This is a genomic window from Vibrio sp. L3-7, from assembly GCF_963898195.1.
Lineage (GTDB): Bacteria > Pseudomonadota > Gammaproteobacteria > Enterobacterales > Vibrionaceae > Vibrio > Vibrio echinoideorum.
On record NZ_CAWQUW010000010.1, the window covers coordinates 1 to 104,986 of the forward strand.

The following is a 104,986-nucleotide window of genomic DNA, read 5'->3' on the forward strand; positions in this document are numbered from 1 at the left end:
AAAAACACGGGACGGATGGCAAGCGTAGAGTCTGGCGAAAGCTTCATATTGCCGTCGATACCAACACTCATGAGATCATTGCCGCCGAGCTAAGTTTATCGACGGTTACAGATGGAGAAGTACTCCCGAACTTACTGAAACAAACACGCCGAAGTATCCTTGAGGTGTCTGGTGATGGCGCTTACGACACGAGAGCGTGTCACGCTGCTATTAAGATTAAGGGGGCCATTGCGCTTATTCCCCCAAGAGAAGGAGCAGCCTTCTGGGAGCGTGGTCACCCTCGAAATATTGCCGTGGGTTGTCAGAAGTTATACGGCTCAAATAAGTATTGGAAAGAGCGGTATGGATACCACAAACGTTCACTCTCAGAAACGGCGATGTATCGAGTTAAACAGTTACTAGGAGGACGATTGAGCTTAATAAATTATAATGAACCGGCGACGGTGTCGCCTGAGCGGCCTACGGCCGAAAACAAAGAGACTCAACCTACTAGGGTGCTTTACATGAATCGTTTACCCTATAGGTCATGCACCCGAATAAGCTCATCAAACAACTCTTCAATACCAACGATACTTGGCTGAACTACCTCAATAAGTACCGAGAAACCCTCCGAACCGTCGTCATTGAAAACGTCACCAAGATGCTCGCTTGCAGTACCGCTACTTTTGGCTCTAAAGAGTATCGATGCAGTCATGCTGACTGCACCCATCACAAATACATTCACCAGACGTGTAAATCTCGCTTTTGCAGCAGTTGTGGCATAAAAGCCACAGAGCGGTGGATACGAAAGCAACAACATGTCTTTCCTGAGTGTGAGTATCAATACAACACGTAACGTTGACGCTTCTCACACGCTATGGTCTATCTTTCGTATTCTCAATGAGACGTTCTGCTGTGTAGCCAATATCTTTTAGAATGGTAGTACAACAATTCTCTTAGGTTAATCTGGTTGACGCTCCATAGGGTAGGCAAAAAGTAATTGATTGCTGATATAGGCGTATTTATATGCTCTCAGCAGAAACCTTGATTGATACTCACTGTAGTGATATCTGGAGGCGTTTTTTAACGGTTACTCGCCTTTCGATTGGTCTCACAACTTTTTTAAGATTATTTGATTATTAAAAGTGGTTTAATAATAGTTAAATAGCTTCTAATTTGAAAAAATCCGTTATAAAGAGTTAGTAATATAGTTAATCAGTTAAAAGGTTACGTTTCCCTAAGACCTTGTATAACGGGGCTTTCCGAGTCATTTCGTGTTCAGAACCTCGATGTATTGTGTTCTAAACCACGATGGTGCGTGTTTAGTGGCGTGTTTACAACCACGATGCTGCGTGTTCACAACCACGTTCTTACTGTGTTTCAAACCACGAGTCAATTAACGACTTACGCACCTATTGTTAACAGGTTATGCACAGCTTATTCTGTGGTCAAAACCCCGAACACCAACAATAAAAACAAAACTTAAAAATATACGGTATGTTATTAGTCACTTTTTATTTTTCATAAGTGTTAAAGCGTATGTTTTCTAAATTATGTGTTTAAAACCTCGAAGTTTTTGTTCAAAATAGCATCTGTTTTTGGAGTGTGTGGTTAAAACCCCGAGTTTTAAGTGTTTTTAAATCTTTTATATTCTTCTTTTATACTTCCTTCTTTGTCTTTATAAACAATTATTTTTTCAACTGTTTTTGTTTCTTTTGCTGTTGAATAGGTCACGACATAATCAGGAATGGACTGTTTCTTATCAATCTCTTTTATTTTTCGCCTAAATTCTCGTAATGGAGATTTAACCCCGAATTTATTATAGAGATTTTCTAACCCTATCTCCCATTTCGATTGATTTCCACAATGTTTCCTGCAGAGTTCGTACAATCGTCTATCGTATGGTGATCTTAAAGAAAAATATTGGGGCGCATAAGTTAAGATCTGATTGTTACTTACGGCATCAAACAAAATAGAAGGTAAGATAAGCTCTACATATTTCATTCGACCTGTTTTTTCGTCAGTGATTAAGTCGTAGTCACTAACGAAGCTAAAACCTTTATCCCTCTTTAAACCATTATTATGTGTAGTGGTATAAACGGTTGTGCCTGCTAAACGCTTTAAACTTTCTAGTACCGCTTTATAGGATTTACCGTCAGTACTTTTATTCGTACTTTTTAGAAAATCATACAGTGTAATATGTATCTTTTGACCGACTGCTTGCCCTCTATTTTGTGCCTCTGCTATTTGACCGAAGCAATACAACAATAAATCTTTATCGTGTATCGTTGCCCTACCCTTATCATTTGGTACTATCTCAATTGATGCACCTGTCTTTTTATTATGATAATGATATGTATCAGTATCGACTTTAGAACTAATGCTAAACAAAGGAAACTCCATAGAATGCGTTTCCCCTTTTGGAGACGCATCAATGATATTGGCGACAAATAGTTCTAATTGTTCTGTTGGTATCAAATCTTTAGCCATATCTAAACCTTTTTCAACAATCGTTGAATAATAGCTGTTCTAATCACCGAACTTCGATCTGTCTTGACGTCTTCTTGGGCTTCTACTTCTTTAACTACTTTCTTCACTATATCGAAGGTTTTGACAGTAAGACTCAGATTGATCGTTTTTGTTGTTCCAGGTTCAATGAACTCTTCAGCAATTAAATTATGAAAATCGTCCTTTTCAAACAATTCGGCTAACACATCTTCAAACCAATAAAGACGTTGTTTTTTATTGTAACCAGAAGCAAGAAGGTTAGTTTCAATCTTCTCTACCATCTTTGATGGTATTCTTACGGCTATACGCTTGACTGGTTGTAGAGATGCCTTGTTTGTTTTAATCATTTATAACTGCCCTACTTTTTCTCATCTTTCAAAAAAGTAACTAATAAATTGAATGCTTCATTCAGGTCTTTAGATTTATTTAGATCTAAACTTTCTAACACTTTTTCTGCTTTAAACTCTTTAGTGGCTGCTTCAATAATTCTCTTCATGACATCCACATCAGCTTCTTTACTAATTTTAATGACAGGTTTGTGGGCCGTTAAAGACTGTTTAGTTGGTCTGCCTTCAAGTTTTGCTTTCAGGTCTTCTGGTTCTAATTGTGCTAATGCTGCACATTTTTGAAGACTGGTAATTTTACCTTCCTCAATAGCTTTTATTAAAATATCTGTCTTGTGTTTGACTTTATATTTAATGATCGCTAGATATCTTTGGGCGTCTGCTGTCGATAAGCCGGAGACTGTTCCTAATTTCCTAACGGATATTTTTTCTATTCCGTGCGTTCCGTGGATCAACTTTTCAAGTCTCATCGTTTTTTCAAAGATGGTCATATCTTCACGGTGAACGTTTTCTTCCCATTGCAGAACATCTATTTCGTTTTTAGTTAGACGTTCCTCATTAATTCTTGAAGAAATATATTGTTCACCCAACATAATGTGAGTGAGTAAACGCCTTTCGCCAGAGATTAAGTGAAATACACTGTCCTCTTGCCAAACAACGATTGGGTGTAAGAGTCGAGTAGGGGATTTAAGAACTGCGCAGAACTCAATAATTGACGTTAAATCACCAATTTGTTTTTCTTTAAGTCCAAAGTCCTTTACTACTTTTTCAACGTATTCTTCTATCCAGCCATTATCTTCTTCCTTTTCTAATGACTGATTAATCGGATATTTTACTTGTATTTTCGAAACAAGAACCGTGTCAATCGCTAATTTTCTCGGGTTATCTTGGTCAGTTTTTATATGGGAGATTGGAAGGTTTTTAACTAAGATGCTTTTGCTCTTACTGTCGAGTTGTGAAGCCGTAGCATTTGTCCATTTTTCACTGCTACTTACGTCACCATCAGCTTCAACTTTACCAGTCCCTGCTCTACTTTTATTTGAACCAAACTTTTTAACCACATTAAATCCTTACTGTCTCCGATGGAGACACCTATAAGTTGTTTTTGTTTACTGTCTCCGATGGAGACACTTACTTTTGTTTGAGACGATTATCAATCTCTACAGAACCAAATATTTCACATAAGATGTGTTTACATAAACTTTCACTATGCTTTAAAGCTGTGTGATGTTTACTAATTTGAAATATTGATTTAGGAGAGATGCCTTTTAAGTCTCGCTCAGGGTAGGCGATTGAATAAGGTAGGTAGATATCGTCGGGGAGCATAATAGAACCTAAGCTTTCGTGAAGCATGTCTAAAGTGCCCTTGTGAAGTTTGGTGTTAATTTTAACCTTGTTTGGAACTAAACCAACCAAATTCAACTGATTTTCATCGTCTCTTGCAAAGTTATCGGATTGGATAACTTGTATCATTGCATTAATACCCTGCATTGATTTTTCTTCTGGCTCGAAGGGGATAACAGCGTGAGTTGCGCAACGAATAGCCGATCTGAAAACTGGATTTCTTGACGGCCCTGTATCTAAAACAACCAAATCATAATCTTCACCGACATACTCGTTAAACAAGACCTCTTTAAGACGATTTATGACTTTTTTTTCTATTTGCCCACTTTCATTAGAAAACTCAGTGTTGATTTTTTCAAGAAGAGCAGGGTGTCCCAGTAGACAATCTACTTTTCCAGTAAAACCGTTTTTAGGATTTACAAAGGTCTCGTAAGGTAATACTTCTTTACCGTAAAACGTATCTGCGATTGTTGAACGCTCTTCTATATCTTCACAATCGGGGTCATCTGCGCTCCAATCTGGGTGGATAGGGGGAAGCTGACCACCGGTAGATTGAGAAGAGCTTTCCATTCCTACCCAATAATCCGAACTGTTGCACTGCATATCAAGATCAACGACTAGAACATTCATATGCGTTTTTATAGATGCATATTCAGCAACAATAGAAGAAACTGCCGTTTTACCAACGCCGCCTTTTTGCTGAAAAACACCTAATATCAAGGGTTTCTTTGAACTCATTTCTTTACTCCGATGGGATAAGATATTTAAATAGTATACGTATGTTATTTTGTTTTTTCAACCTTAGATAGAGATAACTTAGACTGTCTCCATCGGAGACAGTCTAAGTCTAGGCTTTCGTGGATTTATGATGCAAAAGGATTAGTTTTCTCTTTAGAAACAGGGGGTAACTGTGTCGACGCCCCTCCTTTTACCCTTTCTGGATAGGGCTTTTCCCTTGGGAAAACCCTTCCCTTGACCCCTTTCCCCTTTGGCGCAGCCTACCCTTTGAAACAAAATACTAGCCTTTTGAACCACAGCGCTCGGGCGCAGGACATTAGGGGATTGCTTCAATGTCTATCGGTGGACAATGGTTTGAGTCTTATTGGATATAGGTAATAGTAGTCAGGTTGCTTCAGACGCTTGCTTGGTGGAATTGAGTCAAAAAAAGAAGGGAGAGCAACGATGCTCTCCCTTTCTTGTTTACGATGATAGGTCAATCATCTCATGTTGGCAGTGCTGACATTGTAATATCGTGACAGGCTGCTCTTGGCTATAGCGGTTATCTGCTCCAAACTCACCACGATCTAAGAACGGCGGCTCTTCGTTAGTTGGAACATCCAGGGGCTGTAATGCGCCCTGCTCTCCACAGTTGATGCAATATCATGGTTTGCTCCAAAGTTTAAAGCCGAGTGTATACGCCGGTCATGCGTTCAAAGGTCGCTTCCAGTTGGTCGCAGTACACCATCGATTCACATTGAACTTCACTGGCATCACCTCGACGTGCGTTGGCCTTTAAAGCGGTCACGGTATACGTGTCGTTGGCCTCCAACTCAATACGCATTTTATTGATGCCTTGCTTGGCTAATCTCGCCGGTAAGGCAAACAATAACCCTCGCTCGATGGCCACAAACTGTTTGGCGCCGGTCATCATGCTGAATCGACGTCCTCCCAGTTGCATGAGAATGGTGTTGGCCACCTGCAGGCGTTGCTCTTTAGAGTTGCTCATGCTTTTTCTCCCGTTTGTGTCTGGGAGAGTAGACAAAGCGCAAAGACCTCTGGGTCGCCGTAAAGCTCAGGGTGCAAATACACATCCATGATGCGGCCTTCGTTGTCCATCACCATCAAGGCCCATAGCGTATTGTGCTCATCACAATAGTAGTGAAACTCACGGTACGGCTCTGGGTGGGTGCTCGGTGACACAAACAGTCCACCTGACGTTCTTCGCTCAATCAACGTGATAAGCTGAGATTGCCAGGAGAAGGCTGGACGGTGCACACGTTGTAAGTGAGCCACTTGCGCCAGCATCGAGTGCGATAAGGTGAGGTGGGCCTTTAACGCGTCGCACGGCGGCAAGGTGGTCAGCTGCATGGACAAGGCTTGATAGACGGCGGCCGAATCAACTTGACCGTCATTATCAAAATGCAAGTCGGTTTGATTGGCCATGTTGTCGTCGAGCCAAGCCATCAGCTCAGTCAGTACATGATTCATATTGTTCATAGGTTGCTCCCGTTAAAATAAAAAAGGGAGCGTACCGGGAGGCAAGCTCCCGGTTAGGGTTGAATTATTGTCGGATCTCACGCATCGCCTGGGCGATGTGTTGCAAGGCCTTGTCAGCGCATTGCTCCAACGCTTGTCGGGTGGGATTGGGCTCTCGCTCAAGTAACCGTTTCAGTTGATTGGGAAACGCCTCCCCGTAGAAGAGGTATAATTTATCGGGCGCATCTATCTCAAACTGCGTCAGATATTGCTCGACCACAGGAATGACTGTTTCCAGTACGAGAGTGAAAAATTCCAAGTCCCCACCGTTTGAGACCTGCTCAAACAATAAGTGGTTGTCGTCGCCATACGGAAAGCCTTCTTTGAAATACGCAAAGGCTAAGGCATGGTTGGTTGATATGGGTTGCGTCATCATTGTGTCCTTAAAGGTCGATGGACACCCAAGCCCCAATGGGCATCAGGTGCCCATTGGGGTAAGTTAAGACGTTAACGTCTTAACGCGTCGTTTGCTTGAGTAAGGATTTGGCTAACGCCACTTCCACACTGTCGCCATCACTGTTGAGAACATCCAATCCATTGTCCGGCATGTCGCCAGAGGTAGATTGGGTGACCGCTATCTTCTTGGCCATCAATTCAAGACACGCCATTTGCGCGCTGTCTTGGTAGCCTAAAAAGCTCACGTCCACGTCCTCTCGTTGACCGATACGCCAGCTGCGTCTGGCCGCTTGCATCAGCGTGTAGACGTTATAGCCGGTGTTGGTAAACACAATCGAAGGGAACTCCAACAAGTCCAATCCGGTCTTGACCAGCTCTGGGTTGGTGATGAGTACATCAATGCCTCTGTCCACCTGCTCCAGTATCCAATCTTCTCGGTCTTCGGTTTTTACGCTTGAACGCAGCACGGCGCATTTTAAGCCTTGGTCACTCAGCAGTGACTTGAGCCTCGATGCGGTGTCGCGTTTGCCGGTGTAAACGGTGTACACCAAGGTCCGTCGGCCTTTGCGTTTGTTCGCATTGACCATCTCAATGAGCTGTTGCTCTTTGGGGGTTGGTGTCTGCTCATCAAACAAAGCCGGAATATAAGCCAGGGTTTCTTGAGAGCGAGGGTGAGTCACCCTCTCTTCTCGAAACGCGCAATCGGGCCACGCCAGCAGCGCGCTCATGACCACGCCTAATAGGGTTTGGTCTCCAGCGGCCAACGCTTGACGAAGCCTCGCGGTTAAGCGTTGTTCCATGTCGGCGTAATGCATCTGCATCTCATCCTCCATAGCCACTTCAATGAAGTGCTCCTGGTAGTCTGGCAAAATGCCGTCACCCATATCAGCCAGTTTGACGAACACCGTGTAAGGTAAGACGAATTTGGCGACCCCCATCGGCCCAAAACCGGGCGCGCGGGTTTGACTCACTTTGACGTTTTTACCTTTCGCGGTTTTGTGGTTCACATCGTGGGTCACTTTCATGGTTTCCTTGATGATGCCGTGCTCTTGCGAAAACGAGAGGGCGGCGCTGCCGAGTTTTCCTCGGTGGTAACGATAGCCTTCTTCCATCATCACCGATGGCATGGTGCGCCACAGCAGATAAAAAAGGTCTTCCGCGTAGCCGCCCATGAGCGTCCCCGTCAGCAGTAAGCACTGTTTCACACAGCCTGCGAGTACCTGCATGGCTTGGCCTTGGGCCGCCCCTGCGTTCTTATATTCGTGCGCCTCATCGATGATGAGCCAGTCAAAGAACCCCTTCGGGAAGTAGCGTTTGATGAACTCACTCGCCTGGTAGTCGCCTTGACCAAACGCAAATTGCGTTTTGGCCAACTTGCGCTCAATGCGTTCAGATTGTCGGTCGTTAAACACAAACTCCCCGTCTTCATCGAGCAAGTTAACCAGCTCGTAGATGTTGTCCGTCAGCGCTTTCGCCAGCACGCGCTCACCCACGCCATCCAATAACTTCCCTGCGGTGACTTTACCGATGGTCGGTAAGGTCAGCAGGGCGCGTGAAATGGTCTTGCTCAGGTTGTCGTGTTGGCGTTGACGTTTGAGCGTCCACAGCGGTGCATGGCACGCTTTGCAGCTCTGTTGCACATCCACCGAAAAATGCGTCGGAGCGATAAGCTCGCCCTCTTCATCTCTGGCTAATGCGCCGCAGTCCGAGCAGCGAACAAAGTCCAGCTGGGCGGTTTGCGCCTGCAGACCGTCATGGCCTAACGTACGTTTGAGCGTCTTGGTTTGATAGGCGCTCTCCCAGTGATACCCCATGCGCATCCGAACTCGGCCCAGTATCACGTACTCAGGCCCATCATGAGGCGCGGCTTGTCTCAGCTTGAGCAAAGAGCGCAACGTATCAGGGCCATTGAGCACCCACACCTTGGCGTTGTGAACAGTGTCGAGAATTTCTCGGCGCCATTTGTACACCAGGTGCGGCGGAGCTAACAGCAAAAAGCGCTTGGCTTTACCTTCATCGTAGGCAATCGCCGTGGTGGCGATACCCATGATGGTTTTGCCCGTGCCCATTTCGCCGTTGAGAATGCCCGCCGGGGCACGCTCATCGAGCAGTAGGGTACTGATGGCCTGAATCGCTTCGGCTTGCGCCTCAAACGGCACCCGCTTAAGCGATTGCATTACCGCAGCGCGCTTTTCACACGCTGACTGATACCGAGCTGGGTGCGCCGCTTCGATGTTGGCCAGTAGGCCGTCACCGAATTGGTCGATGAAGTCATGCAGAGACAACACGTTGTCTTGCGCGTTTTGTTGAGTGGTGTCTGTCGAGTCGCTCATAACATAGCTCCTTGCGGTACGGTTAACACGCCTTGCTGCAGCGCTTCACTGACTAAGGGCTCCATCACGTCAATCTGCAAGTCCAAGTGATACGCAAATACCCCATAGGAGGGCAGCTCGTGAATCATGGATTGCAGTCTTGGTTGCAGGGCCGGTTGCCAATGCTCTAACAGCGGCAAATGACACAGCTGCTTGAGCGTTGGCCACAACGTGGCGTGAGACAGTGGGGTTTGACTCATCACCGTCATACTTTGACCGCTAGGTTTCAGTAACGACGGGTGAATCAGCCAGGTGTGCACCCATTCGCCCACAGGCGTGTGTTTGGGTAACCGCGTGGTGCGTTTGGTGAGTGACTTCGCCTGAGCAAAGTCGAGCACCAGATTGCCTTCCGGTAATTTGACGGTCATGACGCGTATTCCGCCTTCGCTCATCGGTAGCGTGAGCGCGGCGAAAAAGTGTTGCATGGCGCCATCGCGTCCCCATACGGAGAGAAATTGCACTTGGTTGTCAGTGGTGGTGACCACCGCATCGAGATAAAGCCCGTTATCGAGCGAAATCAGTGAAGTCTTCATGGTTAGGTTCCTTATAAAAAATAAGGCGCCTTCCCGTCAGGAAAAGCGCCTGACGGGCAGTGAAGTTATTGTATGACCACGATGCGACCAAAGCGCTCACCCGGGGTGAGGTCAATTGCTCGAATGAGCGGTTGAAATTGGTCTATCACGGTGGTGATGGTTTGACTTTCATCAACCGTCGTCACGGTGCGCTGCACTTTTTGAGTGCCGCCTTTGACCAGCAGGGTCTGAGAGCCATCGTTGCTGTGCACCTTGCCGGCAATTTGTCCCGCCGCGAGCGACAACGACAAATGCCAAGGTGACAGTTTTCTTAACGGCCGAGGCACTTGATGGTGCCTCGCGAGGTTAAATTGGGTGTCAAAGGTCGGCCAAAGCCCCCCATGCGCCCCAAACGCTTGCTCCAGTTGCCCGGTGTCTGGCCGTATCATTTCAAACCGAAACGACGCGTCATTGACCGGGGTTATCTCAAACGGTTGAGCGGGGTAAGGCTGTATCACCTTACCTTCGCCAGCGTTTATCAACAGGGTCGCCGTTTGTGTGCGCTCCGTTTGATGCTCTGGCCCTCTCATGTCCGCTTTGCGCCCTAAGATGACCACTTGTTTAAAGCGGCCCGTAGAGGCGGCAAACACCTCGACCTGTCGTAGCCGCATCGCAAGATAACGACTAAACGCAGGCGAGAGAGAGGGATAGGGCACCACCAACGCCAATACGCCGTCGCGCTTTAGCGTGGGGAGCAGGCGTTGAGTGAACTGCACTTCCAGTCTGGCCATGTCACGATGCTGCTTGTCCACCTGGTCGGTGACCACCGCGCCATACGGCGGGTTTAAAAACAGCAACGTTTGACTGCCTGAGCCGATTTGTGTGTCAAACGCATTGCTGCGCAGCACCGAATCGAGGCATTGACTGGCAGTGACGGCTCGCGCTTCATCCAGCTCCACCCCATAGGTGTGAAGCGCGCTCTGCTCATGGTGGTCGATGTGACTCGCCAACTGAGCCAGCGCCTTGCCTTCCCCGCAACACGGGTCGAGCAAGCGCTGAGTGCCCGCCTTGAACCGAAGCCGCTTGGCTATCTGGGTTAAGGTCGCCTCATCGGTCGGGTAATACCCGTCCTTGAGGTAGTTGTGCGCCACGCGCGGGTGCATTACGGCCATTAGCTTGCCTCCTCATCAAGACGAAGGCGCATCCAATGCTGCGCTTTGGGCTCAAACTTCCACACGCGCTCATCATTGATGCGACGCTTGAGGTAAGCCAGTTGTTTGCCCATCACTTCTCGCCCCACTTCTGGGGTGAGCTTGACGATGTCACCAATGTGACTTGGTAATGGCCACAGTGGCCCAAACAAGCTGACTAAGTCCTCTTGACTTTCGTGAGGCGACGCCAACGCCAACGCCTGACTGGCCACGTCTCGCTGCTCGGTCAGTTGCTGCTGCGCCTTGCGCTCTTTGGCTAACGGATCTTCTTCCATTGGCTCGTCTCGTGGCAGCGCCTCTTCTTTGTAATCACTGAGCCAAATGCCGTTAAGCTCGGCGCGCGTTTCAATCACAAATCGGTTGCTGGTTTGATAGCTGCCTGGATAAATACGTTGTAACCCAAAGGTGCCTTGATAGGTGCCTTCGCTGTATTCATCTAAGACCGCGTCTCGAACGGAGAATTGACCAATGTCGGTATCGAGCATGGCGACGTTAAAGTCGCCATAACGCCCGCTAACGGTTTTGATGGTGAGTGTGCCGGGTACTTGGACCATGTTGGCCTCCTGAGTTAAAAGTCAAAAGGCCTCCCACCGGAAGACCTCTCCGGTTAGGGAATTGTAAAAGTTAAAGCCAGCCACGCTCAGCAAATGAGGTGACGGTTTCACCGACCACAAAGTGGTCGAGGATGCGCACGTCAATCAGTGCCAGTGCATCCGACAATTGCCGTGTGATGCGCCGGTCCGCCTGACTGGGCTCGTTGCATAGGCTAGGGTGGTTATGACATAAAATGACCGAGGTGGCATTCCAAAGTAGGGCGCGTTTCACGACCTCTCTTGGGTAGACACTGGCCGAGTTAACGGTGCCATAAAACAATATCTCAAACTCAATCAACTGATGTTGGGTATTAAGAAAGAGCACACCAAAGACTTCTCTGTCCATTCCCTGCAGTAAACCACTGAGGGTCCGTTTCGTTTGTTCTGGTGTGGTTAAGGTGGCCCCGCGAGATAAACGGTCGATGGCGATGGCTTTTGCCATATCCAGCAGTTCATCGGGACTCACCGGCTCGGTGAGTTGGTAGTATTCGCCAGGGGCGTCTTGCAGCTCTTGCAATTTGCCTTGGCCATAGGAGGATTGGTATCGCATACAGGTGCTCCTAATAAAAAGGAGCACCCATGAAGGGAAGCCCCCTCATGGGTAAAGGTGGTGCAAAGCACCACCGTATTGACGGTCAATGATTATGCGTCGTGCACCTCGTCCTCTTTGGTCGTGATGATGAGCATAGGTTGATCGTGTCGGTCTCGCTCAATGCTCGCAATTAAGTCGAGTGAGCGGTTGACGTACATATTATCGAGGCTGGGTGGTTGGCACACCGTAAAGGGCACCTGCGACTGAGCCGGTACTTTACGGGCGGCTCGCCGCGCCAGTTTCAGCAATTGAAGGGTAAGCTTCTCTTTGCTGCACTCAATGATAACGTCCGGCACATCAACCGCTTGAAAGTACGCTTGTTGACTGATGCCTGTGTACGGGAAGTAAAAGCCCGCGTCCTTGGCTGTTGCTGTAATATCAATAAAGCCCGATGGATCGAGGGCGTCATTAAGTACATAGTGACCAAATAGCGGTGGGGTAGTTTGACTCATAATCGCTCCTAATAAAAAAGGAGCGACCCCTTTAGGAGAAAGCTCCTAAAAAGGTGAGGTGATTCGGCAAGATAGCTTGAGTGTTAACGTCTTTGGCGTGCGAACTTCATACGAAGGATCGGCGCCGCGTTGCGTTGAAGCAGTGTCCAATGCGCAGCAAAAAACGTCATGGGTGCATGACTTTTCCAAACCAGCCAAAAGACCAGTAGAAAGATGCCCCAAAAAACGAAGTTATCGAGTAGGGTTGTGTAGTCCATGTGTTTCTCCTGTTGTAAAACAAGGAAACACTTGCCCAAAGGAAAGGTTTCCTATGGGTGGTGAGGGGTAGCTGATGGATTATCAGTATGCTTTCACTTCTTTAAAAAGAAGCCGCGACACGTTTCAGAGAGCCATTTAAGGGCGGTTAAACCCGTGTGCTTAATACTGGTGCGTCAGTATTCAACGTTTGAAGTATTTAGGTTAAAAGAGGGTATGATGCGTGTCAACCACTTTGTTTTGGTGAGGGCGGTGGTGGTATTGTAAGGGCTTGCACGACTTTTCTAAGTAGGAATATAACGTGGGAATGGATAACCGTTTTATGAATGCACTAGAACTTGATATTGTTAAGACTCTTAATAGTCTTTTAGGTGTATCTTCAGAGCAAGATACAAGGGTTTATGATTTAGCTGAAGCGGTAGTGATACAGTTAGTCAATGAACACTTTATTTCTCAGGAAGCATTCTGTGGTGAACAGTGCCGAATCTGCCAGCTAAATGACGAATTAATTGATTTCCTTGAACCTAGACGGTTAGATAGAGTAACTGTTGAGCGTTGTAATTATGACGCACGCTTGATTGAGTAACCCATCAGGAGTGAAGTACATTAAGAGCTGAACACAAAATTACATTTAGTGTTGGTGTTCAGCCTGGCAAACATGCAATCAATTACTTGCCAGGTAAGCGTTGTATCCAGTTTACTATCTTATCCCACGTATTTTTGTCATGAGTTCCCGTAAGCACAGTTCTATTGTAAAAAGCATCTTGATAACAGCGATCTTCGGTGACCACTCCAATCGTCGGATAGTGTCTGAAGTGACTGAGTAGGTGGTGAACTTTTCTTAATCTTTCATCGTGAGAGTAGCATCGATTTATTATAAAAGATAAAGAGATCTTCTTCCTACTTAACACCTTTGAGTCAAGTAACGATTTTATAAATGGCAAACTGGCATGAAGATCTATTGGTGAGGGAGCCATTGGAATGATGACACCATCCATAAAATGAATATACCTCGCCATTTCCCCTTGTGTGAAGTTAGACGGAGAATCAACGATCACAAAGTCTGTGTCTTTCGGTACTCGGATTTTCAAAGTGAGTTCAGACAAGCTATAAAAAGAGGGGGTGTATGCGCTTACAAATCCTGGAATTATGTTTATTGCCCAATCGTGGCTCGACTTTTGTTTGTCAAAATCGATAAGGGCGACTTTATAACCTTGATTTAAAAGCTGGCTGATTATGCCGATGACAACCGTTGATTTTCCAACCCCTCCTTTTGAGTTCATTATGAGCACCTTTTTGGCTTTTGTGTTTGCTAAGCTAATGGTGTTTTTTCTTAATTGTAAGGGCACTAGAATCCGTCTTATTGGAAGAGAAGGAAATATACTTGAATTTTAACTGTAGATGAAAATACCTCCCCACGGGAGGTATAATGGCAGAATTATTTAGTGTAAGACTGTGCTATGTTGTCGATTCGCTCGTTTGCGCGAGCCGCTTCTTCTTGAGCGACTTCTGCGGTGCTTTTAGCTCGCTGAGCTTCAGAGGTTAGTGTTGCTTTCTCGTCCTTCAGGGCTTGTACATCTTGGTTTAGCTGGCTTACTTGATCGTTTAGAGCGTTCATCTTGGTCATGGTTTCTTCATCTGGGCCCGAAGAACAACCAGCAAGTAGAAATACAGAAGAGGCAACTGCTGCTATTAACATTTTGTTCATATATAAATCCTTGAATATAAGTCAGTATCAAAACCGATGTTAAGATCATCGGTGAAGTCAATTGTACTTGAAACTCAATCGATTAGCAGAATGAAACGTTAAAAATAACAATGAATTAACGTAACTTATGTCTGCACCAAGGAGACGTAAGTTGGACTTGTGTTTACACATCAACTTAAAGTTATAAACTAAAACGTTTAGGAACAAAAATTCGCTTCATAAAACCGGACATTAACAATCTATGGAGTACTTCAGTATTGTCAAGATATTATGTGTCACTTAGCTTATGACTCAATATCACGAAAGATACTCTCTATTATGGGTGTCAATTTACCTAAATTGGCTTCAATTTAGTCTTCTGCGTCTTTTTTAATGAAACTGATCCCCCGAAGATTGGCATGATGAACCAAGGTTTGTGCTGACATTTTGTACTTTTTAGCGACTTCTTTTTTAAATCGAAACTGACCAGATGCGTAATCTACTAGAGCTTGCTCTAGACGGCTCAATGGTACGCGATACTGTTGATTGACAATATTCTCTTCATTGTGTTTTGTACGTCGCCCTATTCGCTTATCTTGATTCCAGCGGGCTAAGTCTTGCAATGAGACTAGATTACATTTATTGGGAATGGAGCTGCCTTTATTTTTGGTCATTATGAGTCAATTATAGATACAGAACTCTTTACATGGTGTCAAATCAACCGATTTCAATTGAGCGTATTTGCTCCATCCTGGGGCTCTCAAGTCAAAGTCTCAGGCATTCGCAAAAGGGGCACAGAGGGTTGATGGCAATTGAATTTTAGTAGGTCTGGAATTGTCCGATTTTTTCAGTTACATTTTGAATGCGCATCGTATTATTTAAGCCTTAGTACTCAATGATGCGTTCGCGTCTTAGTTTGTTCTTATGCAAGCTAAGGCGCGCCTACTTTACGAACCATCTCCCGCCCATACGTGACGCTTGTTTACACATTGGCCACTCTTCAATGCCAAAGGAAATTGTACAAAATCTGAAAATGAGTCTGTGACTTTCCTAAATTAGCAATTAATGAATAATACTGGTATGGCAAGGTAAAAAAAGCCCACTGTCAGACTGGATGAGAGTGGGCAAAGTAGGTATTACAATATTTCAAGCGAAGTATGTGCGCATGATTATATGAAACTAGGTGATTATTGGCAACTAACAATTCTCAATAAATGGACAATTATCAGTTAGAGTAAAAACCCGAGTAAATATGTTAACTCGGGCTTTATTTTTCCACCAACAAATGCTGTGATTTTATAGGCTGTTTTTTTGCATAAAAATTATATGGGATTGTACTTTAATCTTCTTTTTGTAAAACAAACTCTCTTAGAAGCTTATCCAGTTCGATGTTCACCTTAGGTGGTGGTAACGTTTTATCTAACTTTGCTTCCAAGTAAGCCTTTGCCTTGGCTTTATCGACACTGGCTTTCAGCGTGTCAAAGCGCCCAAAATTATTGAGGTTTGCCGCTGTAACTTGACCAGTTTTCAATGATTTTAGCAGTTGCTCATCTAGCCCCAACGCATCGACAATAATTAGCAAAGCTTCATTTTCTTCTTCTACTTGCGCCCTAGTAATGTAGTCCTGCAACGTTTTACCGGATTCGATAATCAAGTTACCTGCTTGTACATCAATAAGCAGTTTATGGGCTTGCTTTTGCTCATCTTGACTTAAACTCGCAAAAGATTTGTGTAGCTCATCTCGCGTTTGTTGCATCTGCTCAGGCGTAACATTGGGTTGACTAAGCTGTTTTAGAAACTTAGAAAACTGCGCATTCATATAGTTATGATCAATTCGCCCCGTGTTTTGCTCTGTCAAATAACCCAAAATGGCGTAAGGTACGGCGGGCTCATTACCCCCACCGTCACCACCAGATGATAGCTCTTTATAGCGCTGCAATAGGGTTTGATGCTGCGATTCGGTAAAGGCCACATCTACCGCACTGCCCGTATCCTCAAACTGATAGCTGCTTTCCTGCCAGTCGAATCCTTGCACTTTGGCCGCTTCTAAATACTTATTGAACTCATTGAATAAGCTCGCAAACTTAGCTTGAACAGCCTCGTCTTTCGGCAGCTGCCCAAAGTACGTAATTTGCTCATTGTTAAACAGCACTTCAATGTCTGCGAACACCTCGTTGAGGTGATTAAGATTATCTTCCAGCTTATCGACGAAGACACCAAAAGGACGATCCCCAGAGTAAAGCTTGAGCGCTTTATTGATGTTCTGCTCCATGGTATGTGGTTTACGGTAATAACGGATATTCCCGAAAGGTTTATCCAAACCGAACAGACGGTTAGTGCGTGAAAACGCCTGAATGATATTGGCGTATTCCAGCGTCTTATCCAGATAGAGGGTATTTACCCATTTTGAATCGTACCCCGTCAGCATTTGGTCAACGACAATCAACAGGTGCAATTGTTGATCTGGTTGCTGCTCTGCGTGTTGGTAAGGCTTTTTATGGGCGAGTCGTGCCGCGATATCCTTTTTAAACTGCGCATGGGTTGGCAGGGTATAAGTGGTGTTGTAGGTGTTATTGTAATCTTCAATAATCGCGGTTAAGCCGGCCTCTTTTGCTATCGCGCCGCCTTTATTGTCAATATTCGGGTCAAACAGAGCTGTAACCTTCAAATGAGGGGCTTGTTGCTTAAATAGGCGATAATATTCCAGCGCTTCGGGAATGTTATGGGTGGCAAAAATACCATGAAACTTGTTGGCGCGGCTGAATCGTGTCCAGTTGCCCAGTATGTCATCCATCACTTTTTGCTTATGCTCGATGCGGTCATATTGACTGGCTGGCAGCAATGTCTCAATGCCACGCACGGTTTTGCCGTTAATCTCGGACGTAGCCATGGGCACTCGTGCACTGTCCATGTACTTATCGTAAGCTTTTTCTTTTACTGGATCGCCAAACACTTCCGCATGTGTATTCACTTTGGCCTTTTCGAGGGCAACAGCGCTCCGTAAATCGCTATCTTTGTAGGTCATCACCTTATAGGGATCAAATCCCAGCACGTTGCCGTCACGAATGCCATCGCCAATGCTATAACGGTGTAGTTCATCGCCAAAAATCGTACTGGTCGTGCTGTCTTTCTTTTGGTTTTCTTCCTGAATCGGGGTGCCAGTAAAGCCAAAAAATACCGCATTAGGGAATGTTTTTTTAATGTCAGTTAGCATATCGCCAAAGGTAGAGCGGTGCGCTTCGTCAACAATAAAGGCAATACGCTTTTGGTTAATTTTCTCAATATCGGCGGTTTTTAACTGACCTTCATCCTGAATGTTACTCATTTTTTGGATAGAGGTAACAATGAGGCAATCGCTAGGCTTGGTGCTTTTTAGCTTGGTGATTAATACATGGGTATTTTCCGTGCCCTGAACTTCATCAGTGGCATCGGCAAAACTGCGATACTCTTCCAACGACTGAGTGCCCAGCTCAATACGATCCATCAGAAATACGACTTTATCGGCATCCCCTGAGTTAGCGATAAGCTGCGCGGATTTAAAGCTGGTCATGGTTTTACCAGAGCCTGTGGTGTGCCAGATATAACCACCTTTGTTTTTCACCGACCAGTCAAGGCCACTTATCTTGCTGGAAATGGCGTTAGTGGCATAGTACTGATAGCTGCGCATCACCTTTAATACGCCATCAGCATTGTCGGCCACAGTGTAAAAACCTATTAACTGGTGTGCCATAGGGATAGAAAGCAGATCAGTAATCACTTTATGCCAATGGTTCACCGGCTCGTTAGAAAAATCTGCCCATTGGAAGTAGTAATCGTGATTAAAGCGGCCATCTTTGCCGGGATTGGCAAAATAGAGGCTGTGGTCTGGGGTCATCGCCACAAATACTTGCACCAGTGCAATAATGCCTGCGCTAAAGTGGCCTTCATGAGTGTATTTCTCTATTTGGTTGCACGCTTCGATCACGGGTACACCGGAACGTTTTAGCTCCAGATGGATGACAGGCATGCCGTTAATCAGCAATAGCAGATCGCCTCTGCGGTCATGCTGCACGGCACTTTTGCGGTTAAATCTTGGCTGCTGAACAATTTGATACCGGCTCTTACCCGCCGCGATCTCTTGGCGGTCGTAGATATGCAGGCTGATCTCTTTACCATAATGCAGCGCATCGTCGGGGTTATCTCGCTTTATGGATACGGTTTTACCGTTAATAAAGCCATTGAGTTTTAAAGGCGTTTTAAGCGAGGTTATCTGTTCAACAATCTGCTGCATCTCGCTGCCGGTTAGCGGTGCGTTATTGAGGCGATCAATGCTATTGTTATTTTGAAAGAGAATATCTGCCCAGTTTTGCAGTAAATCCGCTTCAGTGAGGTTTTTTAGAACAGTATCTTCCCAGCCTTTTTTACAAAGTTCGGTAATTACATCCTGTTCGAATAAAGCTTCTTTGGTGTAGGTCACAACCTGTCCTTGCTGACGTTGGCTCGCAATCCGCCGTCTATTTGCAGCGGTTGACGCGAGGGGCTAAATATATATTTTATGCTGGTCTGTTTGTGCGCTTACACCAGATTTGATGTGAGCGCACTGAGATTCAAGCGATTAAACTTAATGGATGAAAAGCATCACACAAACATCTTTGCCAGATACGCCTGTTTCAGGTTTTTCAGCTTCTCTATCTGCTGCTGTTGTAGGTTGATCAAACGGTCAAGGTTTTGGAAATACTCAGCGATTTTGGTTTGTTCGTCAAAACAAGGAAAATCAAAACCTAAATTTTTCACAATTGAACCAGATAAGTTTCCTTGACCACCTTGTAGATATGTGCTGATAATTTCTTGCTTTCTCCATTCTAACCACAATGCTATAAACCAAGATTTATAGCTGCTACTGGGTTTTATAGCTAGTATGGCTTGGTTAATTGCTCCATCTATCTTCGAGATAGCAACCTCTCCACTTGTTGCGCCATACAGTGCATATAAAATACAACCTTTTTCTACCATTTTCGCAGAAGAATTGTTTAGACCTTTCGCTGTAATAAATAGCCCTGTATTTTTACTGCCAATTTCTCCAGACCGAATGAATGGAATTTCGCCACCATAATATTCCCCCACGCCAACTGTTGGAGTACCTCCAGAATAGCTATCCGTAATATCAGCTAACTTTTTATTGTCCCAATCCCCACTAAATCCAGCAAAACGTAGTTCAGGCACCGTCTCCCCTGCTTTAGGGAACATCTTACCCAACATGGCTTTTTTCAGCTGTTGCAGCTTTGTAAGCTTATCTTGGTGTAGCTTGAGCTGCTTGTCGACATCTTGGAAGAAACTGCCGATTTTGGTTTGTTCAATTGGGCTGGGTAGATATATGCTTCTGCTTTTCCAGTCATTAACATCAAACACAAGCTTTTCAATATCTACGCCATAAGAGCTAACAAAAAACAGCTTCCTTATTTCAGGTCTTTTTGAAATCAACCCCAAAAAATCAGCTGTTACTTCGTCATTGTCTTTTGCAACTAAGTATTCATTCGAGACGACTGCGTTATCAAGAATGCTCGGAACAACACCTGTAGCGCCGTGCACCACCTGTCGTTTAGATATTAAGAAGTCTCCTGACTTAATAGTGAAATAGTTTTTTACTAATATTTGCTTTCCTTTGAGCTTAGATCTTGGGACAACACCTTCACACCGACGCTTGACCGTTACTAATTGATATTCTTTTTCATCACACAGCTCAACAGGGCGAGAAGTCTCAGAAAAAACATTACCAATTTTTTTATAGCTCCACTCACCACTAAACCCTTCGAATCGCACAGCAGGTAAGGCCACTTTTCCTTTACTCATGCTGGCCACCTTCCAAGGATTCATCTTGCTCTTGGGGGCATTGCAAAAAGCGCTGTAACACTTTTATGCCCTGCATATCAAACTCATTACCTTGTAACTCACCCATCATCGCCGCCAGCTCTTGCTCCACTTGCTGGGTTTCTTGGACGATGTCGCCATAGGTTTGGGCGTATTTGTCTGCTAATGCTTGCAGTTTATTAGTTAAGCGTTGGATGAGCTGTTGTGGCAACTGTGCTAGTGAATGTACGATGGGTTGCACCCATTTCAGCAATAACAGGTGATCGATTTCTGGTTGGGTTAACTCAGTAATCTTTTGCTTAGTTGCTTCTAGCAGGGCTTCGTCTGCGGCTTTAAGGCTCTTTTTCAGGGTCTTTTCTTCGTTTTGCAGCTTCACTACTGCTAACAGCTTGTTCTCAAAGCTCTCTGCGTCAAACGTTTCGCCTCGTTTTTTATCGGCTTTGATTTGCTTCACTTCTTTGTTTAGCTCGGCATTTACAAAGGCCGTTTTATCTTCATTGACGCAAGCAGACTCTTTATCGTCTTCACTCAAGCCATTAAAGAGTTCTTCTATCTCTGTATTAATGGTTTGCAGACGTTCGCTGATGGTTTGAATGTGTTTTAACTCTTTCTTAAAGTAGGTTTTCTCAACTAACTCAAAAGGAAAGATACGACCAAGCCAGCCTTCTTGTACTTGTACCTCTTTGCCTTTTTGTTTTTTGGTAACCATCTTAGGCTCCACCTTTTTACAGGTGTCCATGCCTTCGGTTTGGATCATCTCTAAATCTGCCCCAAGCTGCTGCCATTTGTCATCCAGCACTTGATAGGCGTCGTATTTGTCAATCAAGGTAATGCCTTGCAAACGGCGGAAGATCTCATCACTGATAATACCGCGCTGTTGTGAACGTTTTACCTGTAACAACTCGGTGATCAAACTTTGCTTTAGGTAGGCTTCAAAATCACCAAACGCCTGTTTATATTGGCCGTTAAACCGTTGGATGTCCTCATGGGCGGTGATGGCGGTTTTCACATCTTCCACGCTCAGTGCGGAGTATTCGCTAGAGGTTGCAGTAAACAAGCTCGCTTTAAGGCTTGGCATTGCCTGCCAATAGGGGCTTAACGCCGCAAGTTCGCTGTTGGGGATACCCCCGAACATGGATGCGTAGATATCCCAGCTTTCAGCCGCATCAGATGAGTCGACATAACGTGGAATGTTCAGGTTGTAACCGTTCTCTCGGATCGTTTGTCGGTTGACCAGTGCAGAAAATTTAGGCTGAGATTGGCGGCTAACCACGGTATCTACAATGCGCTTGATGTCGCAGGCACGTAGCTTGTTGTTTTTGCCTTCTTTAACGAAGCCTTTTGAGGCATCAATGATGAGTACGTCGTCGTTGTTTCGGGTTTGCTTGAGCACCAAAACAATAGTGGGAATACCCGTACCAAAGAAAACATTGGCAGGCAGACCGATAATGGCGTCAATGTGGTTCTTTTCTATTAGGTTTTCACGAATTTTACCTTCATCCCCCCCACGGAAAAGCACACCATGAGGCAAGACAATGGTCATGATGCCATCGGGTTTTAGGTGGTATAGGTCATGCAGCAAGAAGGCGTAATCCGCTTTGGTTTTTGGCGCAAGGCCAAATGGCGAATAACGCGGATCTTTATCTTTAAACTCCGGGTCCCACTTTTGTGAATAAGGCGGGTTTGAAACGACGGCATCGACCCGTAGTGGCTCGTGGGTTTTATTGGTATCAATTGGCCAGTCATCTTCTAGCGTATCTGCATTGCGGGTGATGATGTCGTTAGGCAAAATCCCACGCATAAATAGGTTCATACGGGTTAAGTTGTAGGTGTTTTTCTTGAGCTCTTGGGCAAAATAACGAATGTTATTCTCACCACCTAGACGATTTTCTACCGATTGACCGATGTTGATCAGCAACGAGCCTGAGCCACTGGTTGGATCGTAAATTTGAATTTTTTCTCGGTCCTTAAGGTGGTCAGCCATGATCTCTGACATCAGTACCGAGACTTCGTGAGGCGTATAAAATTCGCCGGCTTTTTTCCCCGCGTTAGCAGCAAATTGGCTGATTAAGTATTCGTAGATAAAGCCGAGTACATCATAGTCTTGCTTGCCTTTCATTGGGATGTCGTTGATCAAGTGGATCAAGCTTCTCGCCGCTTTAGTTTGTGATGCGGCACTTTCCCCTAACTTACTAAGGCCAGTCTCTAGCGTGTTAAAGATGCCCTCAAACAGATCTTTATGGGCAGGGTTAATCAAGCGACCAAACGCTGATAATGCATCACGGACGTAGGCAATGTCGAAATCATGTCCGTCTTCTACCCAAGTAGAAAACAGATTGTCGTAGGCGATGAAGTAGCCAATCTCATTTCGTACATAATTCAGGGTGTCTTCGTCTTGCTCGTTGAGTTCTTTGATTGATTGTTCATCAAATTCGTTATTGATCAGAAACTGAACTTGCTTATCTGACAAGAACTTATAAAAGATAAAACCCAAGATGTAATCTTTGTAGTCGTTCGCTTCAATTTTAGAACGCATTTGGTTTGCCGATTCCCAAATTTTGGCGGCAAGTTGTTGTTTATTCATTATCTACTCTAATTGTTTTAATCAATGATTCAGCGATGCGTTTAAATGAGGCAAAGCAGGTATCAAAATCATGGGGTTCGGTGTTAAACACCATTGGCGTAACAAAGTCTTGAAAGCGTTGGCGGAAAATCGGGTTGTCTTCTAGCTCTTGTAAGCCAAGGCGTAGCTCCTTAATAGGGGCAGCGACAAACTCAGCATGCTGGTTACCGAAGCGGTCGATATCTTCTTTCAATACTGTGAGAAATAATGAGGTTAGTGACTCAATATCTAGCGTCTGCGCTGTATCAATGCAATGAACGTCGTAGATATGACGGACCAACGTGACATCATCTTTACGTTCGGTGTCACGCTTAACCAACATAGTACGACGTAACATAGAAAGTACTTTCTCCACTAATGTTGCGTAAACAGAAACACAAGCGAATGCGCTGACCTCTTGTGGTTGCTTATAAAGCTCTGCAACTAACGATTGAATTCCTCGGTCTTCTACTTCTAGAAGCGGAATAGTTTCCATCAGCTCTAATTTGATGATTGGTCGCAAGCATGGAGCTTGGTTGAATTGTTGTGGATATTTAAGTTCATACTCCACATAACGGTATTCATCACGAACAAGTCGGCTTTCAACTGTAAATTGCTGAGATCGAGCAATCGCCTGCTCTATTTGCTCGATAAGCATTTTACGTGCGGTTTTCTTTTTACCACGACTCAACGCATCAAACTCTTTACTTGGGATCAGTTTAATATCAACGTCTTCTGACATCCGTAGGATTTTGACATTAGATTTGGCTAATGCCGTACCACCTGCAAAAACTAATTGGTGAGTTTCAAAGGTAAGTTTTTCTAGCTCAGCAAGCAGAGCAACAACCCAGTAATCTTTTTCAATAATGGCTGGGTTTCCTAGCGCTAAAGCATCGGAAACCTCAAGGAATTGTTGTTTTAGTTTTTTCATCGTTAACTCGGTGAATTCAGTACTCGATTACCTACTACCAGCTTGCGATTAAACTGCTTAGGATTCCATGAATAATGAACGGATGATGGTATTTGAGTGCTTTCACCTGAGAGGCTTTGCAAAGATAGACTATCCATCTCGAAATCAACGCCTTTCATTTTTAGGATTTCACGCATAAGCGCGTCACTACCGCCTGGGTTGGTTGGCATAGGTTTACCCGTGAGGCTATTTAGTTTTGCTTTGGTATACAAACCGTAACCGATCTTCAGTAATTCACCTTGGTTAACCAACTGTCTTAGAGCGCGTCCAATTTGGTCGTAACTTGCCACACCATCAAAATCTTTACGCTCAAAGACATAGCGTCTTGAGCGTTTTATCTTTTGGCAAATACTATCGACAGCTATCATTTGAACCTCCTAACAGTTTACAGTGGTTTAGTATAACTCAACACGACATCAATAGGAATAAATACGGCATAGAGGCTATCGTAAATACTGCATAGTAAACATCAAAGATAAAAGTAAACATTTGTTTTTAATAAAATAATTCATATCAATGCAATGGTGACACTCAAGCTGGATGATTAGTCACCTAGGTTAGACCTCGATGTCCTCAGATATAGTTAGTGCATCTTCCATTTCGACACCCAGATAACGAATTGTATTGTCCAACTTAGCATGTCCAAGCAGTAACTGAACGGCACGAATGTTTTTTGTTCGTGCATAGATTAAAGTCGCCTTAGTTCTTCGCATTGAGTGGGTTCCATATAGATAAGAGTCATAGCAGCTATAGCTCATAGGCTTGCCCTCCTTACGAGGGCTAGGGAAGATATAATCAGACGCAGATAAACCACTTTGCATCAACCATTGTGTTAATGATTGCGCTGTACGCGAAGTTATTTCAAATTGAACCTCACGTTCCGTATTACTTTGTTGGTAAAGAACTCTGTTCTGAATGACACCACCTGACGAAATATATCGAACTTTCATTCTCAACAGATCACATGAACGTAATTTACAATCGATAGCGATATTCAATAACGCCAGCTCTTTGATGTTGCCATCAATTTCTAGGCCAGTTCGAATTCGCCAGATATCTTCGATCTTAAATGGCTTTTTCTGCCCTGTTAAATGACCTTTCTTCGTCCACATAATTGACCTCCTCCTGTATGACATTAGAAGTGACCTTATTAATTTTAGTTGGAGATTGGAAGTGTGAGATTGCATGGGTATGCAGTTGTGTATTCATCAACGAGGGTGCTGATTTACTAGTTGGAGTATTTGATCTAACCAATAAAGGGGCGTGCGACGTGAAGTCGTATGAAGCGCTGTTCACCGCTAAACGAGTGAACCATCTGTATCACCAGATGAACCTAGGAGCCTGAATAAAGTAGCGGCTTTGACAATGTAACGAAGGTTGGTATTTTCCAATCGGGATTGAAATCGTGAGAGAACGATCCTCCTGATAACCACAACATCGGGTGAGTGCTAGGTAGTCAGCATGATGAACAGAAGTGAATCCGCGTAAGGTGCGTTATGTTGTGAAACAGCGGAAGTGGTTAATACGCTGTAGCCAAAAGGCACGAGAGTCGGAAAGAGATTGCCCCATGCTCTTTCGTGATCATTGAACTCTCCGCACCATCGCGGGCATCTAAACTGACATTGCGTGACATACGGAACACGGTAAGCCTGTATCTCTCCCTACGGGAAAGCCCCTGTGGCCGATAGTGATGCGGGTAGAGGAGGTTGGAAAAAGCAAAGGCTGCATTGTAATGACGCAGATACAGGTTTGTGCCTGATCACGAAAGTGAGCCCACTTCCAACTGGTCTCTCGTTGCGAGAGAGTTTGAAGAACTTTATTAAGGAAGAAAAGCAAATGACGATTTCGAATGAGATTAGTGCATCTTCTGACAGTGCACTGTGGCAATCCATTAACTGGAAGGCCGCAGAGGCGAACGTCTTAAAGCTTCAAATGCGTATCGCAAAGGCAACTAGAGACGGTAAACACGGCAAAGCAAAAGCATTGCAGTGGATACTGACTCACTCTCGCTCAGCAAAACTTCTTGCTGTTAAGCGAGTTTCTCAAAATAAAGGCAGTAAAACGCCTGGAATAGACGGCGTTGTCTGGAATACAGACACGCGTCGTATGAAAGCAGTAAATCAACTGAGTCGGAAAGCTTACCAAGCGAAACCACTCAGGCGTATCTATATCCCCAAAAAGAATGGCAAGCTTCGACCTCTGGGCATCCCATGCATGATAGACAGAGCACAACAAGCGCTACACCTATTATCGCTAGAGCCTATATCAGAAACAACTGCCGACCCGAATAGTTATGGCTTTAGAACAAATCGTAGCACGGCTGACGCTGTCGACCAGTGCTTCAAGTGTTTGGCTTTAAAGAAATCGGCTAAATGGGTTCTTGAAGGAGATATTAAAGCTTGCTTCGACAAAATCGGGCATCAATGGCTTATGGATAACATCGCCATCGATAAACGGATGTTGGAGCAATGGCTAAAGTCAGGCTTTGTAGACAAAGGGCTGTTTTACGACACCGACGAAGGCACTCCTCAAGGCGGAATTATATCCCCCACCTTGATGTTGATGACGTTATCGGGTCTCGAACAGCGCATTAAGTCTACCGCGCTTAAGAAAGGAGCAAGAGCTAACTTTATTGGATATGCCGACGATTTCGTCGTCACTTGCGCTTCAAAGGAAGTACTCGAGAACGATATCAAACCGTTGATTGCTGATTTCTTAGCGGAAAGAGGCTTAACATTATCCGAAGAGAAAACGCACATTACTCATATCAACGATGGCTTTGACTTTCTTGGGTTCAACCATAGGAAGTACAAAGGGAAACTGCTCATCAAGCCGAGTAAATCCAATACGTTGATGTTCTTAAGCAATCTGCGTGAACTCATCAAAAAGCACGTAACCCTTCCAGTGAATGATCTTATCAAACTGATAAATCCTAAACTCAGGGGATGGTCGAACTATTATCGGCACTGCGTAGCTAAACAGGTATTCGGATATGTAGGTCACAAGTTATTCCATACGTTATGGCACTGGGCTAAAAGGCGTCATCCAACAAAGTCTAAAACTTGGATTGCCCTAAAATACTTCATCAACCGAAAAGGCCAATGGCAGTTTCACGGTTGGCAGAAGGTCATGGATATGGATTGCCAGTTCAATCTCTTCCAAATAGCCAAAGTGCCAATAGAAAGGCATGTGAAAATCCGAAGTGCAGCGACACCCTTTGACCCTCTTTACCAAGAATACTTGGTAAAGAGAAAATCTAAAAGGCTAGCTCGTAACTCTTGGAACGAACCTGCTTCGACTGCTTTATAAGTTGCTGGGTATCAAACGATGCCTTCGTGGAGGCTTGAGCCTAGTGCAGTGAAAGTTGCACGCTAGGTTCTTAGGGAGACGGCACTTGGTAACAAGTGTCGTCCACCCGACAGACATCATTTAAATCAAATACTCTAAATCTTACGACCACCAAGTCATTTTGTGGTTATGCTCCCTTGCTTTCCCCTCCTGCTCTTATTGCGAAAGCTGGCATGTCACGTATAAGGAAGAGTGATTTTTATTATGGTAAATGTCTTTATTGTCAATAGATTTTTATCATTTGCGCTTGTCATTTATCCGACGCATATCATAAAAAACATGGTCAAGCACAAGATGGGGTGTGGCAAGATGGTTTTATCGTAACTCCCTAATTTGAGGCTTGATGAGTCAACACAATGATATCCAGTTAAGGCGCCGTATTGAGCGTATTCTAGAGCGCCATCCTAACGCCTCGTCGTTGGCGGTTCGCCAGCGTTTGATAGTCGATGTCAAACCTACTCACTTTTATTTCCACTTAATCCCTTTCTATGATCAGGACCGCATCGATGACAGTTCTGATATACAGCGTGAGCTTGATAAAATGATGGCTATGCATCTAGGGTTGAGTGTCATAGCGAGAACCCTGTCAACAAAGCCCTATAATTATCGTCAGATAGAGCGGGCGTTACTTAAGTTGACGTTAAACTTTAATCACACAGAACAAGCCCTGCTTTGTAAAATCGTGCATTTTGGGCATGATATGACGAAAGACGAGCATCATAAGTCTAAGATGGTTATGCACTTGCAAAAGCTTGGGCACCGCTTACCCGACATTTTTCTGATCTTACGGCAAAGTACCAGAGTTGAAATTATTGACCGTTAATCTTTAAATTATCAGTCAGTTGTGCAGTATTTGCGAGTGCCTCAGCAATGTCGCGATATCAATGATATTGGTGCTTGCGAAGGGTTCATTGGATTTTGCACAATGACTTGTGCGGCTTTTCGAGCTGTGGGTTAAAGTGAGCGCATTGAGTACAGCTATAGGGACGTACAAGGATGTGAGAAGCCGCCTATAACAATATTATGTTGGTGTATGCCTACCTGCAGAATGCAAGACAACTATTTTTGAGACTCACGAAACACGACGAATAAGGCAATAACAGACCCCTCGATATTCATTCGTAACTTGCCATTTTCCTTGTCGTGCCTGTGAAGCTGTCTGATACTTCGATGCGCTTCATTTCGATGTTCATGGTTGGTTCGAGTTTTTTAAGGCGCGCTATGTCACTGGCGATGCGCTTACAGCCTAAAAACAGAATGCCATCGAGTGGTGTTATGACCTCTCCAGCCTTGAGGCAATCAACGAGAGAAGTGCCTGATAGTGGTGTTTTTATCCCATCAACGTAGCGGGTTGCCACAAAATCATTCGTATAACGGATTTCTCTTGGCAACATTTGTTCGCTTTTGGCGTAAATCATCCCGCTTTGTTTACCATTAATGACGCGATGTTCTTTATACACTCGGGTTTCTTCACCGATGATGGCCATGGCTTGTGGTGCTCGGGTGATGAGTAAGCGAAAAGGCAGATCTTCACTTGTGATGTAATCGACAAGGTTAAATGCTAATCTTGCTCTAGCGACCTCTCCGAGTGGTTTGTCACGACAGATTTGTCGAACCTGACCCCACTGACTGGTCAGGCGAGCGCTTTCTTTATCGCTTCTAACTTTAACTTGCTGAATGTCATAGTGAATGGTCTTTGCCATGGTTGACTTGCCTTCCGTTTTTTTCGTCGAATTCCAACTTAACATTATGTTTTTATAACACATTAAAACAGTTATCCACAAAAATTGGGCGTAACCTGTGTGAAAATCAGTCAAGCTTAATATTCGATTTGCAACCGCCTGCATAAAGGCGTAATCTGATGGTAATTTAACCGTATTGAGTCAAAAGAGGCCGAAATGTTAGCATTTCTAAAAAAATGGCGTCAGGCATACCGAGATGAGAAAGGTGATCGTCTGCATGCTGAGGTAGAAGCTGAGCGTGATGCCCTTCTTAGTAGTACAACTATGTCATTTGAAGAGGTGAATGAAGCTTTAGTAACTAAACCTACACTAGATAAGTCTATGTCATGGAAGGAAGCTTTCTTCAAAGCTCACAGTGATTGTACTTTATACGAGGAAGAGCAAGCGTATTATAAAAAATCATAATTGCTTGCTCTTCTCTTTTATTTCATCTTATTTCCTAGTGTGCCTATTAGTCTATCTGATCCTTTTTGAGCTGCATCTCCAACTTTGGTCATAGCACTATCCATCGACACCCCATTCACGCGATAACTGGCGTAACCTAATACCCCAAACCATATCACGGGCACCACCACGTAAAACGTGATCATCACAAACGCTAATATCGAATCATCCATGCTGTTGATCGTGCCGGTTATCGGATTAAAGTTGTCATGCATGGAATACACCGCCTCCAAAAGCTTACTGTCCAGACTTCGACACAACTCCCACCAAAACGTTAAGAACAGCAATCCGGTATAAGACAATGACAGCGACATCAGCGTCATCATCGAATAGTTACTGACCGTTAACACTATCGGACTCGCAATCACCACCACAATGAGCAGCAAAGACTGCAGCATCGGCATCGCCTCTCGCACAATGAAGTAAGCCGGGCCTGTGAAGATATGCCCAATTTGTAAGCCTGCCCAGCCTGCCGCGCTATTCCAAACTTCTCTGACTTGGTGATCGAGTGTTTTATCAAGCACCTGGCCATAGCCACGAACAATGCGGCCACTGGTCGATTGATTTTCAACACTCAACACGCGCTGAACTAGCATGTTCGCCTTATCGGCAGGTGTGACTTCAGAGCCCATTATTTTTGAGAAAAAGCCATCATAGTCCAGCACGTCATGAATCAATTCAGGGTTGGTGTCTTCAATGTGATTGAACAAGCGCCACAACAAGCCGGCGCGCTGGCCATCACTGCGACCGCCTTGAGTGCTGTCCCACCATTCATCACACATTGGGTACGCGGCGCTGGTATCAACCGCTGTGCGGCGATACTTCTGTTGCACCGGATCGTCTCGCTCTGCGTTGTACGGGAAGTTGAACACGATGTGTTCAGCTTGTAAGCCATTATAGGTGGTCTCTGGCGCGGCCAGATTATAGCCAAGGAAGTATGAACCCCCAATCCAATTGGCATTATCAAAGTCGTTTTGACTCACTCGCTCTTTACGCGCCGCCGCCTTCATCATCAGGCGTGCTCGCGTATAACACTGCTCGTAGAAGTCTTGAGTTTCTTGTCTGAGCTGTTCGCTCTTAATGTCGATTTGAGAGAGTTTTAGCATGCTGCGCTCGACATCGTAGTGACACGGCACCGAGGAGACCGCTGCGTTGGTCAGTCCTTGTGAAATACTGTGCCAGAGCACCCACCATATCGGGGCATGAACCAATTCCCCATTTAACGAGCTTTGGTCGCTGTTGGTCGCCCCGCTGCTGATACCCACGCCGCACGACTCGCTGGCGTTTTGGTCCATGACGAGCGTGTTGACGTTGACTGGGTACATCGGTATTACGGCAAAAAAGCACACTAATCCGGCCAACATCAGTTTGACCTCGGTGCGGTTCATGCTCAGCAGGCCCTTGTTGCCTTCATCTTCGCCCTCTTGAGCGACATCAAACCACACTTGGAACACAATGACGGCCAGCATAAAGACAATCAGTCCAGTTTGATTCAATATCATGAAGATTTTGCCGGAGATTTGCCAGCTGGTCAGCGTCAGCAAGACGGAAAGGGGATCGTTGACTACCATGAGAAGGCTCCTAAATCGACGTATTGGGTGAGTAAGATGAGTTCGTTAAGCATGAGGGCAAGCGCGATACCAAAGGCGTAACGCTTAGCCCGCCACAGTGCGAGACCGTAGATGACTATGCGCAGTGCGACCATATACCAGGCGTATGCGCTGCTTGATAGCGTGTCCCCGTCCAGTGAAAAAGCCAGTGCGCTGGCGACGAGCAAGCACAAAAGCAGTGTGATGACGTGGCGACTTCGGCGCCACCGGTTTTGAGGTCGGGCTGTTGAGGTGTTCATATATTATTCTCCATCCTTGTCATAAGAGTTGTCATATCGGTCTTTGTCTAAAAAGACCGAGTCGGATTTGGGTGTTTGCGGGATAACTTGTGGTCTTTGGTAGCGGTAGTCATCCACCACCGCTTGGGCGGTGCGGGTGCCTATTTGTTGTCTGACCTCGGCTTCGTAGCGCAGCATGTCAATCTCGCGCTCAAGACGAGCAATTGAGTTGTCGATGTCTTTTTGCGCCGTGGCGTGCTGAGCAATATTGACTTCGTACTTGCCCGTCAGCAGCGCGCGGCGGGCGTACAGGGCTTTTTCAATCGCTTGAGAGAGTGCGAGCTCACTGGCAATGCGCGATACGGTGTTGTTGTCCACTTCTCGCTCGGTAAGTGCTTCAATCAGTGTTTTAGGAAAGTGCTCGGTCTCTTTGTTCTCTGCGATGGCGCCTCGAAGCTCACTTTCTAACGTGGTGCTCACTTCCGTTACCTCTTGAGACAGGCCAATCCCTGGCGTGGCCTCGGTTCGGCTTTTGTCCATGCCGGTTTGCACCGACTGGCTACCAATCACTTGAGACACCCACTCACTCATTGTCTCTTCACTGTCCCAATAGCGATAAAGGCCTTGGTGGCTTTCTTTTTGCGATTCATCAGACAATAAGGTGAAGCCGGCGCGCGTCGCATCCGTGGTGGCGTTGATGGCCGGTTGGTTGCGACCGCCGTATTTGGCGCCGCCCACCCAGGTCACCCCAGAATCGCCCATATCGTCTTGCACTTCTTGTTTGGCTCTGATGGCGTCGCCACTTTTTACGGCATTGGTCCACGCCTGCGCGCGGGCAAGTGTTGCGTAAGCCTTATCGGTGTTCATCTCGCCCATGGTGTCGACCATGGCCTCACACGAACTGCTGGCGTCGTCAAAATCGAACTTGCCTTGCAGTACGCCGTTGGTCATCAAATCGTAAAGCCCGGGGTCTTTTTTCTGCAGGTAGTAGCCTGGCAGGCTCAGCACCGCCGAGGTGGCATTAGTGAGCATATCGCCCATCATGTCCTGAAACCCTTCGGTCACGCCGTTGAGCTGATTTTCAACAGTGACCGATGGGTCTAACATCCCGCACTGCAGGTTCATGTCCCAACCGACGCCAAGGGCGGTGGGGCTGATGCGCTCTTGTCTGGCGGGCAGTGCGATGACCGGCCCGCCGCCTAGGGTGTAGTGAAGAACGCTGTCGTTATCGGCTTTGAGGCTTACGTTCGTGCCTATCGAACTGTGTGCGCTGGCGCTCATCAATAGGGGGAGCAGTAATGCCGCTTTGAGCGGCCAAATATGGGTCATCATTATTCTCCAAAGTGGGCAATCAGCGTGCTACCACGACGCTGACAGCCTTTGTATAGGCGCCATGCAGCCCAGACGTACTGGTCGTCTGAGGCGATGTGCGGCGCGTAAGGGTCGTAAGGCGTTAAGCTGTCATCAAACTGTGGCCAGACAGTCGCATCGGTTTGCGCTATCGGCGACAGCATTTGCCAAGCGGTCTCTTCGTTATTGGGTTTAACGGGCCCCGGTGGCCAAAAGCCTGGGTGCGCCGTTGGGGTAAAAGGTTGATACACACGGCCTTCGCCCATTCGAGTCACCACATGCAGCGCGCGAAAGGCGGTCAGCGCTGCGGATTTAAACGAATGGCGCTGCAAGACAAAGCCGCCACGCGGATAGACATCCCCAAAGTTACCAAGCGCATCGGTCAGTGGGTTCCACGTTTGAGTGGACAATATGTCTGGCAGGTTGTAGCGCCAACCGAGCGGGTCAAGGCTTGATAAATAATGCGGCATGAGCGGCGTCGCTTGACTTGATAGGGAGTAGCCAAAGCTTGCGAGCAGTGAGAAAATCGTCTGCCCGCCTGGGTGGCCGATGACGTCGCTGTTGTAAAAACGCATCGAGGTATTATCCAGACCTTGCACGCTGCGACGCGCGCTGTGGCCGCCGTTCTCAGAATAGGCATTGTCTGGTGACATCCAAGCGGTGTCTTGCCAAGGCGCCTCCCCGGTTTCGGGGTAGCTCATCACCACAAAATCGGGCAAGCGGTGTTTGACCTTAATCGAGGTGTCGGTGGAGCATCCCGCTGGGGTGCAGGTCATCCACACGCAGGCCCCAATCACTTCGTAATCCAAGCACTCAGGGCAGGCGGCGCTGGCGATGACCTCGGCGGTGGTGACCTCCTGACTTATGGCAGAGGCCGCGCACAGACATGAGCCTAGAATACTCAAACCTAGCCCTCGCTTGAGTGATTTGTGTATGAGTAAGGTGAGGCTCATCTTATTCCTCTCCCAGATAGTCAAGCCGGGCCTGTTCGATGTCTTTGGCCTTGATCAGCGCCGCATCGAGCTCACTGATGCCGTGCAAGTCCATGAGGGTTTGGCGTTTTCTTTTCGCTGGACCATCGGTTTCACCCAGTGCCAGGTAGAGCGCAGGCGGCACAATGCAAAAGCGCTGCATTAGGGTGTTGTCCATGCCGGTGATGACGCCTTCTTTGTATTTGTGCTTTTCCGATTGCATCGAACGGATGAGGTTTTTCTCGGCCTCGGAGAGTTTTTTAAACGATTCAAGGTGACTGAGTTCGTCCTCTGGCATGTTGAGCATCACCCACCACTCAGCGTTGTTGAGCATCTTGCGTGCAATGGCCGGGAAATCGGCTAAATCTTGGGTTGCCAGCCAAAACCATGCGCTGAGTTTTCGCCACATCTTGACGATTTTGACGGCGTAAGGGGCGAGTAGCTCATTGGTGACAATCAGGTGGGCTTCATCGGTCAGGGTGACAATGTCACGCCCAGAGTATTGGTCGCGCTCCGCAATGCCGTTGATGCGGTTAATCAAAGAGATGTACGCGGCGGCCATTTGCGCTTCATACCCGGTTTTGGCGTAGAGGCCTAGGTCAATGATGGTCACATCCGCCTCTGGCCAGTGCTCGGCTTCTTGGTTGAAGATTTGCCCTTCTAGACCATCACAGAAAAAGGCCATCGCTTCGCTCATTAGGCGGGCGCGTGCTTGGCGGGGCTCGGGTCTATTCGGATCTTGACTAAAACGCTCTAGCGCGTCTTTGATGTGCTCTGGGCGCACTTGTTCGCCCGTGGGATGGCAATGCTCTGCGGCTTCTTTAATCGCATCACGCACCATCGACGAGTCGGCGCGGCGATAATCGTCCATCTCGCGCTGCTCACCGCCGGTTATCATCAGCCTTGCCATGATTTCCAGCTCGCCTAAGATGTCCCGCGCTTCATCGTCTGGCGAATCGCTGTCATTAAGATGTTCAATGTCCAACGCTTTCTCGTCACTGACGTGAGGCACGGCTTGGCCGACCAAGTGTTTGGCATCGGCAAACGGCGCCATAAGGCCTTTAGAATGAGCGCTCACCTGAACGCGGTTGACCGATAGCCCCAAACGTTCACAGTACTGTCCCAGCAACCCAAAACTGTTGCCGGCTTCGATGATGAACAGCCTTGGGCGATGAATCGCCAGCAGGCGTAAACACATGCCCACTAAGGTCGCGGATTTGCCTGAGCCAGAGGGCCCAAATAGATTGAGGTGCGCATTAGAGAGTTGGTCTCTCAGCGGATCGACGCCGAAGAGCTCTCCGCCTCGGTTGAAAAATTGGAAAGCTTCACTGCCGGTGCCGGTTGCGCGGCCAAACAGAGGTGAGAGCGAGAGCATGTCTTCCAGCCACACCCAGCCGCAGTACCACAGTTTGTCGTCGTGCTCGGGATGGTAGTTCATCGGTAGCCAGCGAAGGTAACTGTCCAGCGGCGACTCTTGGTCGCTGTTTTTGACAAAGCGCAGCGACAGATCGCGATTGTTGAATATTGCGCGCAGCGACTCTGTGCGGCCCTCTATTTCACTGACGCTCTCCCCTTGCACGTAGAACGCCAGTTGACCGCGCCACAGTGGATGCTTTTCAACTAGGGTGGTAAAGCTGTCGCAGGTATCTCGAATGACTTCTAATTCCGTTTCTTCCCCCACCGCCGCTTCTCGAACGGTGCGAAGGCGCGCTCTGGCCTGCGCCTTACTTTGCGCGACTAAGGTCATGGCCATCATGGTGCCGGTAGGTAACTCATCGAACAGGACGTGTTGTGGGCGCTTTTCGCCTTTGTCGATGGCCTCATCCCCTATGACCTCCCCAAATACGGCCCCCGCTAAAAAGGATTCATTATCCCAAGTGTCGAGCTCCATCACGCGCGTGGCGATGGGTTTCTCCCCCTCAAACCACCATAAGCCGTTTTCAACGTCTGAGCGCACCCCGCTTCTTAGCAGTCGCTCGGAGAAATCTTGGTCAATAAAGCTGCGTGGCGGGCGATAACGCAGGGTTTCGCCCGCAATGCCAGAGGGATTAAAAAAGGGACTGAGCCAAGCGTGGATACTCTCGCCTGAGCTAGCCTTGATGCCCACCCCTAAATCTTTAAACGTGCTCGGGGATAACAGGCGGCGCCTTAGGCTCTTTAAGGTGCGAAGGTTGTTTTTTTGCAGTGTTTCACTGGCGTCTTCGGGGAGCCAGCGATAAATAGCGAGACGAACTTGACGCTCGCGGGCGCGCCATGGGCGACCATCCACCGCAAAGATACCTTGCTCTCGCCCTATCAGTTCGAAATGGCGGCGGTCTTCATCGAGTACCGCGCGGGTGAATGCATCATCAACGCGCGCACGGTTTAGTAACGTCTCATGGGCATCCTCAAATCGGTCGACATCACGGGCAAACAACTGCACCACCCACGGGTTCTCTTCGTCAATCAAGGCGGTGAGGGTGTGCGCGACACTTGAGACCACCCGCTCAAGCTGCGCTTGTGTTTTGTCTTCCGTGACCAGCGGTGTAATATCAAAAAACAGCCCCATCGAACGACCGTCTTCCAGTTGCACCAGACCTTTATTGCTGATTTCAATCCAAGGCAGTTTGGCCGCAAACGACGGCGGTACGCTGTAATCTATTGGTGGGGCTTCCAACTCTTTACCTTCGGTAAAAAAGTGGGTGATGGCATGACGCATTTTTTTCAACATTACCAATGCTCCTTAGGCAGATTCGCCGGACTGTCTAGGGGCGCGGCGTAATGCACGCGCTCATACAAGGGAAAGACGGTGCTGTATCCAGGTACCGGCAGCGCGCCCGATTGATGCGGCAGAACATAGAGCACCACATCGGGATTGGGTAGCCTTGGAAAAACGTTGGTCGCTTCACGCCAGCTGTCTCGGGTGTAGTCGCTTTGGCGCTGCGCCAATGTGGTCATATCAAGAGGCACGCGCAGCTCGCCTTGCGTTTGGCTGAGCGCATCACCGCCTTGTCCAACACTTTGACCACCGCCCGACATTTGGTTGTGCCACACTTGCTCTGAGCTCGTTTGGGGTCTGGGTAAAGTGTCGTCTTGCGACGTTGAGCAGCCGAATAATCCGAGCAGGCTCAATGCGCTGATAAGGTTACGGTAATTCATACGTCGCTCCTTGGGTTTGAGTGTTGTAACGCACGCGAACAGGGATAGCGGGGGCGCGCAGTGTCACGGGTTTTCGAAGGTGAATGCTGGCTTTGGTGCCAGGTGGGGTGTACACCACATCAAAGCTTGAGCCCATGCGCGCCTCAATAAACTCTGAAACGGTGCCCGTGAACGCTGCAGCAGACTCAGCGGCGGCGTTTTTCGCCGCATTGCCCGTCAAGGCTGAGGTACTGGTTGAGCCATCGACCGAAATGGTCTGTTGTGAAATCGCCACCGCATTGGCCGCTGCCGAGGCCGCGTCAAGCAATCCTTTGGTGGTGAGGTATTCAGGTGCATTCGAGATGCGCTCCCCGGTTAAGCACGGGTTGCCGTTGGGGTCGGCCAGAAAACCCAAATCCGTGGTTTTAATCGATGAACCATCGAAACCTGAATCCACCGCTTCCTCGTCTTCTGGGTAAGAGAGTATCGAGCCGTCCGCGCGAATAAAATCAATGGATTCGACCACGCCGCGCACACAAGACAAGCTCCAGTCGCCGGTGACCGTGCCCGTCACGATGGCCCCTTGGACATCCGGCAGGGTAAACCCACTGGCCATCAAGTTCTTACGCCCTAGAATCATCGAAAACGGATAAGGGTCGGTGACTTGGCCGTTCAAGGGAATGCGCCCCATCAGTGCGGTCATGCTGACTGCATCGGCCAACATGGTGCCGCGATGCAGGGTGTAGACTGGTATTCCGTCTTGTTGATTGGCATCAAATCGGCCGGTTTGGCGGGTAAACGCATCGTCCGCCGAGCTCAAGGCGTTTTTAACCGCTTGGGTGGCAGGCGTTACCCAGTTGCCCTCTTTGTCTTGAGTTGCATCCAGCGGCTCGGTCCAAACCCAGTTGTCTTGAGCTGCGCCCTGAGTCTCAATGGATGGGTGATAGCCGCCCGGCGCCGTGCCCACGGCCAGTCCCTGTCGTCCTGAATCAATGCCAAGGTCGTCATAAGAGACATCTATCACCTCACGCACTGGCGCTTGACGCACCTTGAGGTGGTCTCGGCTTTGACTGACTTTCTCTTCAATCGTACTTAATGACGAATTGAGCCTTTGGGCAAGCTGACTTAATTGGGTTTCAAGGGCTTTCACTTGTTCATTGTTTAGGGCTTGCTGATTTTCAACCTGAAGCTGCGTTTGCTTTAACGCGTCCGAGAGGGCTTTCTTTTCGGCTTCACTTTTTGAGTACGCGGCATTGAGCGTTCGAATGGTGTCGGTTGGGCTGTCATCAAACGCCTGCAGCACTTGAGCCTGGGTTTGTGACGTCGTCACGCTGACCGGAGTCGTGTCTTCGGTGGGCTCGACATTGGCTTCGATGTCTGACGGTTTTAAAACTGCAATGACCAGCACCGCGATAAAGCCGGTCGCGCCGATAAGCGCCGCCAGTCGTATGACGGGGTTTCCTTTATTTAACATCGCTACTCCCCTCCATGGTTAGGTAAATGGCTAGGTAAACGACTAGGCAGAAGGTATCCAGCCAGGGGCCCTGGCGTGACAATAAAGGCCGTCGCTTGGGCGGTGGGTGAGCCGGCGTTCCCGATTTCAGGATGGGAAAAGCTCACTGCGCAGCGCAGTGCAAAGCAGCGAGGACTGAGAGTAACGAGTCGTGGGTCGAGGGTTTCACGCTTTGATGCCTTATTGGTTAGGCTCACGGCGGTCACGACTTGATCGCCCAATTGCCAAGCCGCAATGGGCTTAGCATTCACTCGCCACTGACTGAATGCGCTCAGGCTGATATCACGAGGCAGTCCCATCGGCGCTCGCACCACGCCAGGTAGTGGTTCAATGGCGTGCGATGGGCTGTAAAGACTTTGTATGGCATAGCGCACCAACAAGGCTTGCGGCGCCATTTGGGGCTCAGTAGTAGAGCCCATCTGGCGGTCATTGCCTTTTGATTTACCGCCGGGCAAAACAATGTCAATCTGCGGCGGGGTAACCACGCCCGCTTTGGCGCTGACATCGAGCATCAAGCGCAATCCATCACTCAGGCGCATCACTTGAAGTCGAGTCAAATCAAAAGGCTCGGCAGCCGTGAGGTAAATTCGTCCTGCCAGTGACGTGACCGACAGATAAGGCGTTAAGTACGCCGGTTGCGCGATACGCACGTCGCTGCCCAATGCCAAGATGGTCTCTTGCCCTGGCGTAAGCACCACTTGCAGCGGGACGCCCTGCCACTCCATGGCGCGAGGCGTACTGGCCTTTGCATGAAGGTGAGTCATCAAACTCAGCAGCAGTGTCAGCCACAGTCCCCCACGTCTTTTCATCAGCGTTCGCATCATTGCTCTTTCTCCTGCGCTTCATTGAATTGAATTTCTCTTGCTGGGCCATCAAAACAATCAATGGCGAGCTTCCAAGGGTTGCGCTCGGCGTCAATGTCGTAACGCACAATGCGCAGTGGCCAGCGGATGAAGTTATGCTTGACTAAGGTGCCATCCACGTACTCTTTGAGCTCTAAATCGGCTTGCACTGTCCAGCTGTCACGGCTGTGCGTGGTGACGCGCCAATCTGAAAAGCCGTAACCGGGAATGGGCGCTAGACTGCGTTCGCGTCCCGACAACTCGCCTGTGCGGCGTTTGTTTTGAAAGTCTTGCGTTAAGAGCTTTATGCAGCTGGGCGTCAGGTAATCGGTGTAACGATGCAGGTTCTCGCTGTATTGCTGATTGCCATCGCTGGGCCATCGGTTAATCAGTCCAAATAGATTGACGGCAAAGTCATACACATTGGGCTTAGGCACTTCCCACCACGGGCGTGAGGAGCCTGAGCTTAGATCTGGCGGCGTGTGCACCGTGATGTCTTGACCGGCTTGATACCAGCCCCAAGTGGTGACCAGTGCTAGAGTGCTCATCATGGCAAGCGCGCCGCGTAGCGACCGGATGTGACTGTCTCGCCCGGCCAGTGAGGCGCGAAATCGACTTTTCGGTGGTTGACTCATGTTTTCTCCTTATCAGCCGATGCGTTTGCAGGCAAAGCGGCGCGCATCAACGTGATAGCGCTCAGGGTGAAACCAGCGCTCAAAGCGTTTGCTGGCGTAATGTTGGCAATGGTGCGTTTTGATGCGGCTGAGCTTTCGCATGAGGCTTTTGGGCAGTGCAAAAGCGCCGAGCGCCCCGAGCAGTAAGGCGGTGAGCAGAATGAGCGGCGCGCCAAACACCGCATACAGTGCTAATCCCAGCAATCCGGTAAGGGTCATGCATACGAGGACCAGTAACCCCATCTCCCCCATCGACAGACCTTTATAAAACGGGGGCATGACGTTTAAGGTTGAAGCGCTGTGCATTACACACCCTCCAAAATATCAAGGCCGTAGTTGAGCCCCCATACCGACAGCAGCAAAAGCACGGCGCCAATCACGCCGTCACTGAGTAGGTCTTTTTCGGTGGCTTGTTTCTCTTTGATTTTGCTGAATACATCCCAGATGTGACCCAGGAAATAGACAAAGCAGAAGGCAATGAAGATGCCGCCACCGTAAAGCAAGATGTCGTAGGCATAGGCGTAAATGAGCTCTAAGATGTTGTCACTGCCGCCCTGAGATGGGGTATTGTTAGTGGGGATGTCCGCCATCGCGCTCAGGCTGTGCAGCCAGGTGACGACAAAAAGAAAAAACACTCGAAGTTGGGTCATGTTGCGACTCCGTAATATAAAAACCATTGAAGGATGAGAAAGATAAACACGGCGCGAAAGACCAAGCGGCGAAACACCTCTTTGGTCACTTTTTTGTTTTTCATGCCGCGAAAGCCGCTCCAGAACACCCACAGCATCCAGAGCATCAGCAAGGCGCTGGTGAGGCCCGTTAACACCAATGCCAACGTATTGGCCTCAAACCCGGCGCCATGCTCGAAGGCTAAAAGGGGATCATTCATGAGGCGCCTGCGAAAGGTAGTCGCCGCCCAGTGGGGTGACAGGCTTTGGTGCGCTGCGCTCAGGGCGTAAATAGGCATCGATGCCCGCTTGAAGGGTGCGGATATCAAGGCGCAGCGCATCGTAATCAAACTGACGGGCGGCGCGATAATCGGCTTCGCGCTCAGCGCGCGTGATGAGGTAGTCGAGAGTGTTGAGCTGCGAAGAGACTAAAGCCAGCTCTCGCTGCTCGGTATCGACGTCGGCATACAGGTTAGGACTGAGCACGCTCAGACAGAATAAAAGTGGCCATTTCACGGTGTTGACTCCTAATTAGAAAGACGTCAACACGCTAGCAAAAAGGCAATGGAAAATACTCGATAGAAATACATTGGTGGATGTATTTTTAACGAGTATTAATTTCTAAAATTGTGATATAATTTTAGAAGGATTTATTCAGGCGTTAGTTAGGGTAATTCTTTAGAGGTACTTCTTATAGCTCGCCACACTGGTGCGAACCAGTAACCCTGTCATGCCTGCAGCAGGCAACAACACCAAGGTCGGAGATAGGGGCCAAATCCCAGGAATGAACAACCATAAGTAACCGGCCCCTATCATGGTCATAGAGACAGCTCGGCGCGCGTAGTAATGCGTGGTTTCGGTTTCACGCCCCACAAAGGCGGTGCGCCGCTGACGAGAGACCAGTCCATCAAAAGCCCCCAGAAAACTCGCCAGTAAGAACAAAGGCCAACTTAAAAAAAGCAGCGCGACACGAACAAACAGCGCAAGGGTGACATACACCACGCCGTGCCAATACACGTTCGCAAAAGCCAATGCCCCATCAAACTCAATACTGAGCAGTATCTCGATGCGTTGACTCAGTGCGTTCACCAGTCCCATCACCTTCGCCGCCAGATGCGGCTGATCGCTTTGCAGCAAGGTGATGTGCTCAACTAACACGGTTTTGGCGTGTTGCCCCGTCACTTGCCCCCAAAGTGGCGCAAACCACTCGATGAGTATCAACAGTACCCATATCCAAAAAAGATGCCCCAATGCCACGAAAGGCAGGCCATACCAAGGCGTCGGCTCCTCTCGCTTTACAGGTGGGTTCGGTGTTTTTTCTGCCACAAAGCCTCCTCATTGACCTTATCAGATAGCCACAGAGGCATCACTAAAAGGCGCGGTGGCCTTATCTGTCTTGAGCCTTGCGAGTGAAGGCAGCAAAGCAGCGGCTATTTTATCGAGGTAGGTTGGATTGTATTGAAGGACACTTCGAAGCCCAGCTAATACGTTATCCGCAACGGGGTGCGCAGAAAAATACATTTCAAGGGCGACCATGCGTGCACTGCACCCTTGCAGGTAATGTGGGGTATTCTTTTCAGTGATGTGACTTTCTAAAGCCGTCACCCACTCTGGTGCTTGTGGGTGATAAGAAGACAGCTTTTTCATGCTGTAATCGACATACAACTCATCAATGGCGGTGATGTAACGTAGGATTGTCGTCACTTCGGGCTTTTTATCAAGCGCGTCCAGCGCCTTGGCGATGAGGCTCATAAATTGCCAGGAAAAGGCTTTAAACGCATCATTGGTGATGTGGTTAGTGTGTTGATGGGCTTCTCTCTTCATCGGATTGACTTTCATTTCAGACTCCTGTGATTTTTTCTTCATCGAGCCCAAGGTAGGCGTTGTGCATCCATTTATTGAATTGCTCGGTGTCGTGCAACCAATCGTGTGTACTTTTGACCGATTGGCTTTTTTGGAGCATCCCATCGACTAAGGCTTGAATATTGTCGGGCAGTTCGAGGTCGCCCTCATTGCCTGGTAATGGAAAGCGGAGTTTCCAAATCTTGGCGCCTTCGAGTTCAGCGTAGGCTTGGCCAATGGGTAAATTGGTGATGTCGTTATCGCTGACCAGCAGCACCTCTTTATTTTGCAGGGTGTCTTTATTGCTTGAATGAAACCCGGTCTGACTGCCGGGCGCATCATTGGCGCCGGTGTCTGGCACAATGTCTTTGATGGTGACGGTCGCCATGCGTGAGGTGAGAATCTGCGCGGTCTTTTGCTCGCGAACCCGAAGGCATATCAAGCTGTTGAAGTTACCTTTGGTTTGCGCCGCTTTTGCGGGCGAGCCTAGACGTGCTTCTATATCGGATTCGGTTTGCGTGTAGGCGGTGACGACAAATTTAGCCCCGCGCGCTTTGTTGAGGATAGGAATGAACTCATCACCAATCAGCTCATTAAATTCATCCGCGTGTATCATGATGTTGCGAGGCTTGACCTTGGCAAAGCCCGGCGCGTTACCAAACTTATAAATCTCCCCCGCCAGCGAACATAGGTCAGCAAACATGGAGTTACCGAACGCAGCGGCCACCGTGGTATCAGAAAGCGCATCCAACCCCACGTACACCACGCCCCCTTGCATGATGACCTCGCGCCAATCGATGATGGGTCGCTCATCGGCAGGTGTATGCACCGGTGAGATGATTTCAGCGGTCTTACCGGTGCCGAGCTTTTCGAGCAAGGGCAGTAAGGAGGCCACAATTTTATCAAAGTAGGTTTTGTCGTATTGAATGGCACTTCGAAGTCCGGCCAATACATCGTCTGCAGCGGGGTGCGCGCCAAAATACATTTCAAGGGCGACCACACGTGCGCTTCGCCCCTGCAGGTGACGCGGGGTGTTTTTTTCGTTGACGTTACTTTCAAGCGCGGTCACCAATTCCGCTGCTTTTGGGTGGTAAGACGGCAGTTTTTTCACGCAGTAATCGACATAGAGCTCATCAATGGCGGTCACGTAGCGTTGGATAGCGGCCATATCGGGCTTTTTGCCGAGCGCATCCAAGGCTCTGGCAATGATGTTGACAAATCGCCACGCAAATTGTTTGAACGCGGCGCTGTTGCCGCCGCCGTCGAGCTGGCCAGAAACGCGGGTGGCCACTTCGGTAATACGGCCAAATCGCCCTACGGGAGAGTAGCGTCCACTTTGGTCTGAATACCCCAAGTGCAAGACATAAAACTCATCAAGGCGCCCCGCTCTCAAGCACTCAATGTACATGCGAAGCAGCATGTCGGCGTCCCCTTTAGGGTCAAACATCAACACCACATCGCCACGACGGATATCTTGCGTCACTAAGAGTTCAGCGAGGCGCGTCTTACCGACCCCGGTTGTACCCAGGACTAAGGTGTGCCCCGCTCTCGCGCTGCTCGGCAATAAACAATCGACCTCTTCATCAAGACCGATGCCGTGCATTCGAGAGTCGCCCCCAACCGGGGGTAACGGTTTCACCGGGTTGATGGCACTAAGAAAGGCATTGATGATACCCCAGCCTTTACCGGCTCTGGCTATTACACGTTTCCCAGACCAAAAGCGCTCTATCCATTTTCCCTCGTACTTGGCCTCCATGGCGCGGGCAAAGCGGTAGAGTTTAGACGGTGTGACGTAACGCTCTGCCCAGATTTGGCGCGTATCATAAAGACGCTGAGCATGGCGTGGAAGGACTAAGAAGCCTTTACCAAGAAAGAGTTTGTTTTGATACACCGGCATGTCATCGGAGTTCATCGCCCAATAGGGCATGCGAAGTAATCGCTTGCGATACCCAAGCACGGAAAGCCCTTGCTTAAGGCGAATCAGCGCGCACAAGCCAAGGCAAAAACCGAGCGGGTGCGCGAAAACAGGGGCCAGCATGAACACTTGTGGGGCGATGACCACCACGATAGCGGCCATGCTAAACATGGCCGCGCTCAGAAGCTCATCAGCAGGGCGAAGCAGACCTTCGGCGTAACCACTCATTGCAAGGTCTCATCGTCTAGCGTCATCCCCCACTCTCGCTGCCAGGCGCAGCGCTCTTCGAGGATTTCAATGCGGCGCTTGACTTGATACGTCACTTTGTCTTTATTACTTCTCTTTTTAGCCGGCGGCAGCTCAAGGCGCTTTGGAGGTAAGCAGCGCTGGGCAAAGGGGTTGTCACTGTTAATGCTCATCATCGTCTCCTTGAGGTTTTAATAGCATCATTAAAGCGCGCTCAGGACTTACGTTGTGCGCCTGGCTTTGCTGGGCGAGTGCCAGAATCACCGGCGTCAGCGCCGCGCTTTCCAGAACTTGATGGGTGGTGTTAATCGCGCGTTGAATGTCGGCATAAGATAAAGCGTGGGTCGGCATGGGCGCTGTCCTCATTAAAAGTCGTGAATGTGATTATTGTTTGAGCTCACCGCGCTCGATGAGTACCGGGTAGTGGCGAAGGCCAAAAGCGGCGGCAAAGTCACGGCCTGCCACAGGGTAGAGTGTTAAGTTATAGCGCTTAAACCGCTGCCACCCCGCCTTCGTCTGCACATTGACGACCATCCCCATGGCGCCAATGCTCGCTAGATAGTCCCGCTTCGTACTGAGCCAGCGATGGGATAAAGCGTCATCCCCAACGATGAACAGAGGCGTGCTCACAGTTTGATTGAGCGTGCGTCGTTCCACCTTGCCAGGGGTTAACTGCGGCGTACTCACCGGCACCATCCCTTGCAATAAATCCGCGGCCGACAAGGCATGACTGCTGAGCAGAAAGAGTAGAGGGATGAGTGTTAATCGGCGATTCATGACGAGGGACTCCATTGTTGTAAGTGACGGGCAAAGGTGGCTTCATAGCGCCGAGCCGGCTCGCCCCCGCCTGGCCTATGAAAATATCCGGCCGCTTTTACCCAACTGCCGTGTTTACGCATGCCTTCGTTGAGTAAGACAGCGGCGTGATTGAGATTCACCGTAGGGTCGAAGACCTCACACGGGCGGTTAAAGTGGTCTTTTTGCCAGCGCCAGTTTTGCTGCGTGAGGCCAATATCCACCATCTGTGTGTATTTCAAAAAGCCATGCAGCGCCTGGCAAGCTTCAGGGTATGTCGCGTAGAAATAGGATTGACCTTTGACATTAAGCGTCCAAGGCCAAGGGCGAACCGCGCCGCTTTGCAACTGGGTTTTGCTTTCACCGAGCGCCAAGGAGTACAGCACGCTCGCAGGAATACCGTGCTGAGCGGCGACCTTCTGATACAACGGCGGAATGGCCGCCGGAGCGCCAAAACACCACAAGCTCATCATTAAGGCAACGCCACGACCGACCATTGGCCTTCCCCTTGCTCTGAAATGGCCACGGGCACAGTTTTGCCTTTAGCCAGGGTCATCCATAAAGCGCGTGTGTCGTGATTTAACGTTATCCACTGTTTCTCGACATCACCGTGGCGAACCCCGGCGACCGAGGCCCACGCTTGCAACGCTTTGTCATCACCTCCGAGCATGTATACGTCCACGGCCACACCATGAGAGCGCCATTGCTTAAGTGCATCGACGCAGGTGTCGCACTTGGCGCGAACAAACAGGGCGACGCGCTCTGGCAATCGTGGCCCTATCGGCTTCAAGTTAGGATAGAGCCGCGCCCACGCGGCGCGATACGCCACTTCCAGCGCCAACAAGCCATCGGTACGCTCTTTATCAAACGCGACCAAACGCTCAGCCAAACGCGCACGCTCTGCATCACTGCGCGCAAACTGAGCTAAGACCTCTAGGGGGCTTGCCTCTTGCATGTCATAGGTGAGTGGGCTTTGCATTAATTGCTCATAGCGCGCCCAGTCCGCTTGACTTAACTGCCAATATTGAGCGTCTTGCGAGACGCTCAGCGAGCGGGATTGGTTATGTTCAATGTTGGTTTGTGATGCTTGATTGCGCTCAAGCTCTGTGGCCCCTACCCAGAAAATCGGTAGTAAGGCGCACATTGCCCATAAGATGGAAATCTTCATCTTCATCCTTACCCCTCCCCGACCGTTAACGTTGTACGTTGGCCTTTATAAAGCGCCTCGATGTGGTGGTCATTAACGGCGGTGATTTTCCAGCCGAGATAATGTTGACCTGCTTGAAGGGCGGATAACTCTGCCAGTGTGCTGGCACCAGGCTTACCGACAATCGCCAGTTGGGTATGGCCCCGCGTTTGCACATCAAATAAGACAAAAGGCGCGGTAATGGTCGGCGTTTTTACTGTGGGCTTAACGACAGGTTTGGCACGCACGGGGGTCGCATGTTTTGTTGTGGATTGACGAGAGAGGCGTTGAAGTTTTGTTTCCAATACTTCTAGTTTTTTGCTGTCTAAGCCCAATTCATCCAAACGAGCGCCTTGATTGGATTGCGTGTTCATGAGCTCGGTGATTTCACCCTGTTGCTCATCGATGCGCTGGGTTAACCCATCAAGCGCGAATTGCAATGAGTTCAGCGCCTCAATGCGCGCTTGACGCTCCTTGTCGCGGCTTTCATTCATCGCCAACACCAAACTTTGATGCAGTGCGTCCAATCGCGAGTCAAAGCTTTCCTGTTGAACCGGTGAGAAAACCTGCTGATAGGCGAACAGGCAAGCGGCGCTTAAAATAAGGCTCCACAGGCTAAACAGTAGCCCTCTAAGTAACGTTTTGAGAGTGAATTTCACACCTCGCTCCTACGGTTGTCAGTGATGGGACGACCGTAGCAAAAACACCCAAGGAAAATCTTGATTAAAAATACATTGGTGGATGTATTTCTAACGAGTATTATTTTTTAAAACTATGCTATCATTATTGGTTTTTTTAATTTAAAGCGAGCAGCCTCAATTGATTTGGGCTCTTTTCTGGTAAACTCTTGCTTTAATTGAACAGATAAAATGACTGTATGAGCCGAAACCTGAAACACTATCAAGCCCTTGATGCACTCGCGACCCACGCGCTGCTTGCCCTCTATTGCACCATGAGTAAGCAAGGCGGGTTCTGGACCGTGAAAAGAAGAAATGAACGACTCGTGAAATTCATCAAACCAAAAGTCAAACAGCCTCAGTTTTCAACGTGTAAACCTGAAATCAAAACCATGCTCAGCATTGGCCGCAGTCCCATCGGCAACCTTGAGCAAAAGTTGTGGGATGTGAACCGTCTGAACCTTGAGTACCAAGCTAAGTTTTCACAGGCGGATGAACTCTACATCATGCTGAGTGGTCTATTTGAACAGCATCAATTCCCCTCGATGCTGGAAGACATAGAAAAAGATCTTGAAAGGGATACGCTCTATATGAAAGAGAAAGGCATTGAAAATGGGTTTGATGAAGACAATAACCAAATCAAACCACTGGCTATGACGGTTAAAACCGAACGATTAAAAGCGCTTATTGAAGCGGTGCAAGCTAACGGCATTTATCGCGTGGAAGTCGACCATGTGGATGAACATGAAGTGATTCATCTTTTACTACACAGAAAGGGATAATAAGCAGTTCAGCGTAGAATTTGGGATGCTATGACTCTTTTTTGCCTTGAGTATAACGGTGTTTGACTAAACACCCATTTTCAATCTTCACCGACAGCTTACCAACATGACAACGAACGCCATAACTGGTGTGCCTAAGTAAATCATCAAGGGATTGCGCTTCCTCGATGCGAAATTTGGGTTTCCCCATGAATCGTTTGAGATTGGCATTCATTAAGCTTGGTTTCGTGATTGGCATCATTAACTGTGGGTTATTCGAGGGTGATGCATAATATACGGTGTCAGACTCATAAGCATCAAATCCCTGTAAAGGTGCTCGCTAAAACCTCTTCCATATTCGCTAAAATTTCTAATACAATGAATCCAGAAGTAATGAATGTCAGGGTATAAAGAGGAAGAACTTGTGTCTTAGCGAGCGAAGCTACTCTGTATCATCCGATTTTTGAAAAGGCCCTTCTGAAAATCGCCTTCTTGTAAGGACTCTATGCCGTCCTACGGGCTGCGCCCTACCTGCACAGCAGATAACATACGAAAATGCTTTGCCTATTTTCCTATGCTATCTACTTTGAATTCGTAAGAATGTTTTCACGCTCATGTCGAGAAGATTAGTTACAACGTTCCTTTAAGATAGTATTCACGTTACCTTGAATATTTTCGATGCGTTTGGCGCGTTGACATTCCCAGGAACTCACAGGGAATTGTTTATCCCACGCGGTCATTAGCTGAAGTTGCTGCTTACTCATATTGTATCGAGGGTAAGCCTCTTCCATATAAAGGTACGTTCGAGCAATACGGCCACGAGCATTCACTGGTGGCTCCGCTTTTTTGTCATCAATTTTCATTGCACACGAACCAAAATCCGACGATTCGTCGGGTAGCATGGTGAAATTGTAATTGCTGCGCATTGCATTAACAGAACCAATAGCAGGAAATAGATTATACAAATCAGATTGCATGAGTCTGTATTCTTTATTAGCCTTGTTCGCGCAGCGGCGGCCTTTATAAGCCTGCCCTTTACTGTTGACGCACGACGTATCACCTTCACGCCATTCTACAAAGGTACGCCCAAAGTTTTCTGCTGGAACGACGTGCTCCCATTCTACTTTTTTAGCGCGCTTGACGTACTTATCGGACTGAAACCCGGACGGTGGTGTGATGATTTTTTTATCGTCAAAGCGAGCATTGCAATACAATGTCTCCCTATGGTCAAAATAAACCTTTTGCTCTAACAGCTTTTTGGCCTTACTGAATGATTCAATCTGATCATTCCCAGCAAACACGTACATAGGGGTTAACAACATTGCTGTAATAAGAACTCTCTTCACACTTATCTCCTACGTTTGAATTTTATTAGTTTTCCTTGGTTTGAATATAAATCCCACGACTCTCCCTCGTGATACAACAAATACCCGCGATGCTGCGTTTTTCTGAGCTGCCGTATGGCTTGACGGTAAGTGGTGCGTATTACGCGCCAATCATTACCATCGAGCATTTCCAATATAACAGGGTCGTTAATTTTGTAATCCATATCAGACCTATCTCTTTTTTAAACGCCCGAAGACAGCTAATCCAAGTAGAGAGAAAACGCCGAGAGAGCCACCACTACCGCCAGAACTTGGTGTCGTTGTTGGAGGGGGTACGGGAGTCGGTGTCACAGGGTTGATATCAATCACTTCATTGGTGGTTAGATGCAGTTGACCAGAGCCGCTCACATCGAGCTCATACGTACAGGTATCGAAAGCATCAATCGCAGGCAATGTTTGGCATGTACCGCCAGTGATCGTTACATCACCAACGACATAAGCGGCATCCACCACGGAATTTTGGTGTAAAGACTGAACCTTAATCGTTTGAGTGCCCGTTTCTTTGAGAATCGTTGGATAATGCCAGCCATTGAACTGCTCTAAAAGGAAGTCTTTGGCGTAGTGAAGGTCTGTGCCGTATGATAATCGACTGTGGCTAAAGCTACGATTTATAGCTACAACGTTGTTTCTATGCATCCATATACCGCCGCTGTCGCCTTGAATTAGGTCGCCCGATATTGCGGTTGATTCAAAACCTGTCGATGCTAAAGAAGATAATTTACCTATAATAAGTTCAGCATACGCTAATGGGTTATACCCTCCAAAACCATACGCTTTAATAGAATCTCCAATAGCTACGGTCTGTGTGTTCAAATTGGCAAAATAATGAATATTTTGGGTCTCAGGTATTTGAGGTAGCGTCCATACAGATACATCGTATTGAGAACCAGAGCTTGAATACAAATAATTAGGGTGGTCATCCCGACGGCTCGCGTCCATCGCTACCCCGTTAGCAAACGTGATTCCTGTTAATTCGGTGCAATGCGCAGCGGTTAATATTTGATTCCCACCGACCACCATCCCTGTACAGTTGTTTTTAACCATGTCATCAAAATCATTTTGCCAGTCCACATTAGTGCCATTAGTAATAGCAAAAACGGGGCTAGATAAGAGAGATAGGGTAAGTGCGAGCGGTGTTTTTTTCATGACCACATTCCTTTTATTCGTAGGCTTTTATTATAACAACGTAACACCTTAATTATCTGATTAATCATATTTTCTATCTATGATCTTTTGTTCTGATATCGTCTTTTTTATGATCGATAGTTATATGAAGCAAGAGGCGCACACCTCTTGCTTTTTATTATTGAGTCTGCCAACAGATGGCTTTTGCTGAAACCGCGCAGCCTCCACAACTCGCTCGTCCAGATTTTAAACGCCAATACCCTCCAGATTGATAGACGTGCGCATCCGTTCCTTTTAAACCACGACCATAATACCCGCTGACTTTACTCAAAGCACATGCCCAACCATTCGTTGACTTAAGTGTTTTGGTAATAACAGTGGTCGTCTCCCCCCCAGTCGAATACTCCACCACTTGACCTAGATTCGATCCCCCGACGTTCGGCTCTAACGGGCTACTATGCCTAGCAATATAGTCAGCGTTGCGAGCCAAATCCTCCGCTCGGTCTTGAGCGTCTGCTTGATACACGTCATCTAATGTGACTTTTGCTATACTAGGTAACGTGAAACACACCATCGTCATTCCGATGATGACCGATTTGAATTTTCTCATATCATTTCCTTTTCGTTTTAACGACAAGAAGCGGTTAGTAGCACTTCGCCGCTGGTGATTACGGCCTCTTGGCCGGTACTGTTTACCTTGACGCTGATCGACATCCCAACGCGCCATTGCGTTGCCGTTTGCGACAAGATGTAAGGTTTCAACCCTCCAAGGAGAGTGTAATGACGGGTATCGACGTCAACACTTGAAATGGACAGGTTTGCCTGCACGGTTTGCCCGCTAATACATTGAGGTTTGTCTACCCATTCACCGTGCCTTGCAGTGGTCGATTCTGAAAGTTTTGAACTCACTGGTATTTGCGATCCATCATTGGCTCTAAGCGTGACATCCTTGGCATTGGTAATACCGTGTGCTCCGCCTACATCCCAATCCTCTGTTAATGTGGCGCTTCCATCGCGCATGACAATGTTTTCGTACATCAGTGCTAACGTCGCTTGACGCAAGGTAATGTGGATATCATTACCTGCACGCTCAGCTCCTGGAATGTCAATCAACACATTTGAGTAACGTGTCCACTCTTTCGGATCTGAAGCCAGTTCAGAAAGAGGAATGCGAATGACTAAATGCTCGTTAAATGCCGGTATGTGCGTAAGGTCGGTGTAAAAGTAAGTACTCAGACGCGAATGGCTCCACGGCACATAATCTGGCAACTTACATTCACTGTTGAGTTCTTGGTCAATCGTGCAACTGCCCCAGTATTGTTCGGGGTAGTCGTTCATGAGGTTATCCAACGTTGCTGGCCAACTCGCTTTACTGGTCGCATCGACACCTTCTTCGGTGATTTTGTAGTATTGATATTGATGAATGCGCTCTATCAGTCCTCTTATGTGCTCACTGTAAGCTTTCGCTTTCTTGTCAGTTTGGTAGTCGTTATAAAATGGTAAGGCTGCTATAAAAATAATCAGACTGAGTACGAGCGTAAGGATGAACTCGACGAGCCCCACGCCGCGTTGTTTGAAGGCACTATTCATCAGCGAAGCTCTCCGTCGTAATGGCAGGTACTACGGTTATTGCATCAATATAGGATGGAGACATTACAGCGGGTGGCTGTTCAGTAATGAGATTGATGAACAATTTCTGATTTATGCCAACACTCACACCGGTCAGTAGACCGATCCCCCAACCTAACAAAAAATACAGTCCCATTTTGGTCTTTTGGTTCATCATTGGCCTCGTTTTAAATAAGAGCGTTTTCATTTTATTGTTCATCATTCATTCCTTTATTCGACAAGCCTATCTTTACCAAGCAAAACACGCCGTAGCTGGGTCAAACTCCATGCGTGACACATCGGTGGGTCCTTTAACGACTTCAAGTATCTTTAAAGTTCGACCTTGAAATTGCCAGCTGCCTATCACAGTTTGAGCCAGTTCGTTAAGGCGAGTCGCCTCCTGACTGGAGTGCGCTGTCAACGTGAGGTGCTTACCTATCACGCGGCCGCTGTTACGGCTCGCCTGATAGGCAATATCGAGCGCCCAAGGGCTGTTATCCCGGATGCTCGCATCCAACCACCCCTCACTGACCAGCGTATTGATGTTGTCGTCAATCGGTACGTGCAGACAGCCAGTGCGCTCGGTTTCGCTGCGTATCTGCTCATCCATCGCTTGCATGACCGCTGATGTTGTTCGCTTAAATAACGCTTTTTCGCGCGCGCCGTGGTAAGCCAGCAATAACCCGCTCACTACGCCTAACATGGCCAAGGTGCGCAGCGTACTGGCTAGTGTGAGGGAGGTAAGATTCATATCGGCTCCTTACAGTGTCACAGTGATGACGTTGCCAGAGACGGCTAAGGTCGCGCAGCTGGCGGCGCTGTTACAGTTACCGGCACTCAATTTGGCCAGCGTATCGGCCAAATCATCGATGTATTGCGTATCGATGTTGGTGATGCCCACCTTCACGCGCTGCATGTTCGCGCTATCGACCGTCAAGGTGTAATTCCCGCCATATTCATTGGTGCCAACGCCATCACGCGTATCACCACAAATCGTGGAGGACACCGCATTGCGGGTGGCACTGCACACTTTGCTCATGCCAGTACCACTGTGATTGACGCTTTTGACTTTCTCCGCGCCGGCTTTGATTTGCGTGACCGCCGAGACGGTATTGGCTTGCGCCGACCAAGCGGTCGCCATGTTGTAGAGTTTGACGATGCCAAGAAAGAGAAAAACGGCCAGGATGAGGTACATGATGAAATCAATCAGGCTGATACCACGTTGTTGGTTTGGGTTTGAACGAATGCGTTTCATGTTGTGTTTCCTTAGAGTTGTATCGAGATAAAAAGGGATGCCATGGCGCTGCCCACAAGGGCGGCGAGCAGCAAGATACCCAAAACTAAAATGACTTTTGGGACAATGAGTTTCAGCGTGGCCATTTTTTTCGATAAATGGCGGAGGTGTTGTTCGGCGCTTTTTTCCAGCAAGGTCGAAAGCGGTGCGATATCCCCCATTACGTTCAGGTTGACCTGGGCGTCACGGAGCAAAAGACCGGTATCGAGCGCGCGCCCTGGATTGGTTTCGGTTTCAAGCTGGCGCTGCATTTGGTTGAGGTGAGACTTCAAATAGCGAGACGAATACGCGTCCACCTCCGTCATGGCGGCTTTGAGACTCATGCCCGCTTGTGACAGATTGGCGAGCGTGGACAAAAGGTTGCCCGCCACCGCCATGCGATAGTCGCAAAATGGCCAGATGTTATCGGCCATATCGCGCCCTTGCCCTGTCCATATCGGCATGAGTAGCGCTTGAATAACAAACGAGCCAATGAAGAGGCTCAGCGCCACAAGCCCCGGCCCTGAAACCGTCTCTCGAACCTGACTGGCCATCGAGTGTTCAAGACCCGCAGTCGTAATGATTTCACCACTGATGTACACGCCCAAGACGCCCAATCCCAGCAAAGTCAGCAGTGGAAAGGCCATCATGAGTAATAGAGACTTCATCACGCCTTGACCGCCTTCGAGCTCTTTAATGGCAATGTCTAAGCCGCTTTTGAGCTGACCGTTTTGCTCAGCAATGGCGAGGGTTGACACCACGACGGGCGAGAGCCAGCCACTGAGCACATCGGTAAAGCGTTTGCCTTCCCCAGGCGCCTTTAGACCCGCCTTCCCAATTTTTTGCGTGCTCCCCGAGCCACTGCTTGCCAGCTTTTGGCAAAAATCCTTGGTGGTCATGCCGTACTGCGCGCAGGTACGCCACTGCTCAAGGAGGGCGGTTTGGTCTTTTTTGTCAAACAACCACTGTTCAAGAGACACCGACATGATTGACCTCCGTTTGGTCTGCGTTCGCCTGCTCATCCATCTCTTGACCGATTTGTTGATATAAAGATTGAGAGGACACCGGCATCAAGCCATCCACTTGCTCAGAGGCGGACGCAATGTCCACTTGACCAAGGGCGATACGATGAAGGGTATGGCGACGAATATCGGGCCAACCTTGCGTCTGCAGGTAACGACTCCAACCCAAATAGTCCTGCGCTTTGATGAACTCGCGGTCCGCATCTTCGATGGCGATAAGCTCCAACACCAACAAACGGCCACTTTCACCCGTTTGACGGCAATGCTCGCAGCCAGCAGGATGCTTTACGCGCACTTGATGATGCGCCTCGGGTAACAGCGTTGAAACTTGAGTCAACTTGGTTTGATAAGCGGCTTGCTCATCGTGATGGTCATAGACCGCTTTCGCTTCATCCAGGGTTAAGGCGCAGTGCGGACACAACTTTCGCACCAGCTTTTGATGGGTAAAGAGCTGCATCAATCCTGGCGCCGAAACAATGGAAGACGGGATGCCGAGCTGCTCAATAAAAATAGCCGGCACGCCAAGCGCACTATTGGCGTGCAAGGTTGAGAGAGCCAAACCACCCGTTTCGCCTTTGCGCGTAAACTCTTTGGTGGTGTCATGACTTCGAAGCTCACCAAACGAGGTGATGTCGATGTCTTGGCGAAGCTGCTCTAGGGCATAGAAGGTGTAGTCCAGGTATTGCCCCGAGCCATCGACCAACTCACGCTTGGGCTCAACCAAGGTTTTCGTGATGCCCGTTTGTTCAAACTCAATCGGGTCTTCGAGCGTATGGCAGCAACGCGCAACGCGGTCAACCGTGTCAAACAAGGCGTACACTAACGAGGTTTTGCCTGAGCCCATTGGGCCGGTGAGCACAATAATGCCTGAGCGGCGCTGCATTTTACTTTCCAGTAAATCACGTTGAGCAGGCAACAAATCCATATTGTCTAGCGTGAGAGGCTCACCAAGGGGCGTCAAACAACGCAGCACCAATTTGATGCCGTGACTGAGTGGCATCATCGCAACGCGCCACTCCACCATAATAGTGACGCGGTGACTTTCTCCCGTTTCATCCAACTTTGTGATAGAGCAAGGGAGTTCAAAGCGGTCATTGAGTGGCAGTCTGGGTGAATAGTTGGAGTTACCCAAACTGAAGATATACGCCGCCAAAGATTGCCCCACCGCGCGGTCAAGTCGCTCAGCGCTCTCCCCGCCGGCAAAGATTTTGAGCCTTTCACGGCGCCCATCCACGCGCAGCAAAATAGACGTACTGTTGCGGTGCACTTCAAGGTGAATATCAGAGGCTTTGACCTCCACCGCGGCTTGACATAGCTGCGTCAGTTTATCGCCATAAGCCGACTCCAGCGCCGCTTGCGTCTCTTGATTAAGTAGCGTGCGCGCCATATCTAGTAAGGTTTGCACACGCGTTTCATCGGTTAATTTCACCATCGGGGCACGAGCAAAAAAGCGCCCGCCACTGAGCGATTCCGTCTCTTGTACGTAACGGCGAATATCGGCGTGTTTTGGGCTGTCATAACAGTCCACCCAAATCACCCCCTCCTCATCCACAATGGTGTGGCCATCTTCGATGCACAGCTCAAGTAAGGTTTGGTCGTGCAATAAAGACAGGTCATGTCTGGATTCATTCATCAAAACCCCTCCATACGTAGAAAGCGATGCGCGCCGTTATCACGCAAACGAACGCCTTGCTCACTCACGCTGACAATCGACAAGGTTCCGACCACGGTGCCTTTTTGCACTTTATGCCAACGGCCATGCACGTTAATGCGGGCTTGCCACGCTCCGTTGTCGATTTGCACAAGGCTGCCCAACATCAAGCCGGCGGTTTGCACCTCCTTTGACGCTCTTGAAGACGTACTCACCACCGGGGTCACGCTGACGGGGGCGCCGATGAGGCTCAACTCGGTTTCCAGACTGTCCGGTTGCGAGCGTAAATTTTGCTCACGCACCTGCGCATCAAGCGTCGCCATGTTGAGCTCAGACAGCTTATTAAGGTACGTCTCAATATCGTCGCTAAGAGGTGGCAGGGGTGCGACCGACTCTGGCTCAAGATTGAGTTTGGCCATTTGCTGAGCTAAACCATCACTGACGGCCTCTACAGACTGCTCCAGAGCCATCGGCGCCTCTGCGGTTAATGTTGATAAAGACGTTGAAGCGGGCGCCTCACTACCCCACTCAATAGGGTTGTCTTGCTCGGTGTGCTCCGCGGGCGCACCCGCGTACTCGGACTCAACGTCAGGAAATAACGTGGTGTAGCCCATGGCTACGGCCGCCGCGCCCAACAGGGCGATGAGACCAATTTTGACTGGGGGAAGGGTCATATTAGAGACCTCCATATAAAGTGATGGAAAAAGAGAGTGACCAACGATGTGGGCTCACCGGTGTCAGCGTGAGCGCCTTCATCGAGAGTGGCATGACCGCAAACAGCGCCGCCAGGGTGTTAAGCTCTGAAGCGCTCACCCCTTGATGCGTCACCTCCCATGTTTTACTTTGCCAAGTGCTTGATGACTTCTCACTGCTTTGCTGCGCGATAAAACCCATGGTCACGAGCGCGTCTTGTAAGCGCTGGTCTGTCGGCTGCATCGGCATCACGTGTGACTGCCAGTAAGGCAGCCCAGACGCGAGGGGTAAACGCAGCGTGTGTTGGTCCCCATCGTTGCTCAAAAACAAAGAAAATGAGTCATGTTGACGCAACCATTGTTGCCACACACCAATAAGGCCATTAGGCTCACGCTCAATAGTGGCCGTCAGCTCTGAGCCTTGTTGAGTCAAGCCTTTGACTTTCCAACCAGGAGGCAGTAGAGCAAGATGGGTAGCGCTCAATAACGCCCCTTCCATGACCGTCTGTGCGCTGACCGTTTCATGCAGTACCAAGCGATACATTCCCCATGGCGGGAGCGTTTTTATTTCAGGCGATGCGCTCTCATGACTCACTTGAGCAGTCGCAGGCTCGTTAGACTCAGAGCGCTGAACATAAAGCGTTAAAGCGACTATTGCGACGAGTAACACGCTCACTCCAATTATCACTCTGCGATTGTTTAAGGGTTGAGCGGGTGTCGTTAACCGGTACAGCTCCAGTAAGCTCAGCTCTTGGTCGCTTGGCGGCACTATGCGCTCATGGTTTTCACTCACGGACTCAGCTTGCAAAGATTCAACCAAGAAAATATATGAGGCGCCTGCGTTTGCTGCGCACAAGTGATAGTGCGTGTCAGTCCAGATTTGGCGCACCACACCCGCGTCAATCAAGGTCGCGTGCCACAGGTCTCCGATATTCTCGATAATGGTGACACTTTGCTCACCAGCCTCTTGCTCATGGAGCAGGCCGCGCGCGGTTAACACATCGAGCCACCACTCGCTGCGCGCCACGCCTTCACAATCACTGCCATACAGACAGACCCAGTCACCACGCTGCGACACGTACTGATAAGGCTGCTGGCTACGGCTTTTCAGGCGACGAATCGTCTTAGTTGCGTGACCGTGATGGGGAAGAGACAGTAATTCCATCATCCGTCCGCCCTCCGTGGAGTGAGGAGCACCAGCGTATCGACGCGCTGTTTCACCGCACTGTTACCGCCTAAAAAGGGGATGCCCAGGAAGGTACTTTCTTCTGTCGTGGTGTCGATTTGTGACACTGAGGCCACCACAATCGTTTGTCCGTATTTGAGCTTGTTGGCAAAATTGATTTTGGCTTCACGCATTTGTGGGAAGACCAAGGTTTCACCGCCCACCTCCTGCGTTTCCAGCGATTCAATTTTGGTTAACATGCCCGAAGTTCGAAGATAAACGTGGTCGCGCTGAATGTTCGGAACGACAATGAAATCCACCCCCTCACTGCGCTTACCGCGCTCGGTATCGGTGGTAATGACGCCCTCGTCACTGTCTGAGCTGATGTTTTCAACAAACTCGATGATGCGCTCTTGAGTGATGTGGTTGGTTTGATGGTTTTGCACCAATATCGTAATAGGCGTTTCCGTCGATACCTGCCCTTGCTGGTTCAGTGCATTTATCAAGGCCGTCGAGCCCGACCACTTGCCGCCGCCAGTAAACGCAAAGCCGGGACTTGATGAGCCAGAAACCAAATTGGTACCAGGAATGAAAAAGCTCAGGCTGTTGTCGCCGCCGATATCGCGAACAATATTCCAGTCAATCCCTCGGTCGTGGCCAAGATTGGAGCGAAACTCAAGCACTTGCACTTCTAAGGCCACTTGGCGCGTCAGCGATTGTTTCGACTGCGAAACGAACGCCACCACTTCACGCATACGCCCTGGCGTGGTGCGTACCACTAAGCGAGACAGGGACGGCACCGCTTGCACAGAGCCCACTAAGGATTCTTGTGCATCTCCCTCTCCGGTTAAATCCGGGTCGAGTTGCAGCAATGCTTTCACGCCCAGCGCCACCTCCCCAAACACATCCACATTGCTGCTCGACAAGGTGACGTATTGCCCGTCCACTTTCGCAGAGGCTTCCTCATCGTCTCCGCCTTCGCTGCTTTCACCGCTGCCAATCTGGTCACTGAGCATCCCTGGCGGCAATTCCAGTTCAAAGGTGCGCGACACAAAGCGTTCGACGTTCAAGGTGTCCCCTTTAGGGGTGAAGCCAACATTAAGCTGACGCTCAATATCATTGAGCAATACCGACAGTGAGCCGTCATGTTGAATACGCACGCGCGTATTCGGGCTCACGCTTGCCCCAAACCACGCTTGTTTATCAAGGGGTGACAACACATCGCTGAGCACCATGCTCAGTGGCAAGCCCGACGCAGGCGTGCTGACACGAACGGTCTTACTCAGATAGTCGGTATCGGTGCGGCGCTCTATCGGTATCAGGCTGGCCGGGGGCTGCTCAATGCGTTCGACTTTGAGAGACTCACGATGTCGGTGGCGCTCGATGTCACTGAGTACCGAGGCGGACTCATCATTGCGCTTGTCGTATTCATTGAGCCCAAGGGTTTCACACCCTGAGAGCGTTAAGAGCACGCCAATGAGACAGAAGGATTGAAAACCCGAGAGACGAAATAGGTTCATAATGGCGTCACCTCTTTGATGTAAATAGTTTTAGTCGCATCTAGGCGCTGCGCTTTGAGTGGATAGGGACCAAGCAACGTGGTCATGGCCATGCTGATGTCACCTTCTTTGGTGACCAATGGATAAGGCGTGAAGGTAAAGTCAGCCACAGGCCAAGACGATTTTTCATCCCAGCGCCAGCCATAATGCCCGGTGACCTGCTTAGTCGCCGCTTTCAATGTGTCACCTGAGACCATTAAGGTCGTCACGCGCTCGCCTTTCCACGGATGAAAAGCCAACAGCTTCGACGGTGTGTTTGAGTACAGCGTTAACGTATTGATAGGCTGATTAGAGGCCGCCAGCGCTTTCACGGCGCCAGACAACGAGCCCGTTCGAACAAAATCTTGCGTGGCCGCTTCATCCAAGGCAATCAAAAATGCCTCATCTTGAGCAAACGCTAAGGGTTGGTCGCCATGTTTGTAAGCCCAGCGGGTTAAGGCGCTGCGAAAGCTTTCTCCCGCGTGGACGCGATAAGTGGTGAGCGCTTTTTTCTTCACAGACGACTTAGACGGTGTCGATTTTACTTTTGAAGTTGACGAGGCTTTAACCTGCATATCGCTGGCGAAAAACGCATCATTGTCGTCCTCAAAGCTGGACCACACCTCTGATGAAGCGCTTTTAGACGCCAATGACTTTTTCAGTTGCGGGGTCATGACAACACTTGACGAGCCATGTTTTTTTGAATGAGAGGCAGAAGATATCGATACGGCTTCGTTCGCTTTCACTGTGCCCGCCAGAGGAGACATACCTTCTGAAAATCCAGTCACGGGTTTCGACGCCTGCCATTCGTATCCATACTTAAGTCGAAACCCCACATTGCGACGAACCACATCCTCTTCAAGCGAGAACGCTTGACCGCCAATGACTTGTAAGGCTTGTCGAAGGCTCATGTGCCCCATATCGGTATGACCCAAAGGCAAAGGTTGCGCATAGAGCTGCGTTTCGGCGTAAGATGTCGGGGTGCGCAGCGACACACCACTGCCTGACAATAAGAACTCAACGCCGTCTTTGATACTCATTTTACTCATCACAGGTAAGCGAGCTTCAATCGGCACGCCTAAGATGTCGGTCATTTGGTCTCCTGCAGAGCGCTCAATGACATAACGTGAGGTCTGCACGCTGCTGCCCGATAATTCGGGGGCGGTGCGAATATTTAGTGGGGGTGGCGGCGTCTCTACAGGCTCAGGCGGGGTTTGACACCCGGCCAACAAGCCTGCAAAAGACAACATGAGCCAGCGCGTTTGCATATCATTCTCCTGACAATAAAAGACCCCGACACGCTAACAAAAAGGCAAGAGGAAAATCTCGATTAGAAATACATTGGTGGATGTATTTTTAACGAGTATTTATTTTTTAAATTGTGATATAATTACTGGTTTTTTAACTGCTAAGCATTAAACCTCAAGTAGAGGTTTACATTTACAGTAGAAACAAAAACGCCAGCTTATCGCTGGCGTTTGATGTTAAAGCGTTAAGTCAATTCCCTTGTTCATTGATACAGACACTCTCCTTTATTGTTCATAAGACTGCCACACAATGAACAGTGACCTTGTTCATCCGGTAACACCTCCTCTTCTCGATATTTTTTGCAAGTCGGCCACTCAACCTCGTCGCTCTCAGGATTTTCAACCGAAAAGGTAAAACCCAACATGCTACGAAACCAGTCGGTTTGATGGACATCAACCTCATGGTTTTTCACCTGCAGCTTTAACTGCTCCAATTCTTGAAGGTGCGCACAGCACTCGTTATGAGAGTAAATCGAGAAGCCGAACTCTTTTGTCCACTTCACCACCGCTTCAACCACATCGATCGCAGCATCTTGCGCTGATTGACTTTCCGTTATTTTGGCCAGTGCCATGGTGCCTTCATCATCATACACATAGATAACCTGCATCAGCATTACCCTCCATAGTGGGGTTTTGCGCCCATTTCAGCGAAAAGTCCAAAGTTGGCTCTCAGGCCTTTAGTTACAATGGATTCCGAAGAGTAGTAGCGAATAAAAAGACTCCACAAAGGAGCTCACGGGCTTTAGAGGTACATTTAGTCGAAGAAGGATTGAAAAGAGAGGATGCAGAAATAGCTCTCGCATATATAGACGGAAGAACAAAGATTTTTTCTTTTTAGTACGTGAGCATGGCGAAGATGGCGAAGAGCTGTATAGAATAAACTGCATCAAGGATAAATGCCGATTTAAGTATAATTAATCTACCGAGACAGATAGATCTAGGTGTTCAAAGGTAAGGAATCTCAATGATTCCTTACCTGAACAATCGCGGTTTAACTCACTTCAAAATGAATGCCTGACTGACCCAACTCCTGCTCTACAATCTAAACACGGGTATTTAATGAACGCCTTCAGGCTGTTTTCGCAATTTCAGATACACTAATCCTACGAAAACCCTAAATTGACCGTAAGCGTCTGCGAACCGACTCATTGACTTTTTAATATCAACACAGATACCGCCAACCAAGGCGGTATCTGTCATTAGAGGCTCTTCACTTGCCGCAGCTCGACATCCGCTCGCAGTCGTCCCTCCTTCTTCAAGCGAGCAATCACATTGGCGTATGAGGAATGTTTGTCGGTGTTTAATATTTTAGGCTGATAGTCTACGTCGTAATATCTCAGGCAACGCCTAAGAAACTGATAAGTAGCTTCTTTATTACGTTTGTGGGAGAAATAGAAATCCAACGTCTCGCCTTGTTTATTGATAGCACGGTAAAGGTAGTGCCATTTCCCCTGCACTTTTACATAGGTTTCATCAAGCTGCCACGAAGAGTCTGTCCGGATAAATTGATGGCGACGTAACTTCTTACGTAATGTCGGGCCATATTAAATGAACCAACGATAAATGGTCGAACGATTAACCGAGATCCCCCGTTCTGCCAGCATGTCACTGAGGTTTGCATAACTCATCGGGCTCGAACCAGACAAGCGAAGGCACCAAAGGATGATCTCAGGGGCAAAGTGTTTCCATTTGAATTCGGGGTTGGTCATTGAATCGCTGGATTCGATGGGAAAGAAATGATTCTGAGCCCTGGCCTGATTTTTTGCAACAACACCGTATAAAGCACTTAGCCTCCATAGGGCAATCAAGTGTTGCGTTTCATCTGGAGGACGGGGAACTGAGTTATATAGCCCGTAGCATAATCTCTAATTAATGTGATCTCTAGCCCAATCACTTAATATGCACTTGATTGGATCATATGTTGTGCATTAAAAATGAACAGCTTTTTTAGCGCATACTAATAACGTCAAGGCTTAACAATATGAAATTAAAACAAATTATCGCTTTCAGTGCTCTGCTCATGGCTTCATCAGCTTTTGCTAATACCTCAACCTACGTTTATTGTGGGCTGCCTGATGGCAGTGATTGGGATTGGCTATTAGATGGCAATAACAATTATGAGACCATTGAGGGGCGGTGGGCACGTATCAATCAAGCGAATGGCACATACTTCAAGGTATTTCGAGTAAGCGAGGCTCTGTTCGATTCTAAAGCGTTTAGCTGCCCTGGGGGTTACGTCCCTCAGCCAGCAGATAGTGGTACTTCTCGCTGGGAAATATTTGAAGTCATTAGAGCTGATGGCACCAGTTATTTTATTGATGGCTATAAAACCTACTACAACTCCGGTACGAACTCAGCTGCGGATAATTTCCAGTTAAGAGTTTAAAGGCCGTATAGTCTAAGTAAAGCTAGGGCGTGTTGATCTTTGTTGTACATTTCGTGTTCAACAATACATCGGTAGCCACATTAACATGAATGCCAGCGATAACATGCTGGCATAATTCCTTTCTAGCTTGTCAAATCTACTTGAAATAGCTCGATAATGCTTAATTCTCCCAAAGGCATTTTCGACCAAGTGACGATACTTGTACAGACACCAATCCATACTATCTTTGTCTATATCTTGTCCGTAATTGCGTTTAGCAATTACCGTTTCTCCGCCACACTCCTTAACAAAAGTACGGAAAGGTTCGCTGTCATATCCTTTATCACAAACGATGGTATTAACTTCATCGAGTTGCTCAACTAAGCTTTCGGCATGCACTATATCGTGGCGTTGTCCCTCTGATAAATCAAAGCAAATCGGCAGGCCACCACTATCCACGGCTAAGTGAATTTTGGTTGAGTTGCCCCCGCGACTTTTGCCTATTTGCTCTGAGCTTTCAGTAGCTGCACCTGTACTATGCTGATGCGCTCTAACTATAGAGCCATCAAGAAATACCCATTCAAAATCAGCCATACTAGATAAGCTTTGAAAAGATTATCTAAAACCCCTTTCTTTGAGCAAAGATTAAATCGTCTGTAAACGGTACTCCACTCTCCGAACTCAGAGGGTAGATCCCTCCAAGGAATACCTGTTCTCATTCGATAAAGTATTCCTTCAAATGTCATTCGATGTTCAGTTTTATCGTAAATACGACTTGTATTTTTCATAACTTGGAGTGGCAGTTCCCAGCGAATATCAGTTAGCATTGTTCTTGGCATGGTATTGGTTATGGTTTTACTTTTGGCGAAGCAAATTATAACTCTTTACCATGCTGTTCAAAAAACACTCACGAAAGATCAACACGCCTTAGTAACTCTAGCATCGGAGGCTTCTTTTTCATTCACAATATGTAAAAGAACTGAGCTTGGATACGAAGGTACTGAAGGTTAAGCATTGATGCTTTACTAGGGTAAGCATGGCGGAACCTGTAAATTGTTACTTTTTGAATATCTATTCGAAACATACTTAATAGCAACTGAGATAAATGCTATTTTTCACCCAAAAAAGTAATATCAGGAGAGCTAATTAGAGTTTTATATCTAAGTAACTTTTGCCCAAAAATCAGTTAGTCTAGATTTTGTTCGATTGTCGATTATGTCTGCTAGAGGATGAATTGGAGCGTAGTAAATTTACTACGTTGAATCTTAGTCGTTGTTCAAATCTGCAGACTTTCGATGCAATGTTATGCGAATTTATACTGCAAATAGTATTGTAAGTCTTTGATGTTTGGTTCGAGTTATGCTGACTTATCCTGCAAGCATCAATTGCCAATGTGCCAACCATAATTTCTATACTTTGCTTTTCATCACCATAGTTAACTATTGCAGGAATCAAGCTATCGATTGAACCGTCATAATCACTAGCTAAGTCTTTTGAAATAAATTTTTTCGCATAATTATCTAGAATGTCGTTTGCATCCATACTCTTTTTTCCCTTGGGTGTAACGGTGTTTGACTAAATACCCATTTTCAACCTTCATAGAAAGTTTGCCTATGTGGCAACGAATGCCAAAACTTGTATGGTCAAGTAAGTCCTCAAGAGATTGCGCTTTCTCCATTCGCAATTTTGGGTGACGTAGGAACGCTTTGAAACGGACACTGCTTCGTTTTGCTTTAGTTATTGGCATCAACATCTGTGGGCTTATTCGTGGATGACACATAATAAACAGGCTCAAACTGATATGCATCAAGTTTAGTTGGAAAGTGCTCGCTAAAACCTCTCCCCCATTTGCTAAAATTTTCAAAGCCATGAATTCAGAAATAATGAATCTCAGGGGCGCTGGGAAACACTTATGCTCTAGCGAACGAACTCTGTTTTTGGAGTCGTTTGAGCAAGGTTTATGGAACCCACACTTTTCCTCGAAAAGTTCCTTCTGATTAAGACTCTATATCGTCTTACGGGCTACGCCCTACCAGCACAGCAGAGAGCATAAGAAAAAGCTTCACTTATTTCCTTATACTATCCACTCTAACTAAGAGCGAAGAGCACGGCTAGAGCATTTTAATTCCAGTCTTTAAAAGGACTGAGCGATATTCGTCATCAATAGCCGCTATCTTCTTTTTTCTTACCATGCTGATGCTTTTACTTGTGTCTTGTTTGAAAAGACTTAGTGCGATTTTCCTCAACACATTGAAAGCTAGGGCTCCAGTACCTCTACGGATACGCGACTCATCTTCTCTGAACGTTACATCTAACATCCAATGCATGCTTTCTACCTGCCAGTGGCTTCTTATTGCATCCAATGCCTGCTGCGCGTTGAGAGTTAATGAACTGATATACCATCGGGTTTCCTTCGATTGTTTACCACTCAATTTTTCTTCAACCGTAGCGGTCACTTTGATTACACTCTGTAAACCATCCCAACGATAACCTTTACCTAACCAATTTCTATCAACGATTAACTGCTCGCACAGACGAGTTTCAATGCGTCCATGACCAACACTGACTTCGCTGTACTCATCATACGTCTCTGAAGTCATGCCTTCTCGCATTGATTTATGCCACCAAGCTTCAAGCTCAGCTTTCATTCCTGAGTGATTGCCTTTTAAGGCTAGTACGTAATCCGCTTTACCTTTCACTATCTGTTTAGCGATGTCTTTTTGACATCCCATTGCGTCCAGCGTGATGATACAGTTCTCAATATCAAGCAGTGTGAGTAATCTTGGGATAGCGGATACCTCGTTGCTCTTCTCATCAACCACTACTTGGCCAAGAACTAGCTGATGCTGACTACTCCAAGCGCTGACCGCATGGAGTGGATTTCGCCTCTCACGTGTATCAAAAGAACGTCTAGCAGTTTTACCATCGATGGCAATGACATCACTCCCAGTAGACTCAATAAGACAACTCATCCAGCTTTGAAACGCGCTCTCAATTTCTTCTGGCTTAAGACGGCATATAACGCGAGCGATGGTGTCATGCCGTGGAATACCGTATTCGAAAGGGCGATAACGTCGGAGCCAATCTAGGCGATGAGAACCAAAATCCTCAATTTGCTCCCAGCCTTCCGCTCCTGATAGGACGGCACTAACGGCTAAAAAGATAATATCGAGAAGCTCATGTCGCTTACATCGATCAATACGTGGGTCTTCAATCGCTTCAAAATGTTGGAGAAAAGAGTCAGGCATACTTAAAACATTACAATAGAGAATTACTAACTGCTCTGATCACCCGTTTATTCAAAAGTTCCCATTTTATAATGATCTTACCGTGGAGCGAAGAGTAAGAAGTAAGCGATACTGCTTTGATAAATCCGAGTATTGAAGTATGTTTTCTCGTTTGATGTGTTTGTAATAGCACAATACAAGAAACTCAAATGGCGAGCGCCAATAAGAATGATAAGAAGCCTCGATATGAATAGGAAGATTTTTCAACTGCTCAATATTACAAAGTGGCCCCTGCTTAGCCAATAAAGGCGACGTCAGTATTAATGATTGACCATTATATTTAGGAAGCAGTTCAATTAATAATTCAAGCTCTCGATACGTGTCTCTTGTGAAAGGCTGAATTAAGCTCTGTAGATGGACATGGTATTGGTTGCTTCTGAATGACGGGGCAAGACGCAGCAAGGTTAACTCCTGAAGCTTAACCGTCACGCTGTAACAAAAACCTATCCATACAGAGAAAAAAAGAACGCTTCCATAGATATACCAAGGGAGATGAAGCGGCACTAACCATACAGCGATGACCAATAACATGACGATACTTTTGATACCCCAAATCAGATTTACCTTAGCTGATGGGGCATGTGAAAAGGTCAGTAGTCTATGTAGGAAAATGAAAAGTAAAAGTGTGTTGATAAAAAGTATCACAATATTATCCTATCAGGTTCAGTTTGACGGCAATAAGCCACGCTTGTTGGGGCACGATGAAGCCGACAATTGAACGACGTGAAAGCGTCATTTTTTCCATCCCACTCCTTCGCGGTACAACAAATAACCGCGATGATGCGTTTTTTTGAGCATTCGTCTGGCTTGACGGTAAGTGGTGCGTATCACGCGCCAATCATTACCCTCTAACATTTCCAGCACTACAGGGTCATTGATTTTGTAATCCATATCTCACCTTATTTCTGTCTTAAACGACGGCCAAACACAGCTACTTTAAGTAGACTCAAATTTCATGTAGACACAGTTATCCCTATGTCGAATCGTTCAATATTTATTAACACAAAATAAAAAGTAATGAGAAAAGTTAAACCAAGTCGAATCCAAATATTAACGGAACAAGAAGTCCATGAACTTTACTCCCGTCCCGCATTTAATCAGAATGAGCGTGAAGAGTTTTTCTCGATAGATCCGAGTATCGAGAAGGCGCTATCAAACATGGGAAAGATTGAAACTAAAATTTATTTGATCCTCCTAATTGGCTATTTTCGAGCCAAGCCTGTTGTGCCGCAATTTAGATTGCGAGACGTGAAACAAGATGTTGATTACATTTACGCCACTCACTTCCCCAACAGAAAACCGAAATATCCCCTCATTGCTAAAAGCACACGAGCGACACTGATCTTGAAGATGCACGAACTACTCGGCTTCAAACGATTAACCAAATCAGCCGAGAAGGCGTTATTAGAAAGATTGCAAGATGTGGCTACGATATGTACCTATCCTAAATACATTTTTGATGAGAGTTTGGCTTTCTTCGGTCAACAGCGCATTGGCTTGGTTGGATATTCGACATTACAAAATATGATCACCACTGTCTTAGCAAATGAGCGACAGCGAACAGAGTCAATTCTTTCAAATCAAATGTCAGATACAACTCGAGCCCAACTTAAGAAAATACTACACACCAAGGGGCAGCTAAACCAACTATCAATACAAAAAGGCTCAGCTAAAGACTTTACTCCAGCAGAGCTTAATCGTGAAATAGAGGCACACAATACCATAAAGAGTGTTTATCAGGATGTGAAACGCCTCATCAGCGAGCTAAGATTGTCACAAGGGAACTTGAACTATTACGCTTCTATTATCCGGCATCAATCTATTTACAAAATTCGTCGATTTCCTGAATGGCAGGGGCTGTTGTATATGGTGTGTTATTTATTCTTTCGCTACCAAGAAACGAATGACAAGTTAGTGACAGCCTTTCAGTATGCGACTCGAAAACAAAGAGAAGCCGCCTCCGCGGCAGCGAAGCAGCAAATAGCCGATGAATTAGAAGTGGTTAGGGACAAGCTAACCCATGCAGGCAGCATATTGAAGCTTTTCGTGGATGACTCAGTGAGTGATCAAGTCAATTTTGGTGATGTACGGCAAAATGCCTTCGACATCATGTCTAAAGATGAGCTACAGCTTATCAGTCAGCACCTACATCAAAAAAACTTCGACAAGCGTCAGTATGAATGGGAGTACATCGACACCCAGTACAGAAAAGTAGTGAAGACGATAAGACCTCTTTTTCTTGCTATTGATATTGAATGTGAGCCTGGGCAATCATTGCTTGCCTCTCAGTTGCAGGCGGCAAAATCAGAACTCCAAAAAGAAAAACATATTTGCACAGCAGATCAGAGGCTTATTCTTAAGCAAGATAAGGGGCACATCGTAGAAGCAGGCAGTGCTAATCCGCGGCGATTTGAATATTACTTGTATCAAAAAGTTTCACGAATGCTTGATAGCAATCATATTTTCATCAATGAGAGTGCAAAGAATAAGCGCCTAGAAGATGACTTAATCCCTATTTCTGAGTGGGAGCATAGAGAACATATTATTGTTAATACTGGGCTAGAAAAGTTAACGACTCCTATTGAGAAAACGCTTACCAATTTAACACAGACCTTACGTAAGAAAATGGAGGTGGTCAGCCGCAACATTAATGACGGTGCAAATGATTTTGTTGTCCATCAACCTAGATCAAATCAACTCACTTGGAAGCTTGCCAATAAGCGCTGGAAGGAGGAAGTAGATAATCCCGTCTACAGCCAACTCCAACATAAGGGGATCATCGAAATCATGGACTATGTCCATCAGAAAACGGGGTATCTCGATGCATTTAAGAATATAGCGACCAAAAAGCAAGGCAGTAAGGCAAGAGAAGAAGACTTATTGGCGTGTATTTTTGGTAATGGTTCCAATTATGGCTTACACCATATGTCGTCGATATCAGACCGAGCTATTGGGGTATTAAGATCAGTGAATGATGGGTATATCAGACCAGAAACCACCAGTAACGCAAATGATGTGATTTCCAATGCCTTGGCAAAGCTCCCAATATTCAGCTATTACACAATTAATGAATCTGCTCCGTTTGGTAGTATTGATGGTCAAAAACATGCTTGTCGTATAAACACATTTAAAGCGCGATTCTCGGCAAAGTACTTTCGTAAAGGGAAAGGTGTTTCGGCTCTCACACTAGTATCAAACCACGTACCAGTGAACACTAAAGTCATTTCAGCGAATGAGTATGAAGCGCATCATGCTTTTGACTTACTCTATAACAATATCAGTGATATAGACCCAAAAACTCTGGCCACCGACACTCATGGCGTCAATAACGTTAACTTTGCGATCCTTGACCTATTCGGATACCAGTTTGCTCCACGCTATGCCAAGTTTAAAAATGTCTTCCATGATCTGTTTGAGATTGATTACGGAGAAGAGTTCGTTTTGAGGCTGCGTAAGCCATTTAACACCTCCTTAATTAAGCGAGAATGGCATAATATTCAAAGGATTATCTGTTCGCTAAGCCGTAAAACAACGACGCAGAGTACCATCATAACGAAACTATCTAATGGTAAGCAGAATCAACGAACATTAGCGGCGCTTAGAGAATATGATCGGCTCATAAAGTGCCTCTACGTTTTGGATTATGTTGATGATTCAGAGCTTAGACACTTTGTTCAACAAGCTCTGAATCGCGGTGAGGCCTATCACCAATTGCGCCGAGCGATTGCTTCAATCAATGGAAATCAGTTTCGTGGTGGGGATGATTATCAGATAGAACAATGGAATGACTGTGCGAGGATCATTGCGAACTGCATCATTTATTATAATTCAGCGTTGTTATCTAGCTTAATTGAAAAATTTGAGAAGGAAGGAAACCAAAAAGTCGTGGAGTTGATAGTCGGTCTTTCTCCCGTCGCTTGGCGTCATATCCAGCTTGCAGGGAATTACACCTTTGGTCAAAAAAAGGACAACATAGTTTTAGAAAGATTACTTGAAAACTTAGCGCCACTAGGAGAAGAAGAGAAGCTAGAAATGGTCGCGTAAAAACTCTATATGCTCTCAGCCATTGTAAATAAAGGGCTGAGAGCCAACTTTGGACTTTTCGCTGAAATGGGCGCAACTCCCCATAGTGAGAGAAATGCTCAAGCACATAGTCAGGCCCCACCACATCGTAATAGCCCTCCTCGTTCTCTTGCTCAGAAAACACCAGGTCTTCCCAAATCTCTTCATGGTTAACCCCGTTCACATACTGGACGTAACCGGCAAAGGCGCAGCCGCATTCAGCAAAGAAGTGGGTGAGCGTGGTCTTTGGAAAACGACGCGCTAGCACCTCTATCGGTGGTATCGCCGGAGACCAAGCGGTATCAAACTCCAATTGATTCTCGCCTACCTCTAGAACAGAGACTCGATCCCACTTCGTGCCAAGGCGTTCAACGTTATCGTCAAATCCCGATGGAGTTTGGCTGTCACGAGCAAACAAACCACCATTAAAGCCATTGAGCTCAACCAATAACATCGGCGGCGCTAACGCACTAAGAGAAAAGTTCTTAGACGCTTGCTCTGGCTCAGGTAAATCCAGCTTTGCCCAAACAATATCGAGTGGTAATCGACGAAAATAGAGTCCTGTCCAATCTGAGGCCTGCTTTTTTAGCAAGGGTGCCATCTTCATTCTGGCGGCTTTAGGTAAGTCACCCCAATAACGCTGCTTGAGGCCGCTTTGATCAAAAAGCGCCAACAGCCACTGGCAGACCTCCTCATTGAGTGCCACATCGGGTTGTTTCATTAACGTGACAAACTTTGTAAACGCACGATTTTCTGGCGTTGAACTTCCGACATCGCGAACAAGGTCTGGGTAGAGTTCAAAAGTCATCGGGTAAGTGGGTTTTAACAGCCCACCGACACCGGCTAAAAACAACTTAGCCGCAGCGCGTGACGCTTGTTGATGAAGCAGCGGTTTGGGTTGGGTCATGAGTTCGATGATGGCATCAGAATCAGGCCCATCGATATGAATTTGGTTTACACACCAATTTGGCATAATCAGTTCCTCTTAAAAAAATAAAAGGATGCCCCCACCAGGGAGACATCCCAGGTGGGTGGGGGCGCAAAGCGCAATATGATTAAAAAAGCCCCTATCTAAGATAGAGGCTTTAAGGTTAAGTCGAATTGAGGTTTATTTAGCGATAGCGGCAACTAATGCTTATGAGAGCAATGTCATTAATATCTGCTCTTTAAACAGTAATGTCACTGTACCCACAATGATGGTTCCACAAATCGCCCATTGCAATCGATCAAGCTTAGAACGCACTTCTTTAACTTCGGTTCGAACATCCGCAATGTCTTGCTTCAATTCAGTACGAACATCCACAATCTCAGTACGAACTTCGTCAATACGTCGATTCAGATTACGCTCTGTCTCTTGCAGCTGCTCTCGCGTCACGGCATGTTGTGACACATCGAGCAAATGCTTCATCAGATCTTTTTGGGTAAATTCGTTTGGACTACTCATCGTCATTATCTATTCCTATTCTTTGTTAACACTATAACAAAAAAGACAGAAAACCCCAATCCCCGACAGGAATAGAGGTTCCTGTCGGATGGGTTACATTACGGTTAAATCAACACTTCCACGACGTTATACGAAACATACGGACCATGAATGGTTCTCGTGGTACGTCGAACCACTCCTGCTTGCTCAAGAGCGCCTAAAAATCCAGCGTACTCGTCGCAATCTTTGATGGCCGTTTCATTCTCGTTGAAGTGATTGTTTGGTAAACACACCGTCGGAGTGCCCATAGGCTCCCCTGGAAACGAATCCGAAGCTTCATTTCGTTTTGTATCGGCAGTGCATAACTGGAGCGCGATTTGCTTGTTATTGCGATAGTGATGTTTAGAAACGTCACAATCGATTTTCTGCCCACCGGCCAGTGTTACCGTCACCATAAGTTGAGTCATATCATTTCTTCCTAATGTAAAAAAGAAGGAATGACCCCATAGAGGAGGCATTCCCCTCTATGGGTTTATGGGTTGCCCCTAATGTGAGCGACGCTGAAATCTCAGCGTGTTCACATTAGGGGTAGATTCATCCCACACCATGAAATCATGGCTAAGGCGTTGTTGGATCACTTCAATGTCTTCGACGGGGTAAAAGCGACCTTCACGCATCATAAAACCAGCGTTTGCTAGTTCTGGTGGTGAAATATCACTGCCCCTCGCCACAGAAAAAAGCGCCGTGGCTTTTGTCTGTAAAAGATTGAGTTTGTCCATCTTGCTCTCCTCTAAAATAAATAAGGAGAGCCGTCGCCAAAGGGGAACGAGTCCCCTGTGGGTTGAGTTAATAGTTAATTCAATTTCGCTTGTTCAATACGCGCCTCTAAGCGTGCATTAAAACGCGCGTCCAGCATGGTCTTTTGCCACCAATGAACCACCGCTTGCGGCTCATCAGCATCAAGAAGATAAAACGTACACAGCCAACTCACCACTTCGGGCTCGCTGTACAGCGTATGTTTCAATTCAGTCCAATAAACGCCTGTTACCGCTTTACCGTTACGGAGTTTTTGTTCGATGTCATCGAATAAACCAGCGTAGTTGCAAGCTTTGAGATAACCGCGTTCATTTTCCTCCATGTTGGCTTCGCACTTAGAGCAAAACTCTTGGTCACACTCATGATGGCTACAGCGAGTACAATCCAACGAGTAAACTGAATTAATGCAACCACCCAGCAACTCATCAAATTCATGCCTTACAGCAGCTTGACCGCAGCAAGGACAGGGTTCTTCATTTGTGAAACCATTTGTGTCGAGTACGCTATCTAGTACAAAGGCGTTATACGTCTCTTGAATCATCATTGTATTGTTCATTGTCGCTCTCCTAATATTGGCAAAAAGGATAAACGTCGCCATAGGGGAACGTATCCCCTGTGGGTAATCAATGACAGTAATAAAAAGCCCCAACACACGAAAGTGTATTGGGGCAGTCAAACATCAAGCCGCTTGCTGATTTGCATCAGAACCAGTCGGTGCTGGCGATTGTACAAGTACAACGTCATTCACCTTCAGATACTTCACTTTGAGTAGACGCCCCTTAATGGTTGCGCCAAACTGACCCGCTTTCGTACTGTGGTTGCTTTGATAAGTAAAGGTGTCGAGCGAGATATCACTGATAGTAAAACTCAGTGAGCCTTTATCGCCACCTTGTTGGCTAAAGTCGTAGCTATCAAGACCATGCGCTTCAAAAAGCTCAATCGCCTCTTTCCCTACGACTTTGCAGTCAATGTACGTTCTTTCGTTATCATCACCACGTAAACACGTGATGGTGGTTGCGTAGAACGGGTCACCTTTTTTCGGTGTCACTTTTCTCACGCGGTTTAGAAAACCAAACCCATGAGTGTGAAGGTCGAAATAAGTGTTTTGATTGTTATCAGACATAATGTTTTCTCCGAGACAGGCTGCACGAGAAAAAATCACATCCCACCATGGGAAATAATTTTCCCGTGGGGGTGATAAAAAGTCGGTGTATAGCGCCAAAGCTCTATCAATATAGGCTGAGGGCAGTTAAGTACGCTTTCACTTCTTTAAAAAGAAGTCACGACACATTTCAGAAAGCCATTTAAGGGGGGTTAACCCCGTGTGTTTAATACTATTCGTCAGTATTCAACGTTTAACATCCTGAGGATAACAGTCCAAATGGGCTTGTAAAGTGATTTATATCACATCTTATTTGATTAATTTTTCATCATTATTAGTGTCTGATATCGGCAGGCAATAGTTTGATCGCAGTCCCTAAGCATCGCGGCATAACACGTCTCTGGACAAAAATTAGTTACAAATAGCTCACGAATAGTATTCTTTCGGATAAGGAAAAGGGCTCTTCTCCGCTTAGATGAGTCTATAAATTAACAATAAAATCAATAAAGCATTGATTTATAATTACTTCCTGTCTTATATCTTAGTGTTGTAGTTTGTCGTTATTATCTTCCGCTCTATTTAATTTTAAAGGTCAATCCGTACAGTCTGTAACGCTCGAAGAGTGCACTCATTCAGTACTCGTCAAATGCAAGCGAGACAGACGCTGTAAAGTCGTTGACCCTGAGACTGGAGCACCGCGTACCGTCGACCACTATGTTCAACGTCGCCTGTCAGATTTACCTGTAAGTGGTCGCCCTTGCGTAATAGAAATTGAACTGGCTCAGACGAGAGATAAGCTCGGCCGAAGATTGATTGAAGCCACTGATTTTGTTGATAAGGGTGGTCGCTATACCAAGAGATTCTGTCACTTTATTAGTGGACTATGCCGCTATATGAGCATCCATGCAGTGTCTAAGCATTTAGACATTCGCTGGGAAACCGTGAAAAATATCGATAAAGCATTTCTGTTATCTACCTTGCCCGCTTTAGAGCCTAAGAAGTTGATCAACCTTGTTCATATTGGCGTTGATGAAGTCGCTAGGGCTAAAGGCCATGACTATATGACCGTCGTTTATGATCTCGTTTCAGGACAACTTATTTGGGTTGACCATGGGCGGACTTCAAACGTACTTATCAACTTTTTTGAACAATTATCACCGCAAACGAGAGACGGCATCCAAGCGGTATCAATGGATATGGGGCAATCTTACCAATCAGCAGTGAGAAACGCTCTTCCGAATGCAGACATCGTTTTTGACCGGTTTCACGTTATGCAGAACTACTCTCTTCTGATAAGGAAAGAGCGTAATAAAGCGTTTAGGAAAGGAACACATGACGAGAAGAAAATGCTTAAAGGGACGCTATTTTTACTTCTCAAAAATGCGCCGAAATTAAGCGATAAGCAGTCAGATAGGCTAGATGATTTACTTGAAAGCAATAAGACTCTTTGTACGATTTATATGCTCAAAGAGCAGCTTCAAGCCTTATGGGATGAACGTAATTTTGACTTGATGATCGCAGCGCTTGATGCGTGGTACCAGCTTGCTAAAAAGACGAGGATCTTATCTCTCATCAACTTTGCAGACGCGCTTTGGGAAAGAAGAGTTGGGATCTGCAATTATGCAAAATATAAGCTGACGAATGCCCGAGTGGAAGCAGGGAATGTATCGATAGGTCTTCTTAGACGGAGAGCCCGAGGAGTAAGGGATACTGATTACTTTAAATTGAAGATTAGACAAACCTCAATCCTAGAAACTCACTCTACCATTTACCCAGAAATCAAGCTCATCTAAGCGGAGAAGAGCCGAAAGTCTAATCCGATTAATACTGAATATAGCTGATATGGCAATACCCATCAGCATCTTTGGTGGTGAACACAGTGACGTTTCGGTTTACTGCTGAGCTTGCATAGACAAAACGAAAGCGTTCAATTAACACTCAGTTTTAAATTAGGGTAAGAGTTAGGTCTGCCACACATTTATTTTGTCATGAATTAAGCCGCTACTGTTCAGGTAAGGAAACATTGAGATTCCTTACCTAATAGTTGGTATCACAACCCGATTTTATTTTTTGAATGCTGATGGGTACATAGATTTATATAAGCCATCTAACTTTTGATTTGACTGACCTAGAACGAACCGTGTTTTCTTCGAAAATATAGGTAAAAAAGAGGTAAAAAATATTATTACCCCCATGTATCCGATTAAACAGTATTTCTGTTCGTAATCAAAACTTTCCTGAAAATAACCAAACAAATAGCTTCCTAACGGTATGGTTCCAATACATAAAAACAATATAGCACCTTCCAACTTACCTCTGTAAGAGTTTGGGACTGCAAAAACCCGAACACTATTACACGCTACACCTTTAACAGTAAGTCCGAATCCAGAAATGCACAAGCCAAGAGCTTTAATATAAACCCAATCAAACACAGAGAATAAAATAACGCCAATTCCAATCATCATATTACCTAAAACAATAGGATAAATACGCTTATATAAATTGAAATCTAGTTTTGAAATTAAGGCTGCCCCTGATAGCATTCCAACTGCAAACATGGATTCAAGTAGGGCTAAGGTCGTAGCATCAGACTTCAATTCACGAGATACATAATATGGTAACACTACCATTAACAATGGTGTTAATACGAAGTTATTAAGCATTGCTGTATAACATATGATCTTTTCGCTTTTTATATAATGTAACGTTTTGAATCCTTGTGTAATACGGCTTATAAATTTCTCACCTTGGACAATATCAACAGAAACACTTCCTTTTTCATTAATGGATAAAAATAAAATTAACACTAGTGAGACCAAGAAAAAGGACACAACAACAAGACTAGCAGGTTCAACCCCCAGTAAAGCAATCATTGTCCCACCAATAACCGATCCTATTATTGATTGTGCCGAATTAAAAGTAGCAGCTAAACTAACAGATTTATCCAGTTGTTCTTTAGTTGCAATGAATGGAAGCAGAGTGTTTATGCTCGCGGTAGTTATGGAGTTAGTTACAGCCAATACACATGCACACATACTAATAATAGTAATTGATCCGCTATAAACACCAACATCAATCAAGAAAATCAATGAAAACGAGAGTGAAAAAATACCTCCTAAAATGAGGATGTTTTTCTTTTTAAATCTGTCAAAACTGTCACCGACTAAAGGTAAGGAAGTAAGATTGAAAGCCCACATTAGGGCAACAATTGTACCTAAATCTAGGCTATTACTAGACTTGGTAACGATAAACCAAACCAATATAATGTTAAAACTTCGATAAGCCAATAGGCTTAATGCACTTGCAATAAGAAAAAAATACAACCTCATATAAACCCAATTCTATAATGAAAACTAAAAAACAAAACTAAAATAGCCATATATTGAACTATATTAAGTTAATTAAAAACCTAAAACGACAAGTATAAAAACTAGAGATCAGACAAATGAACAATTTTCAGAGCAACCTGTCAAATCAATAGTTTTTAAGATAAGAAGTAAATAATTAATTATATAAAATTAACGCTATACCCGCTCAACTTGAAGATGCAGGTTTCATAATTTGAAAATTATCCGTAATTCTGGATACCAGTGAGCCTGCAACGTTTGGCAGCATCACATTGAAAAATTCATTAATAGCTATTGTAAATTCAATGATCACGGGTATATAAATTAAAACTAAGTATTTTATCCTTAACTTCCTGAAGATCTTCTGCACTTACAATCGAACCATTAGAAGAAACCCAACTAAAACCATCACCCTTTTTCCTAGGAAATAAATGTAAATGGAAGTGAGACAGTTCGTTGAACTCTCCATTATTCTGAATCATTGATAAACCATCGGCACCGAAACAGTACTTTAATAATATACTTAACTCTTTTGCCTTTGAAAATATCTTTCTAGATACATTTTCAGGTAAATCCCAAAAATCTACGAAATGTTCTTTGGGGCAAATTAAAATATGCCCTCTAGTAATCGGTCGATGATCTAAAAAACATATAATATCGTCAGATTCATAAATTACGTGAGACTGTTCTATACCTTTTGAAATTGAACAAGCAATGCAATTAATCATAAACTACCTAACACCAATATTAAATTCTCTTTGCATAATACAAATTGATAGCACAAACGTCAAAATTCGATCTAATTCCATTCTCGAACTTGGTTCTATACTTCTGAGGCTATCGAATGACTTTAGAACCTTCTTGGGGCAATAAAATGGCTGATCTTTAATACTCTGCGAAGTAAAAGTATCACCCATGTAATCATACAAAGGAGAACTTACTAAGTCGCTAGAATGTACTTTTACTGGAGGAGCCATAAATGGTTCTTTACATTGATTGAGCACAGTTGGATGTACACGCCCTTCCATAGCCGCCCTTAACAAATACTTTTCAGTACTTCCTGAAATTTTCAATTTGCTTGGTACGCTCATAAGAAACTTATAAAGATTATGATCTAAGAAAGGCACCCTACCTTCTACGGAATTAGCCATTTCTGCCCTATCACCTAAAACATTTAAAATATAAGATGGTAAGACCGATTCTTGCCACAAATTCAAAGATCGATGTAATATGTCACCCTTCATTGTCTTCGACCAATCAATGTGCTTTATAATATCCGTATAGGGGGTCAACCTTTGGTGATGAGCACTTAGCTCTGGTTTATATAAACTTGAAAAAACTTTACCTCGCTGACTTCCCGTCCTCATCATCCCGGGTTTGTAACCAAAAATTTCTCCAAATCGCTCTAAGTCTTTCTCGATCTCTCCTTCTAACAAAAAACCCGGAAACTTAGAGTAATTCCCATACATTTCATTTAACAGTTTTTTGCCATCTGATTCAGACATATGTTGGCGTTCATATCGAAATACATCTTCACGAAAATGGGGGTAACCACCTAGAACTTCGTCAGCCCCTTCACCAGTTAAAACAACTTTACATCCATTTTGACGCACAAAGCCACTCAGTAGTACTTTCGCTATACCGTGTGTGTTCCCAAAAGGTGTTTCGAATGAACGAACTGACTTATCAAAATTATCTACAATATCTTGCTCAGTAACTCGTAATACGTTCAGTTTCGAACCTACAAAGTCCGCTTGAAGTTTCGCCCTATCAAGTTCATCGTAGTTTTCATTATCAAATACAATGGTATATGATTCTGGTGCTTTACCACTGACTCTTGCAGCTGTCCCTAATACCGCCCCTGAATCAATACCACCACTCAAATAACAGCCAATATCGACATCAGCAACCATGCGTTGTTTAACTGCATCGTCAAAATGCTCAAGGAAACCAGTCACAAAGTCATGCTCATTGAGATTAAGATCCGGTTCATAGGAACCTTTTTCCCAATACGGTTTTATTTCAACGGAATTATTATCCGTAATAGTCAAATAGTGACCTGCTGGTACCTGGTAAATACCTTCAAAACACGAATCTCGACTAGGGTAAAGCATTCGCTCTGAGCTATATACAGCGGATTGATTCCAAACAGGTTTGACACCAAGAGCCAATAGACCTTTAATTTCTGAAGATAAATATACACTTCCGTTACTAATCGCATAATAGAGAGGCTTAATCCCAAACCTATCACGTGCGGCCAACAAACGTTTGTTAACATCATCCCAGAGAACAAAAGAAAACTCTCCACGGAGGTGATCAAATAGATTCAACCCATAGTGTTTGTACAAAGGAAGAAGTATTTCACTATCTGATTGAGTTCTGAAAGGATAAGATTGGCGATACTTCTCTCTTATATCTTTATATCCATAGAGCTCACCATTTACGACAGAAACAACAGAGCCTGTATCATCTACAATTGGTTGTAACCCTGAGTCTAATCCGATTAAGCTTAATCGAGTATGCCCCATAGAGATGTTGCCATCATTTGAAGTCCAAATGTTTCGTTCGTCTGGGCCCCTATGATTGATATCATCAAGTGCACGACGAACATTATTCACATCTACTTTTTCTAAATTTGAAAAGTTATATTGACTAACAAAACCACACATAAACTATCCTACCAAACTGGAGTAAGTAACTCGCCACTGTTCGTTTTTATTCTAATATTCACAATATCTGTCTCGACATCGACCTTACTGCCAGTTAAGATTCCTACCCAGCCAGCCCCATCAACACCAACTTTTTTTAGATCGTCATTTTCGTTACAAAGTTGAACATGTTTGCTTTTAGTAGATTCAGGTATATGTATGCTTCCCAGTTTACAACTTTCTGGCGCACCATACGTTACCCCCATGCATTCAATAAGATTGCCCTTGTAAGGCGATTCTAAAGGGAGACTATTCGGGAAAAGCGTTAGTCTAATAACATGCTCCATAACCTTCGACAAAGGTATTGAGTTGGAGTCAGCTATCAATTGAGATATTGATCCACCTGCTATTCGTCCGATGTTGGCGTCGATCAAATAAGACTTTCCACCAGAAGCTAAAAACTCAGAGTGAAAATATCCATTCTTAAGCTTACTGCGCACAAGCACTTTGGAAATAATTTCTTTAGCCATGGCAAAAGAACCTGGATCTATCTCTTTTTCACCAGGAAAGTAAGCTACGGTCAAAGTATTCTCATGTCTTTCCCTATAAGTCGCGCCAACTATATTGACATCACCGTTTTCTATATAGCCTTCTAAGCTAAAGAACTCCCCTTCGATGTATTGTTGTGCTAACCAAGTACCCTTAGCCAGACTTGAACTATACGTTTCTTCTATAATACTCGGTATTTCATTAACGTTGGTTTCTAGGTCAATCGGAAATGACCCAATACTAGCGCTTATTTCAGATGGCTTAACCACTAACTTCCTATGCTTATCAAGTAATTGAGAAATTTTGTTCGGGTTAAAATCTGTAAGGTTAAAAGATAGCGTTTCCGGACTTCCCTCTAGGGCAAGTTTGCTTGTAATTTCTTTTTGTAATAGATAAAGAAGTGCTAAATCTGGACCGTTAACGTCTAGAGCTAGTGCAACTTGTATAGCATTACGCATCGCTCGATCAGTCAAAGACATTACAGCTTCAACATCAGAAATATCGTTATCTTGAATACATTGAATTATATTTTCATAACGAGATGTATCTTCAAAGTATAAGGTATAACAAAAAATATCTTTTAGTATATCCCCTCGATACAGCTCAGGGTTAAGAATAAATACAGGCTCGTATCCCATGTTTTCACAAGCCTTTGCTGCAGACGGCGAGCTAATGTGTGATGCATCAATAAATATTATTTTTTTCATTACGTTACCATATTTAAACTTCGTGACTATTTATCAAGCTATCGCAGATTACTTTACTGCGTATAGATACCGAGCTAATTGAGCCTGCATCACCTAGTCCATGCGTTGATTCGCATAATCCATTTAGATAGAACGATTTATATGTTCTGTTTGTTCCTGGCGGTACGAAGTCTAAACTATAATCGCGGTTTATCTGTAAAAGCCCTTGTTCACTTTCATTAATATAGCCCTTTACATTATGTAGTAATGGACAGTAAGTATCATATCTATCCCCATGACCTAAATCTTTAAAGCCTGTTGCCAATATTACGTGATCAAAGGATTCAGACGAGCTCTCATTTAAAAGTTCATTTGTATATGAAATTTCTATTGAGTCATCCTTTTCTACAACATTATTAATCTTACTGTTATTCCTTATAAACACCCTCTCTCTCTCTAAAATCTTGTCTTCATATAAACTTTGATACAAACCATCAAGCACATCTTTATCAACAGATGAATAATTAGAATTACGTAAATGTGATGTAAGCTTTTCCTTTTGCAAGTTAGATGCACTATAGAAGTGATCAATGAATTCTGGATAGAAAACCTCATAAGAAAATGGACTTGTATCTTTAAGCTTATAACTGAAAGATCGTATCAGATTAGTTATTTTTGCATTAGGGAAGCGGGACTTCAGATCTAAAACAATTTCTATGGCGCTTTGGCTGCTTCCAACAACACAAAAAGTGTCCTCATCTCCATTTTTAATGTTGGATATGTAAGAACGATAGTTTGTAAGATGAGTCGCTCTACCATTGCTTATGCCAGAAAACTCTTCTGGTATGTTAATTGAGCGACCATGGCCTAGAACAACTTTTTTGCACAGGTAAGTATCACCTGTTGAGGTTGTAACTTTGAAGATTGGTTCTTCATTTTCAAAGTCACCAGTATATTCAATACTGACGACTGCTTCATTGTACTTGACTTTGTCCTCGAAAAATTTGGAGCACCATTCGATGTATTTTGAATATTCTGTTCTAAAAGGAAACTTCATTCCTAGATTAAAATGAGAAAATAGCCTTCCATGTTCAAACAAATAGTTTATGAACGTATATCTACTTCTTGGATTTACTGGTGTGATCAAGTCTCGATGAGGAGAATTTTGAATGTCGCTCCCAGGAATCGTCATTTCTTCTTGCCACTTCGAATTGGCTTTACTCTCCAAGAACAACATAGATAATTGGCTATTGTTTTCTTGTAAGGAAATTGCCAAACCTATGTTAGAAACGTTAAAACCCACACCGATAATATCAATTATATTACTTTGCAAAATATACCTTTACTTTATTAATTTGTGAGAAACAAAAAAGTCGTTGATTAAAACCTCTATTACATCTTCTGTATAGGTAGGCTTTATTACTATTCGGAAACAATTTACGGCCTGCCCATCAAACAGGACTTCGCTATATGGCACCAGCCACCCTAGGGATTCAAATTTCTGGCTTATATCGTCATAGGTAGACTTATCTCCCCCTTCAATAAACCACGACAAAATAGGAAGCTGGTGTTTTTTATGGTTAATGAACTTTACTTTATGAATATCAGATAAACGTGACTCCATATAATTTTTCATTCTGTACAAATATTCAATGTTTGATTGGTAACCGATAAACCCATAGCGTTTTATCAAATAATATTGAGAAATAATCCCCACACAGTTTTGACTAAATGTCACACCTAAATGATTGAACTCTTCTTTTAAATAGCCGATTCTGCTCCATAAACCTTCGGATATTTCATTCTTATTTTTCCAGAGAATCCAACCTATGCTAGGATATGTAAAACCGTATTTATGACCTGAAACACTTATCGATTGAACAAGCTCCAATCGGAAATCCCATATATATCCTGGAAAGCTAAATGGAGCTACAAAACCACCACTGGCAGCATCTATATGAATTGAAATTTCCCTTCCTTCCTTAATCGAATAATTGAGAAGGGCATTGTGGATTTCATAAACTGGGTCAAACATGCCTATACCCGTGGTACCAAGTGTTAGACCCACCCCAATAGTATTTTCATCTACAGCAAGCAAAAATCCTTGAGTAAAATCTCGTTCATCTTTTGTATACTTAACAGTTTTAACATCAATATCGAGTATTTTTGCCGCATTAGTCCATGCAGAGTGAGAGTGATCGCTTATTACAATATTAAGTCCCTTAGAAAGTCGGCTTCTTTTTTTCCAATTCAAACATGCTAATAGTATTGCTTCGCTTGAACCTACCGTACTTAACCCAAGTCCATTCTCACTAGTATCAATGTTGAATAGCTTAAATAAAAAGTCGATGCAACTATTATTCATATCTTGAAAACTGTGATATTCATTTGCATTAACTTTATTGTAACTAAGGGAGTTTTTTATGACTTCAGCAACTTCGTCATCCATGTTAGTCAAACAATATGTACCTAGGTTTTGCCAAGGTTGGATCTGTTCCGATAATAGCGTCTTAATATGCTGAGTTGTGGACTTGATCGTCATAGCATACTTTTTCTCAAAAGGTATTGATTTATAAGCTTTCTTTTCAGCAATCAACTCCATAGTATTCTCTTTTTATTTTAGATGAGTGATATGAAAAATTAATTAAAATATAATAACCATTAGTTTATTAACAGCTATTAACAGCATTAATAGTATTATTTTTATGTATTTATTGACCTAGTATTCGTTATTGAGGATCAATTTATTACTATGTTTGACTTAGAAAATACTAATTATAAATTAAATATCCTCATACTAAAGACTGCAATCTTTAAGATATTAACCCCCATCAGTTATTCATATACCAGAGGTTTTGATTTTCTACCCAATCATCAATAGCCATAAACAAAGATTTCATTTCTTTATCCCCGTTTGTTTTCGTAACAAACTGCTGAACCATTGCAACACTGCCGGTTGGGTTTGTATATTCCGTACCAATAACACCTTGGACTTGATAATCTTCAACTCCTTTAATAGTGCAGGATTTTGGAAGTGACATTAACACTCCTTTTTTTGGCGGAATTAAGTACCAACCCCAAGTGTCCTCAGGTTCATGTATAACATTTTCAAAATCTGGCTCGAGACCTGCCTGAGCTTGAACATGAACCTTCCAAAGGTCAATGTTCATAGAATAATTAATTGTTTCCCAAATTCCTCCACCTCCGCAGCGTGATCCAATTTCACAAAAAACGAATTTTCCATCTTGCGTTTTCCAAAATTCTGCATGAAATGTAGTTGCATCTGGAGAAGGTAAGTTTTTCAGTACCTTTTCAGTTAGTATTTTTAATGTTCTAAAATCAGCGCTATCTTTATCAACGAAAATACTACCTAAAGGTTTATTCACTTGGTAACTAAGACAATCATTGTAATAATAAGATGCCCAAATAAATTTAATTTTACCATCCTGATAAAAGCCATCAATATGGTACATTTTCCCGTCAATAAATCCTTCGACTAAGAATTCCTTTCCCTGTTCATAATCAGCTACCACACTCGCTAATTTTTCCTCTGAACTTATTACTTTCGTACCTATTGAGCCGGCACCATCTACATCTTTGTATACACATGGGAATCCAAAGTCATTAACATGTTCAATTAAATCTACAACTGAATTGCCAGATTCCCAAGCTGCCATATCAACTTTATCTTTGAGGTAGGTTTTCATCACTTTTTTGTTTCTATATGCATGCGCTGATAAAAACCTTTGTCCCGGAATATCAAACATATCCCGTAACTTGCCTACTCGTTCTAAGCCGTGCTCATCTATTCCAATCAAATGAGTAATTCCATGTTCTTTTATTATCTCAACGGCTTTTTGTACAACTAAAGAGTTTTTCCTAAAGTTAGTAAAGTAGTGATACTCTTTAAACTTCGATAATATAAACCTTGGTGACACACTCATGTTCTGATGAATAGACTCTTCACCTATAAGTAAATATAATTCTGTATCATTTCCTTCAAGCCATCTGTAAAAAGGAACACGTTCCAAACAAAATGGAGTAATTACGAGTATCTTTCTCATACGCAAACCTTCTAAAACCTCGGTGTTAGTTATCAAAAAATATTTATTAAAATCGAGGATGCTATCGGAAACTCACCCTCCTGTAATATGAAATAGCTCTCATTATTTACAGTTCCTCTATCGTAAACTCCATAGGTTTATTTTTTAAATTTGTTGAAGAATTTATCGGATGTCTACTATTATTTATCAATTTTAAATTATCATTTTTTAATTTCCATTCGTGGTTTATAAATTAGCTAAAAATATAAATAATAGCACCCATGAAATCACTTAATATTACCGAGTCAAGGGTGTAAATTAACTGGAGATGCACCTTACACACACTTGTGTTGCTTATCAATGTGTTGCACATCTTTCATTCTGAATAATGTGGCATTTTTCACAAAACCTGGGTGGATGTTATCAATTATGTCACTATATGTAGCAACCCCGCTTCTTTTGTGATAGAGCCGTAATCATTGTAGATGCTTGATTTTCAATAGAATTAGGATCACGCTACGTATCATGAAAATTACACTGACTCCTCAACAGAAACGGCAACTCGAACAAATGCAAGACACTGAGCGTGATAGTCGAGTTTGCGACCGTATTAAGGCTGTTTTTCTGGCTTCTGAAGGCTGGACTCAGCTAAAGGTATGGCTCGTTATGTCAAAGTCACCGCCCCTATGGAAATATTAGTTGGTTCAGCCATTAACGTTTTAAAATATGTGCTCTATGATGAATACTTGCTTAAAAAACTTGGTGTAGATCAAGCCAAGTTGTTTGTGAATGTTCTGGCTGTTTCTGGTACTAGTCTATTTTTAGCTTCTCTTGCGTCCGTATTTGCTGCTACAGCCGTTGGAGGTGGATTGATTTTAGTTGGATCAAGCTTTTCTGTTTGGGTTGTAGATAAATTTACTGATTTTGAAGAGAAAACAGTAAATAAAGTACTGGAGCTACTCGATGAATAAACAACTTAAAGGCTTATTAATGGGATGGTGGGTTATATGTGCATCTGTTCTAACTTTTATAGGGGGGGCGTGGTTGGCTAACCATATTTATATTAACCCTTTGACAGAGGAAAGAGTTAATAAGTTAATAGCTGGTCCATACATGTTCATTTCGTTTGTTAGTGGTTCAACAATAGGCTTCTTGATGTTCATTGCTCCCATGAATACTATTTCTAGACTCTTTCGAGGTAGAAAGCTACATATTAAAACTATAGCCATATTACTTTTTATTTTTGGTGCGAGCGGTGTAGGAGCTAATGCCTCTATTTATCTATTTGTTATTAACCCTAACAACATGCTCGAATGCCCGAAAAAAAGCGGTTACAAAGAGAACTTAATGCGTGGCTATGTTTCTGATATTTCCTTGTGCGAGAAGTTCTAGCATTTGTCGATTATCATAATTGGTTTAATCCGCATCTAAACCAATCTTTTTCTGGTGCGATGTTTCTCATCGCACTAGCTCGTCACAACTAGCTTTGCAATATCAAAAGTTATCCATGAATTGCTTAATTAGCAAAACCACTGACAAGCTTTTGTCCGTGCGACCTGAAGTCGTATGAAGCGTTGTTCACCACGATAAGAGTGAACCATCTGTATCACCAGATGACCCTAGGATTCTGAATAAAGCAGCGAATCCGACAATGTAACGAAACTCGGTTATTAAACCGAGTGGGAACTGAATCGTGAGAGGACGTTCTTCCTGATAACCACAAATCGGGTAAGTGCTAGGGTGTCAGTATGATGAACGTAAGTGAATCCACGTAAGGCGCGTTATGCGATGAAGCAGCGGAAGTGGTTAATACGCTGTGGCCAAAACGGCAATGAGAGTCGGAAAGAAGTTGGACAGTACTCTTTCGTGATCGTTGTACTCTCCGCACTATAGTGGGCATCTAACCTGATATTGTACGCAACATACGGAACAGGGTAAGCCTGTATATCTCCCTTTGGGAAAGTAGTCTGCGAAGATTGCCGATAGGTGTGCAGGTAAAGGAGGTTAGAAAAAGCAAATGTCGCTTTGTAATGAAGTGGATACAGGTTTACATCTGGCGCGAAAGCGAGCTGACTTCTAACTGGTCTCCCGTTGCAAGATGATTTGAAGAACTTTATTCAAGGGGAAACGCAAATGGTGACTTCATCAGAAGTTAGTGCCTCTCCTAATGGCACTCAGTGGCAATCCATCGATTGGAAAGCCGTCGAGTCGCACGTGTTAAAGCTTCAAATGCGCATTGCAAAAGCAACCCGAGAGGGAAAACACAGTAAAGCAAAAGCTTTGCAGTGGGTCTTAACGCACTCCAGAGCAGCTAAATTACTGGCTGTGAAGCGAGTGTCCCAAAATAAAGGCAGTAACACTCCTGGAATAGATGGTGTCATCTGGAATACGGATGCTCGTCGAATGACCGCTGTGAATCAATTGAATCGAAAAGGCTATCGAGCTAAACCTCTCAGACGCGTCTACATCCCGAAAAAGAATGGCAAACTCAGACCTCTAGGCATTCCATGTATGATAGATAGAGCGCAACAAGCGTTGTATCTGCTTGCTTTGGAGCCAATTTCGGAAACAGTAGCAGATCCAAATAGCTACGGTTTTCGCCCTAACCGCAGTACGGCAGATGCAATTCAACAATGCTTCAAATGCCTGTGTCTTAAGCGTTCAGGTCGTTGGGTTTTAGAGGGTGACATTAAGGCTTGCTTTGACATGATCGGGCATGAATGGCTACTTGAACATGTTCAAATAGACAAAAGGATGCTGAAGCAGTGGTTAGGCTCAGGCTATATCGATAAGGGCTTGTTCTACCGAACTTCGGAAGGAACTCCGCAAGGCGGAATTATCTCCCCAACGCTTATGTTACTGACACTTGCGGGTTTAGAAAGACTCGTAAAAGAAGTGGCTAAGAAATCGGGAGAACGAGTTAACTTTATAGGTTATGCGGATGATTTTGTGATAACGGGTTCATCAAAAGATGTTCTTGTTAACGAAGTCAAACCACGACTGATTGATTTTCTAAAAGAGAGAGGGTTGGCACTCTCTGAAGAGAAAACGCACCTTACTCATATAGATGATGGCTTTGATTTTCTGGGCTTTAACCTCAGGAAGTACAAAGGAAAACTGCTCATCAAACCGAGTAAAACTAACGTTCTCTCCTTCTTGGGAAACTTGCGCGAACTCATTAAGAAGCACGCAACAATGCCAGTCAATGATCTTATCAGACTATTGAACCCTAAACTGAAGGGTTGGGCGAATTATTATCGCCACTGCGTTGCAAAACGTACTTTCGGTTATCTCGGTCATCAAATCTTCTGGCTACTGTGGCGATGGGCGGTAAGACGCCATCCTACTAAATCAAAAGACTGGGTAAGGCGCAAATACTACATGAACAGAAGTGGTGGTTGGCAATTTCATGGTTGGCAGAAAATTGCGAATATGGACTGTCACTACAACTTGGCTCAAATAGCGAAAACGCCAATTAAAAGACATGTGAAGATCCGAAGTGCGGCTACACCGTTCGATCCTCAGCACCAAGATTACTTGGCAAAGAGGAAACCGAAAAAGGAAAGCCGTCACTCTTGGTTTGATCCTGCTTTGACTGCTATCTAGGTTGCTGGGTAACGTAATACGCCTTAGCGGAGGCTTGAGCCGTATGCAGTGAAAGTTGCACGTACGGTTCTTAGGAGGGTGGCACTCGGCAACGAGTGTCGCCTATCCGACATTTATCATTTTCGACTTGGTTAGTCGCTTGGTGATCACCAAGCGACTTTGTCATATGTTCGCATTTTAGAGGGCTATGGCGCATTGGATCTTTCGCTGAAATGCCCCCTAAAGCATTCTGAAAGTTAATTTCAGAATTTTACTAAATGTTAAAAGGTTGTAACTCGCTTTGGTTTCACCTAGTTTGTTGATCCTAATACTCAAAATGATCAGTTTTCTCTAAATTAATGATGCTGACTCTACATGTAAGCATATAGCTGCCAATAAGCACGGGTATAGCAAAACTAGCTAAAAGAACAGATGAGAGCTAAAATGTCTTTATCAAGATTGTAGCGCGAAGCGCAACACGCTATAATATCTACATGATAAAATCATTTAAGCATACAGGTCTGGAAAAGTTCTTTGTTAAAGGGACTGCAGCGGGTATCCAAGCCAAACATATCAAAAAGCTAAGGTTACAGTTAGCTGTAATCAATACCGCAAGTGTTATCGCTGATATCAATAAACCTGGCTGGAGACTGCATCAGCTAAACCCAAAGAAAGATGATATTTGGGCTATTGATGTTAACGGCAACTGGCGCGTTACGTTTCAGTTTAGAAATGGAAACGCTTTTATACTCGACTATAGGGACTATCACTAATGATTATGCACAACCCTCCACATCCGGGCGAACTAATTCACGATGTGTACCTTGAACCGTTTAACCTTAGTTCTAGAGCCGTAGCCAAGAACTTGGGTGTAAGTCCATCTACTTTCAACCGCATCGTGAAAGGCCAAAGCTCTATCAGCCCTGAGATGGCACTAAAGCTACAGGTTGTACTGGGCGGAACTCCTGAGAGTTGGTTAGCGATGCAACACCAGTATGATTTATGGAAAGCAAAGCAGACTATTAACCTCAAGGCTGTTAAAACTATAGATTTTGACCAGCTAGCTTTGGCTTAGTCAGATTAGCAAGTGATCATTGGGCTCTGAGCTGCACTAGAGAAGATATTACAGAGGCTCGTAGAGTTATAAACATTTTTTTAATCCTAACTACTCCCCCGAATGATCGCTCCAGTCAGACTGGACACTGAACTTTCCATACTTGATTCATTTGCAATAATTGAATTAGTGCGCACCCAAACACAAACCAACCTTTTTGCTAGAGCCTCTTAATCATTGTTGCAATGGTTAAGAGGCTCTTTTAATAAGTGTTCATTAAGGTGTAACTTTATGGACATTACTCACAATCATCTAATAACTGTTCAGTTAGTCTTTATAATTTAAAGTGAACATGTACACTTTTGTATCAATATCTTTAAGTTCACTTTTAGGCCATTTTATGAAAATTGGTTATGCTCGTGTTAGCACCCAAGACCAAACGCTCGATGTTCAACTTGAACAACTTAAACGTCTTGGTTGTGAAAAAATTTACCAAGAGCAAGCGAGCGGTAAATCTTCTGATAGAAAACAGCTTAACCTGTTGCTGGATTTTGCAAGGGAGGGAGATGTTATTCATGTTACCAAAGTCGATCGCATTGCTCGAAATACCATTGATGCTTTGCAAATTGCCGATCAACTAGCGCAAAAGAAAGCGGGTTTGGTGTTTCATGATTTGGGGGATTTAGATATCAATAGCGATGTAGGTCGAGTTATTTATACGACCATATCGGCGTTTGCTGAAATGGAAAGAAAACGAATATTACAGCGTTGTAATGAAGGCAGAGAGCGTGCTCGCTCTGAAGGAAGGCATCTTGGCCGATTTCCTAATAAGACGCTTCATACACGTATTCAAGAGCTTGCAGGCCAAGGAATGAACAAGCATGCGATCAGTAAAGAGTTAGAGTGCAGTAGGACTACGGTCTATAAGGTTCTAGGAAAAAATATCTCTCTTTAGAATCGCGAACAAAGCTGTTCTTTAAATGAGTAAAGAGCTGACTGACGTTGCTTCGCTCTGTCGGCTTCATACTGACTCTACATGCAAGCATATAGCAGCCAGCACGAACCTATCCCTTGATGAAATAAACAAATTTTCAGAATTTTAATTTAATTATTGTTGCAATGATTAAGAGGCAGAGAGAATGAAAAGAGCAAGAATGAGCCAGGTTCAAAAAGAGGTCTTAAGATGTTTGGCCAAGGCGTTCATTAAAGGAGTAAAAGAAGGTAAGTCAACCGTCATCAACCTGGCCGTCAATCAAGTGCTTGGGAGAGATATTCACCCGAACAACTTCCGAGTTTCATGTAAAGCTCTTGAAGAGTGTGGACTGGTTATGCGCAAAAAAGTGGATCTAGATTGGTACATCAATATAACGCCAAAGGGGTTTGATAAGGTACTCACTTGGCTTGATTAAACGATGCTTCTGAAACTCATTTTTGGACAAAAGTTAGTTAGTGCAATAGCACTAACTAAAACATAATAGATTAGAAAAAGTATCTTGAAACCTTCCCAATGGATGGTCATTTGACAGTAATTCTATTTAGAAGTGCTACCGGATTGAGCGGACTGAATAGTTGTTGAAATGAGGTTTTCAAATAAGTCGAACTGGCCTGCGGGAATTAACTGATCTTGTATGTTTTTACGCCTATTTGAATCAAACAGCCTTTCTGCTACCCAACCGACTAAGTACATAATTGAAAGACAGCCTCCAGCGGTAGCTATGTTGCCTTCAATAACGAGAGGAAGATCTTGGACATCTCCTCCCATGCCTTCCAGAGTAGCTTTTGCATGTGGATTAGTCGTTAATTTTTTACCTTTCAGTAAACCCAGTTCGTGTAAAACAAAAGACCCCGCACATATAGAACCAATCAATTGTTCTTTAGGGTTAAGCTGTAACGCAGACATGAAACTTTCGTCTTTCAGTGCCGCTGGAATTCCGCGATAACCACTAGTAATCAAGACAACATCTTGCTCTTTAACCTCAGATATATGGCCATCTGTTTTTACTGAGAGTCCGAGTTGCGAGTTATGCTCAGCCTTTGTGCCTAAGATTTTCACATCCCAGCTGTCAGTTGTACGACCAAGCAAGTCATACATAAGAAAGAAATCTACGTCAGTAAAATCATCAAATAAAACGATGCCAACTTTATACATAATACGTGTCCTCTTTTTTTGCACCATGCGCGAAAAACATAATTCTAGCTTTTTGAGCACTTACTGTGGATTATCGCAATATTACGCGAGATAAACCATGACATATAATTCATTGATAAGTGATCAATTTTTATCTAAACCACACACCGCAACCATTCAGCGTATTGTTTTGTGTAATAGCTAACAATTAAATCAGCACCAGCCCGCTTTAATCCAGTAAAGGTTTCATTTACTACCAACTTTTCATCCAGTGCACCAGCAAGGGCCGCAAATTTTATACTCGCATACTCCCCACCAACCTGATAAGCAGCTAAAGGTAAATGAGTTTCTTGTCTTAAACGAGAGAGAATATCTAAATAAGGGGTGCCTGGTTTGACCATAAGGATATCCGCTCCTTCGGCTTCATCTAGAGACGCTTCAAGTAAGGCTTGACGGCCATTTGCATAGTCAAGCTGATAGCCCTTTCTGTCGCCGTTGAGCTCACAATCTACCGCAGCTCTAAATGGCCCATAAAACGAAGAAGCAAACTTTGCAGAGTGCGCTAAAATCCCAACATCTTGATAGCCAGCGCCATCAAGAGCTAAACGAATAGCTTTGACTTGACCATCCATCATTGCAGATGGGGCTAGCATATCAGCACCAGATCGAGCAGCTGTTAAGGATTGCTTAACCAAATTTTCAACAGTTAAATCGTTACACACTTTGCCATCTTTAATGACGCCACAATGACCATGCTCAGTATATTCACAGAAACAGATGTCCGGAATGACCACCATCTCAGGTACGGCAGACTTTATTACTTTAATCATACGGGCAAGCAAGCCATTACTATCCCAAGTGTCGCTTCCTTGTGCATCTTTTGTATGAGATATTCCAAAAGGCATTACATAACGTATACCCAAGGAATGTAGTTCTTGAACTTCATCCGCTAAGAGGCATTCTGGGATTCTACTAATACCTGGGAGTGTCGAAATAGGGACAGCTTGCTCTATGCCCTCTTCAACAAATATAGGATGGATTAAATCGCACAACTGTACGTGATTCTCCCGTAATAAATCTCGCATGGCTTCAGAACTACGCAAACGTCTAAGACGCCTTGTTGGTGTATCATTCAAAATATCATTTCCTAATATAAGTTTTTTTTGAATTTATGACTAACTAACGAAGATTGCTGGTATCTCATTAAAAACAACTATGCTGATTTAAGAGAAGATATGCAGGTTTACATATTAGGCCTTTCACGTAAATTCAGTCAACGGTTTGATAAGAGCATTGACTGATGTGATTTTGCACTTCTGGTAAGTCCACGCAAGCGATACTTAGTCTCGAATAAATGCAGTAAAATAAGGTTCACCATACTCTGGCCGGAAACCCGGTTTACTTTCGCATGTACTACCTAGTTCTATTGCAGTGGCAGAGAATTCTTGAACAGATTCTTTAGAAGGAGCATTGAAAACTATATGTAAACCATTACTTGAAGTAGCTTTTCCCTCACAAGGAATACCAACCCAAAACTCAAATTTTTCTCCATAAGCAGCTGCAACATTTCCTATATAGTATGTACATTTAATGGACAGAAATGAGCTACAGCTTCCCCTAAATTAGCAATTTATAGATAACTAAAGGTATGGAAAGTCGCTTAACGTATCGTCCAGTATTGATGGTGCAGATCACTGCCATCACGATGACCGATTGCCTCTTTCTTGTGGTCATCGCCATTGCCCTCAATGCCAACAACGCACCACTTCTGACTGGCTACAGCGTCAACAGCAAAAACGGTTACCTGTTCACTATTTCATGGTGACCTTCACTTTACCGTATCAATTGAGAGTGCTGGCAAGACATCAACCTAAAACGCTATATAGCGATATGTTTAAGGTAGCATCAGGTATTTTAAAGGACTTTGCCAACAGGCAGCAGCAAGGTGAAATGGGATTTACTGCCGTGCTTCATACCCATAGCCGACAACGAAACTTGCACCCACATCTGCACATTATCGTGGCCGCAGGCCGATACGACGCATCAAGGCAAACGTGGCACAAAGGCAACAAGCATTACCTTTTCAACGCGTTTGCTTTGGCTAAAGTCTGGCGGGCAAGAATGTTAGAGGCTATTAATCAACATCCAACGCTGTGGGTGCCCAATGACATACCCAAACAATGGGTGGTCGATTGCAGGCAAGTGGGATACGGTCAGGCTGCACTCAACTATTTGGCGCGCTATCTCTATCGCGGTGTGCTGCCTGATGAAGACATCATCCATATCACCGACGACACGGTCACCTTCCGCTATAAAGAGAGCCAGACCAATGCATGGCGAACGCGCGCCTTGCCCACTCTGAAGTTCTTACTGCTCATTTTGCAGCACGTGCTGCCCAAAGGGTTGCAGCGAGTAAGAGACTACGGATTTTTACGTGGTCAAGCACACGCCTTAAGAGCCCGCATTCAACTGCTGTTATTGAACTTGGTCTATAGGATGCCGCCGCTCACCGCACCGATAAGGACCAAAGCGATACGGGTATGCCCTTGCTGTCAGCATGAAATGGCGTGTGTTGGAGTCAGCCGACCCACCTAGCCGAAAGGCGTTGATAATAAGGAGAATGGCATTGATGAGAGCAGAGGAGATGTAACGACGAAAGAAACGAAAAATAGCTAACGGGTTGATAAGATTGCTATCGCAACCTTCTCTTAGCCTCGCTCGCCTTGAGAAAAGCCTCAAGGCGATGTGCCCTTCAGGCCCAACCGTACAATTTACTTAATAAAGTGGCTTCGGGCTTGTTCAACACTCGGGATTTAGTGTTGGCTGCGCAACACCTTAATCCTTATTTGTTATGTGTGGGCTGACTGATACACGTTATTTTCTATTGAAGCCCCTGCAAACTCAAAGGTTAGAAGCCCTATTCGACTCAACCCCAGATGTTCATAAAATCCATTGGATTCATTTTCAACCCAAGTGTAAAGCCAGTATTTATTACCAAACTGATTTTCGACTTCATTCAAGAGCTTTCGACCTAAACCTTTTCCTTTGAAAGTGTTATCGACATATAGTTTTTCGACTTCAAAGCCATTACTGGACGTTTGATAATGCGATTCAAGATTAACCATTACATAGCCTTGAATAACTTCCTGTTCTTCACTTACAAACACACGATATTTAATCGTATCCAATATTTCTAAGAAGTAGGTTGCAGTGAAAGTAGACAAGACATACTCAGCGTATTCAGTTTTGATACCTTCTCGAGCATATGTGTCTAGCCAAACTTTAATGGACAATGCCGCTAATTTTACGCAATCGTCTTTTGTCGCTTCCCTAACCATTTTCCCTCCAAACACATAACATTCTTAATAACAGGCCTGCTCGTTTTTCTGCTTGCCTAACTTTCATTCAGGCTAACATAAATCACTGAAATATAAAAAATATGCATCACATTCAGCATTTTGTCTTCACATAAAAATGAGCGTGCGTGTTATCTCTTTTTAACAATGCTCGTTATCTCAGATAGGACAAACAATAAGCTCATAATTAACAATGGCTTATTGATTTTTCTATCGACAAAACGAGAGTGAATCCTCGACAAAACCAGCCATTTTTATACTTTGCAGTCAGATAAACCCAATAAACTGTACAAACAGTCAGGTCATAAGACTGACATAGCTATTCCTACACATTAGAAAAACTTACTTCGATTGGTAGTAGTAAAATGTGTAGAGTAAATGCTCTAAGTGGCTTTGGGGCAGAAACCATTTAGAGTTTACACTCTATTCCCTGATCGCATTACCAGCCCGAGTGCTTAACGTGAGTAACGGATATTTTAAATATCTTCTCAACCAAAAAATTACTATCAGGATCTAATTTAAGTGTGCCTATCGCCAAATCCAGTAAATGATGGGTAGAGTGCTGCATCCATTTACCTGACGTACGCATCCCATAAAGTACCCCTTGAACCAAAACGATTATTCGTTACAATGCTTGCGCCAGTGGGGTACAGGAACGCCATTGGCCGAAGCTCTGTCACAGGCGCTTCGTTGCGTGCATCGTATAATGGCTATTACCTCAGCCTTCCAAGCTGATGATGCGGGTTCGATTCCCGCTGCACGCTCCAACTCATGCTCTAAGGTAGTCCTCATGCAAACGCCCCCTTCTGACGAAATGAAACAAGCTAAAAAAGCCTTCAAAGCCAGTTTAAAGTCGTATCTGGCTCAGTTTGACGAGAAGAATGAAATACCAGACGTCAGCGAAATACTTAATGATTTAAAACCCGTCATATTCCAAGAGTCCATCGTTCTCATTGGCAAAAATAAAACCAAAGTAGCCCAAACGCTCAACGTAAATCGTGGCGTGTTGTCTAAGGTATTGCAGCAGCATCCAAAGCCTACGCTCAACCTGGATGAAGAATCACTGAGCTGAAACAAAAACCACTCACTTTTTGTCGTTACCTTCTGGCAATGCAACTAACCTATCTTCAACCGCAAACACATAGGGGCTTAAAAACAACGTAAACTGAATGTTTTCGCATAACTCTCCTGATATGTGAATATCGTGAAGCCCCACGAGATACCAACCTTCTTCTTTATACTTCTTCATCCATTGAACCAAGTCTCTGATTTCATCATGATCCAACAGGCTCAAGTCCTGGATATAGTCATTGTTCAAGTCGGTTCCTATATACCGAGAATTACTCAGGGATAAGTAGCCATCCCCTTTATAAGGGAGCACGCTGGGATGAACCACATCAATTCCGTAATCAAAATACGCATAGGAAATATGCGCAAGCAGATAGCGAGATGCTTCAACAGATAACGTGAGCTGGCTTTGTTCCAGTCTCTCTTCAATGTCGTCGTTAGGCGAAATGGCACCTACCGCTATTTGCGCTTTTTGAGATTGGTACTCATGATGGCTTTCTGAGCAATAATGCAATCGAATGGGAATGTCACATCTCATGTCAGTTCTAGGATCAACATCTTTTAATGTTGGAATTTTAGTCAGCGTAATTGAATCTATCATTTTAATGTCCTTCATTTTTCGTCTTATTTATTGTCTCAATCAACTGCTTCGCCACCTGCTCCATAGCTTGACTGCTCAAGTCGTTTCTTGCACCGCGCAATTGATCGTATTGTACGAGGCGTGACACGGAGTCTTGATAAAGCCCTAACGTCGCTCGCTCTGCATCAGAGGTCAATGTAAACACACGATAACGCTGCTTCACACAGTCATCGAGGTAAGAAAAGACGCAGTGTTCCATTTCTCTGGCTTCCCTTCTCAGTCCAAGTCCGGAGGTGATTTCTTCCACTTTTATGCCTTGCGAGTCAAACGCCCCGCACTCGGCTCCTTCCCACGTCACCGTATCTTCCTCCTTTAACCTGCTACAGCTCATTCTGGTCACCCAACGTTCATGTTGCTGGACCAAAGCATACCAAGACTGATTTTTGTGGATGACGGCATCCTCGCGCTCTACCCAATCGAACACATCATTAAATTGGTTGAGGGCTCGGCGCCATTGCTCTTTTTGTTTGCGCACATTAACGCGACCAATCATGGGCTTAAAGTATTGCGCCCATCGAAACACCACACGCTGAAGGCGCTCAAAATCCACTCCCCCTTGATGGTCATGTCGCGCCTTTTGGTCCCTTATGGTTGATAAGAGGCGAACCTGAATCGTGGTGGAATACCCCGTAAGCGCATCAAGCAGCGACAGCTCTGAGGGTGTCCACATCCTTGCTTGGATAAGCAAAGCTTGTACTTTTCTTGGTTGACGATTAATTTTTCGAATGACGCCTTTACTGACCTCTGCAGGCAAATGGGAAAGCAAATGTTCGTAGCTGAATAGATTAGGATGTATGTGGCGGTTGACTCCACCTGGCAACACACTTAACCAGGGCAACCATACTCGGTGACGTTGATAGGCACTCACATCCTTGACCTTATTGCTAAAGGAATGCAGCTGTCCAAAAGATACCTGGCTGAGCGAGCATTGATATATCTGCAGATAGAGCGACAACTTCTCTTTATCAACAAAATCCCACAGGTGTTTATAGAGCGCGCGTCCACCTTGCTTGATGCCATTTTCAAGAAAACCAAATTGCTGACCAAACCGCGTTGAAACCCACTGTTTGGTTGTTTTTCCCATATCAAGATAAGCTGTCGGTACTGGCGTCATATCCATCCCGTCATAATCGCCTTTTTTCGGCGCTTTCACCGGTACGCTGAGCGCTTGAATCCCTTGCTTTTCCAAATCCGACAATAGCGCGCCTATTACGTATTCCAATATATTGAAAAACCGCCACGCCAATGAACTCTGACGAGATTGCATCATAAAATCAGGCGAATACTGGCATCCAACCCAAGACCCGTGGAGATTATGCTCCCCCTCCCACGTTAACGAGAGACGCTGCATAGTGACTTTTTGATTGGGGTGCTTAACGAGACGAAAGAGTCCAGCCAGCACTAACGTATCGAATGCCCCATCTTGCTCGCGTTTGACCATTCTTCGCCAAGACTGGTCGTTTAAAAAGCGGTAGAGCGTTTGCCATGCCAGCACCTTCGATTGCTCTTGTTCACCCTCCATACCGTGAAACGAAGCCATCGTCGATGACAGTAACACTTGGGGTGGCGGCAAGGCCGTTAACGTGTTCATCGGCCCTCCCTTTTTTGAATTAACGCGCTGCGCGGAGGCGTCACCATGCGGTCGTGTGTGTCAAAGTCCACCCTATCCAGATTCAAATGATGAAAGCTCATCACTTCACCATCAAAAAGCGGCGAGTGCTCGTGCGCAAGAAACCAACAACCAAAATCAGAACGAGAAGGTCTAGGCCCTATCCTTATCGACAATGTGTAAGAAAAATCTTCTGGTTCAAGGTGAGTGGTATATTCATTCTCCGAGTCTTCCCACTGTTGCTCCCATTGACGTTGCGCCTGTCTATAGGCCTCACTGGCACGGTGATATCGCGTGACACAGGCTCGCTTATGCACCCCAAGATAACGACAGACTTTAAAAAAGCCGTGCAAATGCGCGATTGTCACGCTTGACTCAAAACGCATCACGCCTTTACTTAAAGTAAAGGTGCCTTGTATCCAGCAATCTTGACGCTCAGGTTTACTGGACAACGTCCATAACCCAACAAAGGTATATTGGCCTTTCGTCAGTTTCTTGAGGTAGGCTTGGCCATAAGCAAACCGACGTTGACCGATAGATTGGCGAACCCCACCCAGTGACAAGACTTCATGATTACGAAGCTGATTCAATTTAGATTTATAATACAGTGGGCGACGGGCTCGCTTGAAGAACTCAAGCAACGTCATCTCGATAGACGGACTCATCCTTCCCCTCCATAAGTTTTCATCATAACGTCATGCGCGACTTTCAACTTTTTCACCCCGTTATAGATATTGCGGCGCGAAACGCCGGTGATAAACTCCGCCAACTCGTAGGTATGGCCATGAATAATGCGAAGGCGCACCGCCTTTCGAGTACTGTTAGGAAAGTCCCGCTCTGAATACATCGACAACAACGCATTCAGGTGCCTTTCTGTGAGAAACTGCCTCATACCCCTTTCACCCATTAAGCGCTTAAAGCTGAATTTTTTGTGTCGTCTAGCCGACTCATTATTCAACTCTTTCTTGAATTCAAATCTCAGAAGAGCCAATCCACTGCTCATCGAGGTAAGCATCCCAACCGTCTGGGCTCACAGAAAAATAATCGACACACTCCAACGTATCGTGCGTCCAGCCGCCTTTGGGGGCGTGGTACTGAACCATTTCCACCCCCTCCAAGCTCAGAATACGAAGCAATGCCAACGTGCGCCCTTCCATCAGGTCGGGCTCAGCCGGTGATAACGAACGGGCGACTATCATGAACCCATCTCCTTTCCTAACTTGCCTTTGTCATCGAAATGACGCTTCTGACAGCCTTGTTTCCACGCACTGCAGCTCCAATAGAAACTGCCTTTGTTTTTCCCGGACTTGCGCACCAACACGCCTTTGCCACAGGCACACTTTTGATTTTTGGCGGGCTTGCCGCGCACGCTATCGAGAACAAGCCCGCATAGCTCGCGGTCTTCACACGCCCAAAACGGTTTCTTGGTCGAGCGAAGACGCATTGTCTTGCCACACAACGGGCAGGGCGCTTCGGGCTCTACGACTTTCGGTAAGGTAATGGTGATGTCCCCAGACTTCACCTTGCTGACAATGGCGCGCACAAATCCTTCCTGGTTTTGCATAAAGGCATCGAGGCTCATCTCTCGCTTGGCAATGCTTTCGAGCGACTGCTCCCAAATCGCGGTCATCACCGGGTTGCTCACTTCATTGGGCAGCGCCTGAACCAAACCGCGCCCTGCTTCGCTACTTAGGAGCTTTTTGCCTTTTGCTTCCACAAAGCCGCGCTTTTTGAGCGTCTCAATGATGGCCGCGCGCGTCGCTTGCGTGCCAAGTCCGGCTGTCTCTTTCAAAATCGCTTTGAATTGAGCCGGAACATTATCGCTGCGTGCAATATTGGCCATGGCATCGAGGAGCGTCCCTTCGGTAAACGCAGAAGGCGGCGTGGTTTTCTTACTCACCACATTGACCTTGGAAAACGTCAGCGACTGACCAACCGTGAGAGATGGCAGAGATTGAGACGGGTTTTCTTCGCTCCTCCCTTTCCCCTCTTCTTTTTCTTCTTTCGCCACAACCCGCCAACCTTTGACGCGCTCCACTTTGCCGGAGGTTTTAAAGCGGTGTACTCCACACTGCAATTCAATCACGGTGGCGTCATCTTCAGCGTGCGGATAGAACTGAGCCACGTATCGCTGCACGATGGCTTGATAAACGTGTTTTTCGCACTCGGTCAGTCCGGTGAGCGTCGGCACTTTCGCGGTGGGAATGATGGCGTGGTGCGAGCTTTGCGCCACTTTTTTATCGTTCCAACACGCGCTGCTTATTGCCCCGTCCGCGCCCTGGCACATCGATGCGAACTCGGAAGTCTGACCCAGCGTCCTCAAGATTTGAGTCACTTCGCCTTGCTGGCTCACCGGCAAAAACGCGCAATCGGTACGCGGGTAGGTGGTCAGTTTGTGCTTTTCATACAAGGCTTGCGCCGTATCGAGCACTTGCTGCGCGGTGTAACCGAACTGAGCCGACATGGCCTTCTGCAGAGAGCCCAAGAAAAAAAGTGCAGGATGCTTGGCTTTTTGTCGGTTGGTATCAAACGTCGTGACTGTTACCGCTTGTCCCTGACAGTCACGAACCACACACTCAGCCGCCTCACGGGACAAACAGCGTCCCGATTCATCACCTTGCTCCTCTGGTACTTGCCATTTAGACGAGAATCCCGTGTCACCGACGACGTCATAAAACGGTTTAGAGACAAAGTGAGCAATGGCCAAGTCTCGTTCAACCACTAACCGTAAAGTGGGCGTTTGAACGCGGCCCACCGATAAGGCGCCGCGATAGCCGGCTTCTCGCCCCACCAAAGAGCAAAGCCGCGTTAGGTTCATGCCCAGCAACCAGTCGGCTTGACTGCGACCGAGCCCCGCCCAATACAATGATTCAGTTTCACTGCCAGGTTTGAGGTTATCCAGACCTTTACGAATGCTGGCTTCGTCTAAGGCGCTGAGCCAAAGTCGAGAGACTTGGCCTTGATAACCCACAAACTCTAAAATCTCACGAGCAATCACCTCCCCTTCACGGTCGGCATCGGTGGCTATCACCACCTCTGTCGCGCTGGCCAATAATTTCTTGATGACATTGAACTGTTTTTTCTTATCGGGTGGCACGACCATTTGCCAGGTCGATGGCACGATAGGGAGCGTGTCATAAGACCAAGCTTTTAATGCGGGGTCATAATGCTCCGGGTCGGCTTGAGACAGAATATGACCAAATCCCCAGGTCACGACCACACCTTGACCGCGCAGCGCCCCCTCTCTTTTTTCATGGCAGCCAAGTACCTTGGCAATATCACGTCCTTGGGACGGTTTTTCACATAAAAACACACGCATGGTTTACCTCCAACCGACGCACAAATAAAGTGACCGCGTCACCTTTAGAGCGCCTTCTTGATAAAGAAAACGCTGACCCAATAACAAGTCACCCATCATGATGTGGTCACCTTGCTGGCAAGTTGCTGTTTCACCCAACCAGGCGTGACCTTACTGAGCGTCATGCCTTCACGGTTGCCAATTAAAGCTTGCTGCACTTGCGAACAAAATGGCTCTTGCGCTTTCACGCCGAGCTCTGCTTGAGCGCGTTGGTCGGCGTCACCACTTCGGCGCGCCCGCACTCGAAATCGGAGCGCGGCAATGGCGTTAGATAAATTCACTCCTCTCATCTATCACTCCCTATTTAAAGATCAGGTTGAGAGGCTGGGTTATTATGCGCCCCTGACTGCTGTGGTTTTTTTAATAACACCGCATCCACACGCTGCGCCATGATGGTAATTAACGAAGCCGTTAATGCCATGCCCGATGCTATTTGACCTGGGTTGTTTTTATCTTCCCAAGTGTCGATACGGAGTTCGCCTTCAATACGCACGCGCATGCCTTTTTGTAATAATTTACCTAACGCTTCGGCGTCACGCCCCCAATAACTGATATCCACCCAAAAACCGCCCTTATCTTCATAAGGACGCTCTGGATCGTTTGTTTTAATTAAACGGTCGTACTTGACGTTAAATTTTAATAACGGTCTCGCTTCACCATTCGAGCGGTCATTCGCCGGCTGCCAACGCAATTCTGGTGTCATACCAATATTGCCATCAAAAATAAAAAGACCTTTTGCCATCTGTTTTTCTCCTTTGAATAAAATCACGAGAAACAGTATCAAAAAGGCAATAGAAAAATACTCATTAAAAATACATTGATGGATGTATTTTTAACGAGTATTTATTTTTGATTTTGTGTTACACTATTTAAAGTTACGCCCAAACATCATTTATTATTATACTGATTACGTATCAATACACAGAACTGATCGCTTAACGCTTTATTTCTTTTGCCTCACCCCTTTGCTTTCCCTTTCCCCTTCTGCCTCAGTCCACAATATATTGTTCCATCAACAAGGTTGTCGCCTTCGCTCCATTTTTCACCTTGATACTGCCTCATGCGTGTTATTTCTCTTTACTGCCTCATTTATTTACACCTTGCCTCAACGTAATACCGAAATCCCCCGTTTTTATCCCCGTGCCCCCTCTGGGTGAGATCTACGATATCGACCCAGAGGGGGCCATACCACTTGTTTTTGAGCCAAAAATCTGTTCACCTTAGATTATCGGTAGAAAGCTTAACCGTAAAAATTTCGATTTTTAGATGAGGCAAAAATATGACGATATCTCAACAACTTTATGATCAAATCAATCAACTCGATCTAAAAAAAACAAGGCGATCGAAAATTGATCACCTTCAACAAGAAATATTACTTCTGAGGCAGTGGTTAAATTATTGTCAGATTCAGAGTTGGCTCAAAAAAGAAAAAAACATTGAAATATCCATATCACAACTGGCTCATTGCATTAACCATAGATGGGTAGATAAATGACATGAGGCATATTGACAGCAATACAATAAAAGAACTATCTCTATCTATACTGATGTTCCCTAATAATAAAAGTAAAAGAAGACGACGTCAGTTTTCGAAACTTGATCCTTATAGACTAGAAATAATGACACTACATAATGAAATCAACGCGAGTTTGTATCAGATTCAACAATGGTTGGAAATCTATCATAATATAGTTATTTCAATCAGCGGGTTACACAAGCGCATTAGTTTTTGGGATAATCAATATGAAAGCAGTAAAAAGAGAGAAAAAGATTCAAAAACAAAGTAATCAATTTTTTAATTTCCATTACTTAGGTCTAGGACATAAAAAGACAAAACAATCCACTCTCATTCATGGTGTTCGCACTATGAATGAAAATATAAGAATCATCACAAAAGTCTTAAGAGACACAGGACTTGACCGTATTAAACAAATTAGTTTTGATGTGGCTCAGCAATATTTACAAGATAGTCGTAATTTAGGTTACAGTCATAAGCATCTTTCAAATATAAAGTCCAGTTTACAGCGCGTTATTGATAAATACTCACAAGGTAAACGGTTAACAATACCTAAAATTGATCCCGAATTTATCTCTTCGGTCAGGGCCAAACAGCAAGGGAATTTAGCTAACAAGAACCGAGCTTACTTAGACTCAGATCTCAATAAAATCATTCAAAACATGTCTCCTCACCATGCGTTTTCCACTCTTCTTGCATACAACGCTGGTTTACGTGCAGAAGAACTTTTTACCATCAGACGCAATGATGAAGGTAGTGCTTCAAAGCATCGAGCATGGCGAACAGACCGATTTCATAACCGAGGAGAAGGAGTTTGCTACTTAGTAACAGGGAAAAATGGCCTTGTAAGGGAGGTGTTTATTCATCAAGGTTTGGCCGATAAGCTTGAAACATTAAGGTTCGATACTCCCCAATTTTGCAGCGATCGAAAAATCCGCTATGAGCAGCGTTATAACTTATGTGCAGGCAACCGATTTTCAAAAGCTTTCAGTCATGCTTCATACAAAACGTTAGGGTGGTCTTTGGGCGCGCATGGATTACGTTTTTCTTATGCGCAAAGGAGGGTGGATCATGAACTACTGGACGTACTTTACGATGATGCCTTGCATATCGTTAGTCAGGAATTGGAACCGGCGACGGTGTCGCCTGAGCGGCCTTCGGCCGAAAACAAAGAGACTCAACCTACTAGGATGCTTTGCATAAATCATTTATCCTATAGACCATGTTTCCGAATAAGCCCATCAAACAGCTCTTCAATGCCAACGATAATTGGCTGAACTACCTCAATAAGTATCGAGAAACCCTCCGAACCGTCGTCATTGAAAACGTCACCAAGATGCTCGCTTGCAGTACCGCTGCTTTTGGCTCTAAAGAGTATCGATGCAGTCATACTGACTGCACCCATCACAAATACATTCACCAGACGTGTAAATCTCGCTTTTGCAGCAGTTGTGGCATAAAAGCCACAGAGCGGTGGATACGAAAGCAACAACATGTCTTTCCTGAGTGTGAGTATCAACACGTAACGTTGACGCTACCACACACGTTGTGGCCAATCTTTCGGGATAATCGTTTTCTTCTCAATCATCTCTTTAGCTGCGCAGCTAAAATCTTCTTAGGATGGGCAAAGCAACTCGATATCGATATTGGCGTGTTCTGTGCACTTCATACCTACGGCAGAAAGCTGAATTGGAATGTGCACATCCATTTGTCTGTCACACGTGGTGGTTTATGTAAGA

At 45.5% G+C, this 104,986-nt stretch carries 106 protein-coding genes, 1 tRNA gene and 7 pseudogenes; 23 read left to right on the plus strand and 91 right to left on the minus strand.

What is annotated here, in order from left to right; genetic code table 11:
* Together AACW75_RS08950 and AACW75_RS08955 are read left to right on the plus strand one after the other, a co-directional pair.
* The coding region (locus tag AACW75_RS08950; protein WP_445329518.1) for an IS5 family transposase at positions 1-581 on the plus strand (581 nt) is incomplete at its 5' end.
* Positions 527-908 (plus strand): annotated as a pseudogene (locus AACW75_RS08955) (transposase zinc-binding domain-containing protein); the annotation flags it as partial. The gene AACW75_RS08950 and the pseudogene AACW75_RS08955, both read left to right, overlap by 55 nt.
* 697 nt (positions 909-1,605) lie before the next feature.
* Here AACW75_RS08955 and AACW75_RS08960 read toward each other — a convergent pair.
* From AACW75_RS08960 to AACW75_RS09025, 14 genes are all read right to left on the minus strand, one after another.
* On the minus strand, positions 1,606-2,469 hold the full coding sequence (locus AACW75_RS08960; protein WP_019820939.1) for a replication initiator protein A: 864 nt from the start codon (positions 2,467-2,469) through the stop codon (positions 1,606-1,608).
* A gap of 2 nt (positions 2,470-2,471) precedes the next feature.
* Entirely contained in the window at positions 2,472-2,834 is a 363-nt protein-coding gene (locus AACW75_RS08965) for a hypothetical protein (RefSeq protein ID WP_017108794.1), read from the minus strand.
* Positions 2,835-2,845: 11 nt separating this feature from the next.
* The gene (locus AACW75_RS08970) at positions 2,846-3,892 is read right to left on the minus strand and encodes a hypothetical protein (protein ID WP_019820938.1); all 1,047 of its coding nucleotides are present in this window, start codon (positions 3,890-3,892) and stop codon (positions 2,846-2,848) included.
* Positions 3,893-3,962: 70 nt separating this feature from the next.
* Positions 3,963-4,913, minus strand: a complete 951-nt coding sequence (locus AACW75_RS08975) for a ParA family protein (RefSeq protein ID WP_019820937.1) — start codon at positions 4,911-4,913, stop codon at positions 3,963-3,965.
* Between the two features lie 661 nt (positions 4,914-5,574).
* Positions 5,575-5,901 (minus strand): hypothetical protein, encoded by a 327-nt coding sequence (locus AACW75_RS08980; RefSeq protein WP_237297711.1) that lies wholly within the window; start codon positions 5,899-5,901, stop codon positions 5,575-5,577.
* Positions 5,898-6,392, minus strand: a complete 495-nt coding sequence (locus tag AACW75_RS08985) for a hypothetical protein (protein ID WP_237297712.1) — start codon at positions 6,390-6,392, stop codon at positions 5,898-5,900. The genes AACW75_RS08980 and AACW75_RS08985 overlap by 4 nt, the downstream gene beginning before the upstream one ends.
* A gap of 64 nt (positions 6,393-6,456) precedes the next feature.
* Positions 6,457-6,807: a hypothetical protein gene (locus AACW75_RS08990; protein ID WP_237297713.1), complete on the minus strand. Its 351-nt coding sequence runs from the start codon at positions 6,805-6,807 to the stop codon at positions 6,457-6,459.
* Between the two features lie 79 nt (positions 6,808-6,886).
* Positions 6,887-9,160: a DEAD/DEAH box helicase family protein gene (locus AACW75_RS08995; protein WP_237297714.1), complete on the minus strand. Its 2,274-nt coding sequence runs from the start codon at positions 9,158-9,160 to the stop codon at positions 6,887-6,889.
* The gene (locus tag AACW75_RS09000) at positions 9,157-9,732 is read right to left on the minus strand and encodes a hypothetical protein (protein ID WP_237297715.1); all 576 of its coding nucleotides are present in this window, start codon (positions 9,730-9,732) and stop codon (positions 9,157-9,159) included. Before AACW75_RS09000 ends, AACW75_RS08995 begins: the two co-directional genes overlap by 4 nt.
* Before the next feature lie 65 nt (positions 9,733-9,797).
* A complete protein-coding gene (locus AACW75_RS09005) occupies positions 9,798-10,883 on the minus strand; it encodes a DUF6094 domain-containing protein (protein WP_237297716.1) in 1,086 nt (361 codons plus the stop codon).
* Positions 10,883-11,476 carry a DUF3275 family protein gene (locus AACW75_RS09010; protein ID WP_237297717.1) on the minus strand — a complete coding sequence of 198 codons (594 nt, stop codon included), beginning with the start codon at positions 11,474-11,476 and terminating at the stop codon, positions 10,883-10,885. Before AACW75_RS09010 ends, AACW75_RS09005 begins: the two co-directional genes overlap by 1 nt.
* 70 nt (positions 11,477-11,546) lie before the next feature.
* Positions 11,547-12,065, minus strand: coding sequence for a JAB domain-containing protein (locus AACW75_RS09015; RefSeq protein ID WP_237297718.1), 519 nt, complete (start codon positions 12,063-12,065; stop codon positions 11,547-11,549).
* 92 nt (positions 12,066-12,157) lie between these two features.
* Positions 12,158-12,559: a hypothetical protein gene (locus tag AACW75_RS09020; RefSeq protein WP_237297719.1), complete on the minus strand. Its 402-nt coding sequence runs from the start codon at positions 12,557-12,559 to the stop codon at positions 12,158-12,160.
* Positions 12,560-12,642: 83 nt separating this feature from the next.
* Positions 12,643-12,816 carry a hypothetical protein gene (locus tag AACW75_RS09025; RefSeq protein ID WP_019820925.1) on the minus strand — a complete coding sequence of 58 codons (174 nt, stop codon included), beginning with the start codon at positions 12,814-12,816 and terminating at the stop codon, positions 12,643-12,645.
* Between the two features lie 305 nt (positions 12,817-13,121).
* On the opposite strand from AACW75_RS09025, the gene AACW75_RS09030 reads away from it, so the two are divergent.
* On the plus strand, positions 13,122-13,400 hold the full coding sequence (locus tag AACW75_RS09030) for a hypothetical protein (protein WP_020628665.1): 279 nt from the start codon (positions 13,122-13,124) through the stop codon (positions 13,398-13,400).
* An 82-nt stretch (positions 13,401-13,482) separates the two neighbouring features.
* On the opposite strand, the gene AACW75_RS09035 is transcribed toward AACW75_RS09030, so the two are convergent.
* From AACW75_RS09035 to AACW75_RS09075, 9 genes are all read right to left on the minus strand, one after another.
* Positions 13,483-14,163, minus strand: a complete 681-nt coding sequence (locus tag AACW75_RS09035; protein WP_032545351.1) for a nucleotide-binding protein — start codon at positions 14,161-14,163, stop codon at positions 13,483-13,485.
* 89 nt (positions 14,164-14,252) lie between these two features.
* Positions 14,253-14,522 carry an Lpp/OprI family alanine-zipper lipoprotein gene (locus AACW75_RS09040; RefSeq protein WP_102300497.1) on the minus strand — a complete coding sequence of 90 codons (270 nt, stop codon included), beginning with the start codon at positions 14,520-14,522 and terminating at the stop codon, positions 14,253-14,255.
* 350 nt (positions 14,523-14,872) lie between these two features.
* A complete protein-coding gene (locus AACW75_RS09045; RefSeq protein WP_136981423.1) occupies positions 14,873-15,175 on the minus strand; it encodes a hypothetical protein in 303 nt (100 codons plus the stop codon).
* 665 nt (positions 15,176-15,840) lie between these two features.
* Positions 15,841-18,957, minus strand: coding sequence for a type I restriction endonuclease subunit R, EcoR124 family (locus tag AACW75_RS09050; RefSeq protein WP_237297720.1), 3,117 nt, complete (start codon positions 18,955-18,957; stop codon positions 15,841-15,843).
* Between the two features lie 161 nt (positions 18,958-19,118).
* On the minus strand, positions 19,119-20,330 hold the full coding sequence (locus tag AACW75_RS09055; protein WP_237297721.1) for a restriction endonuclease subunit S: 1,212 nt from the start codon (positions 20,328-20,330) through the stop codon (positions 19,119-19,121).
* Positions 20,323-22,932 carry a type I restriction-modification system subunit M gene (locus AACW75_RS09060; protein WP_237297722.1) on the minus strand — a complete coding sequence of 870 codons (2,610 nt, stop codon included), beginning with the start codon at positions 22,930-22,932 and terminating at the stop codon, positions 20,323-20,325. Before AACW75_RS09060 ends, AACW75_RS09055 begins: the two co-directional genes overlap by 8 nt.
* Entirely contained in the window at positions 22,925-23,881 is a 957-nt protein-coding gene (locus tag AACW75_RS09065) for a nucleotidyl transferase AbiEii/AbiGii toxin family protein (protein WP_237297723.1), read from the minus strand. The genes AACW75_RS09060 and AACW75_RS09065 overlap by 8 nt, the downstream gene beginning before the upstream one ends.
* Positions 23,882-23,883: 2 nt before the next feature.
* Positions 23,884-24,288: a DUF6088 family protein gene (locus AACW75_RS09070; RefSeq protein WP_102300503.1), complete on the minus strand. Its 405-nt coding sequence runs from the start codon at positions 24,286-24,288 to the stop codon at positions 23,884-23,886.
* Between the two features lie 189 nt (positions 24,289-24,477).
* On the minus strand, positions 24,478-25,032 hold the full coding sequence (locus AACW75_RS09075; RefSeq protein ID WP_102300504.1) for a tyrosine-type recombinase/integrase: 555 nt from the start codon (positions 25,030-25,032) through the stop codon (positions 24,478-24,480).
* 724 nt (positions 25,033-25,756) lie between these two features.
* Between AACW75_RS09075 and ltrA (AACW75_RS09080) the strand changes: the two genes are divergently transcribed.
* Positions 25,757-27,229, plus strand: coding sequence for a group II intron reverse transcriptase/maturase (gene ltrA, locus AACW75_RS09080; protein WP_237297782.1), 1,473 nt, complete (start codon positions 25,757-25,759; stop codon positions 27,227-27,229).
* Between the two features lie 382 nt (positions 27,230-27,611).
* Positions 27,612-28,091 (plus strand): hypothetical protein, encoded by a 480-nt coding sequence (locus AACW75_RS09085; protein ID WP_237297724.1) that lies wholly within the window; start codon positions 27,612-27,614, stop codon positions 28,089-28,091.
* A 292-nt stretch (positions 28,092-28,383) separates the two neighbouring features.
* Here the strand turns inward: AACW75_RS09085 and AACW75_RS09090 are convergent, their stop codons facing one another.
* Positions 28,384-28,971 carry a hypothetical protein gene (locus AACW75_RS09090; protein ID WP_237297725.1) on the minus strand — a complete coding sequence of 196 codons (588 nt, stop codon included), beginning with the start codon at positions 28,969-28,971 and terminating at the stop codon, positions 28,384-28,386.
* Between the two features lie 195 nt (positions 28,972-29,166).
* On the opposite strand from AACW75_RS09090, the gene AACW75_RS09095 reads away from it, so the two are divergent.
* Entirely contained in the window at positions 29,167-29,415 is a 249-nt protein-coding gene (locus AACW75_RS09095; RefSeq protein ID WP_019825406.1) for a hypothetical protein, read from the plus strand.
* 17 nt (positions 29,416-29,432) lie between these two features.
* Here the strand turns inward: AACW75_RS09095 and AACW75_RS09100 are convergent, their stop codons facing one another.
* The 22 genes from AACW75_RS09100 to AACW75_RS09205 form a co-directional block, all read right to left on the minus strand.
* Positions 29,433-31,025, minus strand: coding sequence for a conjugal transfer protein TraG N-terminal domain-containing protein (locus AACW75_RS09100; RefSeq protein ID WP_237297726.1), 1,593 nt, complete (start codon positions 31,023-31,025; stop codon positions 29,433-29,435).
* Positions 31,019-31,303: a hypothetical protein gene (locus AACW75_RS09105; RefSeq protein ID WP_102425263.1), complete on the minus strand. Its 285-nt coding sequence runs from the start codon at positions 31,301-31,303 to the stop codon at positions 31,019-31,021. The genes AACW75_RS09100 and AACW75_RS09105 overlap by 7 nt, the downstream gene beginning before the upstream one ends.
* Positions 31,304-31,306: 3 nt before the next feature.
* The gene (locus AACW75_RS09110) at positions 31,307-32,614 is read right to left on the minus strand and encodes an integrating conjugative element protein (protein ID WP_237297727.1); all 1,308 of its coding nucleotides are present in this window, start codon (positions 32,612-32,614) and stop codon (positions 31,307-31,309) included.
* Entirely contained in the window at positions 32,614-33,585 is a 972-nt protein-coding gene (locus AACW75_RS09115; RefSeq protein ID WP_136985438.1) for a TIGR03756 family integrating conjugative element protein, read from the minus strand. The genes AACW75_RS09110 and AACW75_RS09115 overlap by 1 nt, the downstream gene beginning before the upstream one ends.
* A 1-nt stretch (position 33,586) precedes the next feature.
* Positions 33,587-36,313, minus strand: coding sequence for a conjugative transfer ATPase (locus tag AACW75_RS09120; RefSeq protein ID WP_237297728.1), 2,727 nt, complete (start codon positions 36,311-36,313; stop codon positions 33,587-33,589).
* Positions 36,313-36,741, minus strand: a complete 429-nt coding sequence (locus AACW75_RS09125) for a TIGR03751 family conjugal transfer lipoprotein (protein WP_237297729.1) — start codon at positions 36,739-36,741, stop codon at positions 36,313-36,315. The genes AACW75_RS09120 and AACW75_RS09125 overlap by 1 nt, the downstream gene beginning before the upstream one ends.
* Positions 36,728-38,194, minus strand: a complete 1,467-nt coding sequence (locus AACW75_RS09130) for a TIGR03752 family integrating conjugative element protein (protein WP_237297730.1) — start codon at positions 38,192-38,194, stop codon at positions 36,728-36,730. The genes AACW75_RS09125 and AACW75_RS09130 overlap by 14 nt, the downstream gene beginning before the upstream one ends.
* 2 nt (positions 38,195-38,196) lie before the next feature.
* Positions 38,197-39,057: a TIGR03749 family integrating conjugative element protein gene (locus AACW75_RS09135; RefSeq protein ID WP_339385030.1), complete on the minus strand. Its 861-nt coding sequence runs from the start codon at positions 39,055-39,057 to the stop codon at positions 38,197-38,199.
* A complete protein-coding gene (locus tag AACW75_RS09140) occupies positions 39,054-39,710 on the minus strand; it encodes a PFL_4703 family integrating conjugative element protein (protein ID WP_237297731.1) in 657 nt (218 codons plus the stop codon). Before AACW75_RS09140 ends, AACW75_RS09135 begins: the two co-directional genes overlap by 4 nt.
* A gap of 12 nt (positions 39,711-39,722) precedes the next feature.
* Entirely contained in the window at positions 39,723-40,055 is a 333-nt protein-coding gene (locus AACW75_RS09145; RefSeq protein ID WP_237297732.1) for a DUF3487 family protein, read from the minus strand.
* On the minus strand, positions 40,055-40,399 hold the full coding sequence (locus tag AACW75_RS09150; RefSeq protein ID WP_237297733.1) for a TIGR03745 family integrating conjugative element membrane protein: 345 nt from the start codon (positions 40,397-40,399) through the stop codon (positions 40,055-40,057). Before AACW75_RS09150 ends, AACW75_RS09145 begins: the two co-directional genes overlap by 1 nt.
* Entirely contained in the window at positions 40,396-40,638 is a 243-nt protein-coding gene (locus tag AACW75_RS09155; protein ID WP_237297734.1) for a TIGR03758 family integrating conjugative element protein, read from the minus strand. The genes AACW75_RS09150 and AACW75_RS09155 overlap by 4 nt, the downstream gene beginning before the upstream one ends.
* Positions 40,631-40,933, minus strand: a complete 303-nt coding sequence (locus AACW75_RS09160) for an integrative conjugative element protein, RAQPRD family (protein ID WP_102300518.1) — start codon at positions 40,931-40,933, stop codon at positions 40,631-40,633. The genes AACW75_RS09155 and AACW75_RS09160 overlap by 8 nt, the downstream gene beginning before the upstream one ends.
* A 162-nt stretch (positions 40,934-41,095) precedes the next feature.
* Positions 41,096-41,743 (minus strand): DUF4400 domain-containing protein, encoded by a 648-nt coding sequence (locus AACW75_RS09165; RefSeq protein ID WP_237297735.1) that lies wholly within the window; start codon positions 41,741-41,743, stop codon positions 41,096-41,098.
* Positions 41,744-41,764: 21 nt separating this feature from the next.
* Positions 41,765-42,256 carry a hypothetical protein gene (locus AACW75_RS09170; RefSeq protein WP_237297736.1) on the minus strand — a complete coding sequence of 164 codons (492 nt, stop codon included), beginning with the start codon at positions 42,254-42,256 and terminating at the stop codon, positions 41,765-41,767.
* A gap of 1 nt (position 42,257) precedes the next feature.
* Positions 42,258-44,402, minus strand: coding sequence for a type IV conjugative transfer system coupling protein TraD (gene traD, locus AACW75_RS09175; protein ID WP_237297737.1), 2,145 nt, complete (start codon positions 44,400-44,402; stop codon positions 42,258-42,260).
* Positions 44,399-44,593 carry a hypothetical protein gene (locus tag AACW75_RS09180; protein WP_237297738.1) on the minus strand — a complete coding sequence of 65 codons (195 nt, stop codon included), beginning with the start codon at positions 44,591-44,593 and terminating at the stop codon, positions 44,399-44,401. Before AACW75_RS09180 ends, traD begins: the two co-directional genes overlap by 4 nt.
* Positions 44,583-44,771, minus strand: a complete 189-nt coding sequence (locus AACW75_RS09185; RefSeq protein ID WP_017108830.1) for a hypothetical protein — start codon at positions 44,769-44,771, stop codon at positions 44,583-44,585. Before AACW75_RS09185 ends, AACW75_RS09180 begins: the two co-directional genes overlap by 11 nt.
* Positions 44,772-44,804: 33 nt before the next feature.
* Positions 44,805-45,197 (minus strand): integrating conjugative element protein, encoded by a 393-nt coding sequence (locus AACW75_RS09190; protein WP_237297739.1) that lies wholly within the window; start codon positions 45,195-45,197, stop codon positions 44,805-44,807.
* Entirely contained in the window at positions 45,194-45,712 is a 519-nt protein-coding gene (locus tag AACW75_RS09195; RefSeq protein ID WP_237297740.1) for a hypothetical protein, read from the minus strand. The genes AACW75_RS09190 and AACW75_RS09195 overlap by 4 nt, the downstream gene beginning before the upstream one ends.
* Entirely contained in the window at positions 45,688-46,389 is a 702-nt protein-coding gene (locus AACW75_RS09200; protein WP_237297741.1) for a TIGR03759 family integrating conjugative element protein, read from the minus strand. The genes AACW75_RS09195 and AACW75_RS09200 overlap by 25 nt, the downstream gene beginning before the upstream one ends.
* 2 nt (positions 46,390-46,391) lie before the next feature.
* The gene (locus tag AACW75_RS09205) at positions 46,392-47,060 is read right to left on the minus strand and encodes a hypothetical protein (RefSeq protein ID WP_237297742.1); all 669 of its coding nucleotides are present in this window, start codon (positions 47,058-47,060) and stop codon (positions 46,392-46,394) included.
* Between the two features lie 218 nt (positions 47,061-47,278).
* On the opposite strand from AACW75_RS09205, the gene AACW75_RS09210 reads away from it, so the two are divergent.
* Complete coding sequence (locus tag AACW75_RS09210) at positions 47,279-47,860, plus strand: DUF2913 family protein (protein ID WP_237297743.1); 582 nt, start codon at positions 47,279-47,281, stop codon at positions 47,858-47,860.
* 605 nt (positions 47,861-48,465) lie between these two features.
* Here AACW75_RS09210 and AACW75_RS09215 read toward each other — a convergent pair.
* The 16 genes and pseudogenes from AACW75_RS09215 to AACW75_RS09290 form a co-directional block, all read right to left on the minus strand.
* Complete coding sequence (locus AACW75_RS09215) at positions 48,466-49,161, minus strand: endonuclease (protein ID WP_237297784.1); 696 nt, start codon at positions 49,159-49,161, stop codon at positions 48,466-48,468.
* 234 nt (positions 49,162-49,395) lie between these two features.
* Positions 49,396-50,370 carry a trypsin-like serine protease gene (locus AACW75_RS09220; RefSeq protein ID WP_237297744.1) on the minus strand — a complete coding sequence of 325 codons (975 nt, stop codon included), beginning with the start codon at positions 50,368-50,370 and terminating at the stop codon, positions 49,396-49,398.
* Between the two features lie 157 nt (positions 50,371-50,527).
* Positions 50,528-50,959, minus strand: a complete 432-nt coding sequence (locus AACW75_RS09225; protein ID WP_237297745.1) for a hypothetical protein — start codon at positions 50,957-50,959, stop codon at positions 50,528-50,530.
* Positions 50,960-50,976: 17 nt separating this feature from the next.
* Positions 50,977-51,939 (minus strand): type II secretion system protein, encoded by a 963-nt coding sequence (locus AACW75_RS09230; protein ID WP_237297746.1) that lies wholly within the window; start codon positions 51,937-51,939, stop codon positions 50,977-50,979.
* Entirely contained in the window at positions 51,932-52,135 is a 204-nt protein-coding gene (locus AACW75_RS09235; protein ID WP_237297747.1) for a hypothetical protein, read from the minus strand. The genes AACW75_RS09230 and AACW75_RS09235 overlap by 8 nt, the downstream gene beginning before the upstream one ends.
* A 72-nt stretch (positions 52,136-52,207) precedes the next feature.
* A complete protein-coding gene (locus tag AACW75_RS09240) occupies positions 52,208-52,708 on the minus strand; it encodes a hypothetical protein (RefSeq protein ID WP_237297748.1) in 501 nt (166 codons plus the stop codon).
* A gap of 9 nt (positions 52,709-52,717) precedes the next feature.
* Positions 52,718-53,212 carry a hypothetical protein gene (locus tag AACW75_RS09245; RefSeq protein WP_102479402.1) on the minus strand — a complete coding sequence of 165 codons (495 nt, stop codon included), beginning with the start codon at positions 53,210-53,212 and terminating at the stop codon, positions 52,718-52,720.
* Positions 53,213-53,223: 11 nt separating this feature from the next.
* Complete coding sequence (locus AACW75_RS09250) at positions 53,224-54,216, minus strand: type II secretion system F family protein (protein WP_237297749.1); 993 nt, start codon at positions 54,214-54,216, stop codon at positions 53,224-53,226.
* Positions 54,200-55,885 carry a GspE/PulE family protein gene (locus tag AACW75_RS09255; RefSeq protein WP_339385032.1) on the minus strand — a complete coding sequence of 562 codons (1,686 nt, stop codon included), beginning with the start codon at positions 55,883-55,885 and terminating at the stop codon, positions 54,200-54,202. The genes AACW75_RS09250 and AACW75_RS09255 overlap by 17 nt, the downstream gene beginning before the upstream one ends.
* The gene (locus AACW75_RS09260; RefSeq protein ID WP_237297750.1) at positions 55,885-56,577 is read right to left on the minus strand and encodes a hypothetical protein; all 693 of its coding nucleotides are present in this window, start codon (positions 56,575-56,577) and stop codon (positions 55,885-55,887) included. The genes AACW75_RS09255 and AACW75_RS09260 overlap by 1 nt, the downstream gene beginning before the upstream one ends.
* A 1-nt stretch (position 56,578) precedes the next feature.
* Positions 56,579-57,763: a hypothetical protein gene (locus AACW75_RS09265; RefSeq protein ID WP_237297751.1), complete on the minus strand. Its 1,185-nt coding sequence runs from the start codon at positions 57,761-57,763 to the stop codon at positions 56,579-56,581.
* Entirely contained in the window at positions 57,760-59,280 is a 1,521-nt protein-coding gene (locus tag AACW75_RS09270) for a type II secretion system protein GspD (RefSeq protein WP_237297752.1), read from the minus strand. Before AACW75_RS09270 ends, AACW75_RS09265 begins: the two co-directional genes overlap by 4 nt.
* The gene (gene pilL2 / locus AACW75_RS09275; protein ID WP_237297753.1) at positions 59,277-60,566 is read right to left on the minus strand and encodes a PFGI-1 class ICE element type IV pilus protein PilL2; all 1,290 of its coding nucleotides are present in this window, start codon (positions 60,564-60,566) and stop codon (positions 59,277-59,279) included. Before pilL2 ends, AACW75_RS09270 begins: the two co-directional genes overlap by 4 nt.
* A gap of 242 nt (positions 60,567-60,808) precedes the next feature.
* Entirely contained in the window at positions 60,809-61,219 is a 411-nt protein-coding gene (locus AACW75_RS09280) for a hypothetical protein (RefSeq protein ID WP_237297754.1), read from the minus strand.
* 442 nt (positions 61,220-61,661) lie between these two features.
* Entirely contained in the window at positions 61,662-61,805 is a 144-nt protein-coding gene (locus AACW75_RS09285) for a hypothetical protein (RefSeq protein ID WP_237297755.1), read from the minus strand.
* A 2-nt stretch (positions 61,806-61,807) separates the two neighbouring features.
* Positions 61,808-62,314, minus strand: a pseudogene (locus AACW75_RS09290) (IS6 family transposase); the annotation flags it as partial.
* 272 nt (positions 62,315-62,586) lie between these two features.
* Here AACW75_RS09290 and AACW75_RS09295 point away from each other — a divergent pair.
* Positions 62,587-62,991 (plus strand): hypothetical protein, encoded by a 405-nt coding sequence (locus tag AACW75_RS09295; protein ID WP_171763016.1) that lies wholly within the window; start codon positions 62,587-62,589, stop codon positions 62,989-62,991.
* Between the two features lie 57 nt (positions 62,992-63,048).
* Here AACW75_RS09295 and AACW75_RS09300 read toward each other — a convergent pair.
* From AACW75_RS09300 to AACW75_RS09315, 4 genes are all read right to left on the minus strand, one after another.
* A protein-coding gene (locus AACW75_RS09300; RefSeq protein ID WP_237297756.1) for an IS5 family transposase occupies positions 63,049-63,809 on the minus strand; the annotation gives its coding sequence in 2 pieces (ribosomal slippage) (positions 63,049-63,575 and positions 63,575-63,809; 762 coding nt in all).
* Between the two features lie 1,272 nt (positions 63,810-65,081).
* Positions 65,082-66,218 carry an ISAs1 family transposase gene (locus AACW75_RS09305; RefSeq protein ID WP_237297757.1) on the minus strand — a complete coding sequence of 379 codons (1,137 nt, stop codon included), beginning with the start codon at positions 66,216-66,218 and terminating at the stop codon, positions 65,082-65,084.
* A 66-nt stretch (positions 66,219-66,284) separates the two neighbouring features.
* The gene (locus tag AACW75_RS09310; RefSeq protein ID WP_237297758.1) at positions 66,285-66,902 is read right to left on the minus strand and encodes a hypothetical protein; all 618 of its coding nucleotides are present in this window, start codon (positions 66,900-66,902) and stop codon (positions 66,285-66,287) included.
* An 87-nt stretch (positions 66,903-66,989) separates the two neighbouring features.
* Entirely contained in the window at positions 66,990-67,148 is a 159-nt protein-coding gene (locus AACW75_RS09315) for a hypothetical protein (protein ID WP_237297759.1), read from the minus strand.
* Positions 67,149-67,274: 126 nt separating this feature from the next.
* Here AACW75_RS09315 and AACW75_RS09320 point away from each other — a divergent pair, with 126 nt between their 5' ends.
* On the plus strand, positions 67,275-70,301 hold the full coding sequence (locus tag AACW75_RS09320; RefSeq protein ID WP_237297760.1) for a Tn3 family transposase: 3,027 nt from the start codon (positions 67,275-67,277) through the stop codon (positions 70,299-70,301).
* Between the two features lie 79 nt (positions 70,302-70,380).
* On the opposite strand, the pseudogene AACW75_RS09325 reads toward AACW75_RS09320, so the two are convergent.
* The 6 genes and pseudogenes from AACW75_RS09325 to AACW75_RS09350 form a co-directional block, all read right to left on the minus strand.
* A pseudogene (locus AACW75_RS09325) lies at positions 70,381-71,292 on the minus strand (DUF1281 domain-containing protein); the annotation flags it as partial.
* Between the two features lie 162 nt (positions 71,293-71,454).
* Positions 71,455-71,769, minus strand: coding sequence for a hypothetical protein (locus AACW75_RS09330; RefSeq protein ID WP_017110269.1), 315 nt, complete (start codon positions 71,767-71,769; stop codon positions 71,455-71,457).
* A 98-nt stretch (positions 71,770-71,867) separates the two neighbouring features.
* Entirely contained in the window at positions 71,868-72,209 is a 342-nt protein-coding gene (locus tag AACW75_RS09335; protein WP_102333121.1) for a hypothetical protein, read from the minus strand.
* 78 nt (positions 72,210-72,287) lie between these two features.
* Positions 72,288-72,521, minus strand: coding sequence for a hypothetical protein (locus AACW75_RS09340; RefSeq protein WP_237297761.1), 234 nt, complete (start codon positions 72,519-72,521; stop codon positions 72,288-72,290).
* A gap of 74 nt (positions 72,522-72,595) precedes the next feature.
* The gene (locus tag AACW75_RS09345) at positions 72,596-73,114 is read right to left on the minus strand and encodes a hypothetical protein (RefSeq protein WP_237297762.1); all 519 of its coding nucleotides are present in this window, start codon (positions 73,112-73,114) and stop codon (positions 72,596-72,598) included.
* Between the two features lie 123 nt (positions 73,115-73,237).
* Positions 73,238-73,681 (minus strand): DUF3577 domain-containing protein, encoded by a 444-nt coding sequence (locus AACW75_RS09350; RefSeq protein WP_136985709.1) that lies wholly within the window; start codon positions 73,679-73,681, stop codon positions 73,238-73,240.
* Between the two features lie 533 nt (positions 73,682-74,214).
* On the opposite strand from AACW75_RS09350, the gene AACW75_RS09355 reads away from it, so the two are divergent.
* A complete protein-coding gene (locus tag AACW75_RS09355; RefSeq protein ID WP_237297763.1) occupies positions 74,215-75,453 on the plus strand; it encodes an ISL3 family transposase in 1,239 nt (412 codons plus the stop codon).
* A 270-nt stretch (positions 75,454-75,723) separates the two neighbouring features.
* On the opposite strand, the gene AACW75_RS09360 is transcribed toward AACW75_RS09355, so the two are convergent.
* The 8 genes and pseudogenes from AACW75_RS09360 to AACW75_RS09395 form a co-directional block, all read right to left on the minus strand.
* Positions 75,724-76,983, minus strand: a complete 1,260-nt coding sequence (locus tag AACW75_RS09360; protein ID WP_237297764.1) for an MFS transporter — start codon at positions 76,981-76,983, stop codon at positions 75,724-75,726.
* Between the two features lie 211 nt (positions 76,984-77,194).
* Positions 77,195-77,308 (minus strand): annotated as a pseudogene (locus AACW75_RS09365) (IS630 family transposase); the annotation flags it as partial.
* 1 nt (position 77,309) lies between these two features.
* Positions 77,310-77,735 carry an HIT family protein gene (locus AACW75_RS09370; RefSeq protein ID WP_237297765.1) on the minus strand — a complete coding sequence of 142 codons (426 nt, stop codon included), beginning with the start codon at positions 77,733-77,735 and terminating at the stop codon, positions 77,310-77,312.
* A 3-nt stretch (positions 77,736-77,738) separates the two neighbouring features.
* Positions 77,739-79,676, minus strand: coding sequence for an asparagine synthase (glutamine-hydrolyzing) (gene asnB, locus AACW75_RS09375; protein WP_237297766.1), 1,938 nt, complete (start codon positions 79,674-79,676; stop codon positions 77,739-77,741).
* An 8-nt stretch (positions 79,677-79,684) separates the two neighbouring features.
* A complete protein-coding gene (locus AACW75_RS09380; protein ID WP_237297767.1) occupies positions 79,685-80,911 on the minus strand; it encodes an ATP-grasp domain-containing protein in 1,227 nt (408 codons plus the stop codon).
* 13 nt (positions 80,912-80,924) lie between these two features.
* Complete coding sequence (locus AACW75_RS09385; protein WP_237297768.1) at positions 80,925-82,223, minus strand: SidA/IucD/PvdA family monooxygenase; 1,299 nt, start codon at positions 82,221-82,223, stop codon at positions 80,925-80,927.
* A gap of 9 nt (positions 82,224-82,232) precedes the next feature.
* Positions 82,233-83,492, minus strand: a complete 1,260-nt coding sequence (locus AACW75_RS09390; RefSeq protein ID WP_237297769.1) for an aminotransferase class V-fold PLP-dependent enzyme — start codon at positions 83,490-83,492, stop codon at positions 82,233-82,235.
* Between the two features lie 229 nt (positions 83,493-83,721).
* Complete coding sequence (locus AACW75_RS09395; protein ID WP_237297770.1) at positions 83,722-84,954, minus strand: ATP-grasp domain-containing protein; 1,233 nt, start codon at positions 84,952-84,954, stop codon at positions 83,722-83,724.
* A 504-nt stretch (positions 84,955-85,458) separates the two neighbouring features.
* Between AACW75_RS09395 and AACW75_RS09400 the strand changes: the two are divergent.
* The 8 genes and pseudogenes from AACW75_RS09400 to AACW75_RS09435 form a co-directional block, all read left to right on the plus strand.
* A pseudogene (locus AACW75_RS09400) lies at positions 85,459-85,590 on the plus strand (IS630 family transposase); the annotation flags it as partial.
* Positions 85,590-85,904 (plus strand): hypothetical protein, encoded by a 315-nt coding sequence (locus tag AACW75_RS09405; protein ID WP_237297787.1) that lies wholly within the window; start codon positions 85,590-85,592, stop codon positions 85,902-85,904. The pseudogene AACW75_RS09400 and the gene AACW75_RS09405, both read left to right, overlap by 1 nt.
* Positions 85,897-86,325, plus strand: a complete 429-nt coding sequence (locus tag AACW75_RS09410) for a hypothetical protein (RefSeq protein WP_237297771.1) — start codon at positions 85,897-85,899, stop codon at positions 86,323-86,325. Before AACW75_RS09405 ends, AACW75_RS09410 begins: the two co-directional genes overlap by 8 nt.
* 741 nt (positions 86,326-87,066) lie before the next feature.
* Entirely contained in the window at positions 87,067-88,539 is a 1,473-nt protein-coding gene (gene ltrA / locus AACW75_RS09415; protein WP_016800697.1) for a group II intron reverse transcriptase/maturase, read from the plus strand.
* Between the two features lie 473 nt (positions 88,540-89,012).
* The gene (locus AACW75_RS09420) at positions 89,013-89,291 is read left to right on the plus strand and encodes a type II toxin-antitoxin system RelE/ParE family toxin (protein ID WP_016786836.1); all 279 of its coding nucleotides are present in this window, start codon (positions 89,013-89,015) and stop codon (positions 89,289-89,291) included.
* Positions 89,291-89,593, plus strand: coding sequence for a HigA family addiction module antitoxin (locus AACW75_RS09425; protein ID WP_016786835.1), 303 nt, complete (start codon positions 89,291-89,293; stop codon positions 89,591-89,593). Before AACW75_RS09420 ends, AACW75_RS09425 begins: the two co-directional genes overlap by 1 nt.
* Positions 89,594-89,972: 379 nt before the next feature.
* Entirely contained in the window at positions 89,973-90,527 is a 555-nt protein-coding gene (locus AACW75_RS09430; protein WP_076678502.1) for a recombinase family protein, read from the plus strand.
* A gap of 184 nt (positions 90,528-90,711) precedes the next feature.
* On the plus strand, positions 90,712-90,981 hold the full coding sequence (locus AACW75_RS09435; protein WP_029223978.1) for a hypothetical protein: 270 nt from the start codon (positions 90,712-90,714) through the stop codon (positions 90,979-90,981).
* 122 nt (positions 90,982-91,103) lie between these two features.
* On the opposite strand, the gene AACW75_RS09440 is transcribed toward AACW75_RS09435, so the two are convergent.
* The 3 genes and pseudogenes from AACW75_RS09440 to AACW75_RS09450 form a co-directional block, all read right to left on the minus strand.
* Complete coding sequence (locus AACW75_RS09440; RefSeq protein WP_237297772.1) at positions 91,104-91,721, minus strand: DJ-1/PfpI family protein; 618 nt, start codon at positions 91,719-91,721, stop codon at positions 91,104-91,106.
* Positions 91,722-91,855: 134 nt separating this feature from the next.
* Positions 91,856-92,836 (minus strand): porphobilinogen synthase, encoded by a 981-nt coding sequence (gene hemB, locus AACW75_RS09445; protein ID WP_267135168.1) that lies wholly within the window; start codon positions 92,834-92,836, stop codon positions 91,856-91,858.
* 204 nt (positions 92,837-93,040) lie between these two features.
* Positions 93,041-93,322 (minus strand): annotated as a pseudogene (locus AACW75_RS09450) (VOC family protein); the annotation flags it as partial.
* A gap of 70 nt (positions 93,323-93,392) precedes the next feature.
* Between AACW75_RS09450 and AACW75_RS09455 the strand changes: the two are divergent.
* Positions 93,393-94,295 (plus strand): annotated as a pseudogene (locus tag AACW75_RS09455) (IS91 family transposase); the annotation flags it as partial.
* A 254-nt stretch (positions 94,296-94,549) separates the two neighbouring features.
* Here AACW75_RS09455 and AACW75_RS09460 read toward each other — a convergent pair.
* Positions 94,550-95,038 carry a GNAT family N-acetyltransferase gene (locus AACW75_RS09460; protein ID WP_102556554.1) on the minus strand — a complete coding sequence of 163 codons (489 nt, stop codon included), beginning with the start codon at positions 95,036-95,038 and terminating at the stop codon, positions 94,550-94,552.
* A 710-nt stretch (positions 95,039-95,748) separates the two neighbouring features.
* Here AACW75_RS09460 and AACW75_RS09465 point away from each other — a divergent pair.
* Both AACW75_RS09465 and AACW75_RS09470 read left to right on the plus strand, forming a co-directional pair.
* A tRNA-Gly gene (locus AACW75_RS09465) sits at positions 95,749-95,823 on the plus strand.
* Between the two features lie 23 nt (positions 95,824-95,846).
* A complete protein-coding gene (locus AACW75_RS09470; RefSeq protein WP_237297773.1) occupies positions 95,847-96,128 on the plus strand; it encodes a hypothetical protein in 282 nt (93 codons plus the stop codon).
* A 12-nt stretch (positions 96,129-96,140) separates the two neighbouring features.
* Here AACW75_RS09470 and AACW75_RS09475 read toward each other — a convergent pair whose 3' ends face one another.
* The 7 genes from AACW75_RS09475 to AACW75_RS09505 form a co-directional block, all read right to left on the minus strand.
* The gene (locus AACW75_RS09475; protein WP_237297774.1) at positions 96,141-96,725 is read right to left on the minus strand and encodes a hypothetical protein; all 585 of its coding nucleotides are present in this window, start codon (positions 96,723-96,725) and stop codon (positions 96,141-96,143) included.
* A gap of 1 nt (position 96,726) precedes the next feature.
* Positions 96,727-98,355: a PcfJ domain-containing protein gene (locus AACW75_RS09480; protein ID WP_237297775.1), complete on the minus strand. Its 1,629-nt coding sequence runs from the start codon at positions 98,353-98,355 to the stop codon at positions 96,727-96,729.
* A complete protein-coding gene (locus AACW75_RS09485; protein WP_237297776.1) occupies positions 98,352-99,038 on the minus strand; it encodes a hypothetical protein in 687 nt (228 codons plus the stop codon). Before AACW75_RS09485 ends, AACW75_RS09480 begins: the two co-directional genes overlap by 4 nt.
* Positions 99,039-99,344: 306 nt before the next feature.
* On the minus strand, positions 99,345-99,572 hold the full coding sequence (locus AACW75_RS09490) for a hypothetical protein (protein WP_237297777.1): 228 nt from the start codon (positions 99,570-99,572) through the stop codon (positions 99,345-99,347).
* The gene (locus tag AACW75_RS09495; RefSeq protein ID WP_237297778.1) at positions 99,569-101,692 is read right to left on the minus strand and encodes a DNA topoisomerase III; all 2,124 of its coding nucleotides are present in this window, start codon (positions 101,690-101,692) and stop codon (positions 99,569-99,571) included. The genes AACW75_RS09490 and AACW75_RS09495 overlap by 4 nt, the downstream gene beginning before the upstream one ends.
* A gap of 95 nt (positions 101,693-101,787) precedes the next feature.
* Complete coding sequence (locus AACW75_RS09500; protein WP_076651440.1) at positions 101,788-102,021, minus strand: hypothetical protein; 234 nt, start codon at positions 102,019-102,021, stop codon at positions 101,788-101,790.
* A gap of 14 nt (positions 102,022-102,035) precedes the next feature.
* On the minus strand, positions 102,036-102,473 hold the full coding sequence (locus tag AACW75_RS09505; RefSeq protein ID WP_237297779.1) for a single-stranded DNA-binding protein: 438 nt from the start codon (positions 102,471-102,473) through the stop codon (positions 102,036-102,038).
* A 1,001-nt stretch (positions 102,474-103,474) separates the two neighbouring features.
* Here AACW75_RS09505 and AACW75_RS09510 point away from each other — a divergent pair.
* Both AACW75_RS09510 and AACW75_RS09515 read left to right on the plus strand, forming a co-directional pair.
* The gene (locus AACW75_RS09510; protein ID WP_237297780.1) at positions 103,475-104,524 is read left to right on the plus strand and encodes a hypothetical protein; all 1,050 of its coding nucleotides are present in this window, start codon (positions 103,475-103,477) and stop codon (positions 104,522-104,524) included.
* Positions 104,470-104,986 (plus strand): IS91 family transposase (locus tag AACW75_RS09515; protein ID WP_237297781.1); only part of this gene is annotated, 517 nt, incomplete at its 3' end. The genes AACW75_RS09510 and AACW75_RS09515, both read left to right, overlap by 55 nt.

Bases quoted from the DNA above. Each gene is read 5' to 3' on its own strand.
- AACW75_RS08960 (WP_019820939.1), bottom strand. From the start codon at position 2,469: ATGGCTAAAGATTTGATACCAACAGAACAATTAGAACTATTTGTCGCC.
- AACW75_RS08965 (WP_017108794.1), bottom strand. From the start codon at position 2,834: ATGATTAAAACAAACAAGGCATCTCTACAACCAGTCAAGCGTATAGCC.
- AACW75_RS08975 (WP_019820937.1), bottom strand. From the start codon at position 4,913: ATGAGTTCAAAGAAACCCTTGATATTAGGTGTTTTTCAGCAAAAAGGC.
- AACW75_RS08980 (WP_237297711.1), bottom strand. From the start codon at position 5,901: ATGAGCAACTCTAAAGAGCAACGCCTGCAGGTGGCCAACACCATTCTC.
- AACW75_RS08985 (WP_237297712.1), bottom strand. From the start codon at position 6,392: ATGAACAATATGAATCATGTACTGACTGAGCTGATGGCTTGGCTCGAC.
- AACW75_RS08990 (WP_237297713.1), bottom strand. From the start codon at position 6,807: ATGATGACGCAACCCATATCAACCAACCATGCCTTAGCCTTTGCGTAT.
- AACW75_RS08995 (WP_237297714.1), bottom strand. From the start codon at position 9,160: ATGAGCGACTCGACAGACACCACTCAACAAAACGCGCAAGACAACGTG.
- AACW75_RS09000 (WP_237297715.1), bottom strand. From the start codon at position 9,732: ATGAAGACTTCACTGATTTCGCTCGATAACGGGCTTTATCTCGATGCG.
- AACW75_RS09005 (WP_237297716.1), bottom strand. From the start codon at position 10,883: ATGGCCGTAATGCACCCGCGCGTGGCGCACAACTACCTCAAGGACGGG.
- AACW75_RS09010 (WP_237297717.1), bottom strand. From the start codon at position 11,476: ATGGTCCAAGTACCCGGCACACTCACCATCAAAACCGTTAGCGGGCGT.
- AACW75_RS09015 (WP_237297718.1), bottom strand. From the start codon at position 12,065: ATGCGATACCAATCCTCCTATGGCCAAGGCAAATTGCAAGAGCTGCAA.
- AACW75_RS09020 (WP_237297719.1), bottom strand. From the start codon at position 12,559: ATGAGTCAAACTACCCCACCGCTATTTGGTCACTATGTACTTAATGAC.
- AACW75_RS09025 (WP_019820925.1), bottom strand. From the start codon at position 12,816: ATGGACTACACAACCCTACTCGATAACTTCGTTTTTTGGGGCATCTTT.
- AACW75_RS09030 (WP_020628665.1), top strand. From the start codon at position 13,122: ATGGATAACCGTTTTATGAATGCACTAGAACTTGATATTGTTAAGACT.
- AACW75_RS09040 (WP_102300497.1), bottom strand. From the start codon at position 14,522: ATGAACAAAATGTTAATAGCAGCAGTTGCCTCTTCTGTATTTCTACTT.
- AACW75_RS09045 (WP_136981423.1), bottom strand. From the start codon at position 15,175: ATGACCAAAAATAAAGGCAGCTCCATTCCCAATAAATGTAATCTAGTC.
- AACW75_RS09055 (WP_237297721.1), bottom strand. From the start codon at position 20,330: ATGAGTAAAGGAAAAGTGGCCTTACCTGCTGTGCGATTCGAAGGGTTT.
- AACW75_RS09060 (WP_237297722.1), bottom strand. From the start codon at position 22,932: ATGAATAAACAACAACTTGCCGCCAAAATTTGGGAATCGGCAAACCAA.
- AACW75_RS09065 (WP_237297723.1), bottom strand. From the start codon at position 23,881: ATGAAAAAACTAAAACAACAATTCCTTGAGGTTTCCGATGCTTTAGCG.
- AACW75_RS09070 (WP_102300503.1), bottom strand. From the start codon at position 24,288: ATGATAGCTGTCGATAGTATTTGCCAAAAGATAAAACGCTCAAGACGC.
- AACW75_RS09075 (WP_102300504.1), bottom strand. From the start codon at position 25,032: ATGTGGACGAAGAAAGGTCATTTAACAGGGCAGAAAAAGCCATTTAAG.
- ltrA (WP_237297782.1), top strand. From the start codon at position 25,757: ATGACGATTTCGAATGAGATTAGTGCATCTTCTGACAGTGCACTGTGG.
- AACW75_RS09085 (WP_237297724.1), top strand. From the start codon at position 27,612: ATGAGTCAACACAATGATATCCAGTTAAGGCGCCGTATTGAGCGTATT.
- AACW75_RS09090 (WP_237297725.1), bottom strand. From the start codon at position 28,971: ATGGCAAAGACCATTCACTATGACATTCAGCAAGTTAAAGTTAGAAGC.
- AACW75_RS09095 (WP_019825406.1), top strand. From the start codon at position 29,167: ATGTTAGCATTTCTAAAAAAATGGCGTCAGGCATACCGAGATGAGAAA.
- AACW75_RS09100 (WP_237297726.1), bottom strand. From the start codon at position 31,025: ATGGTAGTCAACGATCCCCTTTCCGTCTTGCTGACGCTGACCAGCTGG.
- AACW75_RS09105 (WP_102425263.1), bottom strand. From the start codon at position 31,303: ATGAACACCTCAACAGCCCGACCTCAAAACCGGTGGCGCCGAAGTCGC.
- AACW75_RS09110 (WP_237297727.1), bottom strand. From the start codon at position 32,614: ATGATGACCCATATTTGGCCGCTCAAAGCGGCATTACTGCTCCCCCTA.
- AACW75_RS09115 (WP_136985438.1), bottom strand. From the start codon at position 33,585: ATGAGCCTCACCTTACTCATACACAAATCACTCAAGCGAGGGCTAGGT.
- AACW75_RS09120 (WP_237297728.1), bottom strand. From the start codon at position 36,313: ATGTTGAAAAAAATGCGTCATGCCATCACCCACTTTTTTACCGAAGGT.
- AACW75_RS09125 (WP_237297729.1), bottom strand. From the start codon at position 36,741: ATGAATTACCGTAACCTTATCAGCGCATTGAGCCTGCTCGGATTATTC.
- AACW75_RS09130 (WP_237297730.1), bottom strand. From the start codon at position 38,194: ATGTTAAATAAAGGAAACCCCGTCATACGACTGGCGGCGCTTATCGGC.
- AACW75_RS09135 (WP_339385030.1), bottom strand. From the start codon at position 39,057: ATGATGCGAACGCTGATGAAAAGACGTGGGGGACTGTGGCTGACACTG.
- AACW75_RS09140 (WP_237297731.1), bottom strand. From the start codon at position 39,710: ATGAGTCAACCACCGAAAAGTCGATTTCGCGCCTCACTGGCCGGGCGA.
- AACW75_RS09145 (WP_237297732.1), bottom strand. From the start codon at position 40,055: ATGCACAGCGCTTCAACCTTAAACGTCATGCCCCCGTTTTATAAAGGT.
- AACW75_RS09150 (WP_237297733.1), bottom strand. From the start codon at position 40,399: ATGACCCAACTTCGAGTGTTTTTTCTTTTTGTCGTCACCTGGCTGCAC.
- AACW75_RS09155 (WP_237297734.1), bottom strand. From the start codon at position 40,638: ATGAATGATCCCCTTTTAGCCTTCGAGCATGGCGCCGGGTTTGAGGCC.
- AACW75_RS09170 (WP_237297736.1), bottom strand. From the start codon at position 42,256: ATGAAAGTCAATCCGATGAAGAGAGAAGCCCATCAACACACTAACCAC.
- traD (WP_237297737.1), bottom strand. From the start codon at position 44,402: ATGAGTGGTTACGCCGAAGGTCTGCTTCGCCCTGCTGATGAGCTTCTG.
- AACW75_RS09180 (WP_237297738.1), bottom strand. From the start codon at position 44,593: ATGAGCATTAACAGTGACAACCCCTTTGCCCAGCGCTGCTTACCTCCA.
- AACW75_RS09185 (WP_017108830.1), bottom strand. From the start codon at position 44,771: ATGCCGACCCACGCTTTATCTTATGCCGACATTCAACGCGCGATTAAC.
- AACW75_RS09190 (WP_237297739.1), bottom strand. From the start codon at position 45,197: ATGAATCGCCGATTAACACTCATCCCTCTACTCTTTCTGCTCAGCAGT.
- AACW75_RS09195 (WP_237297740.1), bottom strand. From the start codon at position 45,712: ATGGTCGGTCGTGGCGTTGCCTTAATGATGAGCTTGTGGTGTTTTGGC.
- AACW75_RS09200 (WP_237297741.1), bottom strand. From the start codon at position 46,389: ATGAAGATGAAGATTTCCATCTTATGGGCAATGTGCGCCTTACTACCG.
- AACW75_RS09210 (WP_237297743.1), top strand. From the start codon at position 47,279: ATGAGCCGAAACCTGAAACACTATCAAGCCCTTGATGCACTCGCGACC.
- AACW75_RS09215 (WP_237297784.1), bottom strand. From the start codon at position 49,161: ATGTTGTTAACCCCTATGTACGTGTTTGCTGGGAATGATCAGATTGAA.
- AACW75_RS09220 (WP_237297744.1), bottom strand. From the start codon at position 50,370: ATGAAAAAAACACCGCTCGCACTTACCCTATCTCTCTTATCTAGCCCC.
- AACW75_RS09225 (WP_237297745.1), bottom strand. From the start codon at position 50,959: ATGAGAAAATTCAAATCGGTCATCATCGGAATGACGATGGTGTGTTTC.
- AACW75_RS09230 (WP_237297746.1), bottom strand. From the start codon at position 51,939: ATGAATAGTGCCTTCAAACAACGCGGCGTGGGGCTCGTCGAGTTCATC.
- AACW75_RS09235 (WP_237297747.1), bottom strand. From the start codon at position 52,135: ATGATGAACCAAAAGACCAAAATGGGACTGTATTTTTTGTTAGGTTGG.
- AACW75_RS09240 (WP_237297748.1), bottom strand. From the start codon at position 52,708: ATGAATCTTACCTCCCTCACACTAGCCAGTACGCTGCGCACCTTGGCC.
- AACW75_RS09245 (WP_102479402.1), bottom strand. From the start codon at position 53,212: ATGAAACGCATTCGTTCAAACCCAAACCAACAACGTGGTATCAGCCTG.
- AACW75_RS09250 (WP_237297749.1), bottom strand. From the start codon at position 54,216: ATGTCGGTGTCTCTTGAACAGTGGTTGTTTGACAAAAAAGACCAAACC.
- AACW75_RS09255 (WP_339385032.1), bottom strand. From the start codon at position 55,885: ATGAATGAATCCAGACATGACCTGTCTTTATTGCACGACCAAACCTTA.
- AACW75_RS09260 (WP_237297750.1), bottom strand. From the start codon at position 56,577: ATGACCCTTCCCCCAGTCAAAATTGGTCTCATCGCCCTGTTGGGCGCG.
- AACW75_RS09265 (WP_237297751.1), bottom strand. From the start codon at position 57,763: ATGATGGAATTACTGTCTCTTCCCCATCACGGTCACGCAACTAAGACG.
- AACW75_RS09270 (WP_237297752.1), bottom strand. From the start codon at position 59,280: ATGAACCTATTTCGTCTCTCGGGTTTTCAATCCTTCTGTCTCATTGGC.
- pilL2 (WP_237297753.1), bottom strand. From the start codon at position 60,566: ATGCAAACGCGCTGGCTCATGTTGTCTTTTGCAGGCTTGTTGGCCGGG.
- AACW75_RS09280 (WP_237297754.1), bottom strand. From the start codon at position 61,219: ATGCTGATGCAGGTTATCTATGTGTATGATGATGAAGGCACCATGGCA.
- AACW75_RS09285 (WP_237297755.1), bottom strand. From the start codon at position 61,805: ATGACAGATACCGCCTTGGTTGGCGGTATCTGTGTTGATATTAAAAAG.
- AACW75_RS09295 (WP_171763016.1), top strand. From the start codon at position 62,587: ATGAAATTAAAACAAATTATCGCTTTCAGTGCTCTGCTCATGGCTTCA.
- AACW75_RS09305 (WP_237297757.1), bottom strand. From the start codon at position 66,218: ATGCCTGACTCTTTTCTCCAACATTTTGAAGCGATTGAAGACCCACGT.
- AACW75_RS09315 (WP_237297759.1), bottom strand. From the start codon at position 67,148: ATGGATTACAAAATCAATGACCCTGTAGTGCTGGAAATGTTAGAGGGT.
- AACW75_RS09320 (WP_237297760.1), top strand. From the start codon at position 67,275: ATGAGAAAAGTTAAACCAAGTCGAATCCAAATATTAACGGAACAAGAA.
- AACW75_RS09330 (WP_017110269.1), bottom strand. From the start codon at position 71,769: ATGACGATGAGTAGTCCAAACGAATTTACCCAAAAAGATCTGATGAAG.
- AACW75_RS09335 (WP_102333121.1), bottom strand. From the start codon at position 72,209: ATGACTCAACTTATGGTGACGGTAACACTGGCCGGTGGGCAGAAAATC.
- AACW75_RS09340 (WP_237297761.1), bottom strand. From the start codon at position 72,521: ATGGACAAACTCAATCTTTTACAGACAAAAGCCACGGCGCTTTTTTCT.
- AACW75_RS09345 (WP_237297762.1), bottom strand. From the start codon at position 73,114: ATGAACAATACAATGATGATTCAAGAGACGTATAACGCCTTTGTACTA.
- AACW75_RS09350 (WP_136985709.1), bottom strand. From the start codon at position 73,681: ATGTCTGATAACAATCAAAACACTTATTTCGACCTTCACACTCATGGG.
- AACW75_RS09370 (WP_237297765.1), bottom strand. From the start codon at position 77,735: ATGATTAATTGCATTGCTTGTTCAATTTCAAAAGGTATAGAACAGTCT.
- asnB (WP_237297766.1), bottom strand. From the start codon at position 79,676: ATGTGTGGTTTTGTTAGTCAATATAACTTTTCAAATTTAGAAAAAGTA.
- AACW75_RS09380 (WP_237297767.1), bottom strand. From the start codon at position 80,911: ATGAAAAAAATAATATTTATTGATGCATCACACATTAGCTCGCCGTCT.
- AACW75_RS09390 (WP_237297769.1), bottom strand. From the start codon at position 83,492: ATGGAGTTGATTGCTGAAAAGAAAGCTTATAAATCAATACCTTTTGAG.
- AACW75_RS09395 (WP_237297770.1), bottom strand. From the start codon at position 84,954: ATGAGAAAGATACTCGTAATTACTCCATTTTGTTTGGAACGTGTTCCT.
- AACW75_RS09405 (WP_237297787.1), top strand. From the start codon at position 85,590: ATGGCTCGTTATGTCAAAGTCACCGCCCCTATGGAAATATTAGTTGGT.
- AACW75_RS09410 (WP_237297771.1), top strand. From the start codon at position 85,897: ATGAATAAACAACTTAAAGGCTTATTAATGGGATGGTGGGTTATATGT.
- ltrA (WP_016800697.1), top strand. From the start codon at position 87,067: ATGGTGACTTCATCAGAAGTTAGTGCCTCTCCTAATGGCACTCAGTGG.
- AACW75_RS09420 (WP_016786836.1), top strand. From the start codon at position 89,013: ATGATAAAATCATTTAAGCATACAGGTCTGGAAAAGTTCTTTGTTAAA.
- AACW75_RS09425 (WP_016786835.1), top strand. From the start codon at position 89,291: ATGATTATGCACAACCCTCCACATCCGGGCGAACTAATTCACGATGTG.
- AACW75_RS09430 (WP_076678502.1), top strand. From the start codon at position 89,973: ATGAAAATTGGTTATGCTCGTGTTAGCACCCAAGACCAAACGCTCGAT.
- AACW75_RS09435 (WP_029223978.1), top strand. From the start codon at position 90,712: ATGAAAAGAGCAAGAATGAGCCAGGTTCAAAAAGAGGTCTTAAGATGT.
- AACW75_RS09440 (WP_237297772.1), bottom strand. From the start codon at position 91,721: ATGTATAAAGTTGGCATCGTTTTATTTGATGATTTTACTGACGTAGAT.
- AACW75_RS09460 (WP_102556554.1), bottom strand. From the start codon at position 95,038: ATGGTTAGGGAAGCGACAAAAGACGATTGCGTAAAATTAGCGGCATTG.
- AACW75_RS09470 (WP_237297773.1), top strand. From the start codon at position 95,847: ATGCAAACGCCCCCTTCTGACGAAATGAAACAAGCTAAAAAAGCCTTC.
- AACW75_RS09475 (WP_237297774.1), bottom strand. From the start codon at position 96,725: ATGATAGATTCAATTACGCTGACTAAAATTCCAACATTAAAAGATGTT.
- AACW75_RS09480 (WP_237297775.1), bottom strand. From the start codon at position 98,355: ATGAACACGTTAACGGCCTTGCCGCCACCCCAAGTGTTACTGTCATCG.
- AACW75_RS09485 (WP_237297776.1), bottom strand. From the start codon at position 99,038: ATGAGTCCGTCTATCGAGATGACGTTGCTTGAGTTCTTCAAGCGAGCC.
- AACW75_RS09490 (WP_237297777.1), bottom strand. From the start codon at position 99,572: ATGATAGTCGCCCGTTCGTTATCACCGGCTGAGCCCGACCTGATGGAA.
- AACW75_RS09495 (WP_237297778.1), bottom strand. From the start codon at position 101,692: ATGCGTGTGTTTTTATGTGAAAAACCGTCCCAAGGACGTGATATTGCC.
- AACW75_RS09500 (WP_076651440.1), bottom strand. From the start codon at position 102,021: ATGAGAGGAGTGAATTTATCTAACGCCATTGCCGCGCTCCGATTTCGA.
- AACW75_RS09505 (WP_237297779.1), bottom strand. From the start codon at position 102,473: ATGGCAAAAGGTCTTTTTATTTTTGATGGCAATATTGGTATGACACCA.
- AACW75_RS09510 (WP_237297780.1), top strand. From the start codon at position 103,475: ATGAAAGCAGTAAAAAGAGAGAAAAAGATTCAAAAACAAAGTAATCAA.